Below are 112,583 nucleotides of genomic sequence, written 5' to 3' on the forward strand. Positions count from 1 at the left end.
GGGGCGGGGGGGGGTTTCACCCCCCCCCACCGCCGGGGGGCGACCCCTCAAACACAGGGGGGGGCGCCCCCCCCCCCCCCCCCTTTGGGGGGGGGGGCCCCCCCCCCCCCCCCCCCGCCACATTGGGTGTGCTCAACGCACCAAACGCCACATCGGGGTGCGTTGAGTGGCGGCCTTGAGAGCGGCTTTCGCCTCTGCGGAAGCACCCAGCTCGTCGAGGCCGAACAAAGCCGCACCGACGACGGGGTTCACGTCGACCACGCGCACGACCGCGCGCGGAGCCACCTTCAGGCAGCGTCGCTCGATTTCCGAGATCACCGACGGGCCGACGCCCGTGAGCACTCCCCCACCGAGCACGATCTCCGGCGCCGACTGGATCAGGTCGAGCCGCCGCAGGATGACGGCGGCGAACACGCTGACCTCCTCCACGAACCGCGTCACCACCTGCTGCGCGACCTCGTCGCCGCCGGCGGCGACGTCGAACAGCAGCGGGCACAGGCCGTGGATCCGCGCGGAGTCGATCTCCTTGAAGTGCAGGCCCTGCACCACGTCGAACACTCGCGAAACACCGAAGAAGCCCGAAACCGCCGCCCGCAACGCGGTGGAAGGCCCGCGGCCGTCTTCGGCGCGCACGGCCCACCACAGGGCTTCCTCACCGAGGCGGTAACCGCCGCCCCAGTCACCGGAGACCTTGCCCAGCGCGGGAAAGCGGTGCACGCGCCCGTCCGGGCCGACACCGGCGCCGTTGATCCCGGCGCCGCACACCACCGCCACACCCGTGCCGTCGGAACTGCCCGCGCGCAGCAAAGCCAGCACGTCGTTGCCCACGTGCAAGGTGGAGCTCCAGCCGCGCGCGAACAACGCGGCGTGCAGCGCCTCTTCCTCACGCGGGAAATCCAGCCCCGCGAGGTAGGCGGATGTGTGCACGCCGAACGGCCGCGACGTCGGCAGCCCCGCTGCCGTCAAGGCCGACAGCACCAGCGTCTCCAGCGCCGCGACACAGCCGTCGACGCCGACGTTTTGCGGCGAGGCGCCGGGGCCACGCGATTCGGCGAGCACGCCGCCCCCGCGCGACACCACCAGCACCTCGGTCTTGCTGTTCCCCCCGTCGATCGCGACGACCGCGGGCCCGGCTTCGCTCATCCGCGCGTCCACGGCAGGAAATCGCGGTTGATCGACACGAGGGAGTCGGCCAGCTGGTCGGCCTTGGGGTACTGCCCGACGAGCGGGTGGGCCAGCAGCGCGTCGGCCACGCGGTCGCGGCCGCCCTTCACCGCGGCTTCGAGCGCGAGGTGCTCGTAGGCAGTCACCGCCGCGATGAGGCCGGCGAAACGCGGCTCCACCGTCTGCTGGGGAATCGCCCGAGCACCGGACGAATCCACAGTGGACGACACTTCGATCACCGCGTCGTCGGGCAGGAAGGAAAACGTCCCGTCGTTGCGCACGTTCACCACGTGCTCCTCCACCGGCCCGCCCGCCGTCAGCGCGTGTACGAGCTGCACGGCGGCCTCCGAGTAGTACGCGCCGCCCCGCTTCTCCAGCGAATCCGGCTTGGTGACCTGCTCCGGGTCGAGGTAGATCTTCAGCAGTTCTTCCTCGACGTCGCTCACCACCTCGGCGCGCGGGCGCTCGGTGAGCTGCTTGGCCACCTGCGCGTCGTGCGAGTAGTAGTACTTCAGATAGTACGACGGCACGGCGTTCATCCGGCGCATCCACTCGACGGGCGCGGTCACCTCCTCGCTCAGGAATTCCGCGTGCCGGTCCAGCAGTTCCGGCAGCCGGTCGACGCCGTCGACGAGCACGCCGCGTTCCCAGCTCAGGTGGTTGAGTCCCGTGTGGACGAGCCGCACTTCCTCCGTCGACGCGCCCAGGAGCTTGGCAAACTTCCGCTGCAGGTTGATCGCGACGTTGCACAGCCCCACCGCGCGATGACCTTCCTGCAGCAGCGCCCGCGTGATGATGCCAACGGGGTTCGTGAAGTTCACGATCCACGTGTCGTCACCCGCGACCTTGCGCACGCGCTCGGCGATGTCGAGCACCACCGGCACCGTGCGCAGGGCCTTCGCCAGACCGCCCGCGCCGGTTGTCTCCTGGCCGACGCAGCCGCACGCGTGCGGGAACGTCTCGTCCGACGCCCGTGCCTTCTGCCCGCCCACCCGCAGCTGGATGAGCACGGCCGAAGCGCCCTCGACGCCGTCCTCCAGGTTCGCCGTGGTGCGGACCCGCGCCGGGTGCCCGGCGTGGTCGAGCAGCCGCTGGCTGAACGCGCCGACGGTCTCCACGCGGTAGGCGTCCGGGTCGATCAGCACGATCTCGTCGACGTCCAGAGTGGACCGCCGGCCCGCGATTCCGTCGATCAGCTCCGGCGTGTAGGTGGACCCGCCACCGACGACTGCCAGCTTCATCCCTTGACTCCCGTGAACGTGATGCCCTTGACGAACGACTTCTGCGCGAACACGAACAGCACGATCACCGGCGCCATGATCAGCGCGGTCGCGGCCATCGTGAGGTTCCACTCCACGTGGTGCATGCCGCGGAACGAGGCGATGGCCAGCGAAAGCGGCCAGTTGTCCTGGTTCTCACCGGTGTAGAGCAGCGGTCCGAAGTAGTCGTTCCAGGTGAACAGGAAACAGAACATCGCGGTGGCCGCGATCCCGGGCTTGGCCATGGGCAACAGCACCCGGGTCATCGCGCGAAACTCGTTGCAGCCGTCGATCTTCGCCGCTTCCAGGTAATCCTTGGGGATGGTAAGGAAAAACTGGCGCAGCAGGAAAATCGAGAACGCGTCGAAGAAGAAGTACGGCACGATCAGCGGAACGAGAGTGCCCGTGAGACCCATCCGCACCCACAGGTCGTACAGCGGCACGACCGTGACCTGCGGAGGCAGCATCATCGCGGCCACCGTGAGCATGAAAAACAGATTCTGGCCACGCCACTTGAGCTTCGCCAGGCCGTACGCCGCCGGGACGGCCGACACGAGCGCGCCGAGAGTCGCGAGCGCCGAGTACAGCAGACTGTTGCCGAAGTACTCCAGCAGCGGCGCCTTCTTGAACACCTCGACGAAGTTCTCGAAATGCCATTCCGTGGGCCACAGGCTCGACGTCATCGCCTGGTCGCTCTTCATCACCGCGGTGAGGAACACGAACAGCAGCGGCAACACGAAGATCACGCCGAGCGCGATACCGATGGCGTGGGTCGCGATGAAGCCCAGCCGCTTGTCCCACTGGCGCCGGAACTGCACGCGCGGCGGCACGGGAGCCGCGGGTTTCGAAGCCGGAGCCGAAATCGTCGTCATGCCCCCACTCCGTTCTTGCGGGACACCCGCACCCGGTCGGGGCCACGAACAGGCCGGCGCGAGTATATGTTCATGCCCCCTCCTCCTGGTGCTGACTCTTACGAAGCTGCCGGACGAGCAGCCACGTGAAGCCCGCGGAAACGATGAACAGCAGCACGGCCATCGCCGCCGCGTAGCCCATGTTGAAGTAGCGGAAACCCTGTACGTACAACCAGATCGGGTACGTCAACGTGGAGTTCTCCGGTGCGCCGATCAGCTTCGAGTTGCCGGCCACGTCGGCTGTGCCCGCCGAGGCGGACGCCGCCACGATGGCTTGGGTGAAGAACTGCAGCGCGTAGATCATCGAGTTGACCACACCGAAAAGCAGCACCGGAGATATCGTGGGCAGCGTGACGTGCCAGAACTTGCGGACCGCGCCGGCGCCGTCGAGCTCGGCCGCCTCGTACTGCTCGGCCGGCACGTCGAGCAGAGCGGCCAGGATGATGATCATCAGCTCGCCCGAACCCCACAGCGCCAGCAACGTGAGCGACGGCTTCGACATCACCGGGCTGTTGAACCACAGCCCGCCGTCGATACCTACCAGGTGCAGGAACCGGTTGACCGGGCCGAACTGCGGGTTGAACACGAAGACGAACGCGAGCGTCGCCGCGGCCGGCGGTGCGAGCGTGGGCAGGTAGCACAGCGTGCGCACCAGGCCGACGCCGGACTTCAGCCGCGAGATCACCGACGCGACGCCGAGCGAGAACAGCACCCGGCAGATCGTCAGGATGATCACGAGCCACAACGTGTTGTACGCGGCGGTTTTTACCAGCGGCTCACTGGTGAACATGCGCACGTAGTTGTCGAACCCGATCCACTGTGGAGGGTTGATCAGGTCGTAGCGGGTGAACGAGTAGTAGACCGTGGCGATGAGCGGGTACCCGAAGAAGATCAGGAACCCCAGCGTCGCCGGCGCCATGAAGTAGAACACCGTGCGACGGCGCTTGGCCCGGCGGGACCCCGCCCGCACCTTCGCCGGTGCGGGCGGGGTCCTCGCTTCCAGAACGCGCGTCGAGGTACTTTTCACCGCCGAGGCGCCATCAGGCGGAGTCATCCGCCCGATCCTTTTTGCGCCAACTCGTCGTTCACCTGGGCATCGACCTGCTTCAGACCGGCGTCGAGGTCGGGCACGGAACCGGCCTGCCACTTCTCGGCGAAGTCGTTGACCGCCTTCAGGAAGGCGTCGCCGATCGGCGTCGACGGGTTGGCAACCAGCTTGCCGCTGCCGTAGATGTCGAGGAACGTCTTGAACTGCGGCGGCGCGTCGAGCTTCGGCGAGGACAGCGAAGCCGTGGTGCTGGGCACGTTCTTCAGGCCGTTGGCCATGTCCACGAGCGTGTCGGTGTCGAGTGTGACCTGTTTGATCAGCTCCCACGCGGCGCCGGGGTTCTTGGCGCCCTTGGGGATCGCGATGATCGTGCCGGTGGCGAAGCCGGCGCCGTAGTGATCGGCCATGCTGTCGAGCACCGGCGCGGGCGCGGTGGCGTAGTTCAGCGTCGGGGTCTGGTCCTTGATGAACGCGGTGCGGAACTCACCGTCGTACATCATCGCCAGCTTGCCCTTCTGGAAGCCGTTGTCGGCGGAGTACTCGTCGCCGAGGCCGGCCTTGAACTTCTCGACCTTGTCGTGGCCGCCGTAGAAGTCGATGAGCTTCTTCTGGAACTCGAACATCGCCTTCCAGCCGGGGCTGGACGAGATCGACGACTTGCCGTCGGGGCCGATGAACTGCGCGCCGAAATTCGGGGCCCAGTACTGCGCCTGGTTGGCGTAGAACGGCATCGCCGGGATGAAGCCCATCGTCTTGATCGAGCCGTCCGCGTTGAACTCGGTGAGCTTCTTCGCGTCCTCGAACAGCTCGGTCGTGGTCTTCGGCGGCGAGGAGATGCCGTGCGCCGCGAACATGTCCTTGTTGTAGTAGAGGCCGTAGACGTCGGCGAGCATCGGCATGGCGCAGCGCTTGCCCTGGTACGACGTGTAGTCGCGCACCGCCTCGGGAATCTGGTTCACGTCGATCTTGTCGCGGTCCAGGTACGGCTTGAGGTCCTGGAAGCTGCCGGTGGAGCACCACGCGCCGAGGTTGTCGGTGTAGAAGGAGATGGCCACGTCGGGCGGGTTGCCGCCGCGGATCGACTGCGTGAGCTTGTCGTCGTCCTGGTTGCCCTCGTGGTTGATGGTAATGTTGGGGTACTTGGCCTTCAGCTTGTTCAACGCGGCCGTGACCACGCCGTACTCGCGGTCGGTGAACTTGCTGTAGACGGTGAGGGTGAGCTTGTCGTCCTTGTTCGGCGGCGCGGCGGCGTCGCCCGAACCGCTCGGCGCGGCCGCGCCGCACGCGGCGGTCGCCAGCAGCGTGGCGGCGGCCGCGGCGGACAGCAGCAGAGAACCACGCCTTCGCGCGGTCCTCCGCATGCGGGTCGTGGGGGCCATGACCCTCCTCCTCATGGTGGTTACTCGGTCGGGGACGGGGCAGAGCTCGGCAGCGCCGTCCGCGGCGCTCCCGCTGTGTCCTCTGCGGGTCGGCTCGGCCCGCGGAGCGTGGGGGTGACGACGCCGAAGACGCCTTCACGGGCGGTGGCGAGCGCGGACTGCAACGCGCCCGCGCGCACGGCGTTGCCCTGCACCGAAGCGAGCGCGACGGGCGTGCGGGGCAGGACGAGTTCGTGCAGCTTTTCCGCGACCAGCGTGGCGAACTCCTCGCCCCCGGCCCGGCTCGTGTCGCCGGAGAGCAGGATGAGCTGCGGGTCGGCCACGGCCACGAGGCTCGCGAGGCCGCCGGCGACGCGGCGGGCCAGGTCGTCGAGGAAGGCCTGGTTTTTCCCGGTCTTCGCCTTTGCCACGGCCTCCGGGCCGGTTCTCGCGGTCAGGCCGTGGGCCTTCGCGAGGCGCGTGATGGCGGGCGAGTCCACAAGGTTGCCGAAACGCGCGCCGGCCTCGGGCCAGCGGTCGCCGGTGTCCACAGTGGCCGGATCGGGCACGCGCATCCAGTCGATCTCGCCGCCACCGCCGGTCGCGCCGCGCAGCAACCGGCGCCCGATGACCACGGCGCCACCGACGCCTTCGGAGAGCCAGACCATCACGAAGTCGTCGACATCCTGGGCTTTCCCGACCGTCATCTCCTCGACGGCCACCAGGTTCACGTCGTTCTCGATGGCGACGGCGAGGCCGAGCTCTTCGCTGAGCCTTGCCGGGACGTCGAACCCGAGCCAGCCGGGGATGTGGGGCGCGGAGGAGAGCAGGCCGGTGCGCGGGTCGAACGCGCCTTGCGCGCCGATCACGACGTTGGCCAGGTCGGCGAGGTTCTTGCCGGCCTTCTCGGTGACGTGCTTGAGGGCCTTGCCGAAGGTGCCGATCACGTCGGCGCCTTCGTGCACGGGCAGCTCGACCTGGTACTCGGCTCGCACGGTTCCCGCGATGTCGGCGATCACGAAATCGGCGACGTGCGGCGTGAGGTCCACGGCGGCGACGTGGGCGAGGCTGCCGTTCACCGCCCACAGCTGGGCCCGCGGTCCGCGCCCGCCGCCCGCGCGTTCGCCGGCTTTGCCCACCAGGTTGTCCTGCTCCAGGCGCGTGAGCAGCTGCGCCGTCGCCGGCTTCGACAGCCCGATCACGACCTCGAGCTCCGCCCTCGTGAGCGGCCCGCCGCGCAGCAACGCCTCGATCGCCGCGCGATCGTTGATCTCGCGCAACATCCTCGGGCTTCCGGCGCGCACCGCGACCCCTTAATTAGGATACTTTACAGACGGTTTCGGGCGACTGTAGTGAGCGGGGACACATCGCGTCAATGGTCATCCGGAACGAGCGGGTAACACTTCGAGTCGAGAAGGTTTCAGGCGGCGGCGGGTGACCGGGTAGGTGCTCAGCGTGTGCGGTCGGGAGTATCCGACGAGGGCCGCGCGAGCCCGCTGCTGTTGCGGTGTTTGCAACACTGGCGCTCGGCGGCGAGTAGCGGGCGGGGTCCGATCTTCGTGGCCCTGGCGTCAGGGACCAAGCCGGGTGCGTAACCGGCGGGCAGCGCGGCAGGGTCACAAACCGCGCAGCGCACTCGCCCACCGCCCATGCCACTGTTTCGCGGTCTGACAGCTGATCCCTACCCGCCGAACCGCTTGCCGGCTTCCGGCTTCCGGCTTCCGGCTTCCGGCTTCCGGCTTCCGAGGGCACCGGCACGACCGGCCCAAGGTATGCCACCAGCCTCCGGAGACACACAGCCCCCGCCCTCCCTCGGGGGGCGTCCCCGTCCCAGTCTATCGGCCCCTGACCTCGAAAAACGGCCGAAACGGAATCTGTGGACAACCCCGCGCACGACGACTTCCCTGTGGACAGGTGCCGGCGAGCGCTTGACGCGAAACGACAAGGGCCCTCCCCGGCTCAAGCCGGGAAGGGCCCTGTCACGAGCAAAACGAAGGTCACTCCTCCGCGTCAGCCCACGCTTTCAGCATCACGCGGGCGATCGACGAGTTGCCCGGCAGGATGATCTCCGAGGCGCCGCCCGCGATGGGCGTCGGAGTGGCGGTGCCGCTGTTGCGGAAGGCGGCGCGGACCTCGTCGCGCGAGACCCAGAGGGCTTCCTCGATCTCGCCGTCGGCGGGGACCAGCGGGGCCGAGCGGTCGGCGCGCGCGGTGAAGCCCAGCATGATCGAGCGCGGGAAGGGCCAGGGCTGGCTGCCCAGGTAGCGGATGTCCGACACCTCAGCGCCCACCTCCTCGCGGATCTCCCGTGACACGCAGCCCTCCAGCGACTCGCCGGCTTCGACGAAGCCGGCGAGAACGGAGTAGCGGCCGGCCGGCCAGACCGGCTGGCGCGCGAGCAGCACGTGGGAGCCGTTGACGCCGTCCTGGTCGTGCACGAGGCAGATCACGGCCGGGTCGGTGCGCGGGTACTCCTCGTGGCCCTTGGCCTCGCACTTGCTGGCCCAGCCGAACTGGATCAGGTTCGTGGGCGAGCCGTCGCGGGTGCAGAAGCGGGACTGGCGCCGCCAGTGGCGCAGGGCCTGCGCGGTGGTGAACAGGCCGGCCGACGTGTCGTCCAGCTGGTCGCCGTAGCCGCGCAGCTCGACCCAGATCTCGCCGTCGAGGCGCGGGACCTCTTCGACCACGCCCCAGCTGCCGGCCATCTTCACCGTGTCCGTGTCGCCCTCGGGGCGGCCGGGCAGCGACCAGTAGTCGGTGTCCTCCCACTCGCCGAGGAACACCGCGTCGGCCGGAGGTTCCGTGCCGAAGTCGATGGCCTTGCGGGCGGCCAGCGAGGAGCTGCCCTCGACCACCGGCGTCCGGCCGGTGTCGTCGAGCAGCACCACGCGGGCTTCGGACCACTTGGAGATCAGGCGTTCCGGGTTGGTGCGCAACGTCTCCTGACGGTCCACAGTGGACCGGGACAGGGTCGGCAGCGACTCCAGGGCGAACGGTACGGTCATCAGTCCGTCGTCTCCGAGCCCACCGTCACGTCGCCCAGTGCGGTCAGCTTCGGCGCGAGCAGCTCCGCGTCGCCGACCACCACGCCGGTGAACCGCTTGGGCGCGAAGTACTCCAGCGCCGCCTCGGCCACCTGCTCCCCGGTCACGGCCGCGAGCCGCGCCGGGTGCTCCTGCAGCCATTCGACGCCGAGACCCGTGGTCGCCAGCGCCATCAGCTGCCCGGCCAGGCCCGACTGCGACGACGTGGAGGTGAGCAGCGAGCCGATCGCGTACTGGCGCACCGACTCCACCTCCTCGGCCGTCGGCGGCACGAGCCCGAGGCGCGCCAGTTCGTAGCGCGTTTCGAGCAGCGCGGCCGCGGTTACCTCGTTGGCCGTGTCGGCGTCGACGTTCACCACCGCGTTCTCGCCGGTGAACTCGAACCCGGAGTGGGCGCCGTAGGTGTAACCCTTGTCCTCACGGATGTTCTCGACCAGGCGCGAGGAGAAGTACCCGCCGAAGGCCAGGTTCGCCAGCTGCAGCGCCGGGTACGACGGGTGCGTGCGGGCCACCGTCTGCGCCGAAAGCCGGATCTGCGACTGCACGGCGCCGACGCGCGGCACCAGCAGCACGTTGCCGCCGGTCAGCTCCGGCAGCGGGGGCAGGACGAGAGCCGAGCGGTTAGAAGCCCAGCCGCCGAGCGCGCGCTCGAGCTCGGCCGGCACGGTGTCGGGGTCGATGTCGCCCACGATCACCAGCACGGAACCGCGCGGCAGCACCGAAGCCGCGTGCAGCGCCCGCACCTGCTCCGGCGTCACCACTGCAACGTCGTCCGCCTGCGGGACCTCCCGCGTCACGGGGTGGTCGCCGTAGCGCTGCTTCTGCAACGCCTCCCGCGCGATCGTGCGCGGCTGCGTGCGCGACACCGCGATGCGCTCGATCAGCCGCTCGCGTTCCCGGGTCACCTCGGGCTCGCCGTAGGTGGCGCCCGTCAGCACGTCGCCGAGCACGTCGAGCAACGTCGGCAGGCCTTCGGAGAGCGCGGAACCGTTGAGGTACAAGCGTTCCGGGTCCACGCCCGCGCCGAGGTCACCGCCGATCAGCGCCAGCTCGGCGTCGATCTCCACCCGGTCGCGCTTCGCGGTGCCGGTGAGCAGCGTCTCGGCCAGCACCTCCGCGGTGGCCGGGTGCAGTGCGTCCTCCCCCGCGAACGGGATCCACAGCCGCACCTCCACCAGCGGCACCGAAGCCTTGCGCACGGCCAGCACGCGCAGGCCGTTGCTCAGCGTGGTGTCCACATGGGACAGGTCGGTGGCGGCGCGCTGCGCGCCCAGCTCGGGCAGCGGACGCGGACCGGTCGCGGTGCGCCCGATCTCCTGCGCGCTGCGATGCGTAGCCGAAGTCACTGCTCTTCGATCCCTTCGGTGTTGGCGGCGGGCTTCACGACGAGCACGGCGCGCGCGTCGGGGCGCAGCGCCTTCGCCGCGGCCGACACGGCTTCGCCGGTGACCGCCGACATGCGGTCGGCCAGCCGGTGCACCAGCGACGCGTCGCCGTAGAGCAGCTCGAACGCGCCCAGCGCCAGCGTGCGCGACACCAGCCGGTCATGCTCCGAGTGCAGGCTCGCGGCCCAGCGCGCGGTCACCTTCTTGAGCTCCTGCTCGTCGGGCGGTGTCGTCGCGAGCTCGTCCAGCACCTCGTCGAGGGCGGCCAGCACGCGCTCGCGCTCGACGTCCGGTGGGTGGATCGCGGTGATCGTGAACGTGTCGGGGTCGCGCGCCTCGAACGGCCCGAACAGCCCGGCACCGGCGCCGATGTCGACCACCAGCGGCTCGCGGTGCACCAGGCGCTGCTGCAGTCGGGAGCCGTCACCGTCGGTGAGGACGCCGGCCAGCACGAGGTACGCGAGATAACCGTCGAGGTCGTTGATCGGGTCGGGCATGCGGTAGCCCACCGCGATCGCGGGCAGCGGCGCGTGCGCGTCCTCGTGCTCGCCGTGCAGCTCGGTGGTGGGCAGCGGCTCGGCGAACGACGGACGGACCGGCGCGGGCCGGTGCGGCACGTCGCCGAAGTGCTTCTGGATGAGCGCCTTGGCGTTCTCCGCCTCGAAGTCGCCGGCGACGGTGAGCACCGCGTTGGCCGGCGAGTAGTAGGTGTCGAAGAAGGCGGCGCAGTCGTCGAGCGTCGCGCCTTCGAGGTCCTCGAACGCGCCGTAGCCGTCGTGGGCGTTGGCGAACGTCGAGTACAGCACCGGCGGCAGGAGGATCCAGGGGAACCCGCCGTACGGGCGGTTGCGCACGTTGAGGCGGATCTCCTCCTTGACGACCTCGATCTGGTTCGCCAGGTTCTCCGCGGTCAGCTTCGGTGCGCGCATGCGGTCGGCTTCGAGGAACAGCGCGCGCTCGAGGGCCGCCGAGGGCAGCACCTCGTAGTAGTCGGTGTAGTCGGGGTGGGTGGACCCGTTGAAGGTCCCGCCGCTCGACTGCACGTGGCGGAAGTGGGCCAGCTTCTCCAGGCTTTCGCTGCCCTGGAACATCAAGTGCTCGAAGAGGTGCGCGAAACCCGTCAACCCCTCCGGCTCGGAACGGAAGCCCACGTCGTAGTGCACGCTGACCCCGACAACAGGCGCGGTCGGGTCCGGGGCGAGCACCACGCGCAGACCGTTGTCAATCGTGAAACGGACGAGCTCGGGATCGGCCATGCCCCCCACCCTACGCAGAGGACCCGACCCTCGGCTCGGCTGGTGGCACCGCTCCCAGCGCCGGGCGCGCCCTCGTGGTCGCGGCGCCGAGGGCGGCCAGGAAAGCGCTGATCCGGGCGGGTGTGGCGGAGGCACCGAACCAGTACGCCTGCAGCGAACAGTCCGGTTCCGCGAGTGTCCCGAGCCAACGGCCGGCTCGCCAAGCGCGAGGGCGTACGGGAGGGCGCGGGAGAAAATCAGTTCGGTGACTTCCGCCGGGTCGGCCAGTTCGGCGCGCAGGCCGAGGAGCTGGTCACGGAGAAGGCTGCCGTCCCGCGTGCGCGGGGGCAGCCACGCGGCGAAGAGGCCGAGGGCGGCGCCGGTGGCGACGACGACCAGGCCGAGGTTCGCGTAGCCGGCGGCGAAGGCCAGCAGGGCGGTGAGGAAGGCGCCGTAGCAGCAGAGACGGACGGCGATTCTGGCCGGCAGGGCGAGCCGGCGCGGGAGCCAGCCGCGGCGGACGACTGCCGTGCGCAGTTCGTCCTCGATGTCCGGCGTGATGGTCGACAGCGGCGCCGAATCGCCGGGGACGGCGGTTTCGTAGACCGTCCGTTCGAAGGCGGTGAGGTACTCGTCCGGCGGGTTGCGGCGGTGCAGGGTCCAGCCTTCTTGCTCGCTGACCCACAGGTAGTTGCGGACGCAGAGGTCGAGCACGGTGGCGGCGACGTCGAGGTCGTCGGTGCGGCCCGTGAGCAGGAAACCGAGGTGGCCGGGGAGCACGCCCTGCGGTGAGGAGAACTGGCCGCCGGCGTCGAGGCGGACCGGGAGCACGACGACCCGGTCGCGGCGGCGCAGGAGCAGCACCGTGGCGAGGCCCGCGAGGACGAGCGCCGCGAAGGCGAGCCACGCGGCCAGGATCGGGGTGATGACGAGGAAGGCGCCGGCGACGGACTTCGCGGGCACGAGCTGTTCGGTCGCGGGCACCGTGCCGGCGGGCAGCTCCGCGGTGAGCTCCACACGGTCGACCGGCGCGAGCTTCGACACCGACACGCGCGTGAGCCCGGAGTGGTCGAGCTGCGCAGCGCCGCACGAGGTGGCGGAGCCGGGCGGGCCCGCAAGGCAGGTCACGGCGTCGGGCAGGTCCGGCGCGGCGAAGGTCGCGCGCAGCAGCTCCAGGCGGGTGTCCCAGCCGCCGGCGACGTCCCACCTCAGGTGCTCGACGCCGAGCGTGCGGCCGACGGTGCCGACAGCGACGACGGTGTAGCGGACCGCCGAGGTGCCGCCGCGCAGGTCGACGACGAGCTGGTCGTCCGAGGTCTGCGCGCTGCCGGAGCCCTCGATGCTGAGGTCGCGCACGGTGAGCACCCGGTCGTGGCCGGCGTCGGCGGAGGTGCGCAGCGGGAGAGTGCGCGTCATCGTCGTGCCGGCCGGGACGGAGACGGCCTCGGTGACGGACAGCGTGCCGTCGCGCTGGAGTTTGAGCGTGACCTCGGCGCTTTGCGGGAGTGCCGGCAGGTCCTGGGCGCGGGCCCGGGTGGCGGCCAGAACCAGGGCCGAGACGGCCAGGACGACGGCGAAGCCGCGGAGGCTAACCACGGCTGAGCACCTCGAAGCGGTTCTTGCCGCGGCGGCGGTGCAGCCACGTCGGCACGGCGGCGATCAGCAGCAGAACCAGGGCGAGCACGGGGATCCCCGGGGCCCTTGAAGAAATCCGCAACCGGGGAGACCGCGACAAACCGGGCGTTGGCGGGCAGGGCGCCGGGCGGGATCTCGACCGCGAGGTCCACGCGCTCGCCGGGGCGCAGGCCGTCCTGCTCGACGCGGGCGATGCCATCGGCTCCGAGCTACGAGAACGTGCAGTGGCGGGCCGAGCCGATGACGCCGGCGTAGCAGTCCACTGTGGAGATCCCGGGGGCGCTGAACGCCGCGGTGAGGCGGGTGAGGTCGGCGTCCCAGCCGCCGGTGACCTGCCAGCGCAGCTGCCCGCCGTCGGCGACGGCACCGTCCACTGTGTACGGAAGTGTGGCGCGGCCGGTGTAGGTCGCGGCAAGGCCGTCGGCGTCCTCGTCGAGGTGGCCGGAGCCGGTGCGGCGGACGTCGCGGACGGTGTAGACGCGGTCCTCGTCGTCGGTGGTGGGCACGCGCAGCGCGATGCGGTGGGTGGCGGGCGTGCCGGTGGTGACCTGTTCGGTGACCGTGACGGAGCCGTCGGGGTGGGCCGTGGCGGTGACGTCGGCGGTGAGCCCGGCGAGCGCCGTGGCGAGTTCGAGGAGCGCCGGTCAGCTCGGCGGGGTGAAGGGGTTCTCCGGCTCCTGCGGCGCGGGCTGCGGGGCCGGCGGCTGCTGCTGGAACGGCCGCGGCTGATGGTCCTGCTGCTGCGGCCCCGCGTAAGCCGGCGGCGGCCCCGCGTGCACCTGCTGCGCCAGCCTCGCCTGGTCACGGTTGCGGCGTTCCGCCAGCACCGCCGAGAGGAACACCCACGCCGGCATGCCGTACGGCACCGCCACCCCCACGGCATGGGCCGTCTGGTCGGCGAGCCCTTGGCCGAGCGCGTGGGCCGCGTCGGGTCGCAGCTCGTGGAAGCGGTTCAGGTACTGGCGCGCGGCGAGCGCCAGATCGTCGGGCAGGCGGCTGAGGTCGAGCTGCGCGGCCCAGCCTTCGAGGCCCGGCGGCATCGCGACGTAGGCCTGTGCGCTCTGCGGCACGCGTTCGCGGATCACCAGAGTGCCGGCGAGGTAGTCACCGACGCGGCGCCCGTTCGACGAGCTCAGCGACACGATCACGGCCACCGCGCCCAGGAAGCCGAGCGCCCAGAAGTCGACGAAGAAGCCGGCGAGGGCGCGGGTGAGGGCGTGGCGGAAGCGGATGGGGCCGCCGTCGAGACGGACCACGCGCAGACCGAGCGCCATCTTGCCGAGCGACTTGCCACGGGTGAGGGTCTCGAACAGCACCGGGTAACCGATCACGATCAGCACGAACACCGACAGCAGCAGCGCGATCGTGAGCGCCGGGTCGAGGTCGGACGAGGTCGCGGCCACAGTGACCACGACGATCAGCAGGAGCGCGCCCTGCACCAGTACGTCGAGCAGCATCGCGACGCCGCGGCTGGCGAGCTTGGCCACCCGAAGGTCGAGGACCACGGCCTCACCGGTGACGAGATCGGACTCTTCCTGCACCGGGCAAGCCTAGTGAGCCCTAGGCTGGGGTTCCAGGAGGTGATCGGGTGGACGTCGACGTCTTCGTCGCGGCGCACGGTGCGGAGTGGGCCCGGCTCGGCGAGCTCGTGCGGCAGCGCAGGCTGTCCGGGGCCGAGGCCGACGAGCTCGTGACGCTCTACCAGCGCACGGCGACGCACCTGTCGATCATCCGCTCGACGGCGCCCGACCCGGCCCTGCTGGCCCGGCTGTCGGCCCTGGTCGCGCGGGGCCGGTCGGCCGTCACGGGCTCGCACAGCCCGGCGTGGCGCGAGGTGGCGCTGTTCTTCACCCGCCGCTTCCCGGCTGCGGTGTACCTCAGCCGGCGCTGGTGGATCCCCGCCGCGCTGGCGTCGGTGGTCGTGATGGCCGTGCTCGGCGTGTGGATCGCGGGCGACGACTCCGTGCGTTCGGCGCTGGTCTCTCCCGACGAGATCAAAGCCATGACCGCGCCCGGCGGCCAGTACGAGACGTACTACTCGACCGGGCCGGCGAGCTCGTTCGCCGCGAAGGTGTGGACGAACAACGCGTGGGTGGCCGCGACCTGCCTGTTCCTGGGGGTCGCGCTGGGTCTGCCCGTGATCAGCGCGCTGTGGCTCAACTCGCTCAACGCCGGCATCGCCATCGGCCTGATGTCCTCCGCCGGCCGCGGCGACGTGCTGCTCGGCCTGCTCCTGCCCCACGGCCTGCTGGAGCTGACGGCCGTGTTCATCGCCGCGGGCACCGGCCTGAAGCTCGGCTGGACCGTGATCGACCCCGGCCGCCGCTCACGCAGCGCGGCCCTGGCCGAACAGGGCCGGTCCGTGGTCGTGATCGCGCTGGGACTGGCGTGCGTGCTGCTGGTGTCCGGCGTGATCGAGGCCTTCGTCACGCCATCGGGCTGGCCGACGTGGGTGCGCATCGGCACCGGCGCGGTCGTGGAGCTGCTGTTCCTGACCTACGTCTTCACGCTCGGCCGCCGCGCCGCTCGCGACGGGGAGCTGGGCGATCTCGACCGCCGCTACACCGGGGACGCGCTGCCGGAAGCGGGCTAGCAGAGGCAGCTGCCCTCGAAGGCGATGGAGTTGCCGTCGTCGAGGGTGGCGCTGCCGGTGAAGCGGATGTCGAACTCGCCGGGGTCGGTCAGGACGAGCCTGGGGCTGGTGGCTTCTCCGTTGGCGCCGGTTTTGGCCTGTGCGGTGTCCTTGCCGCCTTCGAAGACCAGCACGTTCTGCGCCCGGGCGGCGTGGACGTAGAAGGTGACGGGCACCTCGGGCGCCGGCTGGCCGTTCTCGCTGATCACGCGGACCACGAACGGCGCCGCGGGGTCTTTCGTGGCCCAGGTGCTGGCCGTTGCCGGACAGGATGGCGAGCGTGCGGCCGCCCGCGGCCCACGCGTTGGACAGGCCCGGCAGCGAACAGACTTCCTGGTACAGCCGCGCGCCCGGCGTCGGCGCCTCGGCGGTGAGGCAGCGCGCGGTGGCGATGTTCGCGATCGCCACCAGCCCCGGGTTGTCCGCGACGCGACGTCACTGCTGCTTGTGGTCCCCGTCGGCGCAGGCGGCCAGCAGCACACCCACCCCGTCGACGGGACTCTGCGCGGCGAGACACTGTCCACTCGCGACATTGCGGTAGTGCTGGGAGGCCTTGTCGTACGTCCAGGCCGCTCCCGGGTCCTTCGCATCGGCCAGCTGCACCTTGCCGCCGGCGGTGGCGAGCGAGACCGTGCCACCACCGTCGGCGAGGTAGACGGGCGCGCCGTCGGCCGCGTGCGCGACCTCGCCGGACCCGATGAACAGCAGCACCACCACGGACAGCAGCCGACGCACGCGAGCACTTCCTCGAGCCGAAGTTGCTTCCGGCTTAACAGCACCGGCCGCGACGCACCAAGGGAAGCCACTCCAACGAGTGCCGACCCCGGCGTGGAGCCGCGCCTCGACGGCGCGGGGCGAGCACGGCGTCGACCTGCCGCGGCAGGTGCACCGGCTGCCGCGGGAGGTCCTGTTCGGCCGGACCCCGTGGAGCCGGCTCACGATCACCGGCAGGTCCGTCTGCACGCCCGCGAGCCCCTGCTGCACGCACGCGAGGCCGATTCTCGTCGCGCTTGGCGATGCGGCGACCGCGGCCGTGATCCACTACTTCTTCATCGTTTCCCTTGCTCAACGATTTTCGCGAGACCGGCCACGCAGAACACCACGCAGGCGGAACGGGAGTCCGCAAAGGACCGTCCGGCGCAACGGATTGCGGCGCGAACTCCCCTACAGCCGGCCCGCGGCCTTCAGCGCCAGGTACCGGTCAGCCAACGCCGGTGGCAGGTCTTCCGGCACGGCATCCACCACCTCGACGCCGCGGCGGCTCAGGCGGGCCGTGACGGAGGCGCGTTCGGCGAGGGTGCGCTCGGCCGCGGCGGCGTCGTAGACGGCTTCGGCGTCGCCGCGGGCGCGGGCCATCTCGGCGACGCGGGGGTCGGCCACGGACGCGACGATCACCTGGTGTCGCGAGGTCAGGGAGCTGAGCACGGGGAACAGGCCCTCCTCCAGCGGCGCCGCATCGAGGCCCGTCAGGAGCACGACAAGCGCACGGCGGCGGGTGCGCTGGAGGATCGCCGCGACCATGCCGCGGGAGTCGGTCTCGACGAGGGACGGTTCGAGCGGCGCCATGGCGTTCACGAGCGACGGCAGCAACGTCGTGGCCGACGAGCCCGGCACGGCGGCGCGCACGCGGCGGTCGTAGGCCAGCAGGTCCACGCGATCCCCCGCACGGGAGGCCAAGGCGGCCAGCAGCAGCGCGGCGTCCATTGCTGCGTCGAGCCGGGGCGCGTCGCCGACGCGGCCGGCGGACACGCGGCCCGTATCGAGGACGAGCACCACGTGCCGGTCGCGTTCCGGGCGCCAGGTGCGGACCATCACGTCGGCCGCGCGGGCGGTGGCGCGCCAGTCGATGGAGCGGACGTCGTCGCCCGCCACGTATTCGCGCAGGGAGTCGAACTCCGTGCCCTGGCCGCGGATCATCGCCGCACTGCGGCCGTCGAGCTGCTGCAGCCGCGCCAGCCGTGACGGGAGGTGCTTGCGGCTGTGGAACGGCGGCAGCACCCGCACCGACCACGGCACCTCGTGCGAACCCTGGCGCGCCGCGAGTCCCAGCGGTCCCGCAGCGCGCACGGTCACGCGGAACGCCTGGCGGTCGCCACGGCGAGTCGGCAGCATCGCGGTGGTGAAGACCCGCCGTTCGCCCGGTGGCACGGAGATCCGGTGGCGGTCGTCGGCGCCCGCGCTCGGCGGCCACGCGTCGCGCAGCAACCCGCGCACCCCGCGGCGGCCCGGATTCGTGACCGTCAGGGTGACCTCGGCGGGCTCACCGAGGCGCACGGAAGTGGTGCCACCGCGCGAAAACCGCAGCGCGCGCACGCTGCCGGCGAACACGAGGTCCACGGCCACCAGCACGAGCAGCACCACGACGACGCCGAGCACGCCGGCCGCGGACGGGAACAGCAGCCCGACCACCAGCGCACCCAGCAGCGCCAGCAGCCCGAGCCGCCCGGTGAGGGCCACCGCTCAGCGCGGCACCGGCACGGAGGCCAGCACCCGGTCGAGAACCCCGTCTGCGGTCACGCCCTCGAGCTCGGCCTCGGGCCGCACGTCGAGCCGGTGCCGCAGCGCGGGCCGGGCCAGCGCCTTCACGTCGTCGGGCGTCGCGTAGTCGCGACCGGCGAGCCAGGCCCACGCCCGCGTGACGGCGAGCAAAGCCGTTGCGCCACGCGGGGAAACGCCGATGCGCACGGCCGGCAGCTCCCGCGTCGCGCGGCACAGGTCCACGACGTAGCCGATGACCTCGGGACCGATCGTCACGCGGGCCACGGCCTGGCGCGCGGTCGCGAGCTGCTCGGCACCGGCGACGGGGCGGATGCCCGCGGCCGCGAGGTCCCGCGGGTCGAAGCCCTGCGCGTGACGCCAGAGGATGCCGACCTCGTCCTCACGCGAGGGCGCCGGCATGGTGAGCTTGAGCAGGAACCGGTCCAGCTGCGCCTCCGGCAGCGGGTAGGTGCCCTCGTACTCCACGGGGTTCTGCGTCGCGATCACCATGAACGGGACGGTCAACGGCCGCGGCGTGCCGTCGATCGAGACCTGCCGCTCCTCCATCGCCTCCAGCAGCGACGACTGCGTCTTCGGCGGCGTGCGGTTGATCTCGTCGGCCAGCAGCAGGTTCGTGAACACCGGGCCCTCGCGGAACGAGAACTCGCCGCTGTGCGCGTCGTACACGAGCGAACCCGTGACGTCACCCGGCATCAGGTCGGGCGTGAACTGCACGCGCGTGGTCTTCAGGTCCAGCGACGCCGCCAAAGCCCGCACCAGCAACGTCTTCGCGACGCCAGGCACGCCTTCCAGCAGCACGTGCCCGCGGCAGAGCAGCGCCAGGATGAGCCCGGTGACGGCCGCGTCGTTGCCCACCACGGCCTTGCCGACCTCGGTGCGCAGGGCGATCAGGGCCGCTCGCGCGTCTTGAGCCTGATTCGGCGCCTGCGTCTGTTCGGTACTCAAGACCGCTCCACCTCTCGTTCCACGCTGTCCAGTTCGTCCGCCAGCCGGACCAGCCCGGCTTCGTCGGCCGGGGGCGGACCGTAGAGCACGCCGCCGACCTCGGCCGGGTTGCGGCCCGTGCGCGCGCTCACTGTCTCGACCACCGCGGCCGCCTCGGCGTCGCGCGGCAGGCCCAGTCTCGTGCGCAGCCGCGCGCGGGCCGCTTCCCGCAACGTCTCGGCCGCGTGCCCGGCCGCGCCGCCCCGGCGGTACAGCCGCGCGCGGCCTTCGGCCGTTTCCGCGGCGCGCACCACGATCGGCAACGGTTCGCTCACCACCGCGCCGAGGCGGCGCGCGCGCCACAAAGCCAGCAGCACCACGGCGATCCCGGCCGTGACGGCGCCATAGCGCCAGCCGGTCGGGATGAGCTCGTAGAAGGACTTCTGCCCGCCGCCGAGCGCGGGATCCGTCGGCGACGGCACGTACCAGACGAGCCGCTGGTGGTCGCCCAGCAGCCGCATCCCGAGCGCGGCGTTGCCCTCGTCAGTGAGGCGGTCGTTGGTGAGCGGCGCACCCGTGCCGAGCACCGTGACGGTGCCCGAGCGGTCGGCGACCTGCACGAGCGTCGGCGCCTGGCCGTCGCGGTAGCACTGGCGGGCTTCGGGGTCCTCGGTGCGGAAGCGCGTGCCGCCGAGCGTCGCGGGTCCGGCGCCGACCGCGGCCCCGACCGTGCAGCCAGGGTCGAGCGTGGCGACGTCGGTGCTGCCGACCGCGCTCACCGTCGGGAGCACTTTGGACAGTGCCTCGGGGCCCGGCGCCAGCAGCACGAGGTGCGCGACACGGCGGCGCAGGTCGACGAGCCCGTCGCCCGGCACCCGGTCCGGCGAGGTGATCACGAGCGTGCCGCCGTCGACCTGTTGCAGCGCCTCGGCGATCGTGTGGACGGGGTGGACGTCAACGCCTTCTTCCTGCAGCAGGTGCGAAAGGGCGTGGCTGCCGTTCGGTTCGTAGGAACCCGGTTCGAGGTCGCCGCTCGTCTGGTCGCCGCGGCTGAGCACGAGCGCCAGCGCGACGAGCACGATCAGCAGCAGGAGCGCGAGCGGGACCCGCACGCCGCGCCAAATGCGCCGGAGATCAGGTGAGACCGACGTAGTCACGCGCCCACCAGCACCGGCCGCTCACGGCGGACGCGGTCGTCGAGGTCGGTCAGGGCGCGGTAGGCGGCCTCGGTACCGGGCCGGCCGCCGTAGTGCACGTCGTCGAACTGCCGGGCGCCCGCCGCGAGGTCGGCGGCGAGGTTGGGCAACAGTGCGCCCGCTTCGGCGGCGGCTTCGTCGGCCGTCCGGCCGGAACGGGAGTCGAGCAGCGCGCGTTCCTCGAGGCCCCGCACGATCGCGCGGAACCGTTCACGCACGGCGTCGGCGAACTGTCGTTGCGCGGCAGCCTGTTCGGCCGCCTTGCGGTACTCGTCGGCAGTGCGGCGCCGACCTGAGAAGACCTGCCGCGCCGCCTGCGCCGCGCGGCCGACCTTCCCGACGCGCAGCCGGACCACCACGACGAGCACGATCAGAAGGCCGATGATCAGCAGCAGGCCCAACGGTCCGCCCGGCACCCCGGAGAGGCTGTTCAGCAGCTCGCTGAACTTCTCGCCCAGCCAGTGCGCGACCTGTTGCAGCAGCCCCGGCCGCGCGGCCGCGTACGCCGGGTCGCTCAGCTCCTGGGTCGCCCGCAGGCGGGCGGGGTCCCGGTCGATGTCGACCGGGACGTCGGTGAGCAGGAACGTCACCACGCCTGCCGCGGAGCCGGCGGCGGGTTGAGGCCCGCGGCCCGCGCCAGCTCGATGTCCATGCCCTCGCGGCGCATCCGCTGGTCGATGTAGAGGACCACCGTGACCAGCGCGAGGAACGGCGCGACGATCGTCCTCGCGATCATCGTGCCCACCGCGCTGAGCACCAGGCCGCCGGTGGTCTGGACCGGCGCCGCGGCCTGCGGGTCGAACAGGCCCGAGAACGCGCCCGAGCCCAGGTCGAACGGGATCCCGATGATCGCCGTGATCAGCCAGCCGATCACGGCGGCCAGCAGCAGGATGCCGAGCACGCGCCAGAACGCGCCCGACACGAGCGTGCGCGAACGGCCGAACGCCTGCCGGATCGTGCCGCGCTCCAGCACCAGCGCGGGGCTCGCGAGCCCCCAGAACACATACGGGATCACGGCCGGCAGCAGGCAGAAGATCGCGGCGACCATGGTGGCCAGCCCGTACAGGATCGTGAGGCCCAGCAACGGGAGCAACCGCGGCGCCGCCTCGTGCAGGGCCGTGCGGAAGTCGACGGGACGGCCGAGCACGGCCTTGCCCATTACGACCGTGAGGAAGCCGGTGAGGAACGTCTGGCCGAGCAGCGTGATGATCAGCGTCGGGATCAGCGACAGCGCGGTGCTGCCCAGCAGGTTGTACAACGCGTCGAGCGCTTCCTGCTGCGTGGCGGCCGGACCGAGCGTCGCGACGCGGTTGAGGTCGGGCTGAACCACCAGCTGCACGATGAGGGTCAGGCCCGCCACGATCACCGCGATGACCGCCGACGTGCCCAGGATCAGCACCGGGTAGCGCCGGATGGCGGTGATCGCGCCGTCGAGGATGTCGCCGACGTTGAGCGGGCGCAACGAGATCACGCCGGGTTTGCCGAGGCCGTGCGGGGACCAGCCGCCCTGCTGCCCGTAGGCGCCGCCGGGGTACTGCGGCATCGGCTGCCCGTACTGCTGACCGGGCGACTGCCACTGGCCACCGGGCGACGGCGTGCCCGGCGACTGCCAGCCGGCGGGCGGCGGGATCTGCGGAGTCTGGGGCGGCTGCTGCGAAACGCCGCCGGCGCCGGGCGTCTGCTGCGAGCCTTCGGGCTGCGCGGTGCCTGAAGAATCGGGCGTGCCCGTGGCGCCGGTCTGGTCAGGACTGGACGGCTCGGGGCGCTGGAAACCCTGGCTCGGAGTGGGCGCGTCGTCATCGGGCGCGCCGGACCCCGGCGAACCGGGTGTGTCTGTCATCGAAGCCCCTCGTACTCACGACCCGTCACTTGCTGCCGCTCACTCTTCCAGAGGCGCCCAAACCGGGCCAGACCTGGGGTGACACCCGGGTCGGGTGACGGCGTCGGCACGAGTGGTGCGTGCGGCCACCGTTCCCCCGATATGCTGAACGGAAGCCGGGGGCCGCCCGGCCCGTGCCGAGACCCTCCGGGACTGCCCTGATGACGCAACCGCCCTACGGCCCGGTGCCGCCTCGCGGGACCGTTCAACCGCCGCCGGTCCCGGGTCAAGCGCCCGGCAGGCAGGGGCCCCCGGGTTCCCTGCCCCAGGGTCGATCGGCACAGGGTCCGTCGATGCAGGGCCCACCCCAGGGGCCTCCACAAGGACCGCCGCCGCAGAACCCGTGGCTGGGCCAGTACCCGCCGCAGCGCTTCCCACCGCAGCACCAGAAGAAGTCTCCGGGCGCGATCATCGGGATCGCGCTCGGTGCCGTCACGGTGCTGGTGCTCGGGGTCGTCGCGATCGTCGCCCTGAACCGGCCGAGCCAGGGCGTGAACGCCACCGGCTACCAGAACCCGCCGGCGCCCGCGCCGACCAGCGCGTTCGAGCTGCCGCCGAACAACGGCTCGTCCTCCACCGCCTCCTCGGCACCGACCGAGTCCTCCGAGCCGAGTTCCACCGGCCCGCAGAAGATCCTCAAGCTGGCCGACCACCCGATTCTGCAGGACCCCAACGCCGGGCTGCAGAACCGCGTCTGCGACCTGCCGACGTGGCAGAGCACGCAGTCGGGCGCGGAAGCGTTCTTCACCGCGGCCAGCAAGTGCCTCGACGCGGCGTGGGGCCCGTTCCTCCAGGCCTACGACCTGCCGTTCACCCCGCCCGCGCTGCACTTCCCCACCGGGCCGAGCTTCGAGACCGCGTGCGGCACGATCCAGGTCGGCATCGCGACGGCGGCGTACTACTGCGAGGACAACCTGTACGTGCCCTTCGCCGGGCTGCAGACGGACCAGTACGGCAACAACCCGGGCGTCTACCTGGCGTTGTTCGCCCACGAGTACGGCCACCACGTGCAGGAGGTCGCCGGGATCATGGACGCCGCGTGGCAGAAGATCTACGCGGTCGGCCAGAACAGCCCCGCGGGCCTGGAGATGTCGCGGCGCAAGGAGCTGCAGGCCCAGTGCTTCTCGGGCATGTTCCTCGGTGCCCACGTCGACCAGGGCGGCACGGTCACCCGCGACATGTACAACAAGGCCTGGAACGACCAGGAGACCCGCGGCGACAACACGTCCCACAGCCACGACCACGGCACCAACGCCCACTACGCCTACTGGTGGCGCCAGGGCGCGAAGGCCAACCGGATCGCCGACTGCAACACGTTCGCCGCGCCGTCGTCCCTGGTCAGTTAGGGATCCGGGGCCGGCCGGGGTCCCGTGAGCATGCCCGGTGCGGTTCGAACTGCTCGGCCACCTGCGCGCCTGGGGCGAGACCGTGACCGCGAGCAGGCAAGACGTCTCCTGCCCGGTGCCCGGAGGGAGCCCGGCAAGATCGAGCGCGCGGCTCAGTGCAGCAGGGCCAGCTTGCCCGAGCCCCGGATGACCAGGAACGCATACATGCCGCCCGAGAAGCACGCGAAGACCAGCAGCACGAGCGCAACCGGGCCGCGCGCGTCCTGAGCGCCGGCCGAGGTGTCGGCCGCGCTGACGGTGATCGGGCCGTCGGCCGGGGCGTCCACGGGCACACCGACCTCGACGCGTTCGCCCTTGGCGTGGCCGCAGCCGTTGAGCGTGCCTTGCCGCGGCTTGCCGCCCAGGCTGAACGTGACGGACTCGACCGGGTCTCCGGCCGAGCACGCGGCCGGCCGGGTCACCTCGGCCTGCACGGGCGCACCGGCTTGGTCGCCCGCGATGCCGAACAGGCCGGGGCCGGCGAGCCACGCCAGTACCACCACGAGCACGCCGACGGCAGCCGGGATGCCCCCCTGCAGCCACCTCTGGACTGAGGTCTTGCTCGTGAGGTCGGAGAGCTGCACGCCGCCATGGTTCCAGATCCACGGGGCAAAACCCAGTGAGGTCCCGGCGGCCGTCGTCACCGTCCGCCGATCGGCCGTCACCCGGCGGTCAGGATTCGACGCGTCAGGATTCAACCTTGTCGGCCGAGGTGACCTTCTTGACGTACAGCAGCCGGTCGCCCGGTTCGATCGCGTCGGCCTGCGGGGCATCGACGCGGTAGAGCACGCCGCCACGGACCACGCCGAGCACGATGTCGGGCAGGTGCCGCGGCGAACCGCCCTCCTCGGACGGCTCCACGGCGCGTTCGGCGATCGCCAGGCCCGACTCCGGCGTGATGAGGTCCTCGACCATGTCGACCACGAGCGGCGCAGACGTCGCCATGCCCAGCAGGCGGCCGGCCGTCTCGCTCGAGACCACAACCTGGTTCGCGCCCGACTGCTTGAGCAGGTGGACGTTCTCCGCCTCCCGCACCGACGCCACGATGTGCGACTTCGGCGCCAGCTCGCGGGCGGTGAGCGTGACCAGCACGGCGGTGTCGTCGCGGTTCGGGGCCACGACCACGGCCTTCGCGTGCTGCACGCCGGCCACGCGCAGCACGTCGGCCCTGGTCGCGGAGCCGTGCACGGTCACCAGGCCCATCGAGCTGGCCGCCTCCAGTGCCTGCTGGTCGGTGTCGACCACGACGATGCGGCTGGGCTGCACGTCCTCGTCACCGAGCAGCGCGTTGACGGCCGAGCGGCCCTTGGTGCCGAATCCGACGACGACGGTGTGGTCGCGCACCTTCGTCCTCCACTTCTGGATCTTGAATGCCTGCCGGGAGCGCTCCGTGAGCACCTCCAGCGTGGTCCCGACGAGGACGATGAGGAAGAGCACGCGCAGGGGCGTGATGATCAGGACGTTCACCAGCCGCGCCGACACCGAGGCCGGTGCGATGTCGCCGTAGCCGGTCGTGGAGAGCGAGACGGTGGAGTAGTAGATCGCGTCGAGGAAGGACACCCCGTCGCCGTTGACGTCGCGGTAGCCGCCGCGGTCGGCGAACACGATCAGCACCGTCGCCAGCAGCGCGAGCAGCGCGCCGATGATCCGTTTGACGATCGAGCGCATCGGGCTCGTGGTGAACTCCGGCATCCGGATCACGCCGACGAGCTCGTGGTCGGGGCGGTCGTAGAGCCGGACGTTCAGGGGCAGCCGCTTAAGGGCTTTCATGCACCGGCTCCCCGCGGGTGTTCGGCGTCACTCACAGCGGGGAGGATAGCCGAAGGTCATCGCCCGCACACCCGTCGCGGTGATCACGTTCTGGCAGGCTGGACGCATGTCCGACTCGAGCAGGCCGCAACGGCCTGCGTACTGGCTCGCCGGTTTCCTCGCTTCCGCCGGCCTGACGCACTTCCTGCGCCCCAAGCAGTACGACGCGCTGGTACCGGAGGAGCTCCCCGGTTCGCGTCGCGCGTGGACGTACGCCTCTGGCGCCGCCGAGCTCGGCGTGGCGGCGGCCATCGCACTGCCCAGGACCCGCCGCCTGGGCGGGCTCGCGGCGGCGCTGCTGTTCGTCGGTGTGTTCCCCGGCAACGTGAAGATGGCGCTGGACTTCCAACGCAAGAAGCTGTCGTCGGCTCCGGTGCGCGCGGCGGCCTGGTTCCGGCTGACGGCGCAGTGGCCGCTGGTGAAGTGGGCGTTGCAGGTTCGCGACAACGCCTGAATCACTCGCCTGAATCACCCCCTGAATCACCTGCCTGAGTCACTCGCGTGGGACGCTGCGCAACAGGTCGCGCAGGCCTTCGGCGTCGAGGAGGTCGGCTGGGCTGAGCGTGTGGCCGTGGCGGACGTAGTGGAAGGCCGCGCGCACGCGGTCCACCGGCACGTTCTTCAGCGCCGCCCACGCGAGCCGGTACGCGCCGAGCTGCACGGCCAGCGCGGGCAGGCGGTCGGCTGACGGGACGGAGCCGGTTTTCCAGTCCACGACGGTCCAGCCACCGTCGGGATCCGCGTAGACGGCGTCCATCCGGCCGCGCACGGTGATGCCCTCGACGTCGGCCGAGAAGGGCACCTCCACCGCCAGCGGCACGCGTTCGGCCCACTCGCTGCGTTCGAAGGCTTCTTGCAGCTCCTCGAAATCGGAGTCGGGGGCCTCGCCGAGGTCGGCGGCGCCGGGCAGGTCGTCGATGTCCAGCAGGCCCTCGCCGGAGAAGCGCTGTTCGAGCCAGGTGTGGAACGCGGTGCCGCGGCGGACGAAAGTGTTGGGCGGCAAGGGAAGCGGGCGGCGCAGCTTCCGGGCCAGCGCTTCGGCGTCGGCGGCGAGTTCCACGAGCTGGCTCACCGACAGCTGGGCCGGAAGCACGACTCGGTCCACAGTGGCCTGTGCGCGGGCGCGTTCGGCGAGCAGGACGTCGGTGTCGGCGGCCCAGCCGTCGGGGTCTTCGGGGTCGACGTCTTCGGTGTCTTCGTCTTCGTCCTCGTAAGCTTCTTCGTCCTCGTGGGGTTCTTCCTCGAACTCGTCGGGCTCGGGCGGGAGCGGCACCTCGTCGTCCTCGGCGACGCCGAGGAGTTCGGGCTGCTCGGGGTCGGCCTTCACGCGCACAGGCTCTTCGGGTGCCTCGGGTGTCTCGGGTGTTTCGGGCAGCGCCGCCATCGCCGCGAACACCATCTCCACGCCCGTCGACACACCCGTCCGCCGGTCGCCCAGCGGGTCGACGGGCCAGCTCGCCTTGCGTGAATCCGCGACCAGCGGGTTGTCCTCGTCGTCGGCGGGTTCGTCGGCCCACGCGTCGAGCACGCCGATCGGCGGGTCGGCCTCGCGCAGCACATCGGCGATCTCCGTGAGGAACACCGAGGGTCCCTTCGCGCGCGTGCTGCTCTCGTTCCACCAGTGGCCGGACACGATCAGGGCGCGTTCCGACCGCGTGAGCGCGACGTAGCAGAGCCGGCGTTCCTCGTCGGCCTCCCGCTCGGCGAAGCCCTCCTCGTGCAGTTCGAGGGCCTCCTGCACCTCCTTGCGGTCGAACCCGTCGGAAAGGCGCAACTCAGGCAGGTCGGCCGAGTCGCCGCGCAGCACCGCGGGCAGTGACGTCGACGTGCGCAGCCACGACGAGGACCGGCGCTTGCTCGGGAACACCTCGGCCACGAGGTGCGGCACGGCCACGACCTCCCACTCCAGCCCCTTGGCGGAGTGCACGGTGAGCACCTGCACGCGGTCGGGCACGACCTCGACCTCGCCGGGCGTGAGGCCGTCTTCGGCGTGCGCGGCGGTGTTGAGGTAGTCCACAAAGGACAAAAGGGTGGCGGTCGGCGCCGTCTCGGCGTAGTCGGTGACGACCTCCGCGAACGCGTCGAGGTGCGCGCGGCCGGCCGATCCCGGGCGGGCCAGCGACTCGACGTCGAGCAGCATCGTGCGTTCGACGTCGGCCACCAGCTCCGGCAACGACTGGTCGAGGCGCCGCCGCAACGCCGCCAGCTCCGCGCCGATCCGCCGGATTCGCCGGTAGCCCTCCTCGGAGTAGCGCTCCGGCTTGCCGGGTTCGTCCACGGCGTCGATGAGCCCGGCCTGCTCGGCGCGTTCGGTGACGAGCACTGGTTCGTCCTCGGCGTCCGCCTGCGGCACGGGCGAAGACAGCTCCCCCGCGCGCCGCCACAACGCGGCCAGGTCCGCCGCCGCGAGCCGCCAGCGCGCGCCCGTGAGCAGGCGGGCCGCCGCGCTGCCGGCGAGCGGGTCGGCCAGCACCCGCAACGTGCTGACGAGGTCGGCGACCTCCGGTTCGTCGAGCAGCCCGCCGAGGCCGACGACCTCCACCGGCAGCCCGCGCATCCGCAGCTCGGCCGCGATCGGCGCCATGTCCGCGCGCCGGCGCACCAACACGGCGGCCGTCGGCGGCTTGCCCTTCTCCTCTTTTTCGGCGAGCCAACGACGTGCCAGTGCGTCGGCCACCCACTCGCGTTCGGCTCGGACGTCCGGCAGCAGCGCCACGGCGATGTCGGCCGGGCCGGCGCCCTCACGCGCCCGCAGCGGTTCGACGCCGAGTCCGCGTGTCCGCAACGGCTCCGCCACGGCGTTGGCCAGGTCCAGAGTCTGCGGCGGATTGCGGAAGCTCGTGAGCAGGCCGAACTCGTGCGCGGGCACGAGCCGGCCGTCCACGTGGCGCGGGAAGTCGGTGGTGAAGCGCGGCAGGTTGGCCGCTGAAGCGCCGCGCCAGCCGTAGATGGCCTGCGCCGGGTCGCCCACGGCGGTGACCGGCATCGGCGCGTGATCGCCGCCGCCGAAGAGCGACCGCAGCAGCACGCGCTGCGCGTGGCCGGTGTCCTGGTACTCGTCGAGGAGCACGGCGCCGTAGCGCTCGCGTTCGCTCGTGATCACGGCCGGATAGCCGTCGGCCAGCTGCGCCGCGAGCGACATCTGGTCGGCGAAGTCGAGCGCGCCCTCGGCTCGCTTACGCCGGTGGTAGGCCTCGACGAGCGGCAGAAGTGCGAGCCGGAACCGTTGCGCCGCCATCACTTCCTGCAGCTTCTGCGGCAGCGCCGCCCGCTGCCCCTTGGCGCGCGGGGCGTTCTCGATCACCTCGCACAGCCACGTCGTGTACTGGGCGAGCCGTTCCGTCGACACGAGGTGCTCGCCGAGCTCCCCGGCCAGCGCGAGCAGCTGCGCCGTGACCGACGACGGCACGCGGTCGGTGTCGAGGTCGTCGTCCCAAGTGGACACCACGCGGTGCGCGAGCTGCCACGAAGACGTCTCCGACAGCAGCCGCACGCCCGGTTGCACCGGCAGCCGCAGACCGTGTTCGGACAGCAGCCGCCCGGCGTACGCGTGGTAAGTCAGCACGGTGGGCTCGCCGGCGACGACCGTGGCGCGCAACCCGCCCGACGGGTCGAGCTTCTCCAGCAGCCCGGACCCGGCCAGGCGGCGGAGCCGGGCGCGCACGCGTTCGCCGAGCTGACGCGCCGCCTTGCGCGTGAAGGTCAAGCCCAGCACGCGTTCCGGACTCACGATCCCGTTGGCCACCAGCCACACCACGCGTGCGGCCATCGTCTCCGTCTTGCCCGCGCCGGCGCCGGCGACGACCAGCGACGGCTCCACGGGCGAGGCGATCACCGTGGCCTGCTCGGGGGTCGGGCGGTGCAGGCCGAGGGCGTCGGCGATCTCCGCGGGCTCGACCGGGTTGGCGATGAGCTGGACGCTCACGGGCCCGTCACCTGCCTGCCCTCGGGCCGCAGCGGGCAGCAGCCGCGGGCGGGACAGCGGTCGCAGTCGGGGTTCTCGTGGGCCTGGTAGTCGGGCCCGGCCGCCGCGGCCGCCGCCGAACGCACGAGGTCCAGCCACTGCCGGCCGCCGTCGTCGTCGAGCGGCGGCTGGTCGCGTTGCGTGGCACCGGTCTTGTTGTTGGTCTTCGCGACATACACCAGCCGCGCGCCACCCGGGGCGTTCTTGCCCTCGATCGCGCCGAGCAGCACGGCGAGCTGGTACGCGGCGAGCTGCGGGTGCTGCTCGGCGTCGGCGCTGGACACGGGCACCTTGCCGGTCTTGATGTCCACGATCACCGGGCGGCCGTCCTTGTCCAGCTCCACGCGGTCGACGCGGCCGCGCAGCATCACGCGCACCTCGTCGTCGCCCATCGGCAGCTCGACTTCGATGTCCTGCTCGACCCCCGCCTCGATCAGCTCCTTGCGGCTGCCTTCCAGCCACGCGACGAAGTTGCGCAGCATCTGTTCCACGCGGTTGCGCTCGCGCCGGGAGAACCAGGGTGCGCCGGCGTCGACGCGCACCCACGCGTCGTCGAGCGCGGCCTGGATCTGATCCTCGGTTCGGCCGCCCGCCACGGCTTGCGCGAGGCCGTGCACCAGCGTTCCCGTGACGGCGGCGAGCTGCGCGGGATCGCTGCCGCCGTGGCGTTCGACGAGCCAGCGCAGCGGGCACTTGACCAGGACTTCCACGGTGGACGGTGAGATCCGCATGAGGTCGCCGGGTTTGTGCACCGGGTCGTCGGTGGAGGACGGCAGCAGGCCGTACCACGTGCTGGGGTGGGCGCCCGGCACGCCGGCGTCGGCCAGCCGCGCTAGCTGCTTCGCCGCACGGGCACGGCGTTCGGGGTCGGCCTTGTCGTCGCACACGACCTCGCGCAGCTCGCCGACCAGCTCGGCCAGCACCAGCGACCGCCCGGGCGGCTTCATGCGGGAATCGAGCGCGCCGTCGTCAGCGCCGTTCTCCTCCAGGTCGTCGAGGAAGCGGGACGGCTGCTCGTCTTCACCGGCGACGGCCGTGACCAGCAGCGTCCGGCGCGCGCGAGCGGCGGCGACGTAGAACAGGCGCCGCTCCTCGGCCAGGATCGGGGCGATGGCCGAGACCTGGTCGCCGTCGTGCACTCCGGACAGCAGGTCGACGAGGCGCTCCACGCCGAGCAGGGAGCCACGCAGGCGCAGGTCCGGCCACGCGCCTTCCTGCACCCCCGCGACGGCCACGACTGTCCACTCGCGACCCGCGGCCGCGTGCGCGGTCAGCAGCGACACGCCCTCACCCGGGATCGCGGCGGGCGCCAGCGTGTCCCCGGCGATGTTCTGCGACGACAGGTAGTCGGCGAACGACGCGACGCTCGCGCGCGGCAGCCGGTCGACATAACGACCGGCGGCGTCGAACAACGCGACCACGGCGTCGAGGTCTCGGTCGGCCTGCGCGCCGAGCGAGCCGCCGCGGTCGACGAACCGCAGCAACCGTTCCTGCAGGCCACTGGCCTCCCACAGCTCCCACAGCACTTGTTCCACGCCTTCGCCGCGCGCGACCGCCTGGTGGGTGAGGCTCAGCAGCTTGCCGACGCGCCGCACCGGCGTCGCTTCGGCGTCGGCGAGCCCGACGAGGATGTCGCCGCCGCGCAGGGCTTCCACGAGCAGCTCGTCGCTGGAACGCTGGCCGCCGCCGGCCAGCTCGAGCCGGCGCAGGCCGCGGCGGACCCGGCGCAACGCGAGCGGGTCGGCGCCACCGAGGGCCGAGGACAGCAGCATTTCGGCGAGGTCGACGTCGAGCAGCTCCGGCTGGGCCGCGATCCGCAGCACGGCCAGCAGCGGCCGGACGGCGGAGTGCTTGGCCAGCGGCAGCTCTTGCGTCGCCGAGCCGATCGGTACTCCGGCCGCGCGCAAAGCTCGTTGCAGCACCAGGAAAGTCCGCGCGGGCGAGCGCACGAGCACCGCCATCTCCGACCACGGCACGCCGTCGACGAGGTGGGCGCGACGCAGCTGGTCGGCGATCCAGCTCGCCTCGGCGGCAGGCGTCGGCATCAGCCGGACGCGGACTTTGCCCCCGCGTTTTCCCGGGGGCGACACGAGTTTTCGGTGCTGCGACGCGCCTGGCAGCGTGGCACCGAGCTTCGTCACGGCCTCGCGCACGGCCGGGGCGAGCCGGTGCGAGGTGGTGAGCGTGACCGTGCGATCGCCGTCGGAGTCCGCGTCGGCGAACAGGCGGGGATCGGCGCCGCGGAAGGAGAACACGGACTGGTCCGGGTCGCCGGCCACCACGAACTCGGCCGCGCTCTGGCCGATCTGGCGGATCAGCTGGATCTGCAGCGGGTCGAGGTGGTGGGCGTCGTCCACGAACAGGTGCCGCACGCGGCCGCGCTCGCGGTCGCGCAGCTCCTCGTCGTCTTCGAGGGCGAGCAGCGCGGACGTGACCAGCTCGGCGGCGTCGAGCGCGGGCGCGCTGCGGACGCCGAGCGCGTTGCCGCCCGCGCCCCGCAGCTGCGTGACCTCCTCGTACTGCGCCCAGAAGTGCCCCGCCGCGACCCACTCCTCGCGGTCGGTGCGGTGGCCCAGCTCGACGAGGTCCTCGGGGCCGAGCCCGCGTTCGGCCGCGCGCATCAGCAGGTCGCGCAGCTCCTCGGCGAAGCCCGGCACGAGCAGTGCCGGACGCAGCTGGTCGGGCCAGCCGGGGGCGCCGACGTCGAGGTCACCCTGCAGCAGCTCACGTACGACCACGTCCTGCTCCGCGCCGGCCAGCAACCGCGGCGGCGGCAGCTCTTCGGCGCGGGCTTCGAGGCGAAGCAGCGAAAACGCGTACGAGTGCACCGTGCGCACGAGCGGTTCACTCACCGTGCGCGGCAACACCGACGACTGCTCGGGATCGGACGTGAGGCGGCGCGTGATATCGGCCCGCAGCGCGTCGGCCGCGCGGCGCGACGCGGTGAGCACGAGCACACTCTCCGGATCGGCTCCGTCGGCGATGCGGCGCGCGGCGGCGGTGGCGAGCAAGGTCGTCTTGCCGGTGCCGGGACCGCCGAGCACGCGGAGAAACCCGGCGGGTGCGGACAGCAGCCGGCGAGCGCCCGCGTCCCAGGTGAACGTGGGTGCGCCGGCAGCGGGCGGGCGCACGAGCCGCGCCCTGCCCTGCGCCGTTCTCCGCCCGTTCACGCCTACGATGGAAGCACGCTGACACGCACGAGTGGCGCACCGGCACGCAGTTGCGCGACCGGCGGTCGAAACTGTCGGTGGCGTGCGGCACAGTGCTCGGGTGGACGACGAACTTCACGAACGGATCCGGGGCGTGATCAGCGACGTGCCGGCGGGCACGGTGGCGACGTACGGTGACATCGCCGCGCTCAGCGGCGCTCCGTCACCCCGGCTGGTCGGGCGCGTACTCGCCGAAGACGGGCACGACCTGCCCTGGCAACGGATCCTGCGCGCCAACGGCACTCCGGCGCCGCACTTGGCCCACCGCCAGCTCGAGCTCCTGCGCGCGGAGGGTGTGCTCGCCGACGGCCAGCGCGTGAACCTGCGCGAATATCGCTGGCGGCCGGACGGGCTGCCGCAGGAGGCGGAGCCCGAAGGCCTTTTCTAGGTCGAAAACTTAGGTTGGGTACCTAATGGCAGTGCTGACTGCGCACGGCGGCCGGGTCCTCGCGGTCCGGCGGGTCACCTCGCACATGGCCCGGGTCACATTCGACTGCGCCACGCTCGCCACGACCGAAGGCTTCGGACCCGACGCGTATCTGAAGGTGTTCTTCCCGCTCGACGATCAGGACGAGCCGCCGCTGCCCGCCCCCACCGACGAGCGGCGACGTGGTGTCCTGGTACCTGTCCTACCTCGCGATGCCCGACGAGGTGCGGCCGCCGGTGCGCACCTACACCGTGCGCGCGTTCCGACCCGTTGCTCGGCGAGGTGGACATCGACTTCGTGCTCCACGACGACACGCTGAGCCCGGCCTCGGCGTGGGCCGCGCGGGCGACGGCGGGCGACCGGGTCGCGTTCGTGGGCCCGCACAGCCGGTATGAGGTGCCGGAGAACGCCGAGTGGGAGCTGCTGGTCGGCAACGAGACTGCGCTGCCCGCGATCGGGGCGATCGTGGAGAACCTGCCACGGTCGGCGGGGGCTTCGATCTACGTCGAAATCCCGGACCGCGCCGAACGCCAGACCTTCAACACCCTCGGCGCGGTCGAACTCCACTGGGTCGTGCGCGGCACCCGCCCCCACGGCGAAGCTCTGCTCGATGCCGTGCGCGCCGCGAGCCTGCCCGGCGGTGCGCCGTACGCCTGGGTGTCGGGCGAGGCCGACATCGTCAAGCACGTCCGCCGCCACCTCGTGCGCTAACGCGGCTTCGACAAGGACACGATCTGCTTCACCGGCTACTGGCGCCACGGCCTCGGCGAGGAAGCGGCCGGGCGCGAGCGCGTGGCTGTAATTTCCTGAGCTGGGGCTTCCTGAGCTCAGGCGGACAGGATCTGCTCGCGCAGGATGTCGGCGTGGCCGCAGTGGTGGGCCAGCTCCCGCAGCACCTGCAGATACACCCAGCGAACAGTGCGCGGGCCGGACGGGTGGCCGGTCACGACGGCGTCCAGCACCCGGTCCGCGACCGCCGTCCGGGCTGTGGCGCAGGCTTCCCGGTAGGCCGCCGTGACCGAGGCGACGGTGTCGTCGTCGGCGAGCCGGAACGACTCGTCCGGGCTCCGCACCAGCCCGAGCTCACCGCGAGAGGTGCCACCGACGCATTCCTCGAACCACACCCGCTGCATCCACGTGACGTGCTTGAGCAGCCCGAGCAGCGTCGTCGCCGACGGCACGAGGCGGCGGCGGGCCTGCTCTTCGGTGAGCCCGTCGAGCGTCTTCTCGATGCCCACACGGTATTCCTCGATGAACGCCTCGAGCTGGGTGCGTTCGTCGTCCAGCGGCACCGCGAACGGACCCTTGAACTCACCCATCAAGCCCTCCCCAGCGTCGAGACCACCAGCTTCACCAAAGCACCGAGCCGTTGCCGGTCCGGTTGGAGCGTCGGAATGCCCTGCGCTTCCAGCGGGGCCGCCGTCACCGCACCCACGCAGAAGGTCCTGATCGCGCCGCGGCGGAGAACGTCGTGGGCGCCGGTGTCGGCCGTGAGGGCCAGGAAGTTGGTGGCCGCCGGGGCGCTGGTGAAGACGAGGGCGTCGACTTCGGCGGAGAGGATGTCGTGCGCCAGGGAGTAGACCGGGCCGGTGTCGGCCGGTGAGTGCCAGCGGTAGGGCTGCACCGCGACGACCTCGGCGCCAACCAGAAGACCGGTGAACTCCGGCAGTGGCGCGCCGTGGAGCTGCACGGCGACGCGGGAATCGACCACGCCCGCGGAGACCAACCCTCCGAACAGCTCAGCGTTGCTCTCCCCCGGTGCCGAGAACTCCTCGCGCAGCCCCGCGCCCCGCACCGCGCCCACCGCTTTCGGCCCGCGCGCGAAGATCCGCGACGAGCCCAGCGCCGCCAGCAGGTCGTCCTTCAGGCCCCAGCCTTCAGCGGCGGCGAGCCAACCGCGGAAGCCGGCACCGGTCGTGACAGCCGTGAACGCAACCGGCGCGGCGAGCACGGCTTCGGTGCTGACCCGCAGCTCGGGGTCCTCGGCGAGGGGCACGATGGTGATCGTCGGCGCGTGGCGCACCTGCGCGCCGTAGCGAAGCAGGGCCGAGATGAGGTCGTCGGCGCGGCGTTCGGCCGTGACGCCGATCCGCACCCCGTCCAGCTCACCCATAGGTCGCGCCCATCTCCCTGATCGCCTCAGCGAGCTGCGCTCGCAGGTCCGCCGGCTCGAGCACTTCCAGGTGCGGCCCGAACCGCAGCAGCTCGCCGATCGCCGGTTCCCCGGGCTCGACCGGCAGCTGCATCGTGAGCCAGCCTTCCTCATCGGCGATGGTGCCGCCGTCCAGGGCCTCGCGCAGCGCCCGCGCCCCGACGCTGCCCGCGTAGAACGGCAGCAGCCCTTGCGCCCGCGGCGACAGGCGCACGGTCGCGAGCCGCGGGTACATGCGTCGCTCGAACTGCTCCGACCATTCCTGCCAGTACCGAGGCAGGTCGAAATCCGCCGGTCGCTCGAACGCCTCACCGAGGTCGGTCAGCTCCAGGATCCGGGAAATCCGGTACGTGCGGTCGGACCCCTCGCATCGGCCGGCGAGGTACCAGTTGCCCGCCTTGAGGATCAGGCCCAGCGGCTCCAGCACGCGCTCGATCTCGCGTTGGCCCCAGCGTTCGTAGCGGATCCGGATGCGGTGGCTCGACCACACGGCATCGGCCACCGCGGACAGCACCGGCAGGCTCTCGATCCCGCGGTGCCACCCGGGCACGTCGAGGTAGAACCGCTCGGCAACGCGGCCCGCACGGCTGCGCAGCTCCTTCGGCAACGCGGCAGACAACTTGAGCTGCGCCGCCGCCAGCACCGTGCCCAGTCCCAGCTCCGCCGCGGCCACGGGCAGCCCGGCCAGCGAGAGCGACTGCGCCTCCTCCTCGGTGAGCCCGGTCAGCCGGGTGCGGTAGCCGTCCACGAGCTGGTAGCCGCCGGTGCGGCCGCGGTCGGCGTAGACGGGCACGCCGGAAGCCGACAGCGCGTCGATGTCGCGGTAGACCGTCCTGACGGAGACCTCCAGCTCGGCGGCCAGCTCCTCGGCCGTCATCCGGCCGCGGTTCTGCAGCAGGAGCAGCACCGTGAGCAGCCGGGACGCGCGCATGAGTCGAGTATGACCGAAAATCCTGACACAAGCTGACAGGTATGGGCGGTTGAGTGGTCCTCATGAACACGTTCAGCATGAAGAACTGGGACGAACACCTCGCCAGCGGCAGCGAAGGCGGCCCGCGTGTCGCCTACGCCCACGCGACGATGGAGTACCGCGGCGTGATCGAAGGTGAGTCGATCTGCGATTACCTGCTGTACTACGCGGGCGAGGGTTATGACGGCGGCGGCACCACGTCGCCGAGCTTCGAGCGGTTCGACGCGAAGGTGGACGGCCGCCGCGGCACGTTCGTGGTGCGGCACGAGGGCGGCTTCGACCCGAAGGGCATCTGGTCGAAGTTCGACGTCGTGGCCGGCTCGGCGACGGGCGAGCTCACCGGCCTGACCGGGTCGGGCGCGGTGAAGGGCACGATCGGCGAGCCGACGGTGTCGTACACCTTCGACTACGCACTGAGCTGAAGGAGGCCGCTGTGCTCGAGGTGTCACGCAAGCAGGTGCTGGCGTACCGGGTCGCGCGGCACGGGCTGCACCGGGACTTCGCGGATCCGGTGGCGTCGCCGCTGTTCGACCTCGGCCTGCAGGACAGCATGCGTGGCACCGCCCTGCTCGCCCTCTCGGCGCGGTCTTCGTCGCCGGTCGAGCCGACGTCCCTTGTGGACGATCCGCGCGTGGTGCTCGTCTGGTCCCACCGCGGCGCCCCGCACTTCCACCGGCGCGAAGACCTGCGCGAGCTCGTGACGTCGCTGATCCCCCTCGACGACGCCGACGCCCTGGCCCGGATGCTGTGGCAGAAAAAGGAAATCGGCGCGACAGGCGTGCCCGCGTCGGAGGTCCTCTTCACCGCGGCGCGGGCCATCCGCAAGGTCGTGACGCAGCCGATGTCGAAGGGCGCGGTGAGCGCCGCCGCCACCCGCGAGCTGCCGCCCGAGTACTCCCGCTGGTGCCGCCCCTGCAACGCCACGCACATCCAGGAGCAGCTCATGCGCCTGGCCACCCTCCACGGCGGCGTGCGCCTGGAAGCCGACCAGTCCCCGGCGACGCTGGCGCCGCTGGAGAACCGTGGCCGCATGCGCACTTCGCCGGACGCGGCGGCCGTCTCGCGCGTGGTGCGCGGCTACCTGGTCGCGAACGGCCCCGCCACCCAAGGTGACGCGGCGGGTTTCGTGGGCACGGCGAAGACGGCTCTGTCGGCGGCCTGGCCCGGTGATCTGGCCGAGGTCAAAGTGGACGGTCGCCGGGCGTTCCTGCCCGCCGATCAGGTGACCGCACTGGAGAACCCGCCGTCGCCGTCGGTGGTCCGGTTGCTGCCGCCACTGGATCCGTTCACGCAGGCTCGCGACAAGGCCGTGCTGGTGCCGGACAAGGCTCGCGCGAAGGAAGTGTGGAAGATCCTCGGCAGCCCCGGCGCGTTGCTGGTGGACGGCGAGCTGATGGGCGTCTGGCGCACCCGCGGTTCGGGCAAACGCCTGGCCTTCACCATGACCGCGTTCGACCCGCTTCGCGCGGCGGATCGGGATGCCGCCGAGGAAGAAGCCTCCCGGGCCGCAATGGCACGGGGGTACGCGGATTTCGCCGTGACCTGGGCCTAGTCACTCCACTTCGGACAGCCGGGCGGTCAAGTCGTCGACGAACCGGTTCAGCAGCGTGCCGAACGTCCGCTGGTCCTCGATCGACCAGTCGGCGACCGCTTCGGTGAACCAGCTCAGGACGGTCTGCAGGTAGCGCCCGGCCGCGGCGGCGCCGTCCGGCGTGAGCTCGATGAGGCGGGCGCGCTGGTCTTCGGGGTCGGCGACGCGGCGGACGAGGCCGCGCTTCTCCAGTGCGTTCAGGTGGCGCGTGACGTGCGGGCCGACGACCTGCATCCGCGTGGCGATCTCGCCGACGCGCAGCGGCTTGCCCGCCATCTGAAGGGTGACGATCACGGTGAGCGCCGGCCGATCGAGGGCGAGGCCGGCCTGCTCCATGGCGCGTTCGGCGAGGTGGCTGCGGTTGAGCGCCGTACTCAGCTGCATCAGGCGCGGCAGCACCGTCAACGGGTCGAGCCGGCCGTCCGTGTCGCTCATCACACCTCTTACATACCTAAGTTAGGTATATAGTTGCCTCGAGTGCAGCAGTCGTCCAGGGCCCGCTGCGCTCATGAGAAGCATACCTAACTTAGCTATGAGACATCGTGACCACCGTCCTGATCTCCGGCCCCGCGCTGGCCTACTGGCTGCGTGAATACGGCTTCGACGTCACCGTCGTCGAGAAGGCCGAGGCCCTGCGCGGCGGCGGCTACCCCATCGACATCCGCGGCACCGCCCTCGGCGTGGTCGAGCAGATGGGGTTGCTGCCGCGGCTGCGCGAAGCCCACGTCGACAGCCGCAAACTCACCTTTCTCAACGAAGACGGCAGCACAGTCGCGTCGCTCCGCCCCGATGCCATCGCCGGCGGCGTCGAGGGCCGCGATCTGGAGGTCCGACGGGGCGACCTGGCCGAGGCGCTCTCCAGCACCATCCGCGAAGACGTCGAGTTCCTCTTCAACGACAGCCTCGCCGCCCTGGACGACCGCGGCGACGCCGTCGACGTGACCTTCCGCAGCGACCGGCGCCGCACGTTCGACCTGGTCATCGGCGCCGACGGCCTGCACTCGGGCGTCCGCGCGCTGGCGTTCGGCCCCGAGGAGCAGTTCCACCGCTACCTCGGCTACTGCTTCGCCGGCTTCACGATGCACAACGACTTCGGCCTGGCCCACGAGGGCGTCCTCTGGTCCACCCCGGGCCGCGGTGCCGCGCTCTACGCCGTGGGCGACAGCGACACCGTCTTCGGCTTTCTCAACTTCACCCGCCCCGAGCCACCCTTCGACGCCTTCCGCAACCCGGCCGCGCAGCGCGAACTCGTCGCCGAGGTCTTCGAAGGCGCCGGCTGGGAGATCCCGCGACTGGTCGCGGCCATGCGCACGGCCGACGACCTGTTCTTCGACATCGTCAGCCAGATCCACCTGCCTCGCTGGTCCTCCGGCCGCGTCGCCCTCGTCGGCGACGCCGCGCACGCGCCGTCGTTCCTCACGGGCCAGGGCTCCAGCACCGCGCTCGTCGGCGCCTACGTGCTGGCGGGCGAGCTGGCCACCCAGGCCGACCACATGACCGCGTTCGACGGCTACGAACAGACCGCGCGCCCGTTCGTCGAGGCAAACCAGGCCCTCGTCACCGTCGGCAACGCCACCATGTTCCCCGCCACGGCCGAAGCCCTCGCCGAAAGCAACGCCGGCCTGCGCGAGCTCACGACGGTGCCTGTCGGCCCAGGACGCCCGGAGCACAGCGCGCTGGAACTGCCGGATTTCACCGCCTCGACGGCCGGCCGGTAGCCGCGTTTGACGGTGTCTGGTCCTTTCGGACAGTCAGGTACCTGCTCAGCCTCGAAGTTCGGCGGAGCCGAACCTCGCCACGCGACGCCGAACCGCCGGGGCTCGAAGACGCGGTCGGGGAGCAGATCGTGGTGCGAGTCAGAACCGGGCCGGCGAGGCGCAGATCGGCCGTCCGCGCCGATCTCACCGATCCACCGCAAGCCGGTAGCCGCGTTTGACCACGGTCTGGATGACGGCCGGGCCGCCGAGGGCGGTGCGCAGGCGGCCGATCGCGGTTTCGACCGCGTGTTCCTCACCGCCACCGGGGAGGGAGGTGGTCAGTTCGCGGCGGGAGACGACGCGGCCGGGTGAGTGGGCCAAGGCGCGGAGCAAGGCCATGGGTGCGGGGGCGATTTCGTGCCAGTCGCCGTCGAGGAGGACGGCGTGGCCGCGCAGCTCCAATGCGTGGCCGGCGACGGACAGGCACGGGGTGCGGGCCCGGAGCGCGTCGGCGACGGTGCGGGCGAGGGCGCCGAGGCGGGAGCGCGCGGGCTGGACGGTGGGGATGCCCAGTGCGGCCATGGGTGCGGCCGTGATGGGGCCCACGCAGGCGACGACGACGCGGGACGTCAGGGCGTCGACCAAGCCGGGCAGGCGACCGGTGCGCCGGGCCAGGGCGAGAGTCGACGCCGCGGCCGGCGCGGAGGTGAAGGGCAGGGCGTCGACGGTGCCGTCGAGGACGGCGTCCAGCAGACGGTCGAGGGGCCCCGGGTCGGCCGGGCCGACCCACCGGTAGACGGGGATCTCGATCACCGACGCGCCCGCCGCACGCAGGGCCTCGGTGAAGAACGGCAGGGGTTCGCCGTGGAGCTGGACAGCGATCGTCAAACCGTCCACACCGGACTCCAGGAGGTACTGCAGCACGCCGGCGTTGCTTTCGGACGGTGGGGAGTAGTCCTCCGACAAGCCCGCGGCCCGCAGGGCGCCCGTCGCTTTCGGACCGCGGGCGACCAGCCGGGCGCGGGCGAGGTGCTCCAGCAAGGCGTCGCCGAGGTTCCAGCCCTCGGCGGCCTCCACCCAGCCGCGGAAGCCGATGCCGGTGGTGGCGATCACGACATCCACGGCCGACTCCAGCAACCGCACGGTGGCGGCGTGCAGCTCCGTGTCGTCGGCGAGCGGCACGATCCGGATGGCGGGGCCGTAGCGAATGGACGCCCCCTTGCGCACGAGCAACGCGCCGAGCTCGTCCGCCCGGCGCGCCGCGGTGATGCCGGCGACGAAACCCGCCAGCGGGCGCACGTCCGTCACGGCGAGCCCACCTCGACGACCCCCTGCCGCACGCGTACACCGTAGACCGGCACGGAAACACCCGGGTGCTCCAGACACTGTCCGGTGTGGAGGGAGAACCGGTCCTTGTAGACCGGCGAGGCGACCACGGGATCGCCCCCGGCGTCACCCACGATCCCGCGCGACAGCACCGCCGCACCGCTGCACGGGTCCCAGTTGGACAGAGCGAACCACCCCGAGCCGACGTGGAACACGGCCACCTGCTCGCCCTCCACCAGCGCCGCCACCCCGGAGCAGTCGCCCACCCGTGCGGCCGCGCACACGGCCGTCCAGGTCCGTTCGATCGACGTCGTCATCGCCGCACCTCCGGCACGCCCAGCAGCACCGGGACCCGTTGCGAACGCTCCGGCCGGAACGAGATCGACGGATCCGGCGTGCCCGGCGCGTTCACGAACGAGCTGAACCGCGCCAGCTTCTCCGGATCTTCCAGCACGCCGCGCCACTCGTCTTCGTAGTCCGTGACGTGCTTGGCCATCGCGGCGTCGAGGTCCTCGCAAATGCCGAGGCTGTCGTCCACGATCACAGCACGCAGGTGCTCCAGGCCGCCGTCGAGTTCCTCCAGCCACGGCGCCGTGCGCTGCAGCCGGTCGGCGGTGCGGATGTAAAACATGAGGAACCGGTCGATCGTGCGGATCAACGTCGCCGTGTCCACATCGGACAAGAACAGCTGCGCGTGGCGCGGGGTGGCGCCGCCGTTTCCGCCCAGGTAGAGGTTCCAGCCGTGCTCGGTCGCGATGATGCCGAAGTCCTTGCCGCGCGCCTCCGCGCACTCCCGCGCGCAGCCGGAGACACCGGCCTTGATCTTGTGCGGTGACCGCAGCCCGCGGTAACGCAGCTCCAGCGCGATGGCGAGGCCGACGCTGTCCTGCACGCCGTAGCGGCACCACGTCGAACCCACGCACGATTTCACCGTCCGCAGCGCCTTGCCGTACGCGTGCCCGGACTCGAACCCCGCGTCCACGAGCCGCCGCCAGATCTCCGGCAGCTGGTCCACCGTCGCACCGAGGAGGTCGATCCGCTGACCGCCGGTGATCTTCGTGTACAGCCCGAAGTCCTGGGCGACCTGTGCGATCACCATCAGCTTCTCCGGCGTGATCTCCCCACCGGGGATGCGCGGGACCACGGAGTAGCTGCCGTTGCGCTGCAGGTTGGCGAGGAACTTGTCGTTCGTGTCCTGCAGCGTCGCCTGTTCGCCGCCGAGGATGTGGCCGTTGCCGAGCGTCGCCAGGATCGACGCGACGGCCGGCTTGCACACCGCGCAGCCCGAACCCGTGCCGTAGCGGCTGACCAACTCGCTGAACGTGGTGATGCGGGTGGCCCGCACGATCTCGAACAGCTCCGCGCGCGACTGGGCGAAATGTTCGCACAGCGCCGTCGACTGTTCGACTCCGCACGCGTTCAGCAACTTCGCCAACATCGGTACGCACGAGCCACACGACGTGCCCGCGCGCGTGCACGCCTTGAGCTTGCCGACCGAGTCACAGCCGTCCTCGTGGACCGCGCGCGTCAGCGCGCCCTTGGAGACCCCGTTGCACGAACAGATCTGCGCCTCGTCCGGCAACGCCTCCACGCCGACCGCCGCACCGCCGCCGGCCGGGGCCAGCAACGCGCCCGGCTCCGCGGGCAACGGACGGCCGACCAGGGCCCGGAGCGTGTGGTACTCGGCCGCGTCGCCCACGAGCACGCCGCCGAGCAGCGTCCGGCCGTCGTCGGTGACCACGAGCTTCTTGTACGTCCCGGCCACGGCGTCGTTCACCGCGACTTCCAGCGCGCCTTCGGTCGCCGCGTGCGCGTCGCCGAAGCTGGCGACGTCGACACCCATCAGCTTCAGCTTCGTGGCCGTGTCCGGCTCCGGGAACGACGCTGCTCCCCCGGTGAGCCGCGCCGCGACGACCTCCGCCATCGCGTACCCCGGCGCGACGATCCCGTACACCCGCCCCTCGACTGCCGCGCACTCGCCGATCGCGAACACCGCCGGATCGCTGGTGCGGCACTCGGCGTCGACCAGCACCCCACCGCGTTCGCCCACTTCCAGGCCACACTGCCGCGCCAGATCGTCCCGCGGCCGGACACCCGCAGAGAACACCACGAGGTCGACATCCAGCTCCGTGCCGTTGCCGAGCCTGGCCAGCAGCCGGGACCCGTCGGCCTCGAGCGCGTCCGTCGATGTTCCCGTGTGGACAGTCACGTCCAGCTGCTGGATGAGCCGCCGCAGCAGCGCGCCACCACCCTCATCGACCTGCAACGGCATCAGCCGCGGTGCCATCTCCACCACGTGTGGCGACAAGCCCATGTCCCGCAACGCCTTCGCGGCCTCCAGCCCGAGCAGGCCACCCCCGATGACCACCGCCGACCGGCGCCCGCGCCCCGGCTTCGAGGCAGCCACCCGGATGGCGTCAAGGTCCCCGATCGTCCGGTACACGAACACGCCCGGCAGCTCCCGGCCCGGCACCGGCGGCACAAACGGCCGTGAGCCCGTGGCCAGCACCAGAGTGTCGTACGCCTGCACGCGACCGGACGCGGTGGTCACCGTGCGGGCAGCGCGATCAACCGCCACCACGGCGTCACCCAGCCGAAGAGCCACCAGGGAATCGTCCGCGTAGTCCGCGCCCGGCAGCGCCAACGCCGACGGGTCCCAAGTGTCCACGTAAGACGTCAGCGCCACCCGGTCGTAGGCGGGCCGGTTCTCCTCGGCCAGCACCACGACCCGCCACTGGCCCGCCGTGTCCGCCGCGCGCAGCGCCTCTACGAGCCGGTGCGCGACCATGCCGTGCCCGGCTACCACGAGTGTCCGCATCAGACCTCCGCCCCGGCCAGCGCGACCTGCGCCCGCACCGCGGGTTTGCGCAGGTACACCACCCAAGTCACACCCACGCACACCGCGTAGAACACGAGGAAGCCGACGAACGCGGGAATCCCGCTGTGCGCGTCGGCGAAAGACTGCCGGAACGCGAGGTTGATGAACAACCCGCCCAACGCGCCGATCGACCCCGCGAGCCCGATCAACGCACCCGACAGGCGCCGGGCCTTGAGCAGTTCCGCGGCCTCGTCACCACCGAGGTCGATCGCCGCGCGCGCCTTCACCTGGAAGATCGCCGGGATCATCTTGTACGTCGAGCCGTTGCCGATGCCCGTCAGGACGAAGAGGACGATGAACGCGACGGTGAACAACACCAGCGAGTTCGCCGACGACGCCAGCACCAGCACCACCGTGGCGAGCGCCATCAAGCCGAACGTGGCGAACGTGACCCGCCCGCCGCCGAGCCGGTCGGACAGCCGGCCGCCCAGCGGCCGCGCCAGCGAACCGAGCAGCGGCCCGAGGAACGTCACCGCCGCGGCCTGCAACGGCGTGCGGCCGAACTGGTTCTGCAGCACCAGCCCGAACGCGAAGCTGTAGCCGATGAACGACCCGAACGTGCCGACGTACAGCAACGACATCACCCAGGTGTGTCCGTATCGGACGACCTCACGCATGGCCTTGGTGTCCCCGCGGACCGTGGCGAGGTTGTCCATGAACAGCGCCGCGCACAAGGCCGCGACCACGATCAGCGGCAGGTAGATGAACAACACCAGGCGCGGCGCGGTCGCTCCGGCCGTGCCGATCACCAGCAAGCCGACCAGCTGGATCACGGCGACACCCAGGTTTCCGCCGCCCGCGTTGAGGCCGAGGGCCCAGCCCTTGTACCGCTCCGGGTAGAACGTGTTGATGTTCGTCATCGACGACGCGAAGTTCCCCCCGCCGACACCGCCCAGCGCGGCCATCAGCACGAACGTGCCGAGCGACGTTCCGGGGTGCAGCACGATCGCCGTCAGCACCGTCGGCACCAGCAGCAGCCCCGCGCTGAAGATTGTCCAATTGCGACCACCGAATTTCGCCACCGCGAAGGTGTACGGCAGCCGCATGATGGCGCCCACGAGCGTCGGTGTGGACACCAGCAGGAACTTGTCCGCCGCCGAGAACCCGTACGCGGGCCCCATGAACAGCACAACGACCGACCACAGTGTCCAGATCGAGAACCCGATGTGCTCGGCGAACACGGAGAACCACAGGTTGCGGCGGGCGATCCGCTTCCCGGTCGTCTCCCAGAAAGCCTCGTCCTCGGGTACCCAGTGCTCGATCCAGCGATCCTTCACGGCGTCCTCCTTCACAAGAGAGAGTCGGGTGCTCACTGCGCCGCCAGCCAGCCCGCGACGGCCGACACGGTGTCGTGGCAGCCGCCGCAGCCGGTGGTGGCGCGGGTGGTGCGCGCGAGCGCGGCGACGTCGGTGGCGCCGCCGCGCCACGCGTCGACGAGCCGGCCCTTGGTCACGGCGTTGCACCGGCAGATCAGCGCCGACGCCGGCAGGTCGGCGGGACTCGCGGCGGCCGGCGTGCCCGCGGGCAGCGCACGGCCGAGCAGCACGGCGAGCCGGTCGTCGGGCAGCGGAATGCCGCGGTCGTGGAACTGCGTGACGGTCGCGGCGGCGTCGGGCAGCCCGAGCAGGATCGCCCCGGTCACGCGGTTGTCGCGGACCACGAGCTTGCCGTAGCGACCGCCGGACGGGTCGTCGACCGTGAGCACGTCGGCGTCGTCACTCGCGTGCGTCTCGCCGAGCGCGGTCAGATCGACCCCCTTGGCCTTCAACCGCGTGACCACGGTCGTACCCCGGTAGCGCGCCGCGGTGTCGGCGCCGGTGAGGAGATCCGCGAGGACCGCCGCCTGCTCCCAGGCGGGTTGCACGAGCCCGGCCGGCGCGTGGGCGTGCCGTGCGCAGTCACCGAGGGCGTGGATGCGGCCGTCACTCGTGCGCAACAGGTCGTCGACGAGCACGCCGCGATCCACTTCGAGCCCCGCTGCCTCGGCGAGCGCGGTCTCCGGGCGGACGCCCGCGGCGAGGACGACCAGATCGGCCGGGACGAAGCTGCCGTCGTCGAGCTTCACGCCGTCGCCGGGCAGGTGGCGCGCGGCCGACGCGTCGAAGCGGAAGGTCACACCCAGCTCGGCGAGCCGTCGCGCGAGCACGCGGCCGGCGCCGGCGTCGAGCTGGCGTTCCATCGGGTGGCCGTGCGGGTGCACCACGGTCACGTTCGCGCCTCGTCCGGCCAGGCCTCGCGCGGCTTCGAGGCCCAGGAGCCCGCCGCCGAGCACCACGACGGGTGCGCCGGGCCGGGCGGCGTCGACGATGCGGGTGCAGTCGTCGAGAGTCCGGAACGTCGCGACGCCCGGCCCCGGCTCGAGCCCTTCGACCGGCGGGAGCCACGGCGTGGCGCCGGTGGCGAGCACGAGCGCGTCGTACTCCAGCGGGCCGTCGGTGGTCTCCACGCGGCGGTTGGCGCGGTCGATCCCGGTCACGGACGTGCCCAGCCGCAGGTCGACGTGAGCCCGAGCCGCCCAGTCCTCGTCGTGCAGCCGCACCGTCGCCGCGTTCAGCCCACCGGCGAGCACGGCCGACAGCAGCACCCGGTTGTACGCGGGATGCGGCTCGGCGCCCACGATCGTCAGCCGCACCCGTTCCGCCGACGGGTCCCGGCGGCGGAGCTCGTCGGCGAGCCGGGCCCCGGCCATGCCGTAGCCGGCCACGACCACGTGCCGGGCGCTCATGCGTCCACCCCGGCATCCGCTCTGGACAGCGCGACCGCGCACACCTTGAACTCCGGCATGCGGCTCACCGGGTCGAGTGCCGGGTTCGTCAGCAGGTTCGCGCGCCCCTCGCCGGGAAAGTGGAACGGCAGGAACACCAGGTCGGGCCGCAGGGAGGCGACGCATCGGACCCGCGCGACCGTCTCCCCGCGCCGCGAACGGACCAGCGCCCGCTCCCCCTCGGCGAGGCCGGCGCGGGCGGCGGTTTCGGGGTGGACCTCCACGAACACCTCGGGCACCACGTCCACCAGCTCCGGGATCCGGCGGGTCTGGGCGCCGGACTGGTAGTGCTGGAGGACCCGGCCTGTGGTGGCCTGCAGGGGAAACTCCGCGTCGGGCAGCTCCGCGGGCCCGGTGTGGTCGACGGCGGCGAACCGTGCCCGGCCGTCCGGGTGGGCGAAGCGGTCGAGGAACATCCGCGGGGTTCCGGGGTGCTCCGCGGAAGGCACCGGCCAGTGCAGCGCCGCACCGGATCGCAGCCGGTCGTAGGTGACCCCGGAGTAGTCCGCCGTGCCGCCCTTCGACGCCGCGCGCAGCTCCTCGAAGACAGTCGAGGCGTCCACCGGGAACAGTTCGGCGGGCTGGCCGAGCCGGGTGGCGAGGTCGTGCAGCACGTCGAGGTCCGACCGGACGCCCACGGGCGCGTCGACGGCCTTGCGGCGCAGCAGGATGCGACCTTCGAGGTTGGTGAGCGTGCCGTCTTCCTCGGCCCACTGCGTCACGGGCAGCACGACGTCGGCTCGCTCGGCCGTCTCCGAGAGCACGAAATCGGCGACCACCAGGAAGTCCAAAGCAGACAGTCGGTCTTGGACCCGCCGGGACCGCGGCGCCGAGATCACCACGTTGCTGGCGAACACCAGCAACGCCTTCGGACCGTCCTCCTGCCCCAGCGCCTCAAGCAGCTCAGTCGCCGAACGGCCCGGCCCCGGCAGGCTTTCCGGCGCGACACCCCAAACTCCGGCGACGTGCTCGCGCGCGGCCGGGTCGTCGATCTTCCGGTACCCGGGCAGCTGGTCGGCCTTCTGGCCGTGCTCCCGCCCGCCCTGGCCGTTGCCCTGGCCGGTGAGACAGCCGAACCCGGACCCGACGCGGCCGGGCAAGCCCAACGCCAGCGCCAGGTTGATCCACCCGCCGACGTTCGCCGTTCCCGTCGCGTGCTGCTCGGTACCCCGCGCAGTCAGCACGTACGCGTTGTGCGCCTCACCCAACATCGCAGCAGCCCGACGCTGGTCGGCCGCCGCCACCCCGGTCACGCGCTCGGCCCGCTCCGGCCACCAGGCGGCGGCGAGGCGCCAGGCTTCGTCGAACCCGGCCGTTCGAAGATCCACATAGGACTTGTCGAGATGCCCCTCGGCGACCACCGCGTGCAGGATTCCCAAGGCCAAAGCCAAATCCGTCCCCGGAGCGGGCGCGAGGTGCAGGCTCGCGAGTTCGGCCGTCGGCGTGCGCCGCGGGTCGATCACGATCAGCTCGGCACCTCGCAGGTGCTGCACGAACGGCGGCATCGTCTCCGCCGGGTTCGCCCCGGCCAGCAGCACGACGTCCGCGCCGGCGAGATCCGTGACGGGGAACGGCAAGCCGCGATCGGCCCCGAACGCCTGCAGCGCCGCCGCGGCGGCCGAGGACATGCAGAACCGGCCGTTGTAGTCGATTTGCGAGGTCCCCAGCGCGACCCGAGCGAACTTCCCGAGCAGATAAGCCTTTTCGTTGGTCAGCCCACCGCCACCGAACACCGCGACGGAGTCGGGCCCGTGCGAAACCCGCAGCTCGGCCAGCTTCCCCGCCACGAGGTCCAACGCCTCGGCCCAGCTCGCCGGCGTCAGCTCACCGTCGCGCCGCACCAGCGGGGTGGTCAGCCGATCGCCGGAACGCAGGAGCTCCCCTGACGTCCAGCCCTTCTGGCACAGGCCACCCGCGTTGACCGGGAAGTCGCGCGGCGTGACGCGCGTGCCGGCCAAGCGCATCCCGCATTGCAGCGCGCAGTAGGGGCAGTGCGTGTCGACGTGCGGCACGGGCGCTCCTCGGGGTCGGCGATGGCCCCGACGCTAAGCACGCCGTGTTACCTGAAGATGCCTGATTGTTTCAGGCAGTTGACATCACTCGCCACTTCCCGCGCGCCCGCGGTGAGAACTACAGGATCGCGCTGACCTCACGCGCCGCCGCACGCAGACCGTCGAGCGCCGCGGCCGTCGAACGCGGGTTCAACGCGTTGGCCGCCAGGCGGAACAGCACCGCGCGCAACAGCAGCTGCGGCCACTCCGGCAGGTGCGCCCAGCGGTCGAGCAGCTCGCCGGTGGCGCCGCCCCACGCCATGGCGTCGACGGCCACGATCGCCGCGCCCCACTCGCCCGGCCGGTAGTACGGCACGAAGTCGACGATGCCGGGCGCCGCGTCGCCGTCGAAGAGCACACCGGCGAGCAGCTCGCCGTGCGCGACCTGCAACGGCAGCTTGATTGGCCGGCGCGAAGGCGCGAGTACCTCGAACCAGCGGCCGCCCTTGGCCTCGTCGAGCGGGCGGTCGAGCTCTTCCCACGCGATGCGGTCGGCCACCGCGTCGAGATCGTCGCGCGCGGACAGGAAATCGGGTCGCGGCAGGTCGGCCGTGGCGCGGTGCAGCTTCACGGCCGCGAGCATGGCGCCGTCGACGTGGTTCTCGGCCGTGCCCGAAACGTAGCGCCACGCCGACCAGTCGCCGACGATCCACCGGCCGTCGCTCGCGCGCACCGGCTTCGCGATCCGCAGGCCCGGGTCGTCGGCGTGCTCCAGTGCGCGGGCGGTCCACAGCGTGCGCGAGCGGTCGGAAACCGGCTTCAGCACGAGGTCGCCGCAGCGCCAGGCCGTCGAGTCAGGCAACGCCGAAACGAGGCCGATGTCGCCGCCGAAGGCCGCGCACACCCGCTCGGGTGGCCGTTCGAGAGTGGACCGCACGAGAACCGAAGGTACCCGCCCGCGCGCGCCACGAACGAGAAGACGCGCTGGTCACGGACCGCTTTCAGATTTCAGACACACCCGCCGCCACGTGCCCGAAACGCGAGGAAGGCCTCCCCGGCGAACCGGAAAGGCCTTCCCACGCGGAAACCGTCAGTAGGTGGGCAGGCTCGGGTCGATCTGCTTGGCCCACGACAGAATGCCGCCACCGAGGTGCGTGGCGTCCTTGAACCCGGCCGCGTGCAGCGCGGCCAGCGCCTCCGCCGAACGCGCACCCGACTTGCAGTGCAGCACGATCGGCTTGTCCTGCGGCAACTCGGCCAGCGCTTCGCCCGAGAGGATGCGGTCCTTCGGGATCAGCGTGGCGCCCTTGATGTTCACGATCTCGTACTCGCCGGGCTCGCGGACGTCGATGAGGGCGAAGTCTTCGCCGTTGTCGAACTTGGCCTTGAGCTCCGCCGGCGTGATCGTGCTGCCCGACGCGGCCTGCGCGGCCTCGTCCGACACCACACCACAGAAGGCTTCGTAGTCGATCAGCTCGGTGATCTTCGGGGTCTCCGGGTCCTTGCGGATCTTGACCTCGCGGTACTTCATCTCCAGCGCGTCGTAGCTGATGAGCCGCCCGAGCAGGGGCTCACCGATGCCGGTGATGAGCTTGATCGCCTCGGTCACCATGATCGAGCCGATGGACGCGCACAGCACGCCCAGCACGCCGCCCTCGGCGCACGACGGGACCATGCCGGGAGGCGGCGGCTCCGGGTAGAGGTCGCGGTAGTTCAGGCCCTTGCCGTTGGGCGCGTCTTCCCAGAAGACGCTGACCTGGCCTTCGAAGCGGAAGATCGAGCCCCACACGTACGGCTTGCCCAGCAGCACGGCGGCGTCGTTGACCAGGTAGCGCGTGGCGAAGTTGTCGGTGCCGTCGAGGATCAGGTCGTACTGCTCGAAGATCTCCAGCGCGTTCGACGACTCCAGCCGCTCGACGTGCAGGTTCACCTTGACCAGCGGGTTGATCTCGGCGATCGATTCCTGCGCCGACGCGGCCTTGAGCTTGCCGACGTCGGACACGCCGTGGATGACCTGGCGCTGCAGGTTCGACTCGTCGACCACGTCGAAGTCGATGATGCCGAGCGTGCCCACCCCCGCGGCGGCGAGGTACAGCAGCGCAGGGCTACCGAGGCCGCCGGCACCGATGACCAGGACCTTCGCGTTCTTCAGCCGCTTCTGCCCGGTCACCCCGACGTCCGGGATGATGAGGTGACGGCTGTACCGGGCCACCTCTTCCTTCGTGAGCTCCGCAGCCGGCTCAACGAGCGGCGGCAGTGCCGTGTCTGACATCGGGTCCTCCATACTCGCGTGGATCGCGTAGTCCATCCCAGTATCCACAACGCCCACAGGCAACGTGGGCTTCCCGGCGTCCGGATCGTGGGACGAGGGTTGCTTTGTACCGCAGGACCGTTATCGCGCCGGCGGCGTCGGGTTCGGCCAGGCGTTGGGCACGCACACGTGGTGGTCGGACGCCACCTTGCCCTTGTCGCCACCGGGGATGTTGTTCAGCATTGCCACGTAGTCGTCGGCGACGCCGAACGACTGCTGCATCATCACGGGCGCCGGGTCGCCGTTGGCGGGACAGCCGACGTGGATGTTGCCGAGCGCGTGGCCCACCTCGTGGTTGATGGCGTACTGCCGGTAACCGGTCATGTCCGCGCCGTAGGCCTTCGCACCGCGCACCCAGCGGGCGAGGTTGATGAGCACGCGGCCCATGCTGCGGCGGTAGCAGGAGGCCTCGAACTTGATCTGGAACCCGCACGCGTCGGCGCGGTGCGTGGTGTTCGGCGTGGTGAGGCTCACTCGGAAACTCGGGTCGGGGTAGCTCGCGTCCACGCGCTGCATCCGGATCTCGCCGTTCCACGTCCAGCTGCGCGGATCGGACAGAATGCCCTGCACGGCCGTGGCGAAGCTGTCGTCGCCGGCGTAGCTGGCCGGGTCGATGCCGTCTTCGACCTCGACGGTGTAGGTGTACAGCTTGCCGCTCTTGCCGACCGTCGGGCCCGAGCCCGGCACGACGTGCCAGGTGCCCTTGCCGCTCTCGGTGTAGCTGCCGCCCGCGGGCAGCTCGGCCGTCGGCACGTTCACGTCCGCCGGCTTGGCGGGGTTCTCGGGGATGGCCTGGCCACCGTCGATCGCGCCGGCCGCCGCCGACTCGCCGCTGCCCGCGGTGGTGGTCGAACCGGGCTCGGCCGGGCTGGTGGCCGTGTTCACCACGACGAGCGCGGTGATGACGACCAGGATCGGCAGCGCGTACACACGCCAGCCGTAGGTCTTCACGAACCCGCCGACCCCGCGCTTCTTCGCGGCCGGCTTGCGAGCGGCCGGCTTCTCCTCGTCACCCTTCGGCTGCCACGACGCCTTCAGCGGCTCCGCGTTGGTGCGCCGGGAGCCGGGGCGGTAGCGGTCCTCGCCCACGCGCTGGGCGGCCGGCTTCGACGGCCGGAACTGGCCGACGCGCGGCGAGCCCGTGTCCGTGAGCGGTGAGTTGCGAGAGCTGGTCGACGAACTGCTTGACGAGCTGGTCGACGAATTCTTTGCCGAGGCCGACGTCGCACGCCTGGCCGAACCGGCGTACGAGGCTCGCCGGTCGTCTCCTCGCGCGTCCTTCGGCCGGTCCACCGCCCCAGGGTGCCATATCCGACCGTGATGCTCTCGGCGACCGGCTGATGACCGAGAGATGATCTGTCACTCGTTCGGACTACCAGGTGCCCTTCTCCGCGGCCTCCCACAACCCCAGCACGGCCCGCGCTACGACATTCGGGCGTTCCATCTGAGCCACGTGCCCGGTTCGGGGAAGGACCAGCAGCCGGGCGTGTCGAAGCAGCCGAGCGGTGCGCGGGGCGCGGCGCACCGAGATCACCCGGTCGTGAAGGCCCCAGACGACGAGTGTGGGGATGCTCACCCGCGCCGCGACGGACCACAGCGACGCGTCGCCGACCGCGCTCCAGCGCCGGAAGATGCCGAACGTGCTGCGCGCCATCGCGGGCGCGGCCCAGGCCAGCGCGGCGCGGGCGCCGTGTTCCTCGGTCAGCTCGTCGAGCCGCTGCTCGGGGAACTTCCCCAGGTCGTAGAAGCACAGCTTGATGACCTGCGCCGCGCGTTCACGGGCGGTCATCGAGGCCAGCCGGCGGCGCACGTGCGCGCCGATCACCGGCAGGTACGCGAGCGCCATCATGGGGTCCGACAGCCGCCGCGGGTCGGGGCGGCGGTCCGGCATCGCCGGCGAGATCAGCGTGAGCGTCCGGACCAGGTCGGGGCGTGCGGCGGCCACGAGCAGCACGATCGCGCCGCCCATCGAGTTGCCGACGAGGTGGACCGGCCCCGCGTCGAGACCCTCGAGGTAGCGCGCGACTACCTCGGCGTGCTCGTCGAGGCTGAAGTCGAAGCCGGGGGCGGGCTCCGAAAAGCCGAAGCCCGGCAGGTCGATCGCGCGGCCGCTCGCGGTGGGCGCCAGCAGCGCGGCGAGGTCCGTCCAGTTGCTGGACGACCCGCCGAGCCCGTGGACGTAGACGGCGACGGTACCGTCGGGTCCAGGGGTGCGGCGGACGTTCAGCGAAACTCCGCCCACATCCTCGACGACGCCGGGCCAGGGCGGCAGCACCGGCTCGAGCGCGGGCAACGGCGCCGTGGACAGCGGCACGTGGGTCACGGCCGGGCGCGCCGCCGTCGCGGCCGCCGGGCGCGTCGTGGATGTGGCCATCACCCCAGGATGCCCGACACTTGGCGTTTCGGGCGTACCCGCGAGTAATCTCAAACCCGCTTCACGCGGCGGTGCTACTGCCCGGCGAAGCCGTGGACGGGAGGAAGAATGACGGAAATGGCGCGACTGCAGCAACGAGGCGTCCGGCTGCCCAGGACCGAACGCCGCGCCCAGCTGCTGACGGCCGCGCAACGCGTCTTCGCCGAAAACGGCTACCACGCCGCGGCCATGGACGAGATCGCCGAGGAGGCGGGCGTCAGCAAGCCCGTGCTGTACCAGCACTTCCCCGGCAAGCTCGACCTCTACATCGCGCTGCTCGAAAGCCACGTCGACGACTTGGTGAGCCGCGTGAAGGGGGCGCTCGACTCGACGAGCGACAACCGCCAGCGCGTGCCGGCCACGGTCGGTGCCTTCTTCGACTTCGTGAGCGAAGACGCCGGCGCGTTCCGGATGGTCTTCGAAAGCGACCTGCGCGGCGAGCCGGCCGTACAGGAGGCGGTGGACCGCGCGACTTCGGCGAGTGTCGAGGCCATCACCGAGACCATCACCGCCGACGCCGGGCTCGACGACCACAAGGCCCGGCTGCTGGCCGTCGGCCTCGTGGGCATGTCGCAGGTCTCCGCGCGCTACTGGCTTCAGCACAACCAGGCGATGTCCCAGGACGAAGCCGTGGCGCTCACGGCCAACCTCGCGTGGCGCGGCATCGGCGGCGGCTTCCCGCTCAAGGACGGCTGACGCACTTGGCCCCGCTCATGGTGGCCGTCCCCGGCACGCTCTGCAGCCCGGCGATCTTCGGTCCGCTCGCGCGGGCGTGGCCGGGTGTCGTGCACGCCGTGGACTGGATGTCGGCGCCAGGGCCGTGGCGGATCGACGAGGTGGCCGAGCGGATCGCGGCTCGGATCGACCGGCCGGTGGTGCTCGTGGGGCACTCCACGGGCGGCTGCATCGCGTTGCGGCTCACGGCGAAGCACCCCGAGCTGGTGGCCGGGCTGTTGCTCGCGAACACCGGCGCGCACATGCGGGGCCACGGTGACGTCGACGGGATCCTGACGACGATCGCGCAGGCCTGGGGGCCGCAACTGCACGCGGCGGTGCTGGACCGGTCGTTCGCTTCACCGTTGCCCGTGGAGCTGCGTGACGACCTGCTCGCGTACGCCGCGCGCGTGCCGCAGGAGGCCGCGCTCGAGGTGCTGACGAGCCAGCGCGATCTCGACCTCACGCCGGTACTCGCGTCGATCCGGTGTCCGGTGCGGGTGCTGCACGGCGTCCGCGACCGGGCGCGGTCCGTGGCGGACGCGCGGTACCTGGTGGCGCACCTGCCCGGCGCGGAACTGACCACAGTGGACACTGGGCACACCCCCGTGTTCGAGGATGTGCCCGCGACGGTCACGGCCTTGAAGTCCCTTTTGGAGCAAGGGTCCTGACGGACACGGCGGACAGCAGGCTCTTGATGCGCGCGGCGACCTCGGCCGCGCGCTCCTGCGGAAGCATGTGCCCGGCGCCCGGGTAGCGGACGAACTCGGCGTCGGGCAGCTCGCCGGCGATCACCTCCGCGTGCGGCAGCGGGCACAGCCGGTCCTTCTCCCCTGCCAGCACCACCGCGGGCACGGTCCGCAGCGCACGCAGGGCGACGCGGCAGTCGTGCACGGAGATCGCGTCCTGGAACTCACCCAGGCTCGCGGGATGTGCGCACAGCAGCTGGTCGACGACGCTGTTCACGTCGTCGCGCTTCGGCTTGTCGCCGAACACCAGGAACCGCGCGCCGGACCGCACCATCGCCGGGCTCAGCGGCAGCCGCTCACCCTTGCGGTGCGCCAGCGCCTTGGCCAGCCGCCGTTCGAACCGCGCCGACATCGACCCGGCCAGCCCCGGCAGCCCCAGCGTGATCCGGTCCATCTGACCCGACGACGTGGCCACGAACGCCACGCCGGCCACGCGCGCCTTCACCAGCGCCGGATGGCGTTCGGCGAGGGCCATGATCGTCATGCCGCCCATCGAGTGACCCGCCAACACGACCGGTCCGTTCGGTACGCGTTCGGCGATCAGCTCCGCGAGGTCGTCCGCGAGGCGCGGGATCGTCGCCGCCCCCCGTCGAGCCGGCGACGATCCCCCGTGGCCACGCAGGTCGTAGCGCACCACCCGCGTGGCAGGCCCGAGGTGCCGGACTACGCCGTCCCACGTGCGGTGGTCCTGCGTCCAGCCGTGCACCAGCACGAGCGTGACCGGAGCGGCTGCCGGACCGGACCACTCCACGTGCAGCGCGGCCCCGTCACCGGTCACGAACCGGTGCTCGCGCGAGGGGTTACGGAGCCGTTCGAGCGTGGTCACTTGCCCTCCGGCAGCAGGAAGGACTTCTTCCAGAAGTACCGCCCCGGCAAGCCGACCAGGCCCGATTCCTGCAGGAACGGCATGATCTTCTCGCCGGCCCACGCGATCGTCGCGCGCCAGTGCGGGTTGTTCAGCGCCGCTTCGACGCCGTCGCGCGGGCGGATGCCGACGGCCTTGTAGACGTTGGGGTTGATGAACGCCCGCGTGACGAAGTACGAGATCAGCGCGATGATGAACTGCTGGTAGGCGATCTCGTGCTTGCCCAGCTTGGCCATCCCGCGCATGACCTCTTCACGCGCGAAGGTCACATGGCGCGCTTCTTCGAGCACGTGGATGCGGTTGACCATGCGCACCAGCGGCTGCACGTTCTCGTCCCCCATCTGCTCGCGCTGCAGGCGGTCGAGCACCTCCTCGGCCACGAGGATCGCGCCGTAGCGGGCGGGGCCGTAGGAGATCGTGGGCATGAGCTTGGCGAACTGGCGCAGTGCCGGCACCGGGCCGTACGCCGGACAGCCGATTCGCGCGGCCATGCGGGCGAACATCGTGGAGTGGCGGCACTCGTCGGCGATCTCGGTGAGGGCGAACTGCGCGTGCGAGCTCGTGGGATCCTCGTCGTAGACCTCCTTGAGCAGCATCTGCATCAGGAGGATCTCGAACCACAGGCCGGTCGTCGCGACGCTCGCCACCTCGTGCTTGCCGAGCTCGATGCGCTGCTCGGGCGTGAGCTCGTCCCAAAGTTTCGTGCCGTAGAGCGACGAGCGCTCGGGGAGGATGTAGGTCTTGCCGTCGACGAGCGGCGCGTCCCAGTCGATGTCGACGTCGGGGTCGTAGAACTTGTTCGCCGAAGACTTCAGCAGCCGGTCAGCGGTCTTCTCCCGGTCGGTCTCCTTGAGCGTCCGCGTCATCGCGTGCCCTTTCTCTTGGAGCTGCATCTCGTATAGCTGTAACTTAAGGTAACAGTTACCTCTGGTAGCATGACCCGGGTGATCGAACGTGTCAAGCGCTCCAGCAAGCACCCGACTTCGAGGGAAGCCGCGACCGGTGACGCCCGGCGGGACCGATGGCGCAAGCACCGCATCGCACGCCGGGCGGAGTTCGTGGAGGCCGCACTGCGGGCGCTCGACAGCCATGGTCCGGACCTCGGGATGGAGGACGTCGCGGCCGAGGCCGGCGTCACGAAACCCGTGCTGTACCGGCACTTCGAGGACAAGGCCGACCTCTACGTGGCCCTCGGGCAGCGCGGCACGGAGATCCTCTTCGAGCGCCTGATCCCGGCGATCAACGCGGAGCTCGCGCCCGTGCCGCGCATCCGCATGGCGCTGGACGCGTTCTTCTCCGTGATCGAGGAGCACCCGAACCTCTACCGCCTGCTGGCCCGCGGCGGCCTGCAGGAGAAAACGGTGCGCGACGCCGACGTCGTCGCGGAGGACAAGGAGGTCATCGCCACCGCGCTGACCGCCCTGCTCGGCGACTACATGCGCATGTTCTCCATGGACTCGGGCGCGGCGGAACCGTGGGCACACGGAATCGTCGGCATGGTCCAGAGCACGGGCGAGTGGTGGCTCGACCGCCGCTCCATGAGCCGCGACTCCGTGGTCGAGTACCTCACGCAGATCATCTGGGCGGCCATCGACGGGCTCACCCGCCAGCACGGTGTGGTGATCGACCCGAGCCTGCCGCTGGAGGAGAACAAGGTCGTCCAGCTCGGACGCGCCAAGACCGACGCCCCGGCGGACAGCGACGCGGGCTGAGTTCGTTCCCTTGGGAGGGCTTTTCATGAGCGACGAAGACGGTTACGCCGGCCCCGCCACTCTCGTCGTCGACGGCGTGGAAATGGCTGTGCAGGTCGATCTGCGCGGCTACTTCCAGCCGATCGACGGGTATTACCACTGGTACGGGCGGGTTTCCGTCTCGGGCGAGCTGTCCGCGGCGGTGGGCGGCCGGAAGAAGGCTTGCACGGTTCGGGTCGGGGATCGTTCGGCTGACGGTGAGCTTTCGGATCCGGATCCGTGGGGACGGTACCGGATCATGGGGACGTCGACGCCGCCGTTTTCGGTGCCGACGAGTCTGGAAGAAGCCGAAGCCGCGACTGCCTGACCTGCAACCTTCAGCCGCGACGAGGCCGCCCCGGCTCGGAGCGGCCTCCTCACTGGCGTCAGCGGCCCTGGCACGGCCGGGGCAGTTGGCGGCCCGGCAGCCACCCGTTCACGACATCGGTGGCGCGCCGCTGTTGGATGTGCCGGCGCACCGTATCGACCGGGATCGCCAGGAACGGCCACGCCAGGCAGCACGTCGAGGACGTCGCCGTTGAGGCGGCTGGCGACTCGGCGCACCGTGGCGTGGGGCGTCGGCAGCCCATTCACCGGTCGCGGCGGAGGAGCGCGCTCCGGCGACTACGGCGATTGCGGCCAGAGCCTGGATCGTGGCCACTGAATGGCGTACACCGCGCCGATCTCGCGGTTCGACAAGACTTTGCCGGAACCCTGACCTCCCGAGAGGGCGTCCCCGAGTCAAATCGACCGGCCCCACAAACAAAATCCCTGGCCCAGCCACCGTGAGGCCGAGTTGCCCACAACCCGACCGGGTGAACCAAACGCAAAGCCGAGCCGCAAAACCAACCCGGCCACCGCCCCGGCCCGAACACCACACCTCTCCAAAACCCGCCCCGAGACACGAAAAAGCCGCCCCAGGCCGAAGCCCAGGGCGGCTTTCCGGCAAATCTCGGGAACCGCCAGAACCCGCGAGACTCAGTCGCCGACGCCGAAGCCGACCTTGCGGACGTCCGAGGGGGCGATCTCGACGTACGCGATGCGGTCGGACGGGACGATGTACTTGCGGCCCTTCTCGTCGTTGAGGCGGAAGAGCCCGTCACCGGCCGTCAGGGCCTCGGCGACCAGCTTCTCCACCTCGTCGGCGGTCTGGCCACTGGACACCACCAGCTCGCGCGGCGTGTCCTTGATGCCGATCTTGACCTCCACGTGGGACCTCCGCTGGAAATTCGTTGTCGTTACGCCTGGCAAGGCTAGCCCAACCGCAGCGCTGCGGTGTCGCGCCACCGCGTGGTGAACCGGCACTTCAGCCCAGACCGAGCGCCTGCATGCGCTTCGTGTGCCCCTGCTGCAACCGCCGGAACAACCCGCCGATTCCCGACAGGTCACCGGAGCCCGTGACGATGAGTTCGGCCAGGCCATCGCGTTCGGCGACCACGTACTGGGCCTGCGTGAGGGCCTCGCCGAGCAGCCGCCGGCCCCACAGGGCGAGCTTGTCGCGCGTCTTCGGGTCGGCCTTGATGCCTGCCGCGACTTCGCGCTCGGCGAACGCGGAATGACCCGTGTCGGCGAGGACGGTGAGAACCAGATCCTTCGTCTCCGGGTCGAGCCAGCTGGCGATCTCGCGGTAGAGATCCGCCGCGAGACCGTCGCCGACGTAGGCCTTGACCAGCGACTCCAGCCACGACTTGGGCCGCGTGGAGGCGTGCCACGCGTCGACCTGGGCCACGAAGGGGCGCATGGCGTCGTCGACGGACACGCCGTGGGCGGCGAGGTGGGCCGAAAGCAGGTCGAAGTGACCGATCTCGGCCGCGGCCATGGAGGCGAGCGCGGCGCGGCCGGCGAGCGTCGGCGCGGTGCGAGCGTCCTCGGCCATCCGGTCGAACGCGGACAGCTCGAGATAGGCGATCACGCCGAGCAGGTCGACGACGCCTTCGCTGATCTCTTTCGGGTCGGTCACGGCGACGAGGGTATCGCCGAACCCGTGGTCGACGCCGTGAAGAGACCGATCCCACGCCGCGCCGCCGCGCCCGGTACTGTTGAAAAACTCCTGACCAGGTACACTGCGGGGGAGATAGACAAGGCTTCCGCACGTCTTCTGGCTGCGGGAAACAGGCGGGCGACCGGCGCCACCAGGGCTGCCGGGGTTCGCCGCAATTGTGCGTGCACGCCTCCAGCGGCATTCCCGGGAGGGCGGCTGCGGCGCCGAGTGAGACTCCGGTGCCCGTCAGACCCCCGGTCGAGTGTCGAGTGACAACCGGCCTGTGCGCGCTGGTCACGAGAGAGGCGATCACCCTGACCGCAGAACAGTCCACAACCGAAGAAACCACCACCCCCGCGGTCGCGCTGGAGCACAGCGAGTCCGGCCCGGCCGCGCTCGACACCTCTCATCCGCTTCAGGCGGGCGTCGAGGTCGAGCCGGAGGCACCGACGTTCGCGTCCTTCGGCGTGAAGCCGGAGATCGTGAAGGCGCTGAGCGAGGCCGGCATCGAGCGCACGTTCGCCATCCAGGCGCTCACGCTCCCGCTGGCCATGGCGGGCGACGATCTCATCGGCCAGGCCCGCACCGGCATGGGCAAGACGCTGGGCTTCGGCGTCCCGCTGCTGCACCGCGTGCAGGTGCCCGGCGACGGTACCCCGCAGGTGCTCGTCGTGGTCCCGACCCGCGAGCTGTGCATCCAGGTCGCCAACGACCTCAAGGGCGCCGGCAAGCACCTCGGCATCCGCACGCTGGCGATCTACGGCGGCCGTCCGTACGAGCCGCAGATCGAGGCCCTGCGCAAGGGCGTCGACGTCGTGATCGGCACCCCGGGCCGCCTGCTCGACCTGGCCGAGCAGCAGCACCTGGTGCTGGGCAAGGTCCGCGGGCTCGTGCTCGACGAGGCGGACGAGATGCTCGACCTGGGCTTCCTGCCCGACATCGAGCGCATCCTGCGGATGGTGCCGGACGAGCGGCAGACGATGCTGTTCTCCGCCACGATGCCGGGCCCGATCATCACGCTGGCGCGCACGTTCCTGCGCCAGCCCACGCACATCCGCGCCGAAGAGAACGACGCGAGCGCGATCCACGAGCGCACCACCCAGTTCGTCTACCGGGCGCACTCGATGGACAAGCCCGAGGTCATCGCCCGCATCCTGCAGGCCGAGGGCCGCGGGCTCACCATGATCTTCAGCCGCACCAAGCGCACCGCGCAGAAGGTGGCCGACGACCTGGTGGAGCGCGGGTTCGCCGCGGCCGCCGTCCACGGCGACCTGGGCCAGGGCGCCCGCGAGCAGGCGCTGCGCGCGTTCCGCTCGGGCAAGGTCGACGTGCTGGTGGCCACCGACGTCGCCGCGCGCGGCATCGACATCGACGACGTCACCCACGTCATCAACTACCAGTGCCCCGAGGACGAGAAGACCTACGTCCACCGCATCGGCCGCACCGGCCGCGCGGGGCGCACGGGTGTCGCGGTCACGCTCGTCGACTGGGATGAGATCCCCCGCTGGAAGCTGATCTCCGACACGCTGGGTCTGGACAAGCCGGAGCCGGTGGAGACGTACTCGTCGTCGCCGCACCTGTTCAGCGACCACGGCATCCCGGAGGGCACCACCGGCCGGCTCCCGCTCGCGAAGCGGACCCGCGCCGGGCTCGCCGCCGAGGAGGAAGAGGACCTGGGCGGCAAGCGCCGTGGCCGTGGTGGCCGGGGCGCCGGTGACGAGGAGGCCGCGCCGCGCAAGCGCACGCGGGCTCCGCGCAAGCGCACCCGCGGTGGCGCGAAGGCGGCCGAGGCGGTCGAGAAGGCGGACGCTGCTGCTTCCTCCGACTCCGCTGCGTCGGGTTCGGGTTCGGGTTCGGGTTCGGGTGACGAGCGCACACGCTCGCGTCGCCGCACCCGTGGTGGCGGTGGCGGGGAGTCGACCGGTCCCGCCGGTGCGGCCACCGCTTCGGCCTCGGCTTCGGGAGAAACCGGAGAAACGGGTGAGCGTCCGGCACGTCGGCGCCGTCGTCGCCGCCCCTCCGCGACGTCTGATACACCTGCGTCGGCAGACTGAGGGGACCAGCGGAGCCGACGGCGGGAGTCAGGTACGTGAGCGACCACGAGGACGGCGCACCGGGCCAGTCTGAACCGGACGTTCCGGCTTTTGTACCGCCTTCGGACTCCGGGGTGGTTTCGCACCGCCCCATCGGCACTGAAGACGTGCTGCCCCCGTCGCCGGGCTCTGCGAGCACTGTGACGGGGCCTCCCGTTCGCGTGCGGCGGTCGCCGTGGAACCGCGGGCGGGACCGCGTGATCGCGGCGTTGATCGCCGTGGTCGTGGTGATCGTGGCGCTGGTTGTCGCGTTGAACAGCGACAACCTGCACACGAGCCGGGCGCTTGCGTCGACGCCGCCGACGTTGCCGCCGGCGCCTGCGGCCGTGCCGGGTTCGATGGCGCAACTGTGGCAGGCGCCCAGCTCGGCCACGCCCGTGCCGATCGGCGAGGGCGACACCGTGACCACCGCCGACGGCGGCGAGATCGCGGGCCGCGACCCGCTCACCGGGCAGATCCGCTGGCACTACACGCGCGAGAACCTGCAACTGTGCACTGTGGACACCGCGTGGGGCCGCGTGAACGCCGTGTACCACAAGGCAATGGGCTGCAGCGAGGTCACGCAGCTCGACGCCACCACGGGCCAGATCACGGCCCAGCGCAACGGCGACGCGGAGCTCGGCACCCAGCTCGTCAGCGACGGCAGCCACGTGACCACCACCGGCAAGCACCTGCTCGACACCTGGCGCGACGACCTCGTGAAGAGCATGGAGTACGGCCAGGTCCCGTTCATGGTCAACCCGAACAAACAGCCCCGCACGGGTTGCACCTACGGCACGGTCGCCGCGGCTGCCGAGAAGGTCGGCGTGATCGAGCGCTGCCCTGGCGACCCCCACGACCGCCTCACCGTCTACAAGGCCACGGCCGAACACGAGGACGAGCCGCAGGTCCTCTTCAGCACCATCCTGGCCGGCTCGCGCGCTCGCGTGATCGCCATGTCGGGCGACTTCACGGCCGTGCTGCTGCCCGACCAGAAGCTCCTGGTCATCTACGGCCCGGACGGCAACGAGCGCTCCGCGTACCCGATGAACCTGCCGGCCAGTGATCTGGCCGGTGACCCCGCGGGCGGCGTCGAACAGACCACCCGCACCGACAGCGGCGTGTACTGGTTCACGGGCACCAAGACCGTCGCCCTGTCCCGCGACGACCTCACCGCGCGCTGGACCCTCGACAGCACTCGCGGCCCCGGCATCACCTTCGCGCGCCAGCTCGTCGTCCCCATCAACGGCGGCCTGGCCGTGCTCAACGAATCCAACGGCTCCACAATCCGCACGGTCGGCGTCGACCGCGGCGGGTACCGCGGAGTCGTGCGGCTTACGGCTTTGGGGCCGGTGCTGCTTGAGCAGCGCGGTCCGGTGGTAGCTGCGCTGCGCTAGCGATGGTGACGATCTCGCGGCTCCGCTCCGTCAGGGGGCCGCGCTCCCAGTCCCCGAACCGCTCCTCGACGGCGAATCCCGCCGCGGTGAGGAACTCGTCCAGCTCGGCCGGACCGAGGAACCTCAGCGACGCGCGGTCGACGCGCAGCACGGTGCCCTCGGGATCGGCGGCGATCTCGCTGAAGCTGACGACATCACCGACGACCGACTCGACCTCGTGCCACAGGCGCAACCGACGCGGCCGCGAGACGGTGACGGGATGAGCGGGAGTCCAGTCCTCCCAAGCCTTTGCCCGTGGGTGGCGCGTCTCGAACGCGAACCGCCCGCCGGGCCGTAACGCGCGACGGATGGCGGCGAGGGAGTCGCGCAGGTCGTCGTCGGCGGTGAGGCACTGGAACGCGTGGCCGGTCATCGTGACGAGGTCGAACTCGGCAGCCGAGCTGAGCGCGGCGGCGGTTCCTTCCCACCACTCGACGTCCGTGCGCCGCCTGGCCCGGGCGAGCGCCGCGCGGTCGGGATCGACGCCGACGAGCCGACCTCGGTGGCCTCGGTCGCGAGCGTGGTGCAGCATGCCGCCGGTGCCGCACCCGACGTCGAGGACGTTCTGCGCCCTCTCGACGAGGGCGTCGTAGAAGTGATCCGCGGGGAAGTCGCCCCAGTGGTTGAGGACGTCGTACAGCTCCGCCGCTTCGTCGTCAGACAGCACTGAGCGTCAGGCCCACCAGAACACCGTGAGCGCCCCGAAGGCGACCACCAGCACTCCGAGGCCCGCCAGGCCGGCGGCGCGGCCGGAGCGCCGATCCGCGACCCGCTGGAGCACCAGCGCGACCACCGCGGTGACGGGGTGCCCCACCAGCAGCAGCACGCTCGGTCCGGGCGCCCCGGTGACGAGGCAGACCGCGGCGACACCCAGTACGCCCACGGCCAACACGGCCAGCCCCGCGGCGATCGACCCGGTGAACCCGCGCCACCACCGTCCGCGTGGCTTCCCCGTTCCCGCGGCCTCGATCCGCTGCGGCGCCGCGACAGGCACGTGCTCGGCCGCGCGCGTCGCCGTGGCCGGGTCCGGCTCGGCGTCCACGGCCGGCGGCTCGGCGACCACCGCTTCCGAAACAGGTTCCGACGGCTCATCGTGCCCGTCAGCCTCGGTCGCGGCGGCGTGGGCGGCGTGCGACACACCGGCGCCACGTGCAGCACCAGCGGCGACGTCCGCCGCGGCCAGGGGGCCGGTCGTCAGTTCCTCGGTGTCGGGTGAGGCCACGGTGGGGGTCCGTCCAATCGTCGGCTCGAAGGGAGGGGGTCAAGGCGCCAGGAGGTCCCACGGCTGGGACGCGGGCGCGGCCTGCCGGCCTTCCGCGCAGCTCGGGCGGAAGTCGCACCAGGAGCAGCGGCGGTCGGGGCGGGCGGGGAACAGGGTGTCGCCGTCGGCGCCCGCGTCGAGGGTATCCGTGGCCAGGCGTAAGTCGCCCGCGGTTTCCTCGGCGCGTTGGAGGTGGCGGCGAAGCGAGTCGGGGGTGTGCTCGGCCGCGGCGATCGTGCCGGTGGGGAGATGGTGCAGCTCGACCTTGGTGCAGGGCATGCGAAGTGTGCGCGACGAAGCCACCGCGTACATGGCCAATGCCTGCGAAGCGCGGGCCTCGTACTCGTCAGGCGCGCGCCGGCCGGTCTTGTAGTCCACGATCACCAGTTCGCCGCCGCGCTGATCGATGCGGTCGGCGCGGCCCTCGATGATCATCGTGGGCTGCCCGCCGGTGGTGCTGACCGGCGCGGACACCCAGCGCTCGAGGCCGATCGGGTCCTCGGTGACATCGTGGTCCTCCACGTACTCCCCGACCCAGCCCTTGGCCCGCGCCCGGTAGCGCGCGGCCTGCTCGGCGTCCTCGAACCCGGCGCCCTTCCAGTACTCGCCCACGAGCGCCATCGCGCGCTGTGCGGTCCGCTTGGCGGCGGGCAGGTCGAACAACGCCCGCAACGCGTTGTGCACCACCGCGCCCAGCGTGCTGTGCGCCCACGGGCCGGTGCGTTGCGGCGTGGGCCGTTGCAGGTAACTCAGGCGGTAACGGCGCGGGCAGTCCTCGAACGTGCTCAGCCGCGCCGGCGACACCTTCGTGAGCCGCTGCGGCTGCTCGACGCCGAAATCGAACCCCAGCTGTTCCTTCACTCGACCCCCGTTCGGTTCCGGCGTCCACGCTACGCACCACCACCGACACTTTCCGGCGCGGGGGCGGCGCTCAACCGAACGCCACCGCATTGCGCGCGCACCACGCGGCGAACGTCCGCGGCTCACGCCCCAGCAGCCGCGAAACCGTGTCGGTGCGCGAACCTTTGACGTCGACGCGCATCAGCGCGGCGATCTCCAGCAACGCCTCGGCGAGCGCCGTCGGCGCGCCCGCGGGGAGACGCGACCGCACGATCTCTCTCGGCGAAGCAGGCTCCCGCACTTCGATCGAGCGCCCCAACGCCCTGGACAGAACCGCCACCGTCATCAGCTCGCCGCCGTCCAGCACGTAGCCCGCGCGTGGATTCCCGCCGCTCCAACGCGTTCAGCATGAACTCGCCCGGCGCAGGATCGTGAACGTTGCTCGACGACAAGTGCACGAGGTGCCGCACGCCGGCCTCGGGTGCCGCCGCGAGAGCGTTGGCCACACCGGAAGCGCCCAGCCCGGGCGTCAGCTCCCCACCAGCTCGCGGACGAGATCACGGCCGATGTTCCCGGTGGCTCCGGCGACCAGGCGGTCCGCGCGCACTCCTACTCGGCGGTGCGCGACCACGGCCTGCGCGAACGCCAAAACGTGCTCCTCGCCGCGCTCTGGGCCACCGACAGAGCCACCCCGGGCGAGATCGGCGCCCAAGGGCCCGCCACCAAGCCCACCATGGTCAAGATGGCCACCCGCATGACCGCTGCCGCGCTGCTCACCCGCCGCCGCGACGACAAGGACACCGCCTCGTTCGGCTGTAGCTCACGGCGAACCTCACCGAGCCCGAAACAAGACCAGCTGCCGGCGCTCCTCGCCCAAGTGCGCGCTTCGGCGAGTGACTTGCCGGCCGAGCCCAAAAACCTCGGTTGGTCAGAAGTTCCCGGCGATGAAGCCCTTCACGGAGTTCGCCACCAGCTCGACGGCGATCGCCGCCAGCAGCAGACCCGCGATCTTCGCGACGAGCGTGATGCCGCTTTCCTTGATCAGCCGGATGACCACGCCCGAGAAGCGCATGCACGTGTAGATCACGAAGTGCACGGCGACGATCGCGCATCCCAGCGCGATGTAAGCGCCGAGGTGGCCGTCGGCCTGACGGACGAACACGATCGTCGCCGCGATGGCGCCCGGGCCGGCGAGCAGCGGCGTACCGAGGGGCACGAGGGCGACGTTGACGTCGTCGGCCGCCTCGGGTTCGTTGCCGCCCTTGCCCGTGAGCAGCTGCAGCGCGATGAGCAGGAGCAGCAGTCCACCGGCGCCCTGCAGCGCGGGGATGCCGATGCCGAGGTACGCGAGGATCGCCTGACCGGCCACGGCGAACAGGGTGATGACCAGCAGCGACACCAGCACGGCCTGGCGCGCCGCCTTCACCCGCGTGGCCATCGGCTTGCGGCCGACGAGGCTCAGGAACACCGGCACCGTGCCGGGCGGGTCCATGATCACGATGAGCGTGATGGTGGCGCTGAGGAAAAGCTTCGCGTCGAAGAACTGCGCGACGCCCATCTCAGCCCTTCACGATCTGCGATCCGGTGGCGCGCGCGACGAGCTGCTCGAACTGACCGGGGTCGGTCGTCTCCTGGCCGAGGCCGATCGTCTTGTTCGTGCCGTGATAGTCGCTCGACCCCGTGCGGATGAGCCCCAGCTCGTCGGCGAGCTCACGGGTGCGGAGACGCGTGGCCGGCTCGTGGTTGGGGTGGTCCACCTCGATGCCGGTCAACCCGCGGCGGGCGAGGTCTCGCAGGGTGTCCTCGCTGATCGTCGCGCCGCGGCTGGAGGCGAAGGGGTGCGCGATCACCGTGACGCCGCCCGCGGCGACGATCATGTCGATCGCCTCTTCGACGGGGGTGTCGTGGCGCGGCACGTAGTAACCGCGGCGGCTGCCGAGGTACTCGGCGAAGGCCTCGTCGACGCTCGACACCAGCCCGGCGCGCACGAGCGCCTGCGCGAGGTGGGGGCGACCGGCCGGCGAGTCGGCGGGCAGCAGGCCCATGATCTCGTCGGCGTCGATCGGGAGGCCGTCGGCGGCCATGCGGGCTGCCATCGCGCGCAGCCGCGTGCGGCGCTCGGCCCGCAGGCGTGTCTGCTCGGCGACGAGCGCGGGCGCGGTCGGGTCGAAGAGGTACGCGAGCAGGTGCACGCTGATCCGCCGGCCCGTTTCCGGGTCGACGGACACGGTGGACAGCTCGGCTCCGGGGACGAGGGTCAGCCCGGGCGGAACGGCCTCCGCCGCCGGCGCCCAGCCGGCGGTGGTGTCGTGATCAGTGATCGCGACCACGTCGAGGCCGGCCCGGACGGCGGCGTCAATGAGCCCGGAAGGGCTGTCAGTGCCGTCTGAGGCCGTGGAGTGGGCGTGCAGGTCGATGCGCATCGTGACCATTCTCGACGATGCGCTGCATCACAGCGCCGCCGGTACCTGGGACAACGCCCGGCGGTCAGCCGACGGGCTTCTTGCCCCTCGCCGCACGCTGCGCCTTGATCATGGAAAAGCGCTCGGCCTGCTTCTGCTTGTCGCCGAACACGAGCTCCGAGATCGTGTCGTAGAACTCCTCGGGCCGCGGCAGGTAGTCGATGCGGTTCAGCGCCTGGATCTGCCCGGCGGACTCGACGACCATCGTCCCGTAACCGAGCACCCGGCCCCAGCCGGGCCGCTCGTACGTGAGGTCGGTGACCTTCGTGATGGGCATCATCAGCACCTTCGTGGTGATGACGCCCTTGGTCAGCACGAACCGTTTGTCCGTGACGACGAGGCGCTCGACCCACCACTGGACCACCGCGTAGGCGAACCGCAGCACGACCAGCAGCGCGACGTACCAGAGGATGTTCTGCACCACCCACAACGACGGTGGCAGCAGGTACGAGACCAGCACGCAGACGGCGAGCAGAGCCGCCGCCTCGAACGTGTCCCAGAGCAGCACTGCCCAGTGGCGGCGGATGCGGATGACCCGCCGCTCGGTGTCGAGCAGGTACTCGTCGGGGTCGCGTGGCGCGAACATGTCTCGAGGTTATCCCCCCGTCAGCCGTTGAAGACGTTGCTGACGAACGAGACCACCGATTCGGCCGAGCTACGGAGGAATTCGACGATGTTGCCGACGAGACCCGCCGCCTGGTTCGGCTGAGCGATCACGAAGAACAGCACCAACGCGATACCCACGAGACCCGCAAGCTTCTTCGCGTTCACAGCGATCAATCCCGTCTCTAAACGTGGCACCGGAAAACTGACTTTCTACGTTGTACCGCACCAACCACCCACGTGGCAGGAAAGTCCCGCGCATGGGTCAGCAGGCCGTCCGAAGTGTACCGTATGGCTACTCTCCGTGTACAGCGTGACCGATCTAGAGTTGACCCTCATGGACACCCGAGTGCCCTGCGTGGGCGGCATCGTCTTCGACGACCTGGGCAGACTGCTGCTCATCCGGCGCGGTCACGATCCGGGCAAAGGCCTCTGGTCGTTGCCCGGCGGCCGCGTCGAACGGGGCGAAACGGACACCGAAGCCGTCGTCCGCGAGCTGCGCGAAGAGACCGGACTCGACGTGACACCGCACACATTCGTGGGCATGGTCGCCCGCGGCCCCTACGACATCCGGGACTACGAGTGCACCGTCGCGACCGGAACCCTCACCGCCGGCGACGACGCGGACGACGCGCGCTGGGTCGACTCGGCCGAACTGGTGGAACTGGACACCTCAGGCCTGCTCGTGGACTTGCTCTTCATCACGCTACGTGACTGGGGTGCGCTGCCGCGGGCCTGAGTCAGTCGGTGCAATTCCGCGGCACGGCGATTGCTTGCGCGAATGTTCGTGGTTTTCGTACGCCGGTGAATGGTGTCAGCCCCACACCGACCGTCGGATGAGCACGGGAAATGCGGGTTGCGCAATTCCCTGTCAATGCATCTGCATGTGACGACGCACGGGCGGGCGGTCCGCCGGATGTGACTGATGGGGTGAATGTGACACCGGTGACACAGCGTGCAATGGTGCACCTGCGCGAGCCGTCAGGCCGGCAGCCAGGTCATGCGCTGGCCGTGCGGCGACGTCCGGGCCAACGTGCGGACGACCGGATTTCCCTCGGACCACGTGACCAAACCGAGTACACCGGCGTCCGACGAGTCCGGCGCCAGGGCGTCCAGGTCGGTGCGGTCGGGCAGCAGCAGCTCGAGGCCCGCTGCGTAGAAGCCCTGCGTGACCCACCACAGCGGACGCGAAGCCGCCAGCGACGCCAGCGCGTCCACGAAGTCGGCCCGGCGGTCGCCGAAGTAGGCCAGCGCGTGGCTGGTCAGGACCACCAGCGGCAGTTCTGCCGGCAACGTCGCCGCGGCGGCGGCCAGGTCGTCCACCCCATCGCCGGCGATCAGGGGCGGGACGTGCTTGCGTTGTTCCGCGGCGGCCGTGCGCAGCAGGCGGATGCGGTCCGGCTGGTCGGCCCAGACGCAGGCCTCCAGCCAGGCCAGCTCGTCCTCGTCGGCGAGGTCGACGGGCGCACGGTCCAGACCGGCGCGCGCGGCGATGGAAACCTTCTTCGGCAGCTTCGGCAGCACGGCGCCGGGCGCGAGGTCCAGGGCGCAGTGCAGGCCGACGGCGGCCTTGGCAGGGCCGGCGACGAGCTGTTCACCGCCGTCGCACTGGTAGCGGTAGGAGAAGCGGTCGAGACCGAGCAGCAAACCCGCGCTGCAGCCCACCTCGAGCAGGGCGATCTTGCCGCCCGCTTCCTTCGCCGCCGCCGCGACCGCGGGGTAGACGAGCGACGCGCGGCGGACCTCGTTGGTCTGGGTGTAGCGGGTCGAAATCAGTTCGCGGGCCTTGTCCGCGCGTTCGAGCAGGAAGGTGCGAAACAGCGGCCAGGTCTCGTTGTCCACGCCGTCGAAACCACCCAGTGACGGGTAGTAGCGCGAGAGCGGGTGGATCGGGTCGGCCTGGATGAGGCGGTGGGCCGCGGCCAGCAGCAGGGTGCCGCGAGCCTCGCCGCCGCGGGCGTCGGTGAGCAGGCCGGCGACGTCGTCGTCCTCGGCCGCCTGCGTGGCGAGGTGGTCGTACAGCGGCGAGACGCCGCGCGCCTCGACCTCGGCGAACGTGCGCAACCGCTGCTTGATCTCTTCCAGGGCGATGGCCACCCGAGCTCCTCCTCGAACAACTCCGTGCCGGGGTAACGCCGCCTGAGCCACTTGCGACACTCACCGGTGGTGAGGAGTACCCTCGACCATTGGTGTTCGTGCGTCAACGCGAGCCCCACCACTCTCCGCGTCTCACGATCGCGCCGGCCCGAAGGAGGTGAGGAACGCCCCATGAGTAGTGGCGATAGTCCGCTCCCTAGTAGTCCCAGCGTTCCCGCCGAGCCGGCCGGCCGATCTTTCTCCTGGTAGGTCCGGCGAACAGGGAACGCCGGTGATGCCGGACGGACGCTGAAGTCCGCCTGGCCGTCGTCTTCGTGCCCCACCACGACGCCAGCCCAGGAGATCCCATGCCTGCCATCCCCTCCCTCGGAGGCCTTCGCGGCCGCGGCGGCAGCCGCACCAAGCCGATGCTCGAGCGGCCGATCCCCGTGCCCCTGTCGGCGTACGTCGTCGACTGTGCGGTGTACGTCGACGGCGCGCGGTTGCCCGGCCGCTGGACGCATTCCGAGGCCATCAAAGAGGTGCGCAAGCGGCACGTGGGGTTCGTCTGGATCGGACTGCACGAACCGGACGGAGAGCAGATCCAGGGCATCGCCGACACTTTCGGGCTCCACGAGCTGGCCGTGGAAGACGCGCTGGAAGCCCACCAGCGCCCGAAGCTCGAGCGCTACGACGACACGCTCTTCCTGGTGCTCAAGACCGTCCGCTACGTGGAGCACGAGTCGCCGACCACGGCCAACGAGATCGTCGAGACCGGCGAGCTCATGGTGTTCCTCGGCCGCGACTTCGTGATCACCGTGCGCCATGGCAACCACTCCGGCCTCGCCCGGCTGCGCCGCGACCTGGACGACGACCACGAGCGCCTGAGCCTCGGCCCGGCCGCGGTGGTCCACGCCATCGCCGACCACGTGGTGGACCACTACCTCGAGGTCTCGAGCCGCATCGAGTCCGACATCGACGAGATCGAGGCGCAGGTGTTCGCGCCGCGCTCGCTGGTGAGCGCCGAGCAGATCTACCTGATGAAGCGGGAAGTGCTGGAGCTGCGCCGCGCCGTGCTGCCGCTCGCCACACCCGTCTCGCGCCTGGCCGAGGGGTACACGCGGCTGGTGCCCGACGAGGTGCGCTCGTACTTCCGCGACGTCGCCGACCACCTCGTGACCGTGTCCGAGCGCGTGGCCGCGTTCGACGAGCTGCTGAGCACCCTGGTCGACGCCACCGTCGCGAAGATCTCGCTGCAGCAGAACACGGACATGCGCAAGATCACCGCATGGGCCGCGATCATCACTGTGCCCACGATGGGCGCGGGGATCTACGGCATGAACTTCGACTACATGCCCGAGCTGCACTGGAAGTTCGGCTACCCGATCGCGGTCACGGTGATCTTCGCGATCTGCCTGCTCCTGTACCGAATATTCCGGAAGAACGGCTGGCTCTAGGCCGCCACGCGGTCCCCGTTCCTTCACCCGGTAGCGCGACAGGAGCACCCCCATGCCTCGTTTGCTGACCAACCTCAAGTTCTGGGCCCTGGCCCTCGGGATCGTCTGGATCCTCGGCATCGTCACCGTGATCACCCTCAACCCGGGGTTCTCTCACGGCATGAAGTGACGCCACCAGGCCTTATCCTGGGCGCATGCCCAAAGCGCTGGTGGTGGCCGACGAGGTCGACGAGCGGTTGTGGACCGGTGTGGTCCACTCGCTCGACGTCGACCTCGTGGTCGCCGCCGGCGATCTGCCCTACGACTACCTCGAGTTCCTCGCCGGCGCGCTCGACGTGCCGTGCGTGTTCGTGCCGGGCAACCACGATCCCGACCTGAGCGGCTACACCCGCTACGGCGGGCTGTCCATGAAGGACGGTTTCCCGACCGAATGGCCCGGACCCGCGGGCGGGATCAACGCGGACGGGCGCGTGGTCGACGTCGCCGGTCTCCGGTTCGCCGGGCTCGGCGGCTCGATCCGGTACAACGACGGCCCGAACCAGTGGACGCAGCGCCAGCAGTCGCGCCGGGCCCGCGGGCTCGAGTGGCGCGCGAAGTGGCGCCGTCGCCGCGACGGGCGCGGGGTCGACGTGCTGCTCACCCACTCCCCTCCGCTGTACCTCGGCGACCGCGAAGACCCGCCACACCGCGGTTTCGCCTGCCTGCACCGCACGATCGCCACGCTGCGGCCGCGCTGGCTGCTGCACGGCCACATCCACCCGCACGGCGAACCGGTGCCCGACCGCGTGGTCGGCACCACTCGTGTGCGCAACGTGGTGGGCCACCGGATCATGGAGTTCCCGCGATGACCAGACCCACGGGTTTCCCGCGCGCCGACGCCGAACACGACTTCCTGCGCGCCCGCCGCGGCCAGGTCCTTTCGCGGCTGTCCACGTGGCTGCGCCGCGAGCCCGACGACGTGAACATCATGCTGCCGTTCCACGAAGTCGTCGACGCGCTCGGTTACGCCGGCGAGTCACGCATCGGGCTGCGAGTGATCACTTTGGACTCGATCGTGGGCACGGTGGACCGCAGCCGCGACTTCGACCGCCGCTTCCGCCCGACGTCCGGACGCGTGCGCGAACGCTGGGAACGGCTCGCGCTCGCGGCCCGCCGCGGGGAGGCGATCCCGCCGATCGAGGTGTACCGCGTGGGCGAGCTGCACTTCATCATCGACGGCCACCACCGCGCGTCCGTCGCCCACGCGCAGGGTCTGTCCACAATAGAGGCCCAAGTCACGGTGGTGCGCACGAAGCTCGACCCCACCGGAATCCGCTATCGCGGCGACCTGATCGTGAAGGACTACCGGCGGCTGTTCCTCGAACGCGTGCCGCTGACGGGCCACGCACGAGCGTCGGTGATCATGTCGGACCCGTGGGACTACGCGCAGCTCGGCGAGCACGTGGAAGCGTGGGGCTTCCGGTTGATGCAGGACGAGGGCCGCTTCACCGACCGCGCCAAGCTCGCACAGCGCTGGTTCGACGAGGAGTTCACGCCCGTCACCGGCATGCTGCGCCAAGCCGACCTGGTCGGCGACCGCACCGACGCCGAGGCCTACCTCTGGGTCGCCGCCGAGCGCTACCGGCTCATCCGCACCCACCGCTGGGACGACGACGTGATCGAGGCCCTGCGTTCCCGTCGTCACTGACCCTCCTTGTCAGGTCTCCCCTGTCCGGCGCCGGTGTGTACATCTGCGACGGGTGCGTGAGCCTGTGCGGCGAGATCCTCGGCGGGCAGCACGAGCCGGCCACGCCGGAAGTCACGCTGTGGGAACGGAAGTCCGACGACGAGATCCTGCAGAGCATCCCGCGCATGGCCATGGTGAGCGCACAGGCCGACGCGCGCATCCAGGCCCAGGTGGACCTGCTGCGTTCGCGCGGCTTCGCGTGGGCCCGCATCGGCGAGGCGCTGGGGGTCACCCGGCAGTCGGCGTGGGAACGATTTTCAGCCGACAAGTGATGCGGTGAGCGTCTTTCGCAGCCATGGATAGACGGTGCCCGTCCACACCTGCTGGCCGAGGCCGGCGCAGTGGCCGTCGACGCCTTCCGCGGCGGTGAGCCGCACGACCTGGGCTCGCGTGGTCAGCGCGTCTCGCAGCCGCGGTCCACCGCCGGCCGCGAAGTCGTGTTCCGATTCGACCAGCAGGGCCGGGCAGGTGATGTTCGCCGCGTCGGCCAGCATCGTGAACCGCCGCAGCTCGGCGAAGTACTCGCGGACGGAGTCGATGCCGTGCGCCGCCATCCGGGCGCGGAAGAACTCCGCGCGGTCGGCGTTGCGCCGCATCTGCACCCGCACGACGGGCGCGGCGGTCAGCGCACGCGGGCCGGAGGGCACGCGCGCGCCGAGGTCCGGCTGCGCGGGGTCGCACACGAGCGCGGCGATCCGGTGCTCGGCGGTCGCGGCGCGCGGCGCGAGGTAGCCGGCGAACGACCGTCCGACGAGCACGACCTGCGCCGGATCGACCTCGGGCCGGTCGAGCAGCCAGTCGAGTACGGGGGTGAGCACGTTCTCGAAGTCGTGGCGCAGGTACCGGTGCTGGACGAAGAGCGTCTCGCCTTGCCCGGGGCCGTCGAAGGTGAGCACGTTGTAGCCCCGGTCGACGGCGCCGGGCACGTCCAGCCAGCCGGACTCGGCCGTGGAGTCGTAGCCGCACGGCAGCACGACGGTGGGCCGCGGCGTGCTGGAGGCGTGCGGAGTGAAGAAGTAGCCGTGCAGAGTCGTGTCCTCGTACGGGATCCGCACCGCTTCGGCGGGGTCGTCGAGAAGCTTCGCGGCTTCCGCGAACGCCTCGGCGTGACCGCGGTACGCCGTTTGCAGCCGTGGATCGTCCACATCGGACCGAATGAAGTAATACGCCTGGCGGAAGTACTCGCTCGCGCGCAGGAACGCGTGCCGCGCGCTCACGCGGTCGCCCGCGGCCAGCGCGGAGTCCGCCGCGACGCGAGCCCGGTCCGCCGTGGCCGACCACGCGTCGTACCAGCCGCCGCCGGAAAGCTTGCCGAGGCCGCGCGCGGTCGCGAACGCCTCGCCGAGGTCGGCCGCGTGCACCACCGCGGCGTTGAGCGTGCGCTTGAACTGGCCGTCGTAGCTGGGATCACTGAAGAAGACCTTCGCCGGGTCCGTCATGTCCGGTAAGTCGCCACAGGCCACGGCGCGGGTTACAGGTTTTGAAAAAGACCGGCACTCGCCGGCCAGGCCGCGAACCCAGCCACCCGCTCAAAGCGATGTCGCCGCCTCGACGGAGCCGAGGCAGAAAAATTCAGTGGGCCACCGGAGCCACGGCCGCGCCGCGTGGTGCGCCCGGGCGCAGCAGCAGCCCGGCGATCACGGCGCCGGCCGCAAAGACGACCGCGGCCCAGGTGAAGGCCGTGGTGTAGCTGCGCACAGCCGGGTCCGTGAACGTGGTGGTGAGCAGGGAAAGCGCGGCCGGCGCGAGCAGCGCGCCGAACACACCCCTGTGCCGCGCGGGCGATCAGCAGCATCTCGATGCTGCTCGCCGCGCCGCCGATCGCGGACACCGCGGCGAAGCCGGCGAGGCCCACGAGGAACGCGTTCTTGCGCCGAACAGGTCCGCGAGCCGCCCACCGAGCAGCAGCGGGCTGCCGAAAGCGAGCGCGTACGCGGTGACGACCCACTGGCGGGCGTCGTCGGAGAAGCCGAGGTCGACCTGGGCCGACGGCAACGCGACGTTCCCGATGTGGCGTCGAGCACCGCCATCAGCTGGGCCAGGCCGATCACCACGAGGATGGCCCAGCGTCTGGCGTGGTGCGGGTTTTCGGCGTGGCTCGGCGCGTCCTCCCCCGGACGCTCGACCGTGGCCGACGAGTCGGGCATGCGGATTTCCCTCACGGATAGTGATCACAACGCTATGTGGAGTAGATACCGCCCGATTTCTCGACCCAAGGTACGCAAGAACCGGAGATGGTGCCTCGACTTCTTTTGGTAACCTGGACGCCATGACACGGGACGCTGCTCCCGCCGCACCGGCGCGGCCGCTGCGGCGTGATGCCGAGCTCAACCGCCGGCGCATCCTCGAATCCGCTCGCGCCGTCTTCGGCAAACGCGGGCTGGAGGCGACGCTCGACGACGTCGCGCACCACGCCGGCCTGGGCGTCGGCACCGTCTACCGGCGGTTCCCCAGCAAGGAACACCTGGTCGAGGCGATGTTCGTCGAACAGCTGCAGGAGATCGCCGACCTCGCGGAACAGGCGCTGAGCGCCGAAGACCCGTGGGACGGTTTCGTCGGCTTCGTGTGGCGCACGGTCGAGCTGCACTCCGCCGACCGCGGGCTGCGGGAGATCATGCTGTCCAAGGCGTTCGGGCACGAGCACGTGGCCGAGGTGAAGGCGCGCATGGTGCCGCTCATCACGCGGCTGGTGGAGCGCGCGCAGGAGTCCGGGCAGCTGCGGGCGGACGTCGTGCCCACCGATCTGCCGCTCATCCACCAGATGGTCGGTGCGGCGGTCGAGTACACCAGTGCCGTGGAGCCGCACCTGTGGCGCCGCTGCCTCGCGCTGATCCTCGACGGCCTGCGAGCCGAGCCGGGCCGCGCGACGGAGCTGCCGCACCCGGGGCTCGACCAGGCCGAGATCGACCAGGCGATGTGCGCGTGGCGTCAGCCCCGTCACCCGCACCCGGCCACGCCGCCGACCCCTCGCACAAAGCAGTGAAGCTCCGCTCTTCGCACCGAAGCACCCCAATGTGGCGTTCGGTGCGCTGAACGCACCGAACGCCGCATTGGGGCGGCCGGAGGCAAGGTCAGTCGCTGGGCATGACGGCCCAGAGGACGAGGTAGGCGACGAACTGCGGGCCGGGCAGCAGGCAGGACAGCAGCGCGAGCACGCGGACCTTGCCTGGCGTGGTGCCGAAGCGGCGGGCGAGCCCGGCGCACACGCCGCCGATCATGCGGTCGTTGCGCGGGCGGATCAGCCTCTGCGTGACAGGTGCGGTCATCGTGGTCCCCTCCCGTTGGGTTCGTGACTCCAGGACACCAGGACGGCGCCGCGAGCACATCGCTCCCTGGGACGATTCGGGCCCCTAGGGGCCCGAGCCCGTCACCGCGCCACGCACGGACCGGCGTCCGATTTCACTGCACTGACCTGCGCGGACACCGCGGCGTGGGGTGGGATTTCCCTGTCAGGGCTGATTTTTCGGGCGATTCGTGGTGATACTGCACCCCGTGCGCTCCCCCTTCGGATCCATTGTCGTCGCGCTCGGTGGCGCGATTCTGCTCGCCGGCTGCTCCTCGGCGGCCGCCCCCGCGCCCGTCTCGCAAGGCCCCTCGCCGATGACGGCAGTGGCGGCACTCGGCGCCTTCACCACGCTCGACTACTGCAGTCTGCTCGACGTCTCCCGCCTGCGCGGCGCGACGGCCGACGACCCCGACTCGTCGTTCACCGACTGCCGGACCGACTACGTGCGCAGCGGGCGCCAGCACACGGTGAGCGTGGGCCCGCTGGCGGCCGACGCCGACCCGAACGTGAAGCCGTACGAGTACTCCGGCCCGCTCCCCGACGGCGTCGCCGTGCAGCAGGCCGGCTTCACACCCGACAAGACGTGCTCGCGCGTGGTGACCTTCGCCGACGGGATCCGCCTCAACGTCGCCGTGACCGACGCCGAGGGCGCCGGCGCGTCGGACGACCGCTGCACCGATGCCGACGCCGTGGTCGGCGGGGTTCTCGCCGCCGCGAGCGGGGGCAAGGTGCGCCACCACCAGTTCACCGACCGCTCGTGGGGCCGCGTGGACCCGTGCGCGCTGCTCAACGTCCACGAGCTCGACGCGATCGCCGGCGCCGGCACGCAGCCCTCGCCCGGGTTGTCGGGCCACTCCTGCATTCGCGGCACGGTGAGCGTCGCGTTCTCCGTGCAGAAGCAGGCGCCCACCGGCGCGACCGAAACCCTCGGTGGCCGCACGGCCCGCCGGAGCACCGACGGCGCGTTCTGCCGGCTGACGGCCACCCAGCCGTCGCCGGACACCCCGGGACGCGGCGAGCAAGCCGTGGTGAGCGTGGTGGACACGAGCGGTTCGAGCGGCGCGGCCGCGTGCCCCGTCGCGAGCCAGGTCGCGGCGCTGGTGTTCGCGAAGATCCCCTGAGCACGACGAAGGCCCCTTCCCAAGCTGAGCGAGAAGGGGCCTTCGCGGTGGCAACCTATTCCTGGTAGGTCAGGTTCCGCCCGTTACTCGGGTCGAACAGCTTGACCTTGTCCGCGTCGAACCAGATCTCCAGGTCCGCGTTCTCCGTGGCCTGCGACTCGGCCGACAGCCGGGCCACGATGAGCGACGCGGCGCCCGGCACGTCGGCGGAACCGCTGTCGGCGGCCAGCTCGGCGAGCTCGGCCGACGTGGCCACCTCGCCTTCCACCGTGAAGTGCGCGAACTTCTCCGAGCCCATCGACTCGAGCACGTCGATGTGCGCGGTGAACGTGGAACCGGCGCCGCGCTGGGCCGCGTCGACGAGCGCCGCGTCCTCGAAGTTCTCCGGCCGGATGCCGGCGATCACCTCGCGTGGGGCGTTGGCGGCCTCGGCCATCCGGCGGACGCGGTCGGTGAGCGGCGTGGTGCCCAGCGGGCTGTGCAGCTCGCCGTTCTCCAGCGTCGCCGGGACGAAGTTCATCGACGGCGAGCCGATGAAGCCGGCCACGAACAGGTTCGCCGGGTTGTCGTAGAGGAACTGCGGCGAGCCGATCTGCTGCACGTACCCGGCCCGCAGCACCACCACGCGGTCGCCCAGCGTCATGGCCTCGGTCTGGTCGTGCGTCACGTACAGCGTGGTCGTGCCCAGCTGCTTCTGGATCTTCGACACCGACGTGCGCATCTGCCCACGCAGCTTGGCGTCCAGGTTGGACAGTGGCTCGTCCATCAGGAACGCCTTGGGGTTGCGCACGATCGCGCGCCCCATCGCCACACGCTGGCGCTGGCCGCCCGACAGGTTCGACGGCTTGCGGTCCAGGTGAGCGGTGAGGTCGAGGATCGCCGCCGCCTCCTCCACCTTCGCGCGCACCGTCGCGTCGTCGACTTTGGCCAGCCGCAGCGGGAACGCCATGTTCTCCCGCACGCTCATGTGCGGGTAGAGCGCGTAGGACTGGAACACCATTGCGATGTCGCGGTCCTTCGGCGCCTTCTCGTTCACACGCTTGCCGTCGATGCGCAGCTCGCCGGACGAGATGTCCTCCAGCCCCGCCACCATGTTGAGCGTAGTCGACTTCCCACAGCCGGACGGGCCGACGAGGATGATGAACTCGCCGTCCGCGATCGTGATGTCCACTTCGGACACCGCGAGCGCGCCGTCGGGGTAACGCTTCGAAACCTTGTCGAGGACGATTTCAGCCATGGGTCAGCCCTTCACCGCACCGGACGTCAGCCCCGCCACGATGCGACGCTGGAAGAACAACACGAACAGGATGATCGGGATGGTGATCACGACCGCGGCCGCGCTCACCTGACCCGTCGGGTCCTCGAACTGCGAAGACCCCGTGAAGAACGACAGCGCGGCCGGCACCGTGCGCGACGCCGTGGTGGACGTCAGCGAGATGGCGAACAGGAAGTCGTTCCAGCAGAAGATGAACACCAGGATTGCCGTGGTGAACACGCCCGGCGCGGCCAGCGGCGCGATCACCTTCCGGAAGGCCTGGGCCGGTGTCGCGCCGTCCATCTTCGCCGCTTTTTCGAGCTCCCACGGGATCTCCCGGAAGAACGCCGAGAGCGTGTAGATCGAAAGCGGCAGGGCGAACGTGATGTAGGGCAGAATCAGCCCCATCCACGTGTCGAACAGGCCCAGGTTGCGCTCGATGTTGAACAGCGGCGTGACGAGCGAGACCTGGGGGAACATCGCGATCAGCAGGGAAAGCCCCACGAGCAGCCGCTTCCCGGGGAACTCGAGGCGCGCGATGGCGTAGGCGGCCATCGTGCCCAGCACCACCGCGATCACCGTGGAGATCACCGAGATGCCGATCGAGTTCACCAAGGCCCGCAGGAACTCCGACGTCTGGAAGATGTCGGCGTAGTTCTTCAGCGTCCACTGCTGGGGCCAGAAGCTGCCGTCGTTGAGCGTGTCCTTCGTCTTGAAGGACAGGGAGATGATCCACAGCACGGGAATCAGCGCGAAGGCCACGACGAGGATGTCGACGAGGCCCCACCTCACTTTGCGGCCGGTCGTGACCGCACCACCGATGGCCATCAGCGTTTACCCCCGTCGTCCGTACCGGGTGCGGCGGTGCCGAACACCTTGATGAAGAGGAACGCGATGATCGCCACCGTGATGAAGATCAGCACGGCCATCGTGGACCCGATGCCGAGGTTCAGACCCTTGACGAGGTTGTCGTAGGTCATCATCGACACCGATCCGGTGTCCTGCGCGCCATTGGTGAGCACGTAGATGTTGTCGAAGATGCGGAACGCGTCGAGCGTGCGGAACAGCAGGGCGACGAGGATCGCGGGCTTCATCACCGGCAGCATCACCTTGGTGAACCGCTGCCACGCGCTCGCGCCGTCCATCGCGGCCGCCTTGAGCAGGTCCTCCGGCACCAGCGCGAGACCGGCCATCAGCAGCAGCGCCATGAACGGCGTGGTCTTCCACACCTCGGCGAGGATGATGATGAACAGCGACGGCCACTGCTCGGTGAGCGGCGCCGCGCCCTCGCCGAGGGCGTTCGCCAGGTAGCCCGTCTCCGGCGTCCACGCGAAGTACCACGAGAACGCCGCCACGACCGTGACGATGCCGTACGGGATCAGTGCGACGGTGCGCACGAGCCCGCGGCCCACGAGCGTGCGGTGCATGATCAGCGCGAGCGCCATGCCGAGCGCGAACTCGATCGCCACCGACACCACGGTCAGGAACATCGTGGTGCCGAACGCGGTCCACCAGTACGAGCTCGTGAGCACGGCCCCGTAGTTGGCCAACCCGATGAACTCCTGCTGCGCCGGGAACCTCAGGTCGTAGCGCTGCAGCGAAAGCCAGATCGAGTAGACGATCGGGTAGCCCGTCACCGCGATCATCACGAGGAAGGCGGGCGCGCAGAGCCACAGGCCCAGCCGCCGTTCGGCCCTCTTCCCCTCACTGAGAACGGGTTTTCCCTTGCGGTGGCTCACGGCCTCGTGCGCGGCCGGTGCGCCGGTGGTTTCGGCGGTGTCGGCGGTGCCGGTTGAGGGGTCCTGGACGGTCACGGGATCACTCCCTTCGACTGGAGCGCGTCACTGAGTTGTTCCCGCAGCTGCTGGGCCGTCACGGGCGGGTTGATCTCCGAAGGCGGCGACAGGATCTTCGACATGACTGTGGACGCGTTCTGGTACGCCGGGGAAAGCGGGCGCACCGCGGCGGTCTTCAACGCGTCGAGGATGGTGTCGCGCATCGGGTACTTGATGGCCATGTTCGGGTTGTCGTTCGACGCCGGCTTCGACGGGTCGAGCGGAACGTCGTTGTGGTACACCGATTCGATAGTCGGCGGCACGCCGTCGTTGATGGCCGAGAACTTCTGGTTCTCCGCACTGCGCAAGCACAACGCCGCCTCGAACGCCTGGGGCTTGTGCTGCGAGTACGTGCTCACCGCGAGGTCGTAGCCACCGATGGTCGTCTTCGCCGGCATGCCGGCTTTCGCCTCCGGGTACACCGCCCACTTGAAGTGCGACAGGTCCTGCGGCTTCTCCTCGGCGTAGGAGGCGTAGACGAACGGCCAGTTGAGCTCGAACGCGGCGTTGCCGCGCTGGAACGTCTGCCGGACGTCGTCCTCCTTCTGGTTGGTCAGCGACGGGTCCGTGATGCCCGCCGACGTGACCTGCTTGAGCAGCGCCAGCGCGTCCACCGCGCCCTGGTCCATCACCACGGACTTGCCGTCGTCGGACAGGATGTGGCCGCCGAGCGATTCCACCAGCGTGTTGTAGATGACGACCAGGCCTTCGTACTGCGCACCGGTGAACACGATGCTGTACGGCTTGCCTTCCTTCTTGAGCTGCTGCGACATCTGCATCATCTCGTCCCACGTCTTCGGCGGGTTCGGGGTGATGCGATCGTCGTACCAGAGCAGCTGCACGTTGGTGTTCTTCGGTGCGGCGTAGAGCTTCCCGTTGTAGGTGGCCGTCTCGAGCGGTCCTTGCAAAACGCCGTCGGACGCGGCGGCCTTGTTCTGCCCGGTCCACTCCTCGGCCCAGCCGGCCTCGGCGAACTCCGACACCCACGTCACGTCGAGACCGAGGACGTCCATCGAGGTGTCACCCGCGGCGAGCCGGCGTGCCATCTGGATTCGCTGGTCGTCGGCACCGCGCTGGAGTTTGTTGTAGACGATTTCGTAGCGACCGCCCGCGGCTTTGTTGCAGTTGTCGACAACGGTCTGGAAATTGTCCTCGGGCGCGTAGTACACGTTGATCTTCATCGGTCCCGCGCCCGTGCCACAAGCGGCGAGCAGACCCGTGGCCATGAATCCGGCGGCCAGCAGCGCGCCCGTTCGGGCGGGCGAGCGACCCCGTAGCCTCTTCTTCCCCATCGAACAAAAGCCTCCTCACCCGCGCACGCCGGTTACCGTGACGCCCCCAGGCATCACGACGCGATGAGGCGAGTCGCGCCAGCACCCCGACGTGCTAGTGCTCGGTCGGTCGCGCTGGAGGACGCGGCCGTCCGACTGGTGTCGGACAACCTATGCCCGGCGATCACACCCCGCAAGCATTATCCGTAACGATTCAGGCTTGTGCAGCGCGAAACGCCGGAATAACCGGGGTGAACTATGGACCGACAGTGCTTCCATTCGGGTGACTCAGCACGAATTAGCCATCTGCACAACCCGAATTCGGCCCAGGGCGCTCCCTAATCCGCGCCTGTTCTTCACTGCCCGGCACCACGGGGGATGCGGCACCGAGCAGTGGAACGAGTGTCAGGCGGTGGCGGGTGGCGGCTTCAACGCCAGCTTCGAGAGCAGTTCCCGCCCCTGTTCGGCCGAACGCGGCTGGCACAGCACGTCGTAACGGCCGGCCACCAATTGACTCGCGGAGGAGAAGTCGCGACGTCCGCGGGACGCGCGGTAGCCGATGGCGGCGAACAGCAGACCGGAAAGGACACCGAGCACGAGCCCGGTGAGCAGTTGCAACGCGAAGCCCTGGTTCACGAAAAAGCCCAGCAGCAGCCCGGCGAACAAGCCGAACCACGCGCCGGACATCGCGCCCGCGCCCAGGACCCGGCCCCAGGTGAGCTTGCCGATCACGCGCTCCACGAGCATCAGGTCCACGCCGACGATCGTCACGTCGGTGACCGCGAACTCGCTCTCCGCCAGGAAGTCGACCGCCCGCTGGGCTTCCTGGTAGGTGCCGTACGACCCGATCGGCCAGCCGGTGGGCGGCGTCGGGAGCCGCGGCGGCCCGGCCGGCCGTCCACCACCAAAGGGACTGCTCACCATCATCACCTGCGTACTCGTCCGGTCCGAGGGGTCCATCTTGTCAAGAACCGGCGAACCGTGCGAACCGCGTACTGGTGAATGCCGTTCACCGGCCCTGCGTCAGTGGTCCAGCCCCTTCGCGAAACCGAACACGGCGTCGGCGAACAGCGCGGGCTCCTCCAGGTGGCCGAAGTGCCCGCTGTGCTCCAGGACCACGAACCGCGACCCCGAAATCCCGTTATGCAGCTCGCGGCCCCAGCGCAGCCCGCAGATCACGTCGTAGCGGCCGACGACCACGAGCGCCGGCACCCCGATCGTGTTCAGCACCGGCCGGTCGTCGAACAGCTCGGGAGTGCCGTCGGCGTCGCGGCCGGAGATGTACACGCCGCTCACCTGGTCCTGACGCGGGCCGAACTCCGCGAAACGACCGCGGAAGTCGGCGAAGTACGCGGGGAGGATGCCGCGCACGGCCTTGGTGACGTCCTCGTCGGACGACATCGAGCCGAGCGACTGGAACGCCGCGAGCACGTCGGGCAGACCGGGGTCGCCTTCGGAGCGGGCCGCGTACTCCTCCAGCTGTCGCATCAGCTCCTCGCCGTGCTCCGCCCCGACGACCGGCGCGCTGTCGTAGAGCACGATCCCGGAGACGCGCTCGGGGTGCGTCAGCGCGAGGCGCTGGGCGACGAACCCGCCGTGGGAGTGCCCGAGCAAGAGGGTCTTCTCGAGCCCGAGGTGGTCGAGCAGGGCGAGGACCGCGCGGACGTAGCGGTCGCGCGTGTAGCCGTCGGGGTGCGTGGCCAGCCGGCTCGACCCGCCGGTGCCGATGGGCTCCGGGTAGACGACGGTGAACTGCTCTTCCACGACCGGCATGCGCAGGTACTCCCAGTCGATGCCGGGGCCGCCGGAGTGCGCGAGGCACACCGGCCCGGAGCCGTGGACGTGGTAGCGCTGCACGAGGCCGTCGAGCTCGACGGTGTGGGTTCCGGGGGCAAGGTGGTCGGTCACGGCTGGGTTGGTCACGGGGTGCTCCGTCTCGTACGGGTGTCTGGGCACCCGCACGATGCGCGGCGGTGACCGTTGGTTCGATCAGTTCGCTGTGACGACGGCCATAGCCCCGCTCGGTGCCGGAGTCCTCGGGGCGTGGTGGAGCCGCAGATCCGCGACACGGCCCCGGTCCAGCGTCATCAGCCACGCGACGCCGGGCGGGCAGTGCATCGGGTTGTCGGGCGGGTTGAGCAGGTCCATCTCCCACACCACGACGTCGCGGCTCGCGACGACGTGCACCGGCCGCTGGCGGACGCCGGCGGCGAGGTCGCCCTGCATGCCCCGCAGCAGGAAGTCGTGGCCGACTCCCCGGACGTCGCCCGCGGTGAGCACGACGTCCTCGGCCCACCGGTCGGCGAGCACCCGGGTGAACTCGCCGCGTTCGGCCGCGGCCAGGGTGTCCAGCGCGTCGAGTTTGCTGCCCGCGACGAGGGCGCCGGCGTCGTCGTGGGCCGAGGCCGCGGTGGCGCGCAGGGCTTCAGCGAGCTTGGCGCGGCCCTGGTTCAACCGGCTGCGCACGGTGCCGACGGGGATGCCGAGCGCCCGCGCGATCTGCTCGTACGACGTGACGCCGAGCGAGAAGTGCCGCAGCATCATCACCATCCGCACGGGTGGCGAGAGCTGTTCGACGGCCTGCCAGACCCAGTCGCGCAGCGCGTGGTCGTCGAGCAGTTGCTCGGGCGTGGCGAGCGTGGAAGTGGTGAGGTCCCAGCCGTCGGCAACGGGAATGTCGCGTGTGGACCGAAGCCGCGCGCGGCAGGCGTTGCGCACCACCATCCGCAGCCACGCGCCGACCGCGGCCGGGTCGCGGACGTCGCCGATCCGCCGCCGCGCGATCACGGCCGCGTCCTGCACGGCGTCGGCTTCGGCGGTGTACCCGAGGAGTGCGATCGCGACGCCGCGCATGCCGGCTTCGTGGCGCGCGAGGAGCACGCCGAGCGCCGTCACGTCACCGGACTGCGCGGCGCGCGTCAGCTCGGTGTCCGAAAGCTCGCTCACCGCTCCAGCGTACGAGCGGTCTCGCCGCACGTCGGTGTGAACTCGGGTACTCGGAGCCGCTCAGGATTTCGACTTGTACTCGCGCAGCAGGCCGCGGCTGATGATGGTCTTCTGGATCTCGCTGGTGCCCTCGCCGATGAGCAGGAACGGCGCCTCGCGCATGAGCCGTTCGATCTCGTACTCCTTGGAGTAGCCGTAGCCGCCGTGGATGCGGAACGCGTCCTGGGTGACCTCGGCGCAGTACTCCGAGGCGAGCAGCTTCGCCATGCCGGCCTCGACGTCGTTGCGGGCGCCGGAATCCTTGAGCCGGGCGGCGTTGACCATCATCAGGTGCGCGGCCTCGACCTTCGTGGCCATCTCCGCGAGCTTGAACGCGATGGCCTGGTGCTCGGCGATCGGTTTGCCGAACGTCGTGCGCTGCTGCGCGTACTCCACCGCCAGCTCGAACGCGCGGATCGCGATGCCACACGCCCGCGCCGCCACGTTCACCCGCCCGACCTCGACACCGTCCATCATGTACGCGAAGCCCTCGCCGGGTGCGCCGCCGAGGACCTGGCCGGCGTCGATGCGGAAGCCGTCGAACACCGCCTCGGTGGTGTCGACGCCCTTGTACCCCATCTTCTCGATCTTCCCCGGGATCGTCAGGCCCGGCAGCACCTCGCCGTAGCCCTCGGGCTTCTCGACCAGGAACGTCGTCAGGTTGCGGTGGGCCCGCTCCGCGCCCTCATCGGTCTTCACGAGCAGCGCGATCAGGTTCGAGGTGCCGCCGTTGGTGAGCCACATCTTCGCGCCGTCGAGCACGTAGGAATCACCGTCGCGGCGGGCCCGGGTCTTGATCGCCGCCACATCGGAACCCAGGTCCGGCTCCGACATCGAGAACGCGCCGCGCACCTCGCCCGTGGCCATCCTCGGCAGGTAGTGCCGCTTCTGCTCTTCGGTGCCATGGCGGGAAACCATGTGCGCGACGATGAAGTGCGTGTTGATCACGCCCGAGACGCTCATCCAGCCGCGCGCGATCTCCTCGACCACCAGCGCGTAGGTGAGCAGCGACTCGCCGAGGCCGCCGTACTCCTCGGGGATGGTGAGGCCGAACAGGCCCAGCGCCTTCATGCCCTCGACGATCTCCGCCGGGTAGGCGTCCGCGTGCTCCAGCGCCTGCGCATGCGGGATGACCTCCTTGTCCACGAACGAGCGCACCGTCGCGAGGATCTCGGACTGCACGTCGGTCAGGCCGGCGGTCTGGGCGAGGCGGGCCATCACGGGCTCCTTCCGCGGGGTTACCGCGGAGTATGGACGGCCGGGCGGGTACGCGCCTATGAGGGTGCTCACGCCGTGACCGCGTTTGCCCCGTTAAAGTGCGTTTCCGGGCAACCTGTGGCTGGGAAGGAGCGTGATGAACGAGAGCTACGAACACCCGTCGTTCGAGCACCAGCCGTACCCGCCGCAGGGCCCGCCGCCCGGCGCGGGTCTGGCGATCGGGTCGCTGGTGTGCTCGATCGCGGGCTTCATCGTGTGCGCGCCCGCCGCGATCGCCGGGGTCGTGATGGGACACATCGCCTACTACCGCTCGCGCCACGGGAGGGCGACCGGCGGGGCGCTGGCGATCGCCGGGTTCGTGATCGGTTACCTGGCGCTGGCCGTGTGGGGGATCATGATCCCGCTCGTGCTGCACGAGCTCGACAAGTACGGCGCCTTCGGCTGAGAAGGCTCGCGGTGGGCGACCACCAGAACCGAGGGGGAACCCGATGACCAACCCGTCCGGGCCGCAGGACCGACCGAACGAGACCACGGCGTACGAGCCGCCGGCGATGGCCGACCCCGGCTCCTACGAGCCGCCGGCCACCGCGGACCCGGCGCCGTACGACCCCCCAGCGGGCGACGCGACGGGGTTCAGCTCGCTCGACAGCGTCAGCTCGGCGAGCGACCAGCCGGCGAGCTTCGCGGCGCCGGACAGCACCGGGTCCTCGAGCGAGACCGCTTTCGCCGCGCCGAACTCGACCGACACCGCCTCGCCGTACGCGGCACCGGCCCGCACGACCGGTGAGCAGCCGTCTCCCTACGCCGCGCCCGGCAGTCAGCCCTCGGCCGGCTTCGCGATGCCCGGCCGGCTCGAGCCCGCCGCGTACCCCGGCGTCCAGCCGGCCGGTGCGTACGCGGCCCCGGCCTACCCCGGCCAGCCCTACCCGGGCCCGACGGCCTCCTACCCGGGCGCTCCCGGTGTGTCCAGTGCGCCGGCCGCCGCGCCATACGGCCAGCCCTACCCGCAGCAGCCCTACGGCCAGCCGTACTCGCCCTACGGCCCGCAGCAGTCCAACGGTCTCGCCATCGGCGCGCTCGTCTGCTCGCTACTGGGCCTGATCACGTGCCTGATCGCGATCCCCGGCATCGTCATGGGCCACATCGCGCTGGCGAAGGCCAACCGCGGCGAAGCGGGCGGCCGCGGCATGGCGCTGTCGGCCGTGGTGATCGGTTACGTGATCGTGGCGCTGTACGTGGGCTTCTTCGTCACGATCGTGATCCTCGGGACCAACGGCTACCTCGACAACTAACCGGCCTGGCGCGCCCGCGCGAGCCCGTCGACGAACAGGTCGAGCCGGCGGGCCGCGCGGGTGGGCCCTCCGGCGCGACCAGTGTCAGCCGGAGAACACTCCGCTTCCCTGCCGGACGGCGGGGTCACTCGGCCAGTGCGTCGCCTTCCTGGCGCGGCTGTGGCGGACCGGCGTGCCCGTTGGTCTCGGGCGTGGCCACCTGCCGCGGGGGCTTCTCGAGCGCAGGCACCTCGGGCGGCTCCGGCTCGGCCGGTTCCTCGGGCGCCGGCTTCTTGGCCTGCGGGGTGTTCGCGTCGAGGAAGCGCAGCAGCTCGACCGGGAACGGCAGGACCAGCGTCGAGTTCTTCTCCGCTGACACCTGCACCACGGTCTCCAGCAGGCGCAGTTGCAGCGCCGACGGGACGTGGGCCATCGTCTCCGCGGCCTGGGCCAGCTTGTGCGACGCCTGCAGCTCGCCGTCGGCCGAGATCACGCGGGCGCGGCGCTCGCGTTCGGCCTCGGCCTGGCGCGACATCGAGCGCTTCATCGTCTCCGGCAGGGCCACGTCCTTGATCTCGACGCGGTCGATGTGGATGCCCCAGTCGAGCGCGGGGCTGTCGATCATCAGCTCCAGGCCCTGGTTCAGCCGCTCGCGGTTCGACAGCAGGTCGTCGAGGTCGCTCTTGCCGATGATGGACCGCAGCGACGTCTGGGCCACCTGCCCGACGGCCGCGCGGTAGTCCTGCACGTTGATCGCGGCCAAGACCGGGTCGATCACCTTGAAGTACACGACGGCGTCGACGCGCACCGTCACGTTGTCGCGCGTGATGCCGTCCTGCCCCGGGACCGGCATGGTGACGATCTGCATGTTGACCTTGTGCATGCGGTCCGCAACCGGTACCAGCAGCGTCAGACCGGGCCCGCGCACCTCCGGGCGCACCCGCCCGAAGCGGAACACCAGGCCACGTTCGAACTGCTTCACCACGCGCACGCCGGAGGCGAGCCACACCCCACCCACGACGACCACCGCGCTGAGAATTTCAACGATCATGGCAGCTCCCCGGGATCGCAGAACCCCTGAATTTTGACTGTACGCGCGGTTTGGGCGCAGGGAAATGACTCGACGTGACCGGCACGATGGGGAAGGTGACCCGACTCGTGATTCCGCCGGCGTTCGCCGCCCGCGCACCCCGTGTTCTCGGACCCGAGTGCCTGCCGTGGCTGGCGTCGCTGCCCGACCTGGCCGACAGCTTCGCCCGCGAGTGGGACCTGGAGTTCGAGGGCGACGCGATGCACGGGTTCGTCAGCGTCGTGCAGCCCGCGCGCCGGGCCGACGGCACGCCCGCCGTGCTCAAACTCGGCTGGCCGCACGAAGAAAGCCGCGACGAACCACTGGCACTGTCCACCTGGGCCGGTCGCGGTGCGGTGTTGCTGCTGGAATCGGCACCCGGCGAAGGCGTGCACCTGCTGGAGCGCCTCGATCACACGCGGACGCTGCACACCGAGCCGGTGCTCGAAGCCGTGGAAATCATGAGCGAGCTCGCGCACCGGCTGGGCGTGCCCGCGCCGCCGCGGCTGTCTCGGACGGTGACCGGTGAAGCAGAACGCCTCCTGGAGGACTTGCCGAAGAGCTGGCACGACCTCGGCGGACCGTTCCCCCGCCGCGAGCTCGACGCGGCCCTCGACGTGTGCCGTGACCTCGGCCCGACCGTGGGCGCGCTGCTCGTGAACGAGGACCTGCACTACGAGAACGTGCTGGCCGCCCGGCGCGAACCGTGGCTCGTGATCGATCCCAAACCGATCGCCGGCGACCTCGAGTACGGCGTGTTCTCCTTGTTGTGGAACCGGTTCGACAAATCCACAGTGGACGCCAAGGTGGCCGCCACCGCGCTCGACCCCGATCGCGTCCGCGCGTGGACGCTCGTGCGCGCGGTACAGAACCGGCTGTGGCTCGAGTCGGATCTGCGCGAGTTCACCGATCTCGGCGACGAGCAGCCCTCCTCCGAGGCTCTGCCCGCTTTGACCGCCTGGGCCTGCGAGTCCTAGCTGAGAGGACGCTGGCAAGACACGGTTCCACGACGCGGGCATCGGGGCCGCCTTGCGGATAGTGTCTGCCCCATGGCTGCCGTGAACAGGGTTTTCGTGGCTCGGCTGGCGGGTCTGCCGGTGTTCGGGCCCGACGGCGAGTCGATCGGCAAGGTCCGCGACGTGGTCGCGGGCCTGCGACTCGACCAGCAGCCGCCCCGCATCCTCGGCCTGGTGGTCGAGCTCGCGACGCGGCGGCGCGTTTTCGTGCCCATGCTGCGTGTCACCACGATCGAGCCCACGGCTGTGACACTGGCCACCGGCTCGGTGAACATGCGGCACTTCACCCAGCGCCCCAACGAGGTCCTCGTGTGCGGGCAGTTGCTCGACGCGCACGCGACGCTCGCCGGCACGGAGACGCGCGTGACGGTGGTCGACGCCGCGATGGAGCCCACCCGCACGCGCGACTGGGTACTCGCGAAGCTCGCCATCCGCGAACGCCAGACCCGGCTCGGGCTCGCCCGCCGCCGCACGGCCATGCACGTGCTGCCGTGGAACGAGGTCGCCGGGCTCGGCCTCACCGATCTGACCGCGCAGGAACCCCAAGGCGCGGGGCAGCTGCTGATGCTGTTCGACACGATGCGGGCCGTCGACATCGCCGCCACCGTGCGCGATCTGCCGCTCAAGCGCCGGCACGAGGTCGCCGACGCGATGGACGACGAACGCCTCGCCGACGTCCTCGAAGAGCTGCCCGACGACGACCAGAAGGAGCTCCTGGCCTACCTGTCGGAGGAGCGCGCGGCCGACGTCCTCGAGGCGATGAGCCCGGACGACGCCGCCGACCTGCTGGCCGAGCTGGCGCCCGCCGACCAGCGCCGGCTGCTGGCGCTCATGGAGCCCGAGGAGTCGGCGCCGGTCAAGCGGCTGCTGGCCTACTCGTCCGACACCGCGGGCGGCCTGATGACCCCGGAACCGGTGGTGCTCACGCCCGACGCGACGGTGGCCGAGGCGCTCGCGCACATCCGCAACGCCGACCTGCCCGCCGCGCTGGCCACCATGGTGTTCGTGTGCCGCCCGCCGACGGCGACGCCGACCGGCCGGTTCGTGGGCGTGGCGCACTTCCAGCGGCTGCTGCGCGAGCCGCCCGCGGAGCTCGTGGCGAGCGCCGTGGACACCGACCTCACGGCGCTGCGACCCAAGGCCTCATTGGCCGAGGTCACGCGCTACTTCGCCGCGTACAACCTGGCGTGCGGCCCCGTGGTCGACGCCGAGGAGCACCTGCTGGGCGCCGTCACCGTCGACGACGTGCTCGACCACCTGCTGCCCGACGACTGGCGCGAAACCGGCCTGCACGACGTCGCCGACGTGCCCGCCGAGGTTCACGGCCGGGCCAAAGCCCACCCCCAGGAGGCCGACCGTGCCTGAACTCACCTCGGGCCGCCGGCTCGACCAGCCGCGCAGCCAGGCGCGGTTCCGGCTCAACATCGACCCGGACACCTTCGGCCGCTTCACCGAGCGCATCGCGCGGTTCCTCGGCACGGGCAAGTACCTGTTCTGGCAGACGCTCATCGTCATCGTCTGGATCGTGCTGAACCTGGCCGCGGTGTCGCTGCGCTGGGACCCGTACCCGTTCATCCTGCTCAACCTGGCGTTCTCCACACAGGCCGCGTACGCCGCGCCGCTGATCCTGCTGGCCCAGAACCGGCAGGACGACCGCGACCGCGTCTCGCTGGAAGAGGACCGCGCCCGGGCCGCGCAGACCAAGGCCGACACCGAGTACCTGGCGCGTGAACTGGCGGCGCTGCGGCTCGCCGTCGGCGAGGTGGCGACCCGCGACTACCTGCGCAGCGAACTCGACCGGCTGCGCGAAGACCTCGCGATGAGCCCGAAGTCACGCAAGGCGAAGCAGGCGGCGAAATCGGACGTGCCGACCGGTACGTAACATGGGTCAGGTGACGAGTACACAGCAGTTCCCCAGCGTCGAAGACGTCCGCACCGCGCTGAAGGACGTGTACGACCCCGAAATCAAAAAGCCGATCACCGACCTCGGCATGGTCAAGGACGTCGTGGTCGGCGAAGACGGCGTGGTCGCCGTCGGCATCTACCTCACCGTGGCCGGCTGCCCGCTCAAGGCGACGCTGACCGAGGACACCACCAAGGCCGTCAAGAAGCTTCCCGGCGTCGCCGACGTGCGGGTGGAGCTCGACGTGATGACTGACGAGCAGCGCACCGAGTTGCGCAAGTCGCTGCGTGGCGACTCCGCCGAGCCGGTGATCCCGTTCGCGCAGCCGGGCTCGATGACCCGCGTGTACTGCGTCGCGTCGGGCAAGGGCGGAGTCGGCAAGTCGTCGGTCACCGTGAACCTGGCCGCCGCGATGGCCGAGCGCGGCCTGTCCGTCGGCGTCGTGGACGCGGACATCTACGGCCACTCGATCCCCCGCATGCTGGGTGCGCGTGAGAAGCCGACCAAGGTCGAAACGATGATCATGCCGCCGCAGTCGCACGGCGTGAAGGTGATCTCGATCGGCATGTTCACGCCGGGCAACGCGCCCGTCGTGTGGCGCGGCCCGATGCTGCACCGCGCGCTGCAGCAGTTCCTCGCCGACGTGTTCTGGGGCGACCTGGACATCCTGCTGCTGGACCTGCCGCCGGGCACCGGCGACATCGCGATTTCGGTGGCGCAGCTGATCCCCAACGCCGAGATCCTCGTGGTCACCACTCCGCAACAGGCCGCCGCCGAGGTGGCCGAGCGCGCGGGCGCGATCGCGATGCAGACGCGCCAGCGCGTGGCCGGCGTGATCGAGAACATGTCGTGGCTGGAGACGCCTTCGGGCGAGCGCATGGAGATCTTCGGCTCCGGCGGCGGCCAGGCCGTGGCCGACTCCCTGTCGAAGTCCGTGGGCTCGACCGTGCCGCTGCTGGGCCAGGTGCCGCTCGACCCGCGCCTGCGTGAGCAGGGCGACGAGGGTACGCCGATCGTGCTGGCGGAGCCGGACGCGCCGGCGTCACTCGTGCTCAAGGAAGCGGCGAAGAAGCTCACCGTCCGGGCCCGCGGCCTGGCGGGGATGATGCTGAACGTCAGCCCCGCCGGCCGCTGAGCCTGGCCGCTCGAACCGTTCGAACCGCTGGGTCCGCGCCTGAGGTCAGGAGGCCCGGACGGTCGTCAGGAGGGTCTTTTCGGCGCCCAGCGTCACCGCGGTGGCGCCGGGCTGCGTGACGGCCCAGTCGACGTTCGCGGAGTCGCCGGGGCCGACGGCGGTGGCGGCTTCGGGGTGGCCGTCGACGTTCACGTCGACCTGCTGGTCCGAGAAGAGCACGACCCGGACGCGGTCGCCGACCTGCACGTCGACAGTGCCGGCGGGCGGGTTGATCTTGCCCTTGGCCCAGTCGAGCGTGATCAGGACGTCGACGTCGGGCACGCCGGTCTGGGCGCCGCGCTTCACGTAGGTCTGATCGCCGGCCGGGGCGTTCAGCGTGCTGCTCGGGGACGGGGAGCCGGACGGGCCGCCGGTCGTCGCGGGAGCGGGCACCGACGTGTAGGTGGCCGGTGGCTGGGTGCTGGGCTCGTCGTCCGCGGTGCACCCGGCGGCCAGGACACCCGCTGCAGCGATGATTGCGGCGAGGGCGCCCGCACGGCGTGACATTTCAGAGACCTCCAGGGTCGTTATGGGCGGTTCGCCCGAGGCTACCCAGGAAGTTCGTTTCGTCATGCGAGAGGTCGGGTCACGTCGGGCCGGCCGCCACACCGGCAACCCGCCACAGCCAACTCGCCCGTTCCCGGCGCCGCAAGTCGGCACGCAAGAGACGTCGCGTGGTCCGGCCGAGGTCACACCCTGACGGGTCGCAAGGCGACGGACCCGGCGCTCAGGTGGCGTCGGGGTCGACGGGGGGCCGCTCGCCCGGCTTGAGCGGTTCGGCCTGCGACGTGGCGCTCTGCGGCTTCACGGCATGAGAACCGTTGGAGCCGTTCGTCCCGTTCGAACCGTTCGTGGAGTTGAAGCTGTTGAGTCCCAACGGATCCGCGTCCCCGTCGAACAGGTGCTGGGTGACGACCCGCTTGGGGTCGAAGTTGCGCAGCCCACGCAGGTCTTCCAGCGGCTTGCGGAGCTGGTCGAACTCCGGCCCCATCTCCTCGCGCAGCTGCGCGCGCGCACCGTTGGCGAACTCGCGGACCTTGCGCACGCTCTTCGCCAACCACGACGCGGCTTCCGGAAGGCGCTCCGGGCCGAGGATGAAGAGACCGGCGACGATGAGCACGAGGATCTCGCCCCATCCGACACTGTCGAACACCCGTGAACCTCCGCTCGGTGCTTCCCCGGTCAGCGTACCCGGGCCGCCCCGCGTTCCGGCAGGCCCGAAGGAGGAAGCGGGGCTTAAGACGATGTGACGTCGATCAGTCGGACCCGAGAGTCACATCGACAACCAGCACCGCGCCGGCTCGCGCGAGCTGCACCGGCACGACCTCGCCGACGTCGTGGTTGCGGACAGCCACAGTCAGCTCCGCGGAGTCGCGCACCAGCCGGTCGCCGATCTTCGTGATCACGTCGCCCTCCTTGATGCCGGCCGCGGCCGCGGGACCGTTGGGCTCCACGTTCTTCACCTGCGCGCCCATCGTGGACGAGCCGGCAACCGTGGAGGACGCGTTGATGCCGATGTCCGCGTGGACGACCTTGCCGTCCTTGATCAGCGCCTTCGCGATCTTCATCGCGTAGTCACTCGGGATGGCGAAACCGATGCCGATGCTGCCGCCGTCGGCGCTCGACGAGCGGATCGACGAGTTGATGCCCACCAGCGCGCCGGTGGAGTCGACGAGGGCGCCACCGGAGTTGCCGTGGTTGATGGCGGCGTCGGTCTGGATGGCCGCGTAGGTCACGGGCGGCTCGCCGCTGTCGCCGCCGGCCGTGATCGGCCGGTCGAGCGCGCTGACGATGCCCGAAGTCACGGAGTTCTGCAGCGCCAGCGGAGAACCGACGGCGATCACGGCGTCGCCCACCTGCAAGTCGGACGACTTGCCGATCTGCATCACCACGGGGTTGGTCACGTTGACCTTCACCACGGCGAGGTCGGTCTTCTGGTCGGAGCCGACGACCTTGGCCTCGGTGCGCGTGCCGTCGTTGAAGATCGCGGTGATCTTCACGGTCGGGTCGGCGACGGCCGTGGTGACGACGTGCTCGTTGGTGAGGATGTAGCCCTGCGGGTCGATCATCACGCCCGAGCCCTGCTCACCGGAGTCGGCGCCGGGCTTGAAGACCTCGAGCGACACGACCGCGGGCGACACGCGCTTCGCGATGTCGGCGATCGACCCCGGCGGGCGTTCCTTTGACGCTTCGGCCTCGGAGATCGTGGCGCTGCCGGTGAGCGCCGAACCCGTGTCGGCGATCCACCAGCCGACGAGCCCGCCGACGGCACCCACGAGCAGCGCCACCACACCGAGCAGCGCCAGGGCCTTCGGCTGCACGCGGCGGCCGAAGAGCACCTCGGGCAGGCTCAGCAGCGCACCGGACGGGCGTTTGCGGGGCTTCTCCTCGTCCTCCACGGGCATCGCCGGGCCGGCCAGCACCGCGCCGGCCGCGGGATCACGCCACGGGTCGCGCGTGTCCGTCCACAGGGGATCCTCGGGCGCGGGCTGCTCGCCGGTTGCCTCGCGCGGGCGCTCCAGCACCACACCTTCGGCACCCGGCGGCCGGCGGAACGCCTCCGCGAGCGACTCGGGCGTGGGCGGGGCCAGGTCGAGGTTGCCCTTGCCGTTGGTGGCGGGCGTGTAGAGCTTGTCGAACGCGCCGTCGACGCCGTGCGGCCTGCCGAACACCGCTTCCTGCGCCGGGTCCACGGCGGGGCGGTCGAGCGGCCGGGGCCCCAGCCGGTCGTCGCCCGCGGCAGGCGGCTGGGCGGAGTTCGCGTTCGGCTGCTCGGTCATCATTCCCCGGGGCTGAGATCAGGTGGCTGGGCGTGACGATACCCAAGCCTCGACGTCCGAGTCTGCCCAGACGACGGTGAAATGGCTGTTGCCCCGCACCGCTACCTCCCCCTGGAGAAGCGGTGCGGGCGGCTCAGCGAGCCGGAACCGGGGTCAGCCGCTCGACCACCGGCGTGGCGGTGGTCGAGGTCGGAGACGGGGGCGGCAGCGTCGGCTCGGAACGGGGTACGGCCATCTGGGCGGGCAGCAGGTTCGCGTTGGGCTGCGGCACGCCGCCGGTGTCCGGGGCGCCCTCGCCGCTGTCCGCGGTCGTGCCGACGAGGGCCAGCGCGCTCAGCACCAGCCCGGAGACGACGACGCCCGCGCCTTGGGCGGCGCGCTTACGGGTGAGGGTGAAACGGCCGCCGCCGAGCACGTGGGACGAGTGCCCGAGCGGCGTTGACGAGCCCAACGGGGCAGTACCTCCCAGAACCCCCGCGTCACGCAGGCCCGCGACCCGGTCCGGCCGCTGGATGGCGACGAGCTGGCCGTCGGCCGTCATCGCCAGGTTGTCGGGAGTGCCGGGCAGTTCGGTGTGGTCCGGGATCGACCGCAGGCTCGCGAGGAAGCCGGCCGACATCGACGGCTCACCGGCGCGCTTCACGGCCTCGACGGCCTGCCGCTGGGCGGCGACCTCGGCAGCGCACCCCGGGCAGCGGGCGATGTGGGCCGACGCGCGGTCCTGCGCGCCGAGCGACAGCTCGCCGTCGACCAGGGCGACCACGACGTCGGGAAGCAAGTGCGACTCGGGGAGACCCCACCCTCGCGCAGCGGTCATACCGGCACCTTCACAGACTCGTCCCGAAGCGCACGGCGGCGCTCCAGCGACGCACGCAACGCCTGCCGGCCGCGGTGGATGCGGCTGCGGACGGTGCCGAGCTTGACACCCAGCGTGGCACCGATCTCCTCGTACGAGAGGCCTTCGACGTCGCAGAGCACCACGGCGGCCCGGAACTCCGGGGGCAGCTCGTCGAGCGCCTCCTGCAGGTCGGGGTCCAGGTGCGTGTCGGTGTAGACCTGTTCGGGGCTCGGGTCGTCGCCGACGATGCGGTCGGTGTCGTCCGGCAGCCCCTCCATGCGCACGCGCGAGCGGCGGCGCGCCATGTCGAGGAACAGGTTCGTGGTGATGCGGTGCAGCCAGCCCTCGAAGGTGCCCGGCTTGTACGACGCGAGCGAGCGGAAGACGCGGATGAACGTCTCCTGCGTGAGGTCCTCGGCGTCGTGCGTGTTACCGGTGAGGCGGTAGGCCAGGCGGTAGACGCGGTCGGCGTGTTCGCGCACCACCTCGTCCCAGGACGGGGGCGTCCAGGTGGCCTCGCCCGAGTCCACGGTCACCGGCTCGGGTTCCGACTTGTCGGCGTTCTGCATCAGGGGAGCAGGCACCTCCATCTGCGACTCTCCTCTTCTGCTCAGCCAACGCTGCTCTCGGGCACGGTGTTCCCGCGCGCTCGAGATTGAGTTTGTCGGGTCTCCTTATGGTTCTAGTGAGACGGGACTGAGAGCAGGCTGAGAAGTTATTTCGGCGGGCTTACCAGGGAGCCTTCGCTGATTTATCGACAAGCAACGCTAACCTTCGCGCGTGAGTTCCGGGACGCATGCGGCCTCGGCGGCCGAGCCGGTCGGCGCCGAGTACGTCGACGGGTACCTTCCCGACGACGACGTACTGGCCGCGGCGCGGGCGCGCGCGGCCGACCTGGGCTGCGCCCCGCTGGCCTCGGGGGCGGGCGCGACCTTGCGTTTCCTCGCCGCGACGCTCGGCGCGCGGGCCGTGGTCGAGGTCGGCACGGGGGTCGGCGTGAGCGGCCTGCACCTGCTGCGCGGGATGGCTCCCGACGGCGTGCTGACGTCGATCGACCTCGAGCCGGAGTACCAGCGCGCGGCGCGCAAGACCTTCCTCGAAGCCGGTATCCCGCCCTCCCGCACGAGGCTGATCGTCGGCCGCGCCCTCGACGTGCTCCCCCGGCTCACCCCCGGTGGCTACGACCTGGTGTTCGTCGACGCGGCGCGCCTCGAGTTCCCGAACTACTACGAGCAGGGCGTCTCGCTGCTGCGCCGCGGCGGGATCATCGCCTTCCACAACGTGCTGGCCGGCGGCCGCGTCGCCGACCCGTCGCGCCGGGACCCGGAGACGCTCGCCCTGCGTGAGGTCGCGCGGGCGATGCGAGAGGACGAACGTCTGGTCCCGGCCCTATTGCCGGTCGGTGGCGGGCTGCTGGTGGCGGCGGTCGGCTGAGTGCTCACGTGTGGGCCAGCTCGCGCGTGCGGACGTGGACCGTGGTGCCCACCCCGACGGCCGCCGCGGCGAGCACGAGCCACACGGCCACGGCGGCGATGAGCCAGGCCCAGCCGGCTTCGCCGTAGATCACCGCGCCGACCGCGCCGCCGACGCTGCTGCCGAGGTAGTACATGAGCGTGTAGAAGCCGCCGGTCTGGCCGCGCGCGTTCTCCGGCGCCTCGGCGGCGGCCCAGCTGTTGGCGATGGCGTGGGCGGCGAAGAACGAGCAGGTCAGCACTACGAAACCGACGGCGACCATGGCCACGGAGTCCGGGATCGTGAGCGCGGCGCCGACGGCCATGAGCAGCAGCGCGCCGATGATCGCGCGGCGGCGGCCGATCCTCGTCGCCAGCCGGTTGGCCGTCGCCGAGGAGACCGAACCCAGCGCGTAGGCGAGGAACACGAGTGACGCGATGGCCGGCGAGAGGTGCAACTCGCCGGTGAGCCGGAAGCCGGCGGCGTTGTAGAGCGCGACGAACGAGCCCATGGCCAGCAGCGCGACGGCGTACTGGGCCAGGAGCACGGGTTTGCGCACGGCGTGGAGCAGGCCGATGCCGACGGCACGCAGCGATTGGCGGTCTTCCTGGTGCTGTCGACCCCTCGGCAGCGCGACGACGGTGACGATCGCGCAGGCCAGCGAGATGCCGGCCACGACGTACAGCGCACCACGCCAGCCCAGCGGGCCCGCGGTGAAGCCCGTCGCGAGGCGGCCGGTCATGCCGCCGATGGAGTTGCCGGCGATCATCGCGCCCACCGCCGCCGCGACACCGACCTTGCCGAGCCGTTCGACGAGGTACGCCGTGGCGACGCCGGGGAACCCCGCGATCGCCACGCCCTGGACGGCACGCAGCACCAGCATCACCGAGTACGACGGCACGAGCGGCAGCAGCAACCCCAGCACCGCCGAGAGCACCACCGAAGCGATGATCACCGACCGGCGCCCGACCACTTCGGACAGTGCCGCGATGGGCAGCACGGAGATCGCCAGCGCGCCCGTCGCCACGCTCACCGCGAGCGACGCGCCACCGGGGTCGAGGTGATACTGCTGCGCGAGCTGCGGCAGCACCGGCTGCGGCGCGTAGAGCAGCGCGAACGACGTGAACCCGGCAGCGGCGACGGCGACCTTGACCCGGACGGTGGTGCTGGCTGTAGTGGTCACGTCTGCCGAAAGTAAGGAGAGCTAACCAATACGTCCAATACGGTCATGCGCGATAATCCATACCGTGACGCATGAACGCCTGACTTCCCAGCTCGCACCCCATCTGTTGCTCCTCGCGACCCTGCGGAGCACGAGGAACGTCACACGCACAGCCGAGCTGCTGGGTGTGCCGCAGCCCACGGTGAGCCGTCGGCTGGCCGCGCTCGGCGAGTCGTTGGGGGCGCCGTTGACGGTGCCGGACGGGCGGGGGATCCGGCTGACGCGGGCCGCGGAATTGCTGGCGGAGGCGGCCGAGCGGGCGCTGGCTTCCGTCGACGCGGGGGCGCGGCTGGCGCGGGAGGAGATCGAGCCGGAGAGCGGGCGGGTGGTGCTGGGGTTCCTGCACCTGCTGGGGAGGTCGTTGGTGCCGTCGTTGCTGCGGGGGTACCGGGCGCAGGTGCCGGGGGCGCGGTTCACGTTGGTGCAGGGATCGCGGCAGGAGATGGTGGACCGGCTGGCCGGCGGGGAACTGGATTTGGCGTTGCTGGCGCCGGTTCCGTCGGATGTGGTGTTCGAGACGGCGGTGTTGTCGACGCAGCCGATTTTGTTGTCGGTGCCTTCGGGGCATCGGCTGGCCGGGCGCGCGGGGGTGCGGATGGAGGAGCTGGCGGATGAGGAGTTCGTGTTGCTGGAGCCCGGGTATGGGTTGAGACGGATCACGGACGAGTTGTGCGCGGCTGCCGGGTTCTCCCCGAGGATCGCGTTTGAGGGGCAGGAGTCGGACACGGTGCGGGGGCTGGTGGCGGCCGGGTTGGGGGTGGCGTTGTTGCCGCATTTCGAGCCTGGGGCGCCGGCCGGCGTGGCGGAGGTGCCGATCGAGCCGCCGGTGGGGAGGACGATCGGGTTGGCTTGGCGGAGAGGGGAGCCGGTCAGCCGGGCTGTGGGGATTTTTCGGGAGTTCGTGCTGGGGATGGTGGGGTGAGGTTGGACCTCGGTGTTCGGTTCTCGGTCCTCGAAGGGCGTGTTGCGGTTGGGGGTGCACCCCGAAGCTGGATTGTGTTGACGGCCGCGAAGAGGCTTCGGATCGGGGTGCCGGGGCGGGTCTGGGTGCAGGTTCCGCTGCGTGGACGGGCAGCGGTGGGGAGGGACGCAGCCTGGGACGCGGCCTGGGTGGGTGGTGAGCTGGGTGGGCAGGCGGCCGGCCGTTGGGCGGGGACGCCAAAGCGCCCCGATGTGGCGTTCGGTGCGTTGAGTGCACCTATCGTGGCGTTCGGTGCGCTCAACGCACCCAACGCCGCATTGGGGTGCGGCGGGCACAGGTGGCATTTGCGCAGCGGAGCGGGGGCTGGGGTTCAGGCCTGAGAGTCGCGTTGCGGGCGAGGGCGGCGGGGTTTTCTGTTGCCTCATCGCCAGCCGGCAAGGGGACTTCGACCGGGGCGGTGGTCAGGTCCTTCGCGTCGAGGAGGGTGTCGGCGACGGAGCGGGCGGATTCTGCCGCGACGCCGGTGCGGATGAAGAATCCGGCGCGGGACAGCGTGAGGGGGCCTTCGAGCAGGGCCGCTCCCAGGCGTTCGGCTTCGGTGAGGTCCATGTCCAGCGTCACGCGGTCGACGGTTCTGGATATGAGCATGCGGGCCAGCCTGGGCAACTGGGGCGGGGGTGGGTGGAGACGCCAAAGCGCCCCAATGTGGCGTTCGGCGCGCTCAACGCAACGAACGCCGCATTGGGGCGCGGGGTAGGAGCTGAGGGCTAGGCCGAGTAGGAAGCGGCGAGTTCCACCAGGGTGCGGGCGGCGAAGCCGGAGGCGCCGGGGACCACGTCGTCATACGTTTTGTCGGCGCGGGCGGGGCCGGCGATGTCCAGGTGGGCCCAGGGCAGGCCGGCGGTGAACTCGCGGAGGAAGAGGGCGGCCATGATGCCGCCGGGGCCGCCAGGAGCCTGGCGGACGTCGCCGAGTTCGCCTTCGATGCCGGTGGCGTAATCGTCGACCAGGGGCATGCGCCACCAGGATTCGCCGGCGCGGGTGCCCGCTTCGACCACGCGGGCGGCCAAGTCGTCGTCGGTGGAGAACAGGCCGCCGGTGCGGAGCCCGAGGGAAACCTTCATGGCGCCGGTGAGGGTGGCGGCATCCACGACGAGGTCGGGCTTGTACCGCTCGATCCCGTAGGCCAGGGCGTCGGCCATGACCATGCGGCCCTCGGCGTCGGTGTTGCCGACCTCGGTGGTGCGGCCGCCGTAGTGGCGGACGACGTCACCGGGGCGGTACGAACCACCGGAGACGTGGTTCTCGGCGGCGGGCACCAACGCCGTCACGCGCACGGCCAGACCCAGCGCGGCGATGGCGCGCATGGAGGCGATCACGGCCGCGCCGCCCGCCATGTCGGTGCGCATGAGGTGCATGCCGTCTGCGGGCTTGACCGACAGACCACCCGTGTCGAACGTGATGCCCTTGCCCACGAACAGCAAGTGGGTCTTCGCGCCGCGCGGACGATATTCGAGCTCGATCAGGCGCGGCGGGGAGTCCGAGCCGCCGCCGACCGCGAGCACTCCGCCGAAGCGGTTGTCCGCGAGCCACTTCTCGTCGCGCACGTGCACCGTCACCGCGGCCGAGCCGACGACCTTCGCGGTGGTGTTCGCGAGCCACGCGGGGTTCTTGATGTTCGACGGCGCGTTGGCCAGGTCCCGCGTCAGCGAGGCAGCGGCCGCCAGCTCACGAACGCGCGCGACCTCATCCGCGTACGCCGCGGCCGAAGGGCCCACCAGCCGGACGGTCTGCACCGCCGGCTTCGGGTCCTCTGTGGTCACCACGAACCGGTAGCCGCCCAGGAACAAGCCCATCGCGAGCTCACCGACCTGCGCGGCGGACACGTCCTCGGGCAGCCCCACCTGGACGGTCCGAACCGGCTGGTCCACCGAGGACACCGCGCGCGCCAGCGCCGCCCCCGCGCGGCGGTAGTCGCGCGGCTCGCCCGCGCCGAGACCCGCGACCCAGCGAACCTCGCCGTCGGCCGGGACTTCCTGCACGTCACCCGCCCTGCCGGTCGCTTTCACCCCGCCGAGTTCCACCTCGGCGGACGAAAGCGCCAGCACCACTTGCGGGGCCCCGCGCCGGAACGCGTCGACGACCTCGATCTCGGGCAGTTTGGTCGGAACAGGCGGTAGCGAGTTACGCACAGTGAGCAACCTTCGGGCGCAGATGAACCGCGACCCCGGCCTCCATGAGGAGACCGGGGTTCGGTGAGTGGATGGGGAGGGGAGCCGGAATCAGCCGGTGACCTCCTGAAGTGCCGCGCCGAGGTCCTTCGCTTCTTCCGCGGAGAGCTCGACGACGAGACGGCCGCCACCTTCCAATGGCACCCGCATCACGAGGCCCCGCCCCTCCTTGGTCACTTCGAGGGGACCATCTCCGGTCCGGGGCTTCATGGCCGCCATAGCGTGCTCCCTCCGTCTCAACCGGCGCGCCCGGGTCGCGCACTCCCATGCCAGCCGGGTCTTGACCCCCATTGTCCCTCATCAGCGGCCGGGCGCGAACGCGGACCGATCATTTGCCGCCGTATCGGTGCTGGTATGCGCCACGCGGGGCTGAAACACTCGGCGGAGGACCCACGATTACGCCAAGAGGAGCACCACAGTGACCACACCCGACGTCCTCCTGACCGCCGACGCCGAGGGCGTGCGCACCCTGACCCTGAACCGGCCGGAGGCGTACAACTCGCTGACCGTCGAGCTCAAGGAACGGCTGCTCGCCGAGCTGCGCGCCGCGGCCGACGACGCGGACGTGCGCGCGATCGTGCTCACCGGCGCGGGCAAGGCGTTCTGCGCGGGACAGGACCTGAAGGAACACGTCGGGCTGCTGCAGGCGAACGACCCGGCCCCGCTGCACACGGTGAGCGACCACTACAACCCGATTGTCAAGGCCATCGTGGACATGCCGAAGCCGGTCATCGCCGCGGTCAACGGCACGGCCGCCGGTGCGGGCGCCGCGTTCGCCTACGCGAGCGACCTGCGGATCGCCGCCGAGTCGTCGTCGTTCCTGATGGCCTTCGCGAACGTCGGGCTCGGCCCGGACTCCGGCGCGTCGTGGACGCTGCAGCGGCTCATCGGCCTCGGCCGCGCCGCCGAGCTGATGCTGCTGGCCCGCACCGTCGACTCCGCCGAGGCGCAGCGCATCGGTCTGGTCGGTGAGGTCGTGCCCGACGAGGAGCTCGCCGCGCGTGCCCAGACCGTGGCCGCGAAGCTCGCCGCCGGCCCAACGGTGGCGTACTCGAAGATCAAGCACGTGCTCGCGATCTCCGCGCAGTCCTCTCTGGACGAAGCGCTGGCGGCCGAGGACGAGGCCCAGACCGCGCTCGGCGCCACGGCCGACCACACCGAGGCCGTGGAGGCCTTCGTCGGCAAGCGCAAGCCGAACTTCCAAGGCAAGTAGAACTCGAGAGGTGGTCCGTCCGGTTCCGACCGGACGGACCGCTCACGAGCGCTTCGCCCGGAAACAGCCCGAGACGTGGTCGTCGACCATGCCGGTCGCCTGCATCAGCGCGTAGCACGTCGTCGGACCGAGGAACGCGAAGCCGCGCTTCTTCAGCTCCTTCGCCATGGCCTTCGACTCGTCGGTCACGGCCGGCACGTCGGCCATCGTCCGCGGCCGCTTGTGCTCAGCCGGGGCGAACGACCACAGCACCTCGTCGAGCGGCACGTCCAGGTCCGCGATCGCGCGCGCGTTGTTGATGGCCGCCAGGATCTTCGCGCGGTTGCGCACGATGCCGGCGTCGGCCATCAGCCGCTCGATGTCGGCGTCGCCGAAGCGCGCGACCTTCGCCGGCTGGAACTCGCGGAACGCTTTGCGGAAGTTCTCCCGTTTGCGCAGGATCGTGATCCACGACAGTCCCGACTGGAACGACTCGAGGGTGAGCCGCTCGTACAGCGCGGCCTCGCCGTGCAGCGGCGTGCCCCACTCCTCGTCGTGGTAGGCCGTGTAGTCCGGCGTCGAGTTTCCCCAGGAGCAGCGCTTGACGCCGTCCTGGCCCAGCAGCTCCGTCACCGCTCACCGACCGAATAGTCCTGCACGAACTTCGCGAACCTCTTCATCGAGTGGTGCACCCCCAGCGCGAACGCCGGGCGCACCACGGGCCAGCCGAGGCGACCGATCAGCCCGAACGGCAGGTCGAGGTGCTCGGCCCAGACGAACGTGGAACGCGTCGGCCCGTTGGCCACGACCTGGAACGCCGCCGTGCCGCGCACCAGGCTGCCGAGGTGGCGCATGGTCACCCGCAGCGGCGGCTCCCACGCGGTGACCTCCATGGTGTCGGTGAACCCGATGCCGGCAATCCCCGTGGTGGCCGCGATCTTCGAGCCGACGCTGCGCCCGTTGCCCTCGAGTACGCGCACGGTCGTGCCGAGCACCCACTCGCCCTGGCGCGGCCAGTCGGTGAGCGCCAGCCACGTCGTGCCCGCCGGTGCCTCGACCTCGACGGACAGGATCAGGTCACTACTCACCCGCGGGCCTCGGCTCCGGCTGGGCCGCCTCGAGCTCCGCAACGCGGCCGCGCAGCTCGTCGAGCTCCACGCCGAGCCGGCGCATCACCCAGTCCACTTCGGACATCTTGTACCCGCGCAGCACGAGCTGGTAGCGCACGTGACGCACGTCCTCTCCCGTGATGTCCTCGGCAGGCAGGCGCGTGGGCGAGCTGCCCGGCGGCAGCGGGGCCAGCTCCTCGCCTCGGCCGAACACCACGGCGGCGAGCAGGAACACCACGGCGGCCACCAGCAGCATGACTACGAGGTAGATCAGCGCGGTCGTCACGCCACGATCGTGGCACACCGACCCCAGGAACGTCGCGCGAGCACGACCAGACGCACCGACAGCAGTACATACGCCACCATCAGCAACACGCACGGAACGCTGAGGAACAGCCGCGAGACGTCCACGAAGCCCGTCGCCACCACGAGAGTGAGCACCGAAGCGAGGTTCACGCCGACGGCGCCGGCGATGAAGAACCCGCACGTGCGCGCCAGGCGGACGCCGTCGACCCGGCGGCTCAGCCAGCGCGCGCAGACCAGCGCGATGAGGCCCACAGCCGGAACCACGAACACCGCGCCGTGCGAGAAATGCGTGGCCACGCGGTACCACTCGGGCGTCGGGGTCGACAGCCGCGTCCAGTCGCCGAAGGTGAGGATCCGGGCGAAGTCCCAGGAAAGCTGCATCGCGGGCACGCCGAGCACGAGCTTCCACAGCGTGCGCACGCCGCTGTGCATGGACAGCTCTGCCTGGTAGTCGTCGGCCACCACGTCGACACCGCCGAAGTCGGCCACCGCGCGGCGCTCGGCTTCTTCGGCCGGCCAGCCGCCTTCGCGGTACGCGTCGGCCGCGTCGTGCAGGCCGTCGCGCGCTTCGGCGAGCAGGTCGTCCTTGGTCGACCGGCAGCCGACGAGCCGCCGGTCGAGGTCGGTCAAGTACCCCTCGATCGCATTCACGCGGACCTCCCCCGCCGTCATGCCTCCGCCCGCAGGACGCCGCCGATCACCGTGGTGAACTCCTGCCACTCTGCTCGCTCGGCGGCGAGCGCCTGCTGCCCGGAACGGGTGAGCCGGTAGGTGCGGCGCTTGCGCCCCGACACCACGTCCCACTCGCTGGCCAGGTAGCCGGCCCGCTCCAGCCTGCGCAGCGCCGGGTACACGGTCCCGGTCGGCAGGTCGAGCGCGCCGTCGCTCCGCAGCGAGAGCGCCTCGATGATCGCGTAACCGTGCAGCTTCCGGCCATCGAGCACAGCCAGCAGCAGCGCGTCGAGGTGACCGCGCAACGTGTCCGCCTTCATAGGTGGGCAGTCTACTCATGTCGTCTCCGGAAGCGTAATCCTCCGTTCCATGCCGGACACCCGGGTAAAACCCTGAGATGACCCGGATCTCATAGATTTCTCTGCTACATGTAGCCGAGCTACCTATACACTCGCTCGCCATGGACCCCCTACCCATAGCGAGACTCCAGTTCGCGACCACGACGTCGTTCCACTTCCTGTTCGTGCTGCTCACTCTGGGCCTGGTGACCGTGACAGCGGTCATGCAGACGCGCGCGACTATCAGCGGCACCGCGCAACTGCTCCGCATGACCCGGTTCTGGGGCCGGCTGTATGTGATCAATTACGCGCTGGGCATCGCGACCGGAATCGTGATGGAGTTCCAGTTCGGGCTCACCTGGACCGGCCTCTCCGCATTCGCCGGCGACGTATTCGGCGCGCCGCTCGCGATCGAGACGCTGGTGGCGTTTTTCCTCGAGTCCACTTTCCTGGGGCTGTGGATCTTCGGCTGGGGCCGGCTCAACAAGTGGCTGCACCTGGCGCTGATCTGGCTGGTCACGCTCACCGCGTACGCCTCGGCCCTGTTCATCATGGTCGCCAACTCATTCCTGCAGAACCCGGTCGGCAGCCACCTGCAGGGCGGCGTGCTGCGCCTCGACGACTTCGGCGCGCTGCTCACCAACCCCGCACTCGTGGCGTCGCTACCGCACGTGATCGGCGGCGCGCTGATGACCGGCGGCTTTTTCGTGGCCGGCGTGAGCGCGTACCACTTCCTCAAGCGCTCCGCGGAGGTCGACTTCTTCTCCCGGTCGATGCGGATCGGCGTGGTCACGGCGCTGATCGGCAGCATCGTCACGATCAACCAGGGCTTCGAGCAGTTCGGCGAGCTCGCGAAGTACCAGCCGGACAAGCTCGGCGAGAGCGCCGTCGGGGTACCGCTGGCGGCGATGATCGGGATCGGGTTCGTCGCGTTGCTGTGCTCGCTGGCCGGGACGATCCTGCTGATCCGCAACTGGCTGATGCGCGCGCGGTTCCTGCACTACCTCATGGTCCCGGCGATCGCGCTGCCGTTCGTGGCGGCGATCTGCGGCTGGCTCGTGCGGGAGATCGGCCGCCAGCCGTGGCTGGTCTGGGGCAAGCTGCGCACCGCCGACGCGGTCGCCGACGTGCCCGGCGGCCAGGTCTTGTTCTCCTTCGTCGCGTTCGGCGTGCTGTTCGCGGCGCTCGCCGTGGCCGACTGGGTGCTGCTCTCGCGGATCGCGCGGCGCGGACCGGAGACCGAAGAAGCGCCCGTCGAGCCCGAACTTCCCGTCCTGAGCGGAGTCTGACGATGACAACCATCTGGTGGGGTGTGCTCGGGCTGCTGCTCGGCGGGTACTTCGCGCTGGCCGGCTACGACTACGGCGTCGGCTTTCTGCTCCCCGGCCTCGGCCGCGACGAGGCGAAGCAACGGCGGGCACTGGGTGCGCTCGGGCCGTTCTTCCTGGCCAACGAGGTGTGGCTGATCGCCGCCGTCGGGGTGCTGTTCGGCGTGTTCCCGCACCTGGAGGGCCGCGTGTTCGCCGGCGCGTACGTGCTGGTGGTGACGCTGCTGCTCGGGCTCGTCACGTTCACCTCGTCTGTGCAGTTGCGCAGCCGCCGGCCCGACGCGCGCCGCGGGCCGTGGTCGTTCGGCATCACGGCGGGCGCGCTCGTGACCACGCTGGCGTGGGGCCTGTTCCTGGGCAACCTCGTGCTCGGCCTGCCGGTCGACGCCCGGGGCAACCCCGTGGACGACGTGCTCGCGCTGTTCGACCCGTACGCCGTGTTGTGGGGGCTCGGGTTCGTGGCGCTGTTCGGGCTGCAGGCGGCGGTGTTCCTCGCCGTGCGCGGGCCGGCGGAGCTCGTCGGCCGGGCGGCGCGGTTCGCGAAGACGTTCGCGACGCCGGTCGGCACGTTCCTCGTGGTGGCCACGGCGTGGGGTGCGCCGGCGGTGTCGGGGACCTCGTGGGCCGCGATCGTGGTGACGGCGGTGGCGTTCGCCGCGTTCGGGACCGTCCTGTTCGGACTTCGGGCCAAGCGGTACCGGCTCGCGCTGCCCGCGGCGATGCTGCTGTCGGCCACCCCGGCGTTGGTGGCGGGCGCGCTCCGGTTCCCGACGATTCTGGTGTCCACTTCGGACCCCGGGTACGCGCTGACCGTTTCCGACGCCTTCACCGCACCTGAGACGGCGGAGCTGCTCGCGTGGTTCGCGGTGCCCGTGCTCGTGGTGCTGGTGGTCGTGCAGTGGCTGACCTGGCGGGCGAACCGCGGGCCCGTCGACCGGCAGTCGTTGCTGCACTTCTAGAGGGGGAGAAATGTCGTCACTGCCCGGCTCGCGCCGATACCTGGTCCTGCTCGGAATCCTCGGCGCGTTGACCGCCGGCGCGGTCCTGCTCCAGGCCGAAGGCCTCGCGACGCTGCTCACCGGTGGCGGCTTGGGCGCCACGCTCCTTGTCGCCGTGGGTGCGCGGGTGCTGCTGACGCTGGGGCAAGGCGTGCTCACCGGCCGGTTCGCGGCCGACGCGCAGGCCGGACTTCGCCGACGGTTGCTCGGGTCGACCGCCGACGCCGGCGTGGTCACCACGCAGGTCACGAAGGGCGTCGACGCGACCACGGTGTACCTCACCGGCTACCTGCCGGCGCTCGCCGCGTCGGTGCTCGTGCCGGTCGCCGTGGTGGTGCGGCTGGTCACGACCGACCTCACGTCGGCGCTGATCGTGGTGGCCACGCTGCCGTTGATCCCGGTGTTCGCGGCGCTGGTCGGGGCTCGCGCGAAGGCGCGAACGCAACGGCAGTGGGCGCTGCTCATGCGGCTGGGCGGGCACTTCCTCGACGCCGTGCGTGGCCTGCCCACGTTGAAGCTCTTCGGCCGCGCCCGCGCGCAAGCCCAGCACGTGCGCGCGATGGCCGACGCGCACGCGGACGCGACGCTGGGCACGCTGCGCGTCGCGTTCCTGTCGTCGCTGGTCCTGGAACTGGTGGCCACGCTGTCGATCGCGCTCATCGCCGTGCCCATCGGGTTCCGTCTGCTGGAGGGCTCCCTCACCGCGCACACCGCCATGCTCGTGCTGGTGCTCGCGCCCGAGGCGTACCTGCCGCTGCGCGCGGCGGGCGCGAAGTTCCACGCGGCAGCCGAAGGGCTCACAGCTTTGCGCGAAGCGCTGTCCACGCCCCGGCCGGCCCGGCGTGGTGGCGCGGTGACCCGGCCGGCGGGGCCGCCGGAGATCGAGTTCGCCGGTGTTTCCGTGCACTACGGCGAGGTCACCGCACTGTCCGAAGTAGACCTGACGATCGGCCGAGGTGACCACGTCGCCATCACCGGGCCGAGTGGTTCCGGGAAGTCGACGCTGCTGGCCGTGCTGCTCGGGTTCGTCACGCCGACAAGCGGCCGGGTGCTCGTGGACGGCGTCGACCTGCGGTCCCTCGACCACCCGGCCTGGCTGCGGGACACGGCCTGGCTGCCGCAGCGGCCGACGTTGTTCAGCGGCACCGTCGCGGAGAACATCGCGCTGGGGTCCGGAGCCGACGTGCGCTCCGCCGCCCGCGCTGCCGCGCTCGACGACGTGGTCGCCGAGCTGCCCGAGGGCTACGCGACGCGCATCGGCGAGCTGGGCACGGGATTGTCGGCGGGGCAACGGCAACGCGTCGGCCTCGCTCGCGCGCTCGCCCGCACCGACGCCGGGCTGGTGCTGCTCGACGAACCCACCGCGCGGCTCGACCGGCGCACCGAACAGGCGGTGCTCGACGGGACACGGCAGTTGCTTCCTGGTCGCACGGCGTTGTTCGTCGCGCACCACCCCGCGTTGACCGCGATGGCCACGCGTTCCGTCCCGCTCGTGGGCGGCCGGGTTCCGCTGGGGGTCCGGTGAACGCCGCACGGCTGCTCCGGGCCGCGCTGCTCGCGGCCGGGGCCGAGGTCTCCGGACTCGCGTTGACCGGCACGGCGGCGTGGCTGCTCATGCGGGCGGCCGAGCGGCCGCCGCTCGCCGCACTGACCGTCGCGATCGTGGCGGTGCGCGTGTTCGCCCTGGCCCGCGGCGGCCTGCGGTACGCGGAGCGCCTGGCCGGGCACGAGGTCGTGCTGCGTTACCTCGGCGCGTTGCGAGCCCGGGTGTACGCGGCGCTCGTGCCCCGGCGCGTCGCCGAACACTCCGGTGCCGACCTCGTGACGCGGCTGGTGTCCGATGTGGACGCGGTGCAGGACGCCGTGCTGCGGCTGGCGCTTCCGGCCGCAGTGGCTGCAGTCGTGGGCTTGGCGCTGGCCGTGGTCACGGCGTTCGTGAGCCTCCCGGCTGCCGCCGTGCTCGTGGCCGGGCTGCTCATCGCCGGTGGACTGCTGCCGTGGCTGGCCGCGCGGGTCACGGCGAAGAGCCAGGCGCTCACCTCGCCCGCGCGGCAGGAGCTGGCCGAGCGCACGATCGAGCTGGTCACCGGCCGCCACGAACTGGTGGCTTACGGCGCCGAACGCCAGGCCGTAGCGGCCGCCGACACCGTGATCCACGGGATCACCGCGCGGGCCCACAGCGTCTCGACCCGGCTGTCCGCGCTGACCGCGGCCGGCGCCTCCATCCAGCTCGCGACGACCGCGGCCGTGGCGCTCCTGGCCGGCTCGAGTCTGCCGGTGACCGCCGCGTTGACCCTGGTTGTGCTGGCACTGTTCGAGATCGTCCTGCCCCTGACCGCCGCGGCCCAGCGCGGGCCGGAGCTGCGGACATCGCTGGGCCGCGTGCGCGAACTGCTCGCGACGGCCCCGCCGGAAACTCCCGAATACACCGGGCCGGGTCACCTGAGGCTGAAGAACGTGACGGTCCAGCACCCGGGCCGCCAAGCCGCCCTCACCGGCATCGACCTCGACCTCCCACCGGGCACCCGGCTGGGCGTGCTCGGCCCGTCAGGCGCCGGCAAGACCACCCTGCTCCACGTCCTGCTGGGCTTCACCGCGCCCACGTCCGGTCAGGCCACAGTGGACGGTCACCCGATCCACGGCCCCAGCCCCCGGGTGGTCTCCGGCGCCCTCGCCGACGACCACGTCTTCGCCACCACCGTCCGCGAAAACCTCCTCGTCGCCGCGCCGAGAGCGACCGACGAAGACCTCCGCAGCGCCTGCGCCGTCACCGACCTCGACGTCCCCTTGGACCGCGACGCCACCACGCTGTCCGGCGGCCAGCGCCAGCGCCTGGTCCTCACCCGCGCCGTCCTCGCCGCCCCGCCGGTCCTGGTCCTCGACGAGCCGGTGGAAGGCCTCGGCGAAACCCACGGCGACGAGGTCCTCGCCCGCGTCCTCGCGCACGCGAAAGGCACCGTCGTCCTCGTGACGCACCGCCCTGAGCACCTCGGCAGCTTCGACCGCTTGCTCAGCCTCGAGGACGGGCGGCCCGCAGCTGCGCCATCGGAGGCCGGTCCAGCACAGGGATCTCGCTGACGTCGGGCAACCACTCCCCCGACACCTGCACGAACTGCGTCAGCCGCGCGTCGGCGTCGGTCGGCACACCGCAGCGCGCCAGGGCCGTGCCGAGGATCTGCCGAGCCATCACGCCCAGCTGCAGCAGCGAGCGGTTGCGGTGCTTGCGGACGCCGAGGTTGACCTGGGCGAGCCCGTCGAGGCCGTAGCGCTCCTCGGCGTCCAGCAGCAGGCCGATCTCCACGCCGTAGCCGCCGGCGAAGGGCACCGACTCGAAGAACTCACGCGTGCCCGCGTACTCGCCGCCGAGCGGCTGCACGAGCTCGCCCAGCGCCGGGCGCAGCGCGGACAGCACGGGCCGGGCGAGCAGCTCCGTGACGCGGCCGCCACCCGTGCTCTCCAGCCGCAGCGGACGCCGATAGAAGCCCTTGACCAGGTGCACGCCGGGTGCGGTCAGCAGCGGCCCCAGCAGCGCCGGCACGAACGCCGGGTCCGGGTCCACGAGGTCCGAGTCGAGGAAGACCACGAGGTCGCCGGTCGTCGCCGCCAGCGAACGCCACAGCACCTCGCCCTTGCCGGGGCGCGGCGGGAGGTCGGGCAACACGTCCTCGCGGCGCACGGCGCGTGCTCCGGCAGCGGCAGCGACCTCGACGGTGGCGTCGGTGGAGCCGGAGTCCACCACCACCAGCTCGTCGACCACGGTGCCGAGCAGTGGCCGCACCGACGCGACGACGGTACCGACCGTTCGCTCTTCGTCCAGCGCCGGAAGCACCACCGAGACCGTGCGGCCACGCTTGGCCGACAGGATGTCCGCGGGCGTCCACGCGGGTTCCTGCCAGGTGCGACGTTCGAACCAGCTCATCGGCCGATCGTGCCATGCTGGTGCCACCGACCTGTCCGCCGGAGGGAGACCCCTTGCTGCCCCTGCTCGTCCGTTTCGTGCTCGGCCCGCTGGTCCGCGCGATCTACCGCCCCGAGGTCGAGGGCGTGGAGAACGTGCCGGCCGACGGACCGGTGCTGCTCGCGGCCAACCACCGCGCGGCACTGGACACCGGCGTGATCACCTTCACCACGCCGCGCAAGGTGCGTTTCCTCAGCAAGGCCGAGTACTTCACGGGCACGGGCCTGAAGGGCCGCTTCTTCGCCAGCTCGCTCGACGCGCTGGGTTACATCCCCGTCGAGCGCGGCAGCGCCTCCGCCGGCCTCGCCGCGCTGGAAGCCGGCCGCCGCGTGCTCGAAGACGGCGGCGTGTTCGCCATCTACCCCGAGGGCACCCGCTCGCTCGACGGCCGCCTGCACCGCGGCCACACCGGCGTCGCGGCGCTCGCGCTGTCCACCGGCGCGAAGGTCGTGCCCGTCGCGCTGTGGGGCACCGAAGGCATCCAGCCGAGCGGCTCGAAGATCCCGCACGTGTGCAAGATCAAGATCAAGTTCGGCGCCCCGCTCGACTTCTCGCGCTACGAGGGCCAGGACTCGTCGTCGGCCATCCGCCGCTCCGTGACCGACGAGGTCATGTACTCGATCCTCGAGATCTCGGGCCAGGAGTACGTGGACACCTACCACAAGCGCCCGAGCGAGGGCGCCGCCTGAGCGGTCAGTCCCACTTCGGGGGCGCAGGTGGCGTGTAGTCCGCGAACCGGTCCAGCAGCGCCGACGCGTCGGAGTCGACCAGCAGCAGGTCGCGGTAGCCGGCACCCAGGAACCCT

Annotated in this window: 111 protein-coding genes and 3 pseudogenes (1 of these 114 running past the window's edge); 36 read left to right on the forward strand and 78 right to left on the reverse strand. The window is 71.0% G+C overall.

Annotated elements, in window-relative coordinates; translation table 11 throughout:
* Positions 1–132: 132 nt before the first annotated feature.
* From AB0F91_RS30085 to AB0F91_RS30140, 12 genes and pseudogenes are all read right to left on the reverse strand, one after another.
* Complete coding sequence (locus AB0F91_RS30085; RefSeq protein WP_360602853.1) at positions 133–1,143, reverse strand: BadF/BadG/BcrA/BcrD ATPase family protein; 1,011 nt, start codon at positions 1,141–1,143, stop codon at positions 133–135.
* Positions 1,140–2,405: a 6-phospho-beta-glucosidase gene (locus AB0F91_RS30090; protein WP_360602855.1), complete on the reverse strand. Its 1,266-nt coding sequence runs from the start codon at positions 2,403–2,405 to the stop codon at positions 1,140–1,142. Before AB0F91_RS30090 ends, AB0F91_RS30085 begins: the two co-directional genes overlap by 4 nt.
* A complete protein-coding gene (locus AB0F91_RS30095) occupies positions 2,402–3,295 on the reverse strand; it encodes a carbohydrate ABC transporter permease (RefSeq protein WP_360602857.1) in 894 nt (297 codons plus the stop codon). The genes AB0F91_RS30090 and AB0F91_RS30095 overlap by 4 nt, the downstream gene beginning before the upstream one ends.
* A 70-nt stretch (positions 3,296–3,365) precedes the next feature.
* The gene (locus AB0F91_RS30100) at positions 3,366–4,388 is read right to left on the reverse strand and encodes a sugar ABC transporter permease (protein ID WP_360602859.1); all 1,023 of its coding nucleotides are present in this window, start codon (positions 4,386–4,388) and stop codon (positions 3,366–3,368) included.
* Positions 4,385–5,761 carry an extracellular solute-binding protein gene (locus tag AB0F91_RS30105; protein ID WP_360602861.1) on the reverse strand — a complete coding sequence of 459 codons (1,377 nt, stop codon included), beginning with the start codon at positions 5,759–5,761 and terminating at the stop codon, positions 4,385–4,387. The genes AB0F91_RS30100 and AB0F91_RS30105 overlap by 4 nt, the downstream gene beginning before the upstream one ends.
* Positions 5,762–5,781: 20 nt before the next feature.
* Positions 5,782–7,023, reverse strand: a complete 1,242-nt coding sequence (locus tag AB0F91_RS30110) for an ROK family transcriptional regulator (protein ID WP_360603064.1) — start codon at positions 7,021–7,023, stop codon at positions 5,782–5,784.
* Positions 7,024–7,737: 714 nt separating this feature from the next.
* Positions 7,738–8,745: an NAD(+) diphosphatase gene (gene nudC / locus AB0F91_RS30115; RefSeq protein ID WP_360602863.1), complete on the reverse strand. Its 1,008-nt coding sequence runs from the start codon at positions 8,743–8,745 to the stop codon at positions 7,738–7,740.
* A complete protein-coding gene (locus tag AB0F91_RS30120) occupies positions 8,745–10,130 on the reverse strand; it encodes a pitrilysin family protein (RefSeq protein ID WP_360602865.1) in 1,386 nt (461 codons plus the stop codon). The genes nudC and AB0F91_RS30120 overlap by 1 nt, the downstream gene beginning before the upstream one ends.
* The gene (locus AB0F91_RS30125; protein WP_360603066.1) at positions 10,127–11,425 is read right to left on the reverse strand and encodes a pitrilysin family protein; all 1,299 of its coding nucleotides are present in this window, start codon (positions 11,423–11,425) and stop codon (positions 10,127–10,129) included. The genes AB0F91_RS30120 and AB0F91_RS30125 overlap by 4 nt, the downstream gene beginning before the upstream one ends.
* Positions 11,426–11,683: 258 nt before the next feature.
* A pseudogene (locus AB0F91_RS30130) lies at positions 11,684–13,000 on the reverse strand (DUF2207 domain-containing protein); the annotation flags it as partial.
* Between the two features lie 248 nt (positions 13,001–13,248).
* Positions 13,249–13,629, reverse strand: a pseudogene (locus AB0F91_RS30135) (DUF2207 domain-containing protein); the annotation flags it as partial.
* Between the two features lie 54 nt (positions 13,630–13,683).
* Positions 13,684–14,580, reverse strand: coding sequence for an RDD family protein (locus tag AB0F91_RS30140; protein ID WP_360602867.1), 897 nt, complete (start codon positions 14,578–14,580; stop codon positions 13,684–13,686).
* Between the two features lie 47 nt (positions 14,581–14,627).
* Here AB0F91_RS30140 and AB0F91_RS30145 point away from each other — a divergent pair, with 47 nt between their 5' ends.
* Positions 14,628–15,632 carry a stage II sporulation protein M gene (locus AB0F91_RS30145; protein ID WP_360602869.1) on the forward strand — a complete coding sequence of 335 codons (1,005 nt, stop codon included), beginning with the start codon at positions 14,628–14,630 and terminating at the stop codon, positions 15,630–15,632.
* Here AB0F91_RS30145 and AB0F91_RS30150 read toward each other — a convergent pair.
* The 7 genes from AB0F91_RS30150 to AB0F91_RS30180 form a co-directional block, all read right to left on the reverse strand.
* On the reverse strand, positions 15,629–15,880 hold the full coding sequence (locus AB0F91_RS30150) for a hypothetical protein (protein ID WP_360602871.1): 252 nt from the start codon (positions 15,878–15,880) through the stop codon (positions 15,629–15,631). The two genes, AB0F91_RS30145 and AB0F91_RS30150, sit on opposite strands and share 4 nt — an antisense overlap.
* Before the next feature lie 226 nt (positions 15,881–16,106).
* On the reverse strand, positions 16,107–16,406 hold the full coding sequence (locus AB0F91_RS30155; protein WP_360602873.1) for a hypothetical protein: 300 nt from the start codon (positions 16,404–16,406) through the stop codon (positions 16,107–16,109).
* A 429-nt stretch (positions 16,407–16,835) separates the two neighbouring features.
* On the reverse strand, positions 16,836–18,128 hold the full coding sequence (locus tag AB0F91_RS30160; RefSeq protein WP_360602875.1) for a DUF58 domain-containing protein: 1,293 nt from the start codon (positions 18,126–18,128) through the stop codon (positions 16,836–16,838).
* Positions 18,129–18,131: 3 nt separating this feature from the next.
* A complete protein-coding gene (locus tag AB0F91_RS30165; RefSeq protein WP_360602877.1) occupies positions 18,132–19,115 on the reverse strand; it encodes a MoxR family ATPase in 984 nt (327 codons plus the stop codon).
* Entirely contained in the window at positions 19,112–20,251 is a 1,140-nt protein-coding gene (locus AB0F91_RS30170) for a DUF4350 domain-containing protein (protein ID WP_360602879.1), read from the reverse strand. The genes AB0F91_RS30165 and AB0F91_RS30170 overlap by 4 nt, the downstream gene beginning before the upstream one ends.
* Positions 20,248–20,883: a DUF4129 domain-containing protein gene (locus AB0F91_RS30175; protein ID WP_360602881.1), complete on the reverse strand. Its 636-nt coding sequence runs from the start codon at positions 20,881–20,883 to the stop codon at positions 20,248–20,250. The genes AB0F91_RS30170 and AB0F91_RS30175 overlap by 4 nt, the downstream gene beginning before the upstream one ends.
* A complete protein-coding gene (locus AB0F91_RS30180) occupies positions 20,877–22,130 on the reverse strand; it encodes a hypothetical protein (protein ID WP_360602883.1) in 1,254 nt (417 codons plus the stop codon). The genes AB0F91_RS30175 and AB0F91_RS30180 overlap by 7 nt, the downstream gene beginning before the upstream one ends.
* A 332-nt stretch (positions 22,131–22,462) precedes the next feature.
* On the opposite strand from AB0F91_RS30180, the gene AB0F91_RS30185 reads away from it, so the two are divergent.
* Entirely contained in the window at positions 22,463–23,515 is a 1,053-nt protein-coding gene (locus tag AB0F91_RS30185; protein ID WP_360602885.1) for a neutral zinc metallopeptidase, read from the forward strand.
* Between the two features lie 152 nt (positions 23,516–23,667).
* Here AB0F91_RS30185 and AB0F91_RS30190 read toward each other — a convergent pair whose 3' ends face one another.
* Positions 23,668–24,138, reverse strand: a complete 471-nt coding sequence (locus AB0F91_RS30190) for a hypothetical protein (protein ID WP_360602887.1) — start codon at positions 24,136–24,138, stop codon at positions 23,668–23,670.
* Positions 24,139–24,241: 103 nt separating this feature from the next.
* Positions 24,242–25,324, reverse strand: a complete 1,083-nt coding sequence (locus AB0F91_RS30195) for an NAD-binding protein (RefSeq protein ID WP_360602889.1) — start codon at positions 25,322–25,324, stop codon at positions 24,242–24,244.
* A gap of 106 nt (positions 25,325–25,430) precedes the next feature.
* On the opposite strand from AB0F91_RS30195, the gene AB0F91_RS30200 reads away from it, so the two are divergent.
* Positions 25,431–25,817 (forward strand): hypothetical protein, encoded by a 387-nt coding sequence (locus AB0F91_RS30200; protein WP_360602891.1) that lies wholly within the window; start codon positions 25,431–25,433, stop codon positions 25,815–25,817.
* Positions 25,818–25,856: 39 nt separating this feature from the next.
* Here the strand turns inward: AB0F91_RS30200 and AB0F91_RS30205 are convergent, their stop codons facing one another.
* Positions 25,857–29,288 (reverse strand): ATP-dependent DNA helicase, encoded by a 3,432-nt coding sequence (locus tag AB0F91_RS30205; RefSeq protein WP_360602893.1) that lies wholly within the window; start codon positions 29,286–29,288, stop codon positions 25,857–25,859.
* Entirely contained in the window at positions 29,285–32,458 is a 3,174-nt protein-coding gene (locus AB0F91_RS30210; RefSeq protein ID WP_360603068.1) for an ATP-dependent DNA helicase, read from the reverse strand. Before AB0F91_RS30210 ends, AB0F91_RS30205 begins: the two co-directional genes overlap by 4 nt.
* A gap of 139 nt (positions 32,459–32,597) precedes the next feature.
* On the opposite strand from AB0F91_RS30210, the gene AB0F91_RS30215 reads away from it, so the two are divergent.
* The 3 genes from AB0F91_RS30215 to AB0F91_RS30225 all read left to right on the forward strand — a co-directional run bounded on the left by AB0F91_RS30215 (position 32,598) and on the right by AB0F91_RS30225 (position 33,674).
* On the forward strand, positions 32,598–32,924 hold the full coding sequence (locus AB0F91_RS30215) for an MGMT family protein (RefSeq protein ID WP_360602895.1): 327 nt from the start codon (positions 32,598–32,600) through the stop codon (positions 32,922–32,924).
* Positions 32,925–33,009: 85 nt separating this feature from the next.
* Entirely contained in the window at positions 33,010–33,282 is a 273-nt protein-coding gene (locus tag AB0F91_RS30220; protein WP_360603069.1) for a siderophore-interacting protein, read from the forward strand.
* A complete protein-coding gene (locus AB0F91_RS30225; protein WP_360602897.1) occupies positions 33,246–33,674 on the forward strand; it encodes a siderophore-interacting protein in 429 nt (142 codons plus the stop codon). The genes AB0F91_RS30220 and AB0F91_RS30225 overlap by 37 nt, the downstream gene beginning before the upstream one ends.
* 116 nt (positions 33,675–33,790) lie before the next feature.
* Here AB0F91_RS30225 and AB0F91_RS30230 read toward each other — a convergent pair whose 3' ends face one another.
* From AB0F91_RS30230 to AB0F91_RS30240, 3 genes are read right to left on the reverse strand one after another with little or no spacing between them, the layout of a single operon-like run.
* On the reverse strand, positions 33,791–34,282 hold the full coding sequence (locus AB0F91_RS30230) for a DinB family protein (RefSeq protein ID WP_360602899.1): 492 nt from the start codon (positions 34,280–34,282) through the stop codon (positions 33,791–33,793).
* Positions 34,282–35,076 carry a uroporphyrinogen-III synthase gene (locus tag AB0F91_RS30235; RefSeq protein ID WP_360602901.1) on the reverse strand — a complete coding sequence of 265 codons (795 nt, stop codon included), beginning with the start codon at positions 35,074–35,076 and terminating at the stop codon, positions 34,282–34,284. The genes AB0F91_RS30230 and AB0F91_RS30235 overlap by 1 nt, the downstream gene beginning before the upstream one ends.
* The gene (locus tag AB0F91_RS30240) at positions 35,069–36,046 is read right to left on the reverse strand and encodes a YafY family protein (RefSeq protein ID WP_360602903.1); all 978 of its coding nucleotides are present in this window, start codon (positions 36,044–36,046) and stop codon (positions 35,069–35,071) included. The genes AB0F91_RS30235 and AB0F91_RS30240 overlap by 8 nt, the downstream gene beginning before the upstream one ends.
* Before the next feature lie 62 nt (positions 36,047–36,108).
* On the opposite strand from AB0F91_RS30240, the gene AB0F91_RS30245 reads away from it, so the two are divergent.
* Positions 36,109–36,507: a DUF3224 domain-containing protein gene (locus AB0F91_RS30245; protein ID WP_360602905.1), complete on the forward strand. Its 399-nt coding sequence runs from the start codon at positions 36,109–36,111 to the stop codon at positions 36,505–36,507.
* A gap of 11 nt (positions 36,508–36,518) precedes the next feature.
* Positions 36,519–37,637 (forward strand): crosslink repair DNA glycosylase YcaQ family protein, encoded by a 1,119-nt coding sequence (locus AB0F91_RS30250; protein ID WP_360602907.1) that lies wholly within the window; start codon positions 36,519–36,521, stop codon positions 37,635–37,637.
* Here AB0F91_RS30250 and AB0F91_RS30255 read toward each other — a convergent pair whose 3' ends face one another.
* Positions 37,638–38,111 (reverse strand): MarR family transcriptional regulator, encoded by a 474-nt coding sequence (locus tag AB0F91_RS30255; protein WP_360602909.1) that lies wholly within the window; start codon positions 38,109–38,111, stop codon positions 37,638–37,640.
* Between the two features lie 107 nt (positions 38,112–38,218).
* Here AB0F91_RS30255 and AB0F91_RS30260 point away from each other — a divergent pair, with 107 nt between their 5' ends.
* A complete protein-coding gene (locus AB0F91_RS30260; RefSeq protein WP_360602911.1) occupies positions 38,219–39,394 on the forward strand; it encodes an FAD-dependent monooxygenase in 1,176 nt (391 codons plus the stop codon).
* Positions 39,395–39,577: 183 nt separating this feature from the next.
* Here AB0F91_RS30260 and AB0F91_RS30265 read toward each other — a convergent pair whose 3' ends face one another.
* From AB0F91_RS30265 to AB0F91_RS30310, 10 genes are all read right to left on the reverse strand, one after another.
* Positions 39,578–40,681, reverse strand: coding sequence for a uroporphyrinogen-III synthase (locus tag AB0F91_RS30265; RefSeq protein WP_360602913.1), 1,104 nt, complete (start codon positions 40,679–40,681; stop codon positions 39,578–39,580).
* Positions 40,678–41,016 carry a nitrite reductase small subunit NirD gene (gene nirD, locus AB0F91_RS30270; protein ID WP_360602915.1) on the reverse strand — a complete coding sequence of 113 codons (339 nt, stop codon included), beginning with the start codon at positions 41,014–41,016 and terminating at the stop codon, positions 40,678–40,680. The genes AB0F91_RS30265 and nirD overlap by 4 nt, the downstream gene beginning before the upstream one ends.
* Positions 41,013–43,517 (reverse strand): nitrite reductase large subunit NirB, encoded by a 2,505-nt coding sequence (gene nirB, locus AB0F91_RS30275; protein WP_360602917.1) that lies wholly within the window; start codon positions 43,515–43,517, stop codon positions 41,013–41,015. The genes nirD and nirB overlap by 4 nt, the downstream gene beginning before the upstream one ends.
* Complete coding sequence (locus AB0F91_RS30280) at positions 43,517–44,854, reverse strand: nitrate/nitrite transporter (RefSeq protein WP_360602919.1); 1,338 nt, start codon at positions 44,852–44,854, stop codon at positions 43,517–43,519. The genes nirB and AB0F91_RS30280 overlap by 1 nt, the downstream gene beginning before the upstream one ends.
* A gap of 32 nt (positions 44,855–44,886) precedes the next feature.
* Entirely contained in the window at positions 44,887–46,302 is a 1,416-nt protein-coding gene (locus AB0F91_RS30285) for an FAD-dependent oxidoreductase (protein ID WP_360602921.1), read from the reverse strand.
* Entirely contained in the window at positions 46,299–48,353 is a 2,055-nt protein-coding gene (locus tag AB0F91_RS30290; RefSeq protein WP_360602924.1) for a molybdopterin-dependent oxidoreductase, read from the reverse strand. Before AB0F91_RS30290 ends, AB0F91_RS30285 begins: the two co-directional genes overlap by 4 nt.
* Before the next feature lie 118 nt (positions 48,354–48,471).
* Complete coding sequence (locus AB0F91_RS30295; RefSeq protein WP_360602925.1) at positions 48,472–49,269, reverse strand: TIGR02569 family protein; 798 nt, start codon at positions 49,267–49,269, stop codon at positions 48,472–48,474.
* A 153-nt stretch (positions 49,270–49,422) separates the two neighbouring features.
* On the reverse strand, positions 49,423–50,604 hold the full coding sequence (gene moeZ, locus AB0F91_RS30300) for an adenylyltransferase/sulfurtransferase MoeZ (RefSeq protein WP_360602927.1): 1,182 nt from the start codon (positions 50,602–50,604) through the stop codon (positions 49,423–49,425).
* A gap of 120 nt (positions 50,605–50,724) precedes the next feature.
* Positions 50,725–51,936 (reverse strand): DUF3152 domain-containing protein, encoded by a 1,212-nt coding sequence (locus AB0F91_RS30305; protein ID WP_360602929.1) that lies wholly within the window; start codon positions 51,934–51,936, stop codon positions 50,725–50,727.
* Between the two features lie 79 nt (positions 51,937–52,015).
* Positions 52,016–53,017: an alpha/beta fold hydrolase gene (locus tag AB0F91_RS30310; protein ID WP_360602932.1), complete on the reverse strand. Its 1,002-nt coding sequence runs from the start codon at positions 53,015–53,017 to the stop codon at positions 52,016–52,018.
* A 108-nt stretch (positions 53,018–53,125) separates the two neighbouring features.
* Here AB0F91_RS30310 and AB0F91_RS30315 point away from each other — a divergent pair, with 108 nt between their 5' ends.
* Positions 53,126–53,752 (forward strand): TetR/AcrR family transcriptional regulator, encoded by a 627-nt coding sequence (locus AB0F91_RS30315; protein WP_360602933.1) that lies wholly within the window; start codon positions 53,126–53,128, stop codon positions 53,750–53,752.
* 5 nt (positions 53,753–53,757) lie between these two features.
* Positions 53,758–54,441 carry an alpha/beta hydrolase gene (locus tag AB0F91_RS30320; RefSeq protein ID WP_360602936.1) on the forward strand — a complete coding sequence of 228 codons (684 nt, stop codon included), beginning with the start codon at positions 53,758–53,760 and terminating at the stop codon, positions 54,439–54,441.
* Here the strand turns inward: AB0F91_RS30320 and AB0F91_RS30325 are convergent.
* Entirely contained in the window at positions 54,404–55,345 is a 942-nt protein-coding gene (locus AB0F91_RS30325; RefSeq protein ID WP_360602938.1) for an alpha/beta hydrolase, read from the reverse strand. The two genes, AB0F91_RS30320 and AB0F91_RS30325, sit on opposite strands and share 38 nt — an antisense overlap.
* Positions 55,342–56,250, reverse strand: a complete 909-nt coding sequence (locus tag AB0F91_RS30330) for a diiron oxygenase (protein WP_360603071.1) — start codon at positions 56,248–56,250, stop codon at positions 55,342–55,344. The genes AB0F91_RS30325 and AB0F91_RS30330 overlap by 4 nt, the downstream gene beginning before the upstream one ends.
* A gap of 69 nt (positions 56,251–56,319) precedes the next feature.
* On the opposite strand from AB0F91_RS30330, the gene AB0F91_RS30335 reads away from it, so the two are divergent.
* Both AB0F91_RS30335 and AB0F91_RS30340 read left to right on the forward strand, forming a co-directional pair.
* Entirely contained in the window at positions 56,320–57,096 is a 777-nt protein-coding gene (locus AB0F91_RS30335; protein WP_360602940.1) for a TetR/AcrR family transcriptional regulator, read from the forward strand.
* Between the two features lie 25 nt (positions 57,097–57,121).
* Positions 57,122–57,442, forward strand: coding sequence for a DUF4873 domain-containing protein (locus AB0F91_RS30340; protein WP_360602942.1), 321 nt, complete (start codon positions 57,122–57,124; stop codon positions 57,440–57,442).
* Positions 57,443–58,092: 650 nt separating this feature from the next.
* On the opposite strand, the gene AB0F91_RS30345 is transcribed toward AB0F91_RS30340, so the two are convergent.
* Together AB0F91_RS30345 and AB0F91_RS30350 are read right to left on the reverse strand one after the other, a co-directional pair.
* Positions 58,093–58,323 (reverse strand): DUF3107 domain-containing protein, encoded by a 231-nt coding sequence (locus AB0F91_RS30345; protein WP_220246448.1) that lies wholly within the window; start codon positions 58,321–58,323, stop codon positions 58,093–58,095.
* Between the two features lie 97 nt (positions 58,324–58,420).
* Entirely contained in the window at positions 58,421–59,074 is a 654-nt protein-coding gene (locus AB0F91_RS30350; protein ID WP_360602944.1) for a ferritin-like fold-containing protein, read from the reverse strand.
* A 290-nt stretch (positions 59,075–59,364) separates the two neighbouring features.
* Between AB0F91_RS30350 and AB0F91_RS30355 the strand changes: the two genes are divergently transcribed.
* Together AB0F91_RS30355 and AB0F91_RS30360 are read left to right on the forward strand one after the other, a co-directional pair.
* Entirely contained in the window at positions 59,365–61,149 is a 1,785-nt protein-coding gene (locus AB0F91_RS30355) for a DEAD/DEAH box helicase (RefSeq protein WP_360602946.1), read from the forward strand.
* 35 nt (positions 61,150–61,184) lie between these two features.
* On the forward strand, positions 61,185–62,564 hold the full coding sequence (locus tag AB0F91_RS30360) for a hypothetical protein (protein ID WP_360602948.1): 1,380 nt from the start codon (positions 61,185–61,187) through the stop codon (positions 62,562–62,564).
* Here AB0F91_RS30360 and AB0F91_RS30365 read toward each other — a convergent pair.
* From AB0F91_RS30365 to AB0F91_RS30400, 8 genes are all read right to left on the reverse strand, one after another.
* Complete coding sequence (locus AB0F91_RS30365; protein WP_360602950.1) at positions 62,503–63,270, reverse strand: class I SAM-dependent methyltransferase; 768 nt, start codon at positions 63,268–63,270, stop codon at positions 62,503–62,505. The two genes, AB0F91_RS30360 and AB0F91_RS30365, sit on opposite strands and share 62 nt — an antisense overlap.
* A 6-nt stretch (positions 63,271–63,276) precedes the next feature.
* Positions 63,277–63,825, reverse strand: coding sequence for a hypothetical protein (locus AB0F91_RS30370; protein WP_360602952.1), 549 nt, complete (start codon positions 63,823–63,825; stop codon positions 63,277–63,279).
* Between the two features lie 39 nt (positions 63,826–63,864).
* Positions 63,865–64,725, reverse strand: coding sequence for a PD-(D/E)XK nuclease family protein (locus AB0F91_RS30375; RefSeq protein WP_360602954.1), 861 nt, complete (start codon positions 64,723–64,725; stop codon positions 63,865–63,867).
* A 70-nt stretch (positions 64,726–64,795) separates the two neighbouring features.
* Positions 64,796–65,050 (reverse strand): hypothetical protein, encoded by a 255-nt coding sequence (locus AB0F91_RS30380; protein ID WP_360602956.1) that lies wholly within the window; start codon positions 65,048–65,050, stop codon positions 64,796–64,798.
* Positions 65,051–65,632: 582 nt separating this feature from the next.
* A complete protein-coding gene (locus AB0F91_RS30385) occupies positions 65,633–66,262 on the reverse strand; it encodes a MarC family protein (protein WP_360602958.1) in 630 nt (209 codons plus the stop codon).
* Between the two features lies 1 nt (position 66,263).
* A complete protein-coding gene (locus tag AB0F91_RS30390) occupies positions 66,264–67,136 on the reverse strand; it encodes a PHP domain-containing protein (protein ID WP_360602960.1) in 873 nt (290 codons plus the stop codon).
* Between the two features lie 55 nt (positions 67,137–67,191).
* A complete protein-coding gene (locus AB0F91_RS30395) occupies positions 67,192–67,752 on the reverse strand; it encodes a PH domain-containing protein (RefSeq protein WP_220246440.1) in 561 nt (186 codons plus the stop codon).
* Positions 67,753–67,772: 20 nt separating this feature from the next.
* Positions 67,773–67,937: a hypothetical protein gene (locus tag AB0F91_RS30400; protein WP_204091374.1), complete on the reverse strand. Its 165-nt coding sequence runs from the start codon at positions 67,935–67,937 to the stop codon at positions 67,773–67,775.
* A gap of 169 nt (positions 67,938–68,106) precedes the next feature.
* On the opposite strand from AB0F91_RS30400, the gene AB0F91_RS30405 reads away from it, so the two are divergent.
* Complete coding sequence (locus tag AB0F91_RS30405) at positions 68,107–68,508, forward strand: NUDIX domain-containing protein (RefSeq protein ID WP_360602962.1); 402 nt, start codon at positions 68,107–68,109, stop codon at positions 68,506–68,508.
* Between the two features lie 242 nt (positions 68,509–68,750).
* On the opposite strand, the gene AB0F91_RS30410 is transcribed toward AB0F91_RS30405, so the two are convergent.
* Positions 68,751–69,866, reverse strand: a complete 1,116-nt coding sequence (locus tag AB0F91_RS30410; RefSeq protein ID WP_360602964.1) for a DUF2332 domain-containing protein — start codon at positions 69,864–69,866, stop codon at positions 68,751–68,753.
* 347 nt (positions 69,867–70,213) lie between these two features.
* Between AB0F91_RS30410 and corA the strand changes: the two genes are divergently transcribed.
* The 4 genes from corA (at position 70,214) to AB0F91_RS30430 (ending at position 73,300) form a co-directional block, all read left to right on the forward strand.
* The gene (gene corA / locus AB0F91_RS30415) at positions 70,214–71,302 is read left to right on the forward strand and encodes a magnesium/cobalt transporter CorA (RefSeq protein WP_360602966.1); all 1,089 of its coding nucleotides are present in this window, start codon (positions 70,214–70,216) and stop codon (positions 71,300–71,302) included.
* 194 nt (positions 71,303–71,496) lie between these two features.
* Positions 71,497–72,150 (forward strand): metallophosphoesterase, encoded by a 654-nt coding sequence (locus tag AB0F91_RS30420; protein ID WP_360602968.1) that lies wholly within the window; start codon positions 71,497–71,499, stop codon positions 72,148–72,150.
* Complete coding sequence (locus tag AB0F91_RS30425; RefSeq protein ID WP_360602970.1) at positions 72,147–72,989, forward strand: chromosome partitioning protein ParB; 843 nt, start codon at positions 72,147–72,149, stop codon at positions 72,987–72,989. The genes AB0F91_RS30420 and AB0F91_RS30425 overlap by 4 nt, the downstream gene beginning before the upstream one ends.
* Before the next feature lie 56 nt (positions 72,990–73,045).
* Positions 73,046–73,300, forward strand: coding sequence for a hypothetical protein (locus AB0F91_RS30430; protein ID WP_360602972.1), 255 nt, complete (start codon positions 73,046–73,048; stop codon positions 73,298–73,300).
* On the opposite strand, the gene AB0F91_RS30435 is transcribed toward AB0F91_RS30430, so the two are convergent.
* On the reverse strand, positions 73,286–74,467 hold the full coding sequence (locus AB0F91_RS30435; RefSeq protein WP_360602974.1) for an alpha/beta fold hydrolase: 1,182 nt from the start codon (positions 74,465–74,467) through the stop codon (positions 73,286–73,288). The genes AB0F91_RS30430 and AB0F91_RS30435 overlap by 15 nt on opposite strands.
* A 262-nt stretch (positions 74,468–74,729) precedes the next feature.
* Positions 74,730–75,175 (reverse strand): annotated as a pseudogene (locus AB0F91_RS30440) (MFS transporter); the annotation flags it as partial.
* 122 nt (positions 75,176–75,297) lie between these two features.
* On the opposite strand from AB0F91_RS30440, the gene AB0F91_RS30445 reads away from it, so the two are divergent.
* Positions 75,298–76,011 (forward strand): TetR/AcrR family transcriptional regulator, encoded by a 714-nt coding sequence (locus AB0F91_RS30445; protein ID WP_360602976.1) that lies wholly within the window; start codon positions 75,298–75,300, stop codon positions 76,009–76,011.
* Positions 76,012–76,099: 88 nt separating this feature from the next.
* On the opposite strand, the gene AB0F91_RS30450 is transcribed toward AB0F91_RS30445, so the two are convergent.
* Positions 76,100–76,294, reverse strand: a complete 195-nt coding sequence (locus AB0F91_RS30450; protein ID WP_360602978.1) for a PspC domain-containing protein — start codon at positions 76,292–76,294, stop codon at positions 76,100–76,102.
* Between the two features lie 226 nt (positions 76,295–76,520).
* On the opposite strand from AB0F91_RS30450, the gene AB0F91_RS30455 reads away from it, so the two are divergent.
* Positions 76,521–77,435 (forward strand): hypothetical protein, encoded by a 915-nt coding sequence (locus AB0F91_RS30455; RefSeq protein ID WP_360602980.1) that lies wholly within the window; start codon positions 76,521–76,523, stop codon positions 77,433–77,435.
* Between the two features lie 55 nt (positions 77,436–77,490).
* Here the strand turns inward: AB0F91_RS30455 and ugpC are convergent, their stop codons facing one another.
* The 8 genes from ugpC to AB0F91_RS30495 all read right to left on the reverse strand — a co-directional run bounded on the left by ugpC (position 77,491) and on the right by AB0F91_RS30495 (position 85,999).
* Positions 77,491–78,672, reverse strand: coding sequence for a sn-glycerol-3-phosphate ABC transporter ATP-binding protein UgpC (ugpC, locus tag AB0F91_RS30460; RefSeq protein WP_360602982.1), 1,182 nt, complete (start codon positions 78,670–78,672; stop codon positions 77,491–77,493).
* Positions 78,673–78,675: 3 nt separating this feature from the next.
* On the reverse strand, positions 78,676–79,518 hold the full coding sequence (locus tag AB0F91_RS30465; protein WP_360602985.1) for a carbohydrate ABC transporter permease: 843 nt from the start codon (positions 79,516–79,518) through the stop codon (positions 78,676–78,678).
* A complete protein-coding gene (locus AB0F91_RS30470; protein ID WP_360603073.1) occupies positions 79,518–80,429 on the reverse strand; it encodes a sugar ABC transporter permease in 912 nt (303 codons plus the stop codon). The genes AB0F91_RS30465 and AB0F91_RS30470 overlap by 1 nt, the downstream gene beginning before the upstream one ends.
* Positions 80,430–80,500: 71 nt before the next feature.
* On the reverse strand, positions 80,501–81,817 hold the full coding sequence (locus AB0F91_RS30475) for an ABC transporter substrate-binding protein (RefSeq protein ID WP_360602987.1): 1,317 nt from the start codon (positions 81,815–81,817) through the stop codon (positions 80,501–80,503).
* 384 nt (positions 81,818–82,201) lie between these two features.
* A complete protein-coding gene (locus AB0F91_RS30480; RefSeq protein ID WP_360603075.1) occupies positions 82,202–82,723 on the reverse strand; it encodes a general stress protein in 522 nt (173 codons plus the stop codon).
* A gap of 96 nt (positions 82,724–82,819) precedes the next feature.
* Complete coding sequence (locus tag AB0F91_RS30485; RefSeq protein ID WP_360602989.1) at positions 82,820–83,719, reverse strand: alpha/beta hydrolase; 900 nt, start codon at positions 83,717–83,719, stop codon at positions 82,820–82,822.
* A gap of 66 nt (positions 83,720–83,785) precedes the next feature.
* Positions 83,786–84,742 carry a sigma-70 family RNA polymerase sigma factor gene (locus AB0F91_RS30490; RefSeq protein ID WP_360602991.1) on the reverse strand — a complete coding sequence of 319 codons (957 nt, stop codon included), beginning with the start codon at positions 84,740–84,742 and terminating at the stop codon, positions 83,786–83,788.
* A 60-nt stretch (positions 84,743–84,802) separates the two neighbouring features.
* The gene (locus AB0F91_RS30495) at positions 84,803–85,999 is read right to left on the reverse strand and encodes an acyl-CoA dehydrogenase family protein (protein ID WP_360602993.1); all 1,197 of its coding nucleotides are present in this window, start codon (positions 85,997–85,999) and stop codon (positions 84,803–84,805) included.
* Positions 86,000–86,135: 136 nt separating this feature from the next.
* Here AB0F91_RS30495 and AB0F91_RS30500 point away from each other — a divergent pair, with 136 nt between their 5' ends.
* Positions 86,136–86,444, forward strand: a complete 309-nt coding sequence (locus tag AB0F91_RS30500; protein WP_285970319.1) for a DUF4190 domain-containing protein — start codon at positions 86,136–86,138, stop codon at positions 86,442–86,444.
* A 43-nt stretch (positions 86,445–86,487) separates the two neighbouring features.
* Complete coding sequence (locus AB0F91_RS30505) at positions 86,488–87,291, forward strand: DUF4190 domain-containing protein (protein WP_360602995.1); 804 nt, start codon at positions 86,488–86,490, stop codon at positions 87,289–87,291.
* A gap of 124 nt (positions 87,292–87,415) precedes the next feature.
* On the opposite strand, the gene AB0F91_RS30510 is transcribed toward AB0F91_RS30505, so the two are convergent.
* A complete protein-coding gene (locus tag AB0F91_RS30510; protein WP_360602997.1) occupies positions 87,416–88,321 on the reverse strand; it encodes a slipin family protein in 906 nt (301 codons plus the stop codon).
* A 95-nt stretch (positions 88,322–88,416) separates the two neighbouring features.
* Between AB0F91_RS30510 and AB0F91_RS30515 the strand changes: the two genes are divergently transcribed.
* The 4 genes from AB0F91_RS30515 (at position 88,417) to AB0F91_RS30530 (ending at position 92,393) form a co-directional block, all read left to right on the forward strand.
* The gene (locus AB0F91_RS30515) at positions 88,417–89,316 is read left to right on the forward strand and encodes an aminoglycoside phosphotransferase family protein (RefSeq protein WP_360602999.1); all 900 of its coding nucleotides are present in this window, start codon (positions 88,417–88,419) and stop codon (positions 89,314–89,316) included.
* A 72-nt stretch (positions 89,317–89,388) separates the two neighbouring features.
* The gene (locus tag AB0F91_RS30520) at positions 89,389–90,720 is read left to right on the forward strand and encodes a CBS domain-containing protein (protein ID WP_360603001.1); all 1,332 of its coding nucleotides are present in this window, start codon (positions 89,389–89,391) and stop codon (positions 90,718–90,720) included.
* Entirely contained in the window at positions 90,713–91,237 is a 525-nt protein-coding gene (locus AB0F91_RS30525; RefSeq protein WP_360603003.1) for a DUF1003 domain-containing protein, read from the forward strand. Before AB0F91_RS30520 ends, AB0F91_RS30525 begins: the two co-directional genes overlap by 8 nt.
* 10 nt (positions 91,238–91,247) lie before the next feature.
* Entirely contained in the window at positions 91,248–92,393 is a 1,146-nt protein-coding gene (locus AB0F91_RS30530; RefSeq protein ID WP_360603005.1) for a P-loop NTPase, read from the forward strand.
* Positions 92,394–92,438: 45 nt separating this feature from the next.
* Here AB0F91_RS30530 and AB0F91_RS30535 read toward each other — a convergent pair whose 3' ends face one another.
* From AB0F91_RS30535 to sigE, 5 genes are all read right to left on the reverse strand, one after another.
* Complete coding sequence (locus AB0F91_RS30535) at positions 92,439–92,939, reverse strand: hypothetical protein (protein WP_360603007.1); 501 nt, start codon at positions 92,937–92,939, stop codon at positions 92,439–92,441.
* A gap of 220 nt (positions 92,940–93,159) precedes the next feature.
* A complete protein-coding gene (gene tatB / locus AB0F91_RS30540) occupies positions 93,160–93,585 on the reverse strand; it encodes a Sec-independent protein translocase protein TatB (protein ID WP_360603008.1) in 426 nt (141 codons plus the stop codon).
* A gap of 103 nt (positions 93,586–93,688) precedes the next feature.
* Complete coding sequence (locus AB0F91_RS30545; protein ID WP_360603077.1) at positions 93,689–95,212, reverse strand: trypsin-like peptidase domain-containing protein; 1,524 nt, start codon at positions 95,210–95,212, stop codon at positions 93,689–93,691.
* A 133-nt stretch (positions 95,213–95,345) separates the two neighbouring features.
* A complete protein-coding gene (locus AB0F91_RS30550; protein WP_360603010.1) occupies positions 95,346–96,029 on the reverse strand; it encodes a zf-HC2 domain-containing protein in 684 nt (227 codons plus the stop codon).
* Positions 96,026–96,640: an RNA polymerase sigma factor SigE gene (gene sigE, locus AB0F91_RS30555; RefSeq protein ID WP_360603012.1), complete on the reverse strand. Its 615-nt coding sequence runs from the start codon at positions 96,638–96,640 to the stop codon at positions 96,026–96,028. The genes AB0F91_RS30550 and sigE overlap by 4 nt, the downstream gene beginning before the upstream one ends.
* Positions 96,641–96,830: 190 nt before the next feature.
* Between sigE and AB0F91_RS30560 the strand changes: the two genes are divergently transcribed.
* Entirely contained in the window at positions 96,831–97,484 is a 654-nt protein-coding gene (locus tag AB0F91_RS30560; RefSeq protein WP_360603014.1) for an O-methyltransferase, read from the forward strand.
* A gap of 4 nt (positions 97,485–97,488) precedes the next feature.
* Here AB0F91_RS30560 and AB0F91_RS30565 read toward each other — a convergent pair whose 3' ends face one another.
* Positions 97,489–98,685 (reverse strand): MFS transporter, encoded by a 1,197-nt coding sequence (locus tag AB0F91_RS30565; RefSeq protein ID WP_360603016.1) that lies wholly within the window; start codon positions 98,683–98,685, stop codon positions 97,489–97,491.
* A gap of 64 nt (positions 98,686–98,749) precedes the next feature.
* Between AB0F91_RS30565 and AB0F91_RS30570 the strand changes: the two genes are divergently transcribed.
* The gene (locus tag AB0F91_RS30570; RefSeq protein ID WP_360603018.1) at positions 98,750–99,646 is read left to right on the forward strand and encodes a LysR family transcriptional regulator; all 897 of its coding nucleotides are present in this window, start codon (positions 98,750–98,752) and stop codon (positions 99,644–99,646) included.
* Positions 99,647–99,943: 297 nt separating this feature from the next.
* Here the strand turns inward: AB0F91_RS30570 and AB0F91_RS30575 are convergent, their stop codons facing one another.
* The 3 genes from AB0F91_RS30575 to AB0F91_RS30585 form a co-directional block, all read right to left on the reverse strand.
* Positions 99,944–100,267: a hypothetical protein gene (locus AB0F91_RS30575; protein WP_360603020.1), complete on the reverse strand. Its 324-nt coding sequence runs from the start codon at positions 100,265–100,267 to the stop codon at positions 99,944–99,946.
* Between the two features lie 146 nt (positions 100,268–100,413).
* Positions 100,414–101,838, reverse strand: coding sequence for a M17 family metallopeptidase (locus AB0F91_RS30580; RefSeq protein WP_360603021.1), 1,425 nt, complete (start codon positions 101,836–101,838; stop codon positions 100,414–100,416).
* Between the two features lie 90 nt (positions 101,839–101,928).
* Positions 101,929–102,096, reverse strand: a complete 168-nt coding sequence (locus AB0F91_RS30585; protein WP_005155393.1) for a DUF3117 domain-containing protein — start codon at positions 102,094–102,096, stop codon at positions 101,929–101,931.
* A 199-nt stretch (positions 102,097–102,295) separates the two neighbouring features.
* Between AB0F91_RS30585 and AB0F91_RS30590 the strand changes: the two genes are divergently transcribed.
* Complete coding sequence (locus AB0F91_RS30590) at positions 102,296–103,090, forward strand: enoyl-CoA hydratase-related protein (protein WP_360603022.1); 795 nt, start codon at positions 102,296–102,298, stop codon at positions 103,088–103,090.
* A 42-nt stretch (positions 103,091–103,132) separates the two neighbouring features.
* Here AB0F91_RS30590 and AB0F91_RS30595 read toward each other — a convergent pair whose 3' ends face one another.
* From AB0F91_RS30595 to AB0F91_RS30615, 5 genes are read right to left on the reverse strand one after another with little or no spacing between them, the layout of a single operon-like run.
* On the reverse strand, positions 103,133–103,702 hold the full coding sequence (locus tag AB0F91_RS30595) for a DNA-3-methyladenine glycosylase I (RefSeq protein WP_360603024.1): 570 nt from the start codon (positions 103,700–103,702) through the stop codon (positions 103,133–103,135).
* Complete coding sequence (locus AB0F91_RS30600; protein ID WP_360603026.1) at positions 103,699–104,157, reverse strand: SRPBCC family protein; 459 nt, start codon at positions 104,155–104,157, stop codon at positions 103,699–103,701. The genes AB0F91_RS30595 and AB0F91_RS30600 overlap by 4 nt, the downstream gene beginning before the upstream one ends.
* Positions 104,150–104,464: a DivIVA domain-containing protein gene (locus AB0F91_RS30605; RefSeq protein WP_360603028.1), complete on the reverse strand. Its 315-nt coding sequence runs from the start codon at positions 104,462–104,464 to the stop codon at positions 104,150–104,152. Before AB0F91_RS30605 ends, AB0F91_RS30600 begins: the two co-directional genes overlap by 8 nt.
* Positions 104,461–105,135: a permease prefix domain 1-containing protein gene (locus AB0F91_RS30610; RefSeq protein WP_360603030.1), complete on the reverse strand. Its 675-nt coding sequence runs from the start codon at positions 105,133–105,135 to the stop codon at positions 104,461–104,463. Before AB0F91_RS30610 ends, AB0F91_RS30605 begins: the two co-directional genes overlap by 4 nt.
* Positions 105,136–105,152: 17 nt before the next feature.
* The gene (locus tag AB0F91_RS30615) at positions 105,153–105,476 is read right to left on the reverse strand and encodes a helix-turn-helix transcriptional regulator (protein ID WP_360603032.1); all 324 of its coding nucleotides are present in this window, start codon (positions 105,474–105,476) and stop codon (positions 105,153–105,155) included.
* A 140-nt stretch (positions 105,477–105,616) separates the two neighbouring features.
* On the opposite strand from AB0F91_RS30615, the gene AB0F91_RS30620 reads away from it, so the two are divergent.
* From AB0F91_RS30620 to cydC, 4 genes are read left to right on the forward strand one after another with little or no spacing between them, the layout of a single operon-like run.
* Positions 105,617–106,783 carry a cytochrome ubiquinol oxidase subunit I gene (locus AB0F91_RS30620; protein WP_360603034.1) on the forward strand — a complete coding sequence of 389 codons (1,167 nt, stop codon included), beginning with the start codon at positions 105,617–105,619 and terminating at the stop codon, positions 106,781–106,783.
* Between the two features lie 2 nt (positions 106,784–106,785).
* On the forward strand, positions 106,786–107,781 hold the full coding sequence (locus tag AB0F91_RS30625) for a cytochrome d ubiquinol oxidase subunit II (protein WP_360603036.1): 996 nt from the start codon (positions 106,786–106,788) through the stop codon (positions 107,779–107,781).
* A 10-nt stretch (positions 107,782–107,791) separates the two neighbouring features.
* Positions 107,792–109,345, forward strand: a complete 1,554-nt coding sequence (gene cydD, locus AB0F91_RS30630) for a thiol reductant ABC exporter subunit CydD (RefSeq protein WP_360603038.1) — start codon at positions 107,792–107,794, stop codon at positions 109,343–109,345.
* On the forward strand, positions 109,342–110,898 hold the full coding sequence (gene cydC, locus AB0F91_RS30635) for a thiol reductant ABC exporter subunit CydC (RefSeq protein WP_360603040.1): 1,557 nt from the start codon (positions 109,342–109,344) through the stop codon (positions 110,896–110,898). The genes cydD and cydC overlap by 4 nt, the downstream gene beginning before the upstream one ends.
* Here cydC and AB0F91_RS30640 read toward each other — a convergent pair.
* The gene (locus tag AB0F91_RS30640) at positions 110,831–111,739 is read right to left on the reverse strand and encodes a glucosyl-3-phosphoglycerate synthase (protein WP_360603042.1); all 909 of its coding nucleotides are present in this window, start codon (positions 111,737–111,739) and stop codon (positions 110,831–110,833) included. The two genes, cydC and AB0F91_RS30640, sit on opposite strands and share 68 nt — an antisense overlap.
* 53 nt (positions 111,740–111,792) lie before the next feature.
* Between AB0F91_RS30640 and AB0F91_RS30645 the strand changes: the two genes are divergently transcribed.
* Positions 111,793–112,467, forward strand: a complete 675-nt coding sequence (locus tag AB0F91_RS30645; RefSeq protein WP_360603044.1) for a lysophospholipid acyltransferase family protein — start codon at positions 111,793–111,795, stop codon at positions 112,465–112,467.
* Positions 112,468–112,471: 4 nt separating this feature from the next.
* On the opposite strand, the gene AB0F91_RS30650 is transcribed toward AB0F91_RS30645, so the two are convergent.
* A protein-coding gene (locus tag AB0F91_RS30650; protein ID WP_360603046.1) for a TIGR00730 family Rossman fold protein crosses the window boundary here: on the reverse strand, positions 112,472–112,583 show its end. The gene runs 464 nt beyond the window's last position; 112 of the gene's 576 nt are visible here — the last part of the coding sequence; the start codon falls outside the window, past its right edge; the stop codon is at positions 112,472–112,474.

This window comes from Amycolatopsis sp. NPDC023774, assembly GCF_040639695.1.
Lineage (GTDB): Bacteria > Actinomycetota > Actinomycetes > Mycobacteriales > Pseudonocardiaceae > Amycolatopsis.

What these genes read in the sequence shown, in the direction of transcription:
- AB0F91_RS30535 (WP_360603007.1), bottom strand. Translation starts at nt 92,939, where the DNA reads ATGTCACGCCGTGCGGGCGCCCTCGCCGCAATCATCGCTGCAGCGGGT.
- AB0F91_RS30390 (WP_360602960.1), bottom strand. Translation starts at nt 67,136, where the DNA reads ATGGTCACGATGCGCATCGACCTGCACGCCCACTCCACGGCCTCAGAC.
- AB0F91_RS30240 (WP_360602903.1), bottom strand. Translation starts at nt 36,046, where the DNA reads ATGCGCGCGTCCCGGCTGCTCACGGTGCTGCTCCTGCTGCAGAACCGC.
- nirD (WP_360602915.1), bottom strand. Translation starts at nt 41,016, where the DNA reads ATGACGACGTCGATCGAACGGACCTGGACGGCCGTGTGCGCGGCCGCA.
- AB0F91_RS30445 (WP_360602976.1), top strand. Translation starts at nt 75,298, where the DNA reads ATGACACGGGACGCTGCTCCCGCCGCACCGGCGCGGCCGCTGCGGCGT.
- AB0F91_RS30195 (WP_360602889.1), bottom strand. Translation starts at nt 25,324, where the DNA reads ATGAAAGCCCTTAAGCGGCTGCCCCTGAACGTCCGGCTCTACGACCGC.
- AB0F91_RS30220 (WP_360603069.1), top strand. Translation starts at nt 33,010, where the DNA reads ATGGCCCGGGTCACATTCGACTGCGCCACGCTCGCCACGACCGAAGGC.
- AB0F91_RS30475 (WP_360602987.1), bottom strand. Translation starts at nt 81,817, where the DNA reads ATGGGGAAGAAGAGGCTACGGGGTCGCTCGCCCGCCCGAACGGGCGCG.
- AB0F91_RS30255 (WP_360602909.1), bottom strand. Translation starts at nt 38,111, where the DNA reads ATGAGCGACACGGACGGCCGGCTCGACCCGTTGACGGTGCTGCCGCGC.
- AB0F91_RS30405 (WP_360602962.1), top strand. Translation starts at nt 68,107, where the DNA reads ATGGACACCCGAGTGCCCTGCGTGGGCGGCATCGTCTTCGACGACCTG.
- nudC (WP_360602863.1), bottom strand. Translation starts at nt 8,745, where the DNA reads ATGACCGTACCGTTCGCCCTGGAGTCGCTGCCGACCCTGTCCCGGTCC.
- AB0F91_RS30180 (WP_360602883.1), bottom strand. Translation starts at nt 22,130, where the DNA reads ATGACAGACACACCCGGTTCGCCGGGGTCCGGCGCGCCCGATGACGAC.
- AB0F91_RS30090 (WP_360602855.1), bottom strand. Translation starts at nt 2,405, where the DNA reads ATGAAGCTGGCAGTCGTCGGTGGCGGGTCCACCTACACGCCGGAGCTG.
- AB0F91_RS30480 (WP_360603075.1), bottom strand. Translation starts at nt 82,723, where the DNA reads ATGATGGTGAGCAGTCCCTTTGGTGGTGGACGGCCGGCCGGGCCGCCG.
- AB0F91_RS30340 (WP_360602942.1), top strand. Translation starts at nt 57,122, where the DNA reads ATGAGCGACGAAGACGGTTACGCCGGCCCCGCCACTCTCGTCGTCGAC.
- AB0F91_RS30640 (WP_360603042.1), bottom strand. Translation starts at nt 111,739, where the DNA reads ATGAGCTGGTTCGAACGTCGCACCTGGCAGGAACCCGCGTGGACGCCC.
- AB0F91_RS30110 (WP_360603064.1), bottom strand. Translation starts at nt 7,023, where the DNA reads ATGTTGCGCGAGATCAACGATCGCGCGGCGATCGAGGCGTTGCTGCGC.
- AB0F91_RS30505 (WP_360602995.1), top strand. Translation starts at nt 86,488, where the DNA reads ATGACCAACCCGTCCGGGCCGCAGGACCGACCGAACGAGACCACGGCG.
- AB0F91_RS30585 (WP_005155393.1), bottom strand. Translation starts at nt 102,096, where the DNA reads ATGGCGGCCATGAAGCCCCGGACCGGAGATGGTCCCCTCGAAGTGACC.
- AB0F91_RS30495 (WP_360602993.1), bottom strand. Translation starts at nt 85,999, where the DNA reads ATGGCCCGCCTCGCCCAGACCGCCGGCCTGACCGACGTGCAGTCCGAG.
- AB0F91_RS30385 (WP_360602958.1), bottom strand. Translation starts at nt 66,262, where the DNA reads ATGGGCGTCGCGCAGTTCTTCGACGCGAAGCTTTTCCTCAGCGCCACC.
- nirB (WP_360602917.1), bottom strand. Translation starts at nt 43,517, where the DNA reads ATGCGGACACTCGTGGTAGCCGGGCACGGCATGGTCGCGCACCGGCTC.
- AB0F91_RS30465 (WP_360602985.1), bottom strand. Translation starts at nt 79,518, where the DNA reads ATGGCCATCGGTGGTGCGGTCACGACCGGCCGCAAAGTGAGGTGGGGC.
- AB0F91_RS30085 (WP_360602853.1), bottom strand. Translation starts at nt 1,143, where the DNA reads ATGAGCGAAGCCGGGCCCGCGGTCGTCGCGATCGACGGGGGGAACAGC.
- AB0F91_RS30330 (WP_360603071.1), bottom strand. Translation starts at nt 56,250, where the DNA reads ATGACGCGGACGCTCAAGGAGACCGACCGGGAGAAGACCGCTGACCGG.
- cydD (WP_360603038.1), top strand. Translation starts at nt 107,792, where the DNA reads ATGTCGTCACTGCCCGGCTCGCGCCGATACCTGGTCCTGCTCGGAATC.
- AB0F91_RS30545 (WP_360603077.1), bottom strand. Translation starts at nt 95,212, where the DNA reads ATGACCGAGCAGCCGAACGCGAACTCCGCCCAGCCGCCTGCCGCGGGC.
- AB0F91_RS30095 (WP_360602857.1), bottom strand. Translation starts at nt 3,295, where the DNA reads ATGACGACGATTTCGGCTCCGGCTTCGAAACCCGCGGCTCCCGTGCCG.
- AB0F91_RS30230 (WP_360602899.1), bottom strand. Translation starts at nt 34,282, where the DNA reads ATGGGTGAGTTCAAGGGTCCGTTCGCGGTGCCGCTGGACGACGAACGC.
- AB0F91_RS30425 (WP_360602970.1), top strand. Translation starts at nt 72,147, where the DNA reads ATGACCAGACCCACGGGTTTCCCGCGCGCCGACGCCGAACACGACTTC.
- AB0F91_RS30420 (WP_360602968.1), top strand. Translation starts at nt 71,497, where the DNA reads ATGCCCAAAGCGCTGGTGGTGGCCGACGAGGTCGACGAGCGGTTGTGG.
- AB0F91_RS30520 (WP_360603001.1), top strand. Translation starts at nt 89,389, where the DNA reads ATGGCTGCCGTGAACAGGGTTTTCGTGGCTCGGCTGGCGGGTCTGCCG.
- AB0F91_RS30510 (WP_360602997.1), bottom strand. Translation starts at nt 88,321, where the DNA reads ATGATCGTTGAAATTCTCAGCGCGGTGGTCGTCGTGGGTGGGGTGTGG.
- AB0F91_RS30625 (WP_360603036.1), top strand. Translation starts at nt 106,786, where the DNA reads ATGACAACCATCTGGTGGGGTGTGCTCGGGCTGCTGCTCGGCGGGTAC.
- AB0F91_RS30285 (WP_360602921.1), bottom strand. Translation starts at nt 46,302, where the DNA reads ATGAGCGCCCGGCACGTGGTCGTGGCCGGCTACGGCATGGCCGGGGCC.
- AB0F91_RS30395 (WP_220246440.1), bottom strand. Translation starts at nt 67,752, where the DNA reads ATGTTCGCGCCACGCGACCCCGACGAGTACCTGCTCGACACCGAGCGG.
- AB0F91_RS30620 (WP_360603034.1), top strand. Translation starts at nt 105,617, where the DNA reads ATGGACCCCCTACCCATAGCGAGACTCCAGTTCGCGACCACGACGTCG.
- moeZ (WP_360602927.1), bottom strand. Translation starts at nt 50,604, where the DNA reads ATGTCAGACACGGCACTGCCGCCGCTCGTTGAGCCGGCTGCGGAGCTC.
- AB0F91_RS30315 (WP_360602933.1), top strand. Translation starts at nt 53,126, where the DNA reads ATGACGGAAATGGCGCGACTGCAGCAACGAGGCGTCCGGCTGCCCAGG.
- AB0F91_RS30185 (WP_360602885.1), top strand. Translation starts at nt 22,463, where the DNA reads ATGCAGGGCCCACCCCAGGGGCCTCCACAAGGACCGCCGCCGCAGAAC.
- AB0F91_RS30235 (WP_360602901.1), bottom strand. Translation starts at nt 35,076, where the DNA reads ATGGGTGAGCTGGACGGGGTGCGGATCGGCGTCACGGCCGAACGCCGC.
- sigE (WP_360603012.1), bottom strand. Translation starts at nt 96,640, where the DNA reads ATGGAGGTGCCTGCTCCCCTGATGCAGAACGCCGACAAGTCGGAACCC.
- ugpC (WP_360602982.1), bottom strand. Translation starts at nt 78,672, where the DNA reads ATGGCTGAAATCGTCCTCGACAAGGTTTCGAAGCGTTACCCCGACGGC.
- AB0F91_RS30245 (WP_360602905.1), top strand. Translation starts at nt 36,109, where the DNA reads ATGAACACGTTCAGCATGAAGAACTGGGACGAACACCTCGCCAGCGGC.
- AB0F91_RS30105 (WP_360602861.1), bottom strand. Translation starts at nt 5,761, where the DNA reads ATGGCCCCCACGACCCGCATGCGGAGGACCGCGCGAAGGCGTGGTTCT.
- corA (WP_360602966.1), top strand. Translation starts at nt 70,214, where the DNA reads ATGCCTGCCATCCCCTCCCTCGGAGGCCTTCGCGGCCGCGGCGGCAGC.
- AB0F91_RS30380 (WP_360602956.1), bottom strand. Translation starts at nt 65,050, where the DNA reads ATGACGGTGGCGGTTCTGTCCAGGGCGTTGGGGCGCTCGATCGAAGTG.
- AB0F91_RS30200 (WP_360602891.1), top strand. Translation starts at nt 25,431, where the DNA reads ATGTCCGACTCGAGCAGGCCGCAACGGCCTGCGTACTGGCTCGCCGGT.
- AB0F91_RS30100 (WP_360602859.1), bottom strand. Translation starts at nt 4,388, where the DNA reads ATGACTCCGCCTGATGGCGCCTCGGCGGTGAAAAGTACCTCGACGCGC.
- AB0F91_RS30335 (WP_360602940.1), top strand. Translation starts at nt 56,320, where the DNA reads ATGACCCGGGTGATCGAACGTGTCAAGCGCTCCAGCAAGCACCCGACT.
- AB0F91_RS30435 (WP_360602974.1), bottom strand. Translation starts at nt 74,467, where the DNA reads ATGACGGACCCGGCGAAGGTCTTCTTCAGTGATCCCAGCTACGACGGC.
- AB0F91_RS30450 (WP_360602978.1), bottom strand. Translation starts at nt 76,294, where the DNA reads ATGACCGCACCTGTCACGCAGAGGCTGATCCGCCCGCGCAACGACCGC.
- AB0F91_RS30310 (WP_360602932.1), bottom strand. Translation starts at nt 53,017, where the DNA reads ATGGCCACATCCACGACGCGCCCGGCGGCCGCGACGGCGGCGCGCCCG.
- AB0F91_RS30550 (WP_360603010.1), bottom strand. Translation starts at nt 96,029, where the DNA reads ATGACCGCTGCGCGAGGGTGGGGTCTCCCCGAGTCGCACTTGCTTCCC.
- AB0F91_RS30125 (WP_360603066.1), bottom strand. Translation starts at nt 11,425, where the DNA reads ATGGCCGATCCCGAGCTCGTCCGTTTCACGATTGACAACGGTCTGCGC.
- AB0F91_RS30615 (WP_360603032.1), bottom strand. Translation starts at nt 105,476, where the DNA reads ATGAAGGCGGACACGTTGCGCGGTCACCTCGACGCGCTGCTGCTGGCT.
- AB0F91_RS30500 (WP_285970319.1), top strand. Translation starts at nt 86,136, where the DNA reads ATGAACGAGAGCTACGAACACCCGTCGTTCGAGCACCAGCCGTACCCG.